A 115,343-nucleotide genomic window follows, 5' to 3' on the forward strand; every position below is an offset into this window, starting at 1 on the left:
TACTCGCAACGTACAAAAATACATATGGCGGTTGTTCTGGATTGCAGTGATTTCTCAATTGCCGTTTATGGTGGCTTTTAATCATTTTTCGCTGAATGTGGTATGGACATTATGGTCTGCTCTGCTTGTATTGCTTGTGCTCGATAAACTTCCGGTCCGTTTGCTGGGAATTCCGATTGTGATCGTGGCTGGTTTGGTCATGGAGATGACCCATATGGATTATGGTATGTATGGCCTACTGCTTGTATTGCTATTCCGTTACTTCCAGGGCCGAGTACTAGTAATGGCTCATTTGCTCTTAAATGTGCTGTATATTTATCTGCACAGCAGCTCTATTCAGATGTACAGCGTGATTGCTACGGCAGGAATTGCAATGGCCCAGTATTATAACGCAGGCTTCCGTCTGAAAGGTCCGCGTTGGATTTGGCGTTATTTTTATCCTGCACATTTGGCTGTCATTGCTTTGATCCGCTTGATTTGAGAATTCTTCACGAAGAAAAGAAGCCATCTTATCCGTCATCACTGACGTTGAGGTGGCTTCTTTATATTCATTAATGGATGCAATATAGGCATTCACTTTATTGGAGTTATTCCATTGTTGGCGAAGTACCAAACTGCGGTCGGACGGCCTTAGGGAAATAACCAATCTCGATGGCATGTTCCATCATTTTTGAGATGAAACGATCATCAGTTTTGGCGCATATAATGCCGGCTGGTTCTACATAGGCGGTTGTTACAGGAGAAGCATATACGTAGGCAGAATCCTTGGCACCGTCTCCTTCAAGCTGGGCGATAGCCAGTTGAAGTGCCTCAGGGTCCTTGCTGACACTGCCATCGAACAACCAGTTGGTGTATTCTGCAAAAGGCAGAGTCTCTACTTCATAACCGGCCCGATTCACAGAACGAATCAGATCATCGTAGCTGATAGGTTCCGGATTACAGATATGGAATACACGTCCTGCTGTGTCCTGGCGTAATGCCAGATGCACAATGGCCTGACTTGCATAATCAATAGGTGTAAAATCAACCATCCAGTCGGCTGCCGGTGCCTTGCCCAGCAATAACATTGCTTTAATCATGCGATAAAAGGCGTTGCTATCAATATTAGACTGGAAACGTCCCGTCTCGGAATGACATGTCAGGTTACCTGCACGATAGATGCTAACAGGTACACCTTCTTCAGCAGCAATCATAAGCACTTTCTCGGCTTCAAGCTTGCTGTCCGAGTACAGGTTGTCCACGTGCAGGTCCGCTGGGAAGCGATCATATTGCAATGATGACTCCCACTGTCCACTGAGTGCAAGATCTTCCGGTATCCCCATCGTGGATACATGGTGGAAGGAGGCACCTGGTTTGCTGCGAACGAGTTTGAGCAATGCAGTGGTTCCATCCACATTGGTTTTGGCGAATTGTGCTGCATCCCCGAAATGTCGTACATCCGCGGCGCAGTGTATCACACGGTCAATTCGTTCTTGCACGTAAGTTGTCTGCTCGACTGAAAGACCAAGATTCAGTTGCTCCAGATCGCCTTCAATAATCTCGACGCGGGATGCGAGGAGAGGTAGAAGCTCCGGTCCAAAGTAACCTTTCATGACGCTGCTTAGTCGTTCCATCGCAGAGCTTCCGTCTGCGGGACGGCGCACAAGAGTATAGATGCGTGTATTCGAAGTTAGAATCAACTGTTGCAGCACATGGGATCCAAGATATCCGGTAGCCCCGGTAAGGAGTACATGCTCGGGATTCAGAATTTCAGGATATCCAATCTGGGATTTCAGCTCTACAGGATGTTCTGACAATTGGGTGATCATGCCCTCATTCACTGAGGAATGGGCAGTTTCTTCTGTAGTTTGAGCCAGCTTCTCCACACGTTGTGCCAAGGCACGAACCGTCTTCTCGGCAAAAAAGTCGGCAATTTTCAGCTGCGGATAATGCGGCTTCAGAATAACCAGCACATGGATGACCCGAAGAGAATCACCGCCAATGGCGAAGAAGCTATCCTCCACACCAAAGTCATCGTGCTGAAGAATTTCTTTCCATGCTTCCAGAATAATCGCTTCGGTTTCCGTCTCTGGCAGTACCCGATCAGGTCGATCTTCATGACGCTCTACGTGAGGCAGAGCTACCATCGCTTTACGATTGATTTTCCCTGTCGGTGCGATTGGCATTTCATCGAGCTGACAGATCCATTTGGGTACAAAATAGGAAGGAAGCTTCACCGTTAGCTCCGCTTTAATATCCGCAACGGAAAGTGTACTGCCATCTTTGGATGTAAAGTATCCTACGAGCATGTTTTGACCATCCGATTCCTTCTTGGGAATCACGGCCACATCCTGAACCTGATCCAGACGGGCAAAATGATCCTCGATCTCTCCAATCTCAATCCGGTGACCCCGGATTTTTAACTGGGAGTCGCTGCGTCCGACATATTCCAGCAGTCCGGTATCGAGCATTTTGGCAATATCGCCAGACTTATAGATTTTCTCATCGATGGCAAATGGATTATCAATGAATGCCTGCGCTGTACGCTCTGGCTGGTTCAGATAACCTTTGGCCAAAGCGGGTGTTGCTATATATACCTCGCCGGGAACGCCTACCGGGCATAATTGCTGTTCTTCATTGACGATATACACTTTATAGTTATGAATCGGTCTGCCTATTGGAATGTTAACGACACTTTCCGGAACTTGCTCACTAATTCGGTGAGTCGCTGTCGCTACTGTACATTCCGTAGGTCCGTATACATTGACGATATCAATCTGGTTGCCGAATTTGCGCTGGAAGGCACGAACCTGCTCACCGTACAGTGCTTCTCCAGCCACGGTAATGATTTTGACTTTGGCCAGCTTGTGGAAGCCTTCATCAGACAGGAAGGAAGCAAGCTGGTTGAAAAAGATGGTTGGCAGTATCGTAATAATTGTTGTGCCTGTGCGCTCAATTGCACTCGCAAATTCTTCAACGGATACACGTTCTTCCGCCGACAACAGGTACAGTTCTGCTCCGTAGAACAAGGCGCCAATCGTATCCCACACTGATGCATCGAAGCTGTATGTAGCAAACTGGGTTAATACGTCACCTGGTTGAATATCGCAATCCCGCTGCACCACACTACCAAGATTGGCTACACCCCGATGGGCAATAAGCGCACCTTTGGGCTTGCCGGTAGATCCCGAGGTATAAATGATGTACGCCAGGTCGTCTGGCTCAATATCGAGATTGGGGTTACTTGCAGCGAATCCGGCAAGGCGTCCATCTACGGCCAGGATTTGGCGAACGCTAGTAATTCCTGAGAATAACCGTGAAGCCTCAGGTAAAGAGGACTCTTTGGTCAGGACAAAGGATGAAGCTGTATCTTCGACAATATAACTGTTGCGTTCTTGTGGGTGCTCAGGATCGACAGGAACGTATACTCCGCCAGCTTTGAGAATACCGAGCAAAGAAATAATTGTTTCCAAACTCCGCTCCATAAAGATGCTGACGAATTCTCCTTTTTGCAATCCGTTGGATAACAGCACACGGGCAACCTGATTGGCACGTTCATTCAATTCTCTATAGGTGTACCTGCCAGTTGGTGAAGTAATTGCTGGAGATTCAGGATATTCGGCTGCTGTTGCTTCGAACCAGCCATGAATCGTCTGATGTTCTGGTTCGTGAACGGCGGTATCATTCATTTCTCGGTATAGCAACCGGTCTGAAGCGGATAAAATGTCCACTGTGCCGATGGCCTTGTCTTGGTCACGCAACATAGCCAGTAAAAGAGTCTGATAATACTCTGCATATCTTGTGACCGTAGATTCATTAAGAAGTGAACTGTCATAGAACAGATCCAGCGTGAGCATATCCTGATCATCACGGATATTCCAATTTAACAATTGAGGAGCTTTAGGGAGCTGTACGCTGTTATACATGAACAGCGTTTCCGGATTACCTCCCGCTTGCAGCGTGTAATGCAGCTGGAGTTGATCTGAAATCTGATGAATCAGTTCGATAAAGGTTAACTTTCCTTGAATCTGCAATAACACATGGGAGGCTACCTGATCGGGAGCCAGCGTGCCGATGGCAAGTTCCTGCTCAGCTGATAAACGGAACAACAAGGCTGCGTAGGCAGACAATAATGCTGGATAAACGCCCTCTGAACCGAATTTTTGTTTCAGTTCCCGACCCAGGGACGATTCCAATGAAATATGAGCAGACTCATAAGTGAATGCTTGTTGACGGCGCCCAAAATCCAGTGGAATCTGAAGAACCGCTAGGCCAGATTCCACTGTTTGGGTAGATGATGATTGATTTTCGACCACTTCAGTTGTTCCTCCTTGGTTCAAACCGTTCAAGTTGTGGGTTGAATTATTGTTTACTTACATTAAAATGCGAAATCAGTTCTTGCAGTTCCTCAGACATGTTGTTCAAACGGGTAGAGGAATCAACAAGTGTAATCAGAGATGCTTTTTGTTCATCTACGGATGAAGAGATCCGTTCACTGTTGTCAGCTGTCTTACTCACACTCGCAGACAAATCATCCGCAGTTGCGGTCATTTCTTCTGTACCTGCAGAGATTTCTTCTGTAGCACTCGATACTTCCTGAATCTGATTCGATACTTTCTTGGCTGCTTCCAGAATCTCTTCGAACAATTGACCGGTTTGATCAGCTACGCTGAGTCCGGTATCCACTTCAGACGTTCCTTGTTCCATGGCACGAACGGCTTGTCTGATTTCAGCCTGGATCTCTTGGATCAGTACAGCAACCTGGCTCGTGGATTGTTCGGACTGCTCAGCAAGCTTACGGACTTCACCTGCTACAACTGCGAATCCTCGACCTTCTTCACCAACACGTGCTGCTTCAATAGATGCGTTGAGTGCAAGCAAGTTCGTCTGGCTGGAAATGCCTGAGATGATATTCAGAATATCGCCAATTTCCTGAGAGCGGCTCTCCAGAACCTGAATGGCCGAAGCGGTGTTTTTAACAGATTCCGTAATCAGATTCATCTGTTCGGATACCTGACGAACCACACTGTTTCCTTGTTGGGATCGACGTTCCATCTCATAGGCCTCGTCAGCTACACTCGCTGAACTGCTGGCAATAGTTTGAATGACGATAGCCATCTCGGACATCGCACGGGCACTATCCCGGGTTGCCTGTTCCTGTGCACGAATGTTGGATGTAATCTGAGTAACGTTGCTATTAATAGAATCAGCATTCTCGCTGTTTCTCTCCGAGACTTCATACAGTTCCTTAGCAGACTCGTTAACTTCTTGCGAAGTGATTTGCACTTTGACGATGGTATCGTTGATCTTGCGAACCATTGTATTGAACTTTTCGTTCACAATGCCCAGATCGTCTTTGCCTGTCGGAATTTTGACATTCAAATTACCCCGGCTTACGTCATCAATCCCTTTGATCAGGTGACGAATAGGGGAAAGCGTGTTTTTGACAACAAGATATTGGATAATCAGGAACAACAGCAGGAACGCTACCAGGATGATAATTCCGTTCTTGAGCAATTTGTTCAGTCCGGCAGGTACTGCTGATGCGTCTGCATCGACTGCAAAGTAAGAGTAAATCTTGCCGTTGCTATCCTTGATCGGGTAAGCAATGGTTGTCCAGGTTCCGAAATCATCGGAATAAAATGTGGTGAACGTTGGGCGATCGGTATTCACCATTTCTTTCAGTGCATTTGCCACAACGACTGGCTGTTCATACATGTCGCCGATATTTACATTTTCACTCTGGAAGGCTTCCTTCAGATTGGTTGGCATGGCAACAAGGGAAGTTAACCGTTGGTTATCTCCACCCAGCTCGACGCCAAAGATGTAGGCTTGTGCAATGTTAGGATAATATTGCTGCATTTCATCGAAATAGGCACGCAATTTGGTTTGGGTTTTTCCATCATAATTGGCTTCTGCAATAGCAGCCTGCACTTCGGTGGAATCAATGCCTTCTGCCCATTTTTTAGTAATTTGTTCTACCTGACCATGTAGTTGGTCTACGAGGATTGTTTTTTGAAAGTAATAGCTGCTGGCAATAAGTGCCACGCCGATGATAATAATGTTAGTAAATGAAAGCAACAGATTTTTGGAGAAAAAAGACATGCTTTTCCAACTTAATGATTTCACTAAAGTCCACTCCTGATCTTCTTTGAATTGATAATATGTTGGTGCCTTCATGTTGCAAATTAAGTCATTCCAGTATCCCCTCCAAAGGCATAATGTGCGACCATGGTCTTGGGTTCCTGGTCGCTATGTAGAGATATTTTTACCTAGATACCCATAGGTGTCTAATTATTAAAACACATCTATACTTAATATGTCGTATAAAATGTCGTCAAATTGAATAGTTTTGTTAAAACTTTTTTAATATTTTACGTACTTATGGACATATGAAAGTAAGAAGTAGGTATTTAGAACTGTTTATTTAAAATAATTCCCATTTTTTAGTTTCATTCTGTATTCTATAACATGGTGGGTTAAAAAACATCCTAAAACATTGAAAAAATAGTGAAAACGACAGAAAACGGACTTTCTTTTGCCACACAAATCAGATATCAGGGAGGAGAATCTAACCAAGAATGTACATAAGCAACATTATTGATACATGTGAAGCAGAGAAACAGGCCAAGTTTCCCAGTTGAACACGTCATGCACAGATATACATCGGAAGCGGTTTTATCTATAATAACTACAGTATGCATTTCTCAAATCATGAGCAGGCGGGGGTTTATAGATGAATCTTAAACAGATAGCAGCTGAGCGCGCGGCAGAGTATGTTCAAGATGGAATGAAGGTTGGATTGGGTACAGGGTCAACGGCGTATTACGCTATTTGTCGAATTGGTGAGCGAGTACGTGAAGGGTTGAACATTCAGGCTGTAGCTACTTCGGAAGCATCGGACAAGCTTGCCAAAGAGTGGGGAATTCCGATCGTTCCATTTGATCAAATTGGACGTCTGGATCTGACCATTGATGGTGCAGATGAAGTAGATCCTGAGTTTAACCTGATCAAAGGTGGCGGCGGTGCGCTTTTACGTGAGAAAATTGTAGCTGCAAACAGCGACAAACTGATTATTGTGGCCGATGGCAGCAAAGCCGTACAAAAGCTGGGAAAATTCCCGTTGCCAGTTGAAGTGGTTCCGTTTGCTTCAGAGTGGACCTTCCAGGCGCTGGAGAAACTCGGGTGTCATCCAGAATGGCGTATGGATGGGGATCAACGTTACCTTACGGATAATGGCAACCTCATTGCAGATTGCCGCATGGAAGCCATAGAGCATGCTGCAGAGCTTAACATTCAGTTAAATATGCTCCCAGGTGTTGTCGATAATGGACTGTTTATTAAAATGGCGGACACCGTCATTCTTGCGAAGGATGATGGCAGCATCGATGAGCGTCATCGTTCATGAACGGAAAGTGAGGTCATTGCATAGATGAGGGAAAACCCGTTAGTGGATGGTAAGATTGTTCTTCGATGTGTGGAGAAAGAGGATCTGACTGAACTCTATGAATTGATCTACAGTGAAGACGTACCGGAATGGAAACAATGGGATGCGCCATATTATGCCCTTGAACATGAGAGCTACGAAGACTTCGAACGGAGCATGTTAAGAAGACTTGGAGCAACTCAGAACAATTCTGATCCGGACTCCATTCGAATTATTGAGCTGAATGGCCGAATCGTCGGTACAATCAGCTATTATTGGGAACATCGTCCATCCATGTGGCTGGAAATGGGAATAGTGTTATATCGATCAGCCCAATGGGGGCGCGGGATCGGCACGCGAGTACTTCAGATGTGGTCCAGTCACTTATTCGAGCAATTGCCCGTGGCCCGGGTTGGATTGACAACCTGGTCAGGCAATGAAAGAATGATGCGTTCAGCTTCGAAGGCGGGACTGCAGGTGGAAGGACGTATGCGCAAATGCCGCATCGTGGATGGCAAACATTATGATTCAATTCGTATGGGAATGCTGCGCGAAGAGTGGGAGCAGATGAAATCTGCAGGCGCAGGTCGAAATGTAAACAACTGATGGAGGATTAAGAAATGCCGAACAACGAGGACAATCGGGAACTGTCTTTACAATTATTTGTGGTTCTCGCTCGCGCATACAATTCCGTTACATCCAGGTCCAACCGGGATATCCAGAGTCATGGACTGAATACAACAGAATTTGGCGTGCTTGATTTGTTATACCATAAAGGGCCGCAGGCGTTGCAAAAGATCGGTGAGAAAGTGTTAATGTCCAGTGGCAATATCACGTATGTTGTGGACAAGCTTCAGAACAAAAATCTGCTGATTCGTCGAGCATCCAAGGAAGATCGGCGTGTCATATACGCTGAATTGACGGAGGAAGGAAGACATTTGTTTACACAAATCTTTCCTCAGCACCACCAGGTGATCATTGATGCGGTGGATGGACTGGAACCTTCGGAAAAGGCAGATGCGATTCGTTTGTTAAAAAAGCTTGGACTCGCTGCAGAGGGGAAAACTGACTTGCGTTAATAACGCAGGTCAGTTTTTTTATATGAATGTATGCCATTCGTCGTTCATGTATAATGAATAGAGGGATTGTATTTGAAAGGGGAAGATCGAAGCTGCTGAAGCTTTTGCAAACGATTGGATGAGTGAAGCCTTCGTATAAGCAGTATGGCATAATTCGCGATTAGGAGAGTGATCATGTGATGTCTAATGAACATGGCAAGATGAAATCATCGCACAGAACGATTGAATGGTTATCCAATCAGATGATTCACGGTAAGGAGAACCAGAAGCAGATTCGTACATCCCTTCCGATATCAATCTTGCTGGCAGACGATAACGTCATCAATCGGCAGGTTGTGCAGATGCAACTCAAAAAGCTGGGCACGACCGAAGTGCATACCGTCTCCAATGGGGAAGAGGCTAGTGAAGCTTTTCTCAGCAATAAATATAGTATGATCCTGATGGATAACATGATGCCTGTAATGGATGGACTGGAGGCGACACGCCATATCAGAGCTTTAGAACAGGATAAGAAGTGGCATCCCACTCCGATTATTGCGATGACAGGAAATGTGATGGATGGAGAGAAAGAGAAATGTTTTGAAGCCGGGATGGATGATTTTATTGGTAAACCCTTCACCCTTGAAGCTCTAAACAACGTGATCCAGAAGTGGAAACCATCATCCATGTCTGAAGAAATTACGAAACGATAAATAATATACATACATGTTTCACGTGGAAGATCGACTGAAAGAGAGGGAATTGTTCATGTTATTATACAGCCTTGCCGTTCTGGTCCTAATCGTTCTTGCCGTACTATGGTTAGGTGGACTTTACTTCTTCAAAACCGCCATTCGGCGTGCTCCAAAATCATTTTTAGTTGATAATCCGAATCTGATGCCCGAACCGGATAACGAAATAATCAGCAGTGCTTCTGATTTGACGTGGCTTGATACGCAGCCAACCGAAGATATATATATTGAATCACATGATGGATTAAAGCTGCATGGAACATGGCTTCCTACCCACTACGGATCGCAGCGACCAACGGTTATCCTGGCCCATGGCTATTCGGGAAAAGGCAGAGAAATGGCGGGTTTTGCCCGCTTTTATGCTGAAAAACGGGGCTACAATGTGTTGATGCCGGATGATCGGGGTCATGGCCAAAGTGAGGGCAATATCATCGGATTCGGCTGGCTGGACCGCAAAGATTATGTTCAATGGATTCATTGGGTTCTGGGCAAGGTTGGTACGGAGACGGAGATCATTTTGCATGGAATTTCGATGGGAGGCGCTACAGTATTGATGACAGGTGGTGAAGCTCTCCCTGATCAGGTAAAGGCCATCGTATCGGATTGTGCGTATACCTCCGTCAAGGAGGAGCTGACCTTCCAGCTCAAGCAGCTATACAAGCTGCCCGCATTTCCGTTTATTCCCGTTACAAGTTTCATTTCCAAATGGAAGGCGGGCTACTTTTTTGGGGAAGCATCGGCACTAAATCAACTCCCCAAAGTTCAAGTTCCGGTTCTTTTTATTCATGGTGAGGCAGATGCGTTTGTACCGACGGAAATGGTCTATAGACTATATGAAGCTTGTCCGACAGAAAAGGAATTGTTGACTATTCCCCGTGCGGGTCATGGAACAGCGTTTCAAGTGGATCGAACCCGATACGAGCAGGTACTTGAATCCTTTTTGACCAAGAACCAGCAGCATTCTTCTGATTCCAATTAAGCATCCTGGGTATTAAGTAGAAGATGTCCTTAAGGGGAGGTGCGAGATGCCATATACACCTAGAGTTTGTTCATATTGTCATGAAAAAATGGCAGAGGATGAGTTCAAATGCAAATCTTGCGGCAATCTGGTTACTACCAAAACGGTTCAGCCTGAACAACCGTACATGATTGAAAATGATGAATTTATATTGGATCGATATTCAATTGTGTTACTTGTTCTGATGACACTGTTTCTTCCTCCCGTAGCTATGACCATTGGCGGCCTGATGTTATTTAATGACAATACGTATAAGCAGGATACAGGTAAACTGCTCGTCACCGGGGCATTTGTAGTGATGGTTATTCTCACCGTTATTCTGTTTGCAGGTTCGGGGACATTGACGATTAACATCTAAGCTATGGAGGTGCTTGTATGGCAAATGAACAATTTGAGGCTGCACGGAAAGCAGAGGCAGGTTACCATTCTAACTTCTATCAGAATAATGAATTATTCGCGTCCGGTACCTGGATGGCGAGGCCCATGCCTATGGTTATGGATATGCTGGAGCGTCTACTTGCCCATAAGACGGAACTGCGAGTTCTCGATTTGGGATGTGGTGTAGGCAGACATACGATACCCATTGCACAGCGTCTCGGGCAAACAAACAGTGAAGTTATCGGGGTGGATTTGCTGGATGAGGCTGTAGATGGACTTCGCAAATATGCGAAAGAATATCAGGTTGATCATATCGTGCAAGCAGAGAAAGCAGATGTTGAGCATTACGCTATCCAGCCGGATCATTTTGATTATATTGCGGCTTGCTCTTGTCTGGAACATGTATCAAATAAACAAGCTTTAGTGGAAGCTATTGAACGTTTGCAAGCGGGAACCCGTACAGGCGGCATTCATTGTATCACGATGAGTACAAGTGTAGAGGAAAAGGAAATCAACACAGGACGGGAGCTTGAGCCGTTGATTGAATTGAATCTGCCCACAGCGGAGGCTATCGCATTACTGGAGAAGGCTTATACGAATTGGAATATTCTTCTTCAGGAACATGTAACACAGACGATCGAAGAGGAAAAATATGATGAACCGACACAGTTCCGTTGTGAACTGCTTCGTTTCGCTGCACAGAAGCAGTAGCAGCCTGCCGGGATCGCGTAGTAAGGTCCCGGCAGTTCGTATTACTCGGTAGCTTAATAGGAACATCACGAGAAGCATCATGGGATAGGGGACATCATCACACCAGAACATGGGGGATCAGAATGAGTACATATGTGATTGGCATGGATGGCGGGGGAAGTCATACACGTGTGGCATTGGCCGATGAGAACGGAAAGGTTTTGTCTTATGTGCAAAAAGGCGGTTGCAACCGCTATCATGATGCCAATGCAGAGCAGAACGTATTGGAGGGCATCGCTGAAGCTATTCGCAGAGCTGGGCTAGAAGTGGATCAGATTGCTTCCATTCAGGCGGGGATGGCAGGCCTGGATCAGCCAGAAGATACAGTCTGGGCTGAAGCTTTACTCGCTCAAACCGGGATATTAGGCAGAATCAGCGCAGTAAATGACACGCATATTGCACATACGGCAGCCTTTGGCGGTGAGCCAGGCATCGTAGCTATTGGGGGCACAGGCTCTCTGATTCTCGGTAAAACGGAACAAGGGATCTGGCTCCGCAATGACCAGTTCGGCCACTATGCACCAACAGCAGCTCGTTTTTTGGCTTATGACGCGGTGCATTCCATCCTTGCGGGACGTTATGGTCCGCAGGACCAACCCTGGATCGAACAGATATTAGCCTATTGGAATGTAACTTCAATTCCGGAGCTTGCTGCACTGGGCGTATCAGGTTTTGCTGAAAATAGACAGGCCATCAATCGGATATTTGGTCAAATGGCTCCTTTAGTTACCGAAGCAGCAGCCGAAAATATTCCCCTTGCGGTCAGAGTATGTGATTCAGCAGCGGATACGGCCGTTGTGGGTATTCTTATGCTTGCATCGTGTTTTAAAGATCAGCAGGTGCGCATGACGCTTACAGGAAGTTGTCTGAGTACACCTTATATGGTGGAGGCCGTTCGAAAGGGGCTGGATGCAGCCTATAAACCGGGTCGACAACAGATTCATTACATTACCAGCCATGTGCCGGCAGTCGGTGGTGCGCTGCTGGATGCATATCATTTGGTAGGAATTCAGGTGCCTGAAGGTATCACGTCTGATCTCCAATCGGAGCTGAAACGGCATACGACTTGAACTTTTAAAGGCTAACGACTACAATACGATAACGGAATCAAGCAAGTTATAGGAGGAATCAGGGTGTTAATTCAATTGAAATCACGCATACAGGAGCCGGAAGTGCAGGAGCTGTTGTCCTACTCGGTCTTTCCCGACCCGGATCACCTGAATCGTGCGTTACAACAGTATGTTAATAAGGACGAGCTGCATTTGGACGGTTATGAAGACGAAGGCCAGCTGATCGGTCTGATTGGATATGAAAGTACAGGAACGAGTGAGATCACTATTCATCACATCGCTGTCCTGCCTGAGAACCGTTTTAAAAATTATGGTCGTGGCATGATTTCACAGGTGCTGGCCAAATATAACCCCGACAGACTAATCGCTGAGACCGATGTGGAAGCGGTAGAGTTTTATCGAAATACGGGATTCGTAGTGTACAGCCTGGGTGAGCTGTATCCGGGTGTGGAGCGATTCCGCTGTGTATTAGAGAAGGACGAGGAGCAAGACGAAGACTAGTAACTGTCTACTACTGTGTAACGTAAAGAGAGCATAATCATAACAGGATGTTGGATTTGGCGAAGCAGCTGAGTCGGACGTCCTGTTTTTTTTGTCGTTTGTTTGAAAAAATAGGAAAAACGTATTGCTTTGCAATATAGTTTCATTATAGAATAGTTTCATTGAAGAATAGTTCTATGAGTGAACTATATTTTTAGGGAAGGAGAATGAAGAATGAACACACCGGATGCTAGAAGTTTGGTTAACCGCTATTTGGATGCTTCTTTCCTGGTAACCAAACGGTTTGATACCCAGATACGTGAACGCCTGGGCCAAACCATTACCACAGATCAGTTCTGTGCACTTCGTATGATTGAGGAGAAACCGTTATGTACGCCTTCTGATCTGGCAGAGCTTTTGTGTGTAGGCAAGAGCAGTATCACTGCTCTGGTCAACAAGCTGGTGGATCGGGATCTGGTCCATCGGGCCGGGGATGAGCGTGACCGCAGAGTTGTTTATTTGACCCTGACGGACAATGGACGTGAAGTATACAGGGAAACAGAACAGGAAATACAGCAGCTTCTGGAGCCGTATTTGGTCCATTTCAAACCGGAAGAGGTTCAGAATTTCATTGAATCTTTTGAGAAGCTCGCAGCTTTGCTAACGCATGAAGGAGGACAGGAGAACGAATGAGAACGATTTTGAAAGCGCGATGGTGGTTGATGGGGCTATGGGTCGTTGTGGCCGCCGTATTAATGTTCACCGCCCCTAACATGAGTGAATTGATTCGGGAAAAGGGACAGTTTTCGGTTCCTGAAGGACACTCTTCCACCCAGGCAGCGGCGATTCTGGAAGAAGCCGCTGCACAAAAGGGTGAGCAGCAGGGCAGCCAGTTGGCTCTTGTATTTTATAATCCGGATGGTTTGGGTGCCGAGGGTAAAGAAGAGGCAGAACAGGCCGTTAAGAAACTGGAGGCCGAAAAAGAGAAACTGGGCATTCTGTCCATACTGGAACCGTTCTCTCAACCAGAATTATCAGACAAAATGATCTCTGCCGATGGCAAGACGATCTTAACGTCGCTTTCTATTGATCAGGGAGATCGTACAGTCAAGGAAATGCGCGAAGATCTCAATGAAGCTTTGTCATCGGTCAATGTGGAGCATTACATAACCGGTAAAGGTTTAATTGATGAGGATACGGTGGAAAGCTCCCAAGAAGGACTCAAAAAATCGGAGTACATTACCGTAGTATTTATTTTGCTCATCCTATTCCTTGTATTCCGCTCTTTTGTCGCTCCATTTGTTCCACTGCTTACGGTAGGGATCAGCTACATTGTTTCACAGCAGATTGTCGCGTTCCTTGTGGACGGTCTAGACTTCCCTATTTCGACATTTACGCAGATCTTTATGGTGGCAGTCATGTTCGGGATCGGTACGGACTATTGCATCCTGTTGATTAGCCGGTTCAAGGAAGAATTGGCTCATCATGAAAATACGTGGGATGCCATTATTGCTACGTACCGCACAGCAGGCAAAACGGTATTCTTCTCCGCACTCGCCGTGCTGGTTGGATTTATTGCCATTGGTTTTGCACAGTTTATGTTGTATCGTTCCGCGGTAGCGGTTGCTGTCGGTATTGCCGTGATGATGCTGGCATTAGTCACGATTGTTCCATTTTTCATGGCAGTGCTGGGCAAAAGGCTGTTCTGGCCTTCCAAGGGTTCACTGGAGCATGCCGAGAGCAAGATTTACGGTGCAGCCGGTCGTTTCTCCTTAAAACGTCCATGGGCAGCTCTGCTCATCGTTGCAGCGGTATGTGTGCCATTGCTGGCAACTTACGACGGCAAACTGTCGTTTAACAGTCTTGATGAGATTGGTGAGAAATATGATTCGGTCAAAGCATTCAATATCATTTCCGACAGCTTCGGTCCGGGTGAATCCTTGCCGGGTCAGGTCGTTATTCAAAATGATGAAGCTATGGATAACGCCAAGTATATGGCGCTCGCCGAAAAGATTAGCCGGGAAGTGGAGAAGGTGCCAGGGATCTCTGGTGTCCGCAGCATGACACGTCCAACCGGTGATGAGATCAAAGATTTTGAAGTGACACAACAAGTAGGGACATTGTCTGATGGTTTGGGCGAAGGTAAATCGGGTCTGGATAAAATCCGTGATGGTCTGAGCGAAGCCAGCAGTCAGTTAAGCAAAAATGAACCCCAACTTAAAGAAGCAGCGGATGGGGCTGGAGAACTGACCAAAGGTACTTCACAGTTGCAGTCTGGTATTACACAGCTGTCGGAAGGACTTCAGCAGATTGAAAAAGGCATTCGTGACGGCTCCTCAGGCGCCGGTGATCTAAAAGCAGGTTTGCAGAAAGCCAAAACGAGTGCAGATCAACTTGCACAGGCCAACAATCAGCTGCTTCAAGCCTATCGTCAGGCAGGAGCAGGTGTCGCAGCGCTGGGTGATGGTGTAGGTGAACTGCAACAACAACTCAAAGGTGTATCTACAGCGTTGACCAGCTTGAATGAATCGTTCACAGCGCTTGAAGAGCGCTATCCTGATTTGCTGCAAGACGCCGATTATCAGCGGGTCAAAGGCACCCTTGGTGAAACAGGTACCGGCACAGCACAGCTCGCTCAAGGTTTGGGTCAAATTCAAACCAAGCTAGGCGAAGCCGCGGCTGGAATCAATCAGGCTAACAAAGGCTATGCCTCCGCAGCTTCCGGACAGAAGGCACTTGCCGATGGTCTGGGTCAGATTGTGACGGGAATCAGTCAGTTACAATCCGGTCTCAAACAGGCCGCTGACGGTCAAGGTAAAGTGATTAGTGAAATTCCTTCCATCCAGAACGGACTTGGTCAGCTTCAGGGTGGTCAGGAGAAAATTCAGCAAGGCTTCTCGGATCTGAGTGGTCAACTGACTCAATTGACAGATGGTCTTAATCAGAGTGTAGATGGAATCGAACAGGTTTCAGGTGGACTCGATTCAGCACAGGACTACCTGACACAATTGCAAAACTCTCCTGATTCGGATCTGGCAGGCTGGTATGTTCCTGAAGAAGCACTGAATAGTAAGGACTTCACACAGGTATTCGATACGTATCTGTCCAAAGATCGGAAAACGATGACGATTGACGTTATTTTTGCCGAGAATCCATATGGAACTGAAGCGATTGATCGTGTTCCGGATATCGAAGCTGCTGTACATCGTGCTGTACAGGGAAGTGCGCTTGAAAAAGCAGATATTGCCATTGGCGGGGTAACCAGTACATTTGCAGATCTGCAGGAAGTCTCCAACAATGACTACACACGCACAGTTATGCTGATGCTTGCAGGAACGTTTATCATTCTGGTCCTGCTGCTCCGTTCGGTTATTATGCCGCTGTATCTGATTGTCTCGTTGTTGCTGGCTTATTTCACATCCATGGCCCTGACGGAAGCGATCTTTGTGAATATACTTGGGTTCGCGGGCATCAGTTGGGTTACGCCGTTCTTCGGCTTTGTCATGCTGATTGCACTGGGAGTGGATTACAGTATCTTCCTGATGGACCGTTTCAATGAGAACAAAGGTATGAGAGTACAGGATGCCATGTTGTATGCCATGAAAAACATGGGTACGGTTATCCTGTCTGCAGCCGTCATTCTGAGTGGTACCTTTGCCGCAATGTATCCATCGGGAGTTCTTTCGATGATGCAGATTGCGACGGTTGTACTCAGCGGACTGATCTTGTATTCTCTGTTGTTCCTGCCATTCTTCGTTCCTGTAATGGTGAAAATGTTTGGCCGTGCCAACTGGTGGCCATTCCCGAATAAGGAACAGGCAGATTCCGTTGATTCGGATCGTAACATAGGCATGTAATTAAATGATATATGAACAGCCCCGCTGGATTCCCGGCGGGGCTTTCTGTATGGTTTTGAACAATCCTTTATGAAACGGACAAATAAATGTGTATGCCTACGGACACCATCCCGCGCCTTGTCTCCGTTCCTCTCATACGATATATAGGAATTGTATATGGAGTAGTTTATAACACAGCAGAGAGGGGCGGCGGGATGGTATATCGATATGTGGCTATAGGAGATTCATTAACGGTAGGTACAGGAGCGCTGCTGGGCACCGGCTTTGTTCCTTTATATCGGAGAATGGCAGAAACGAATGTGCGTACGTTTGTATCCATGGATAATTTGGGAGTGAATGGACTTACGTCAGGGGAAATGCTGCAGATGATATCCAACAATCCAAGAGTGCGGCAATCGCTGCGTGAGGCGGATATTATTACGTTGTCGATTGGTGGGAACGATCTGATTCGTACATTCAAAGCGAGCGGCGGGATCCCGAATGCAAGTAAGATGACACAGGTGCTTGGGGATACTCGCAGTAACGTGTCCCAGATTATGAGGCATATCCGGCAGTTGAAAGGAAACAGTGTATATATGGTCCGTACGATTGGGTTGTACAACCCGTATCCGCAAGCGGCTGAAGCTGCATATTGGGTGCGGCAGTATAATTCCTTTCTGAATAGTGCAGGATCGGGGAACTATGCCTGTGCTCAGGTCTATGACCGGTTTGAAGGGCGTGAACGTGAACTGTTATTTTGGGACAGGGTTCATCCAAATGCAAAAGGATATCGCGTGATTGCAGAACAGTTGAATCGTACAGGATACTATCCATTTGCCTAATCAGCTGGCAGTGAAGCTTAGAATGACTATTACCTCGAAGCTGACTAGACCGAAAGAAATACTTCCGTTAAGATGAGGACATATAGAGGTTGTATTACGTGAGATAAAGGAGTTATTTTTGGTGCACATCATCGATTCAGGTTCCCTAAACGATTCAGAACAGCAGCTCATATCCACCGTTTTATCCTCATATGGCTTCACGTCCAACTGGAAAGCTCAGCGTGGAAAGGGAGGCATGAACAACTCTACCTTCATGGTAGAGATGGGCCAAGAATGTTACGTGCTGAGGCAGTATGAAACGCATAATGATCAAATGAAAATTGCTTTTGAACACGAGGTGCTGTCTGCCTTGTCACGTTCAGAGTTTGAGCTTGATGTGCCTGCGCCCGTTAGCCTTCCTGATGAGAAGCATGCAACATTTCTTGCTGTGCAGGATCATTCCTCGGGCCGGAGCAAAATCGTGACGTTGTTCCATTATCGTGAGGGTCATAATCCCGTGTGGAATACACCCGATCAGCTCAGTGGGCTGGGCAGGGCGGGTGGCATGCTGTCTTCCGTTATGGCGCGCCTTCCCATAACCCTGGCTCCCGTTTATCCGCCCTATTATCAGATTCAGGAGGCTTACCCGCTCTGTTCACCGGAGAAACTATTACAACTATGCACCTCACCCCCAGATACGCTGATGGCATGTGCAGATGACTTGCAGAAGCTGAAGGTTGTATTGCCAGACTTATTCAATACGCTGCGAGGCATGGAGCTTTTACCACATCAACTGGTCCATGGGGATTTGAATGCATCCAATGTATTGGCAGACTCTCAGGATATCATATGTGCCATTTTGGATTTTGAATTCGTCACATGGGATCTGCGGGTAATGGAGCTTGCTGTGCCCATGTCTGACCTTCTGACGATGGACAAGGAGCAGGCATGGATGTGGGAGGCTTTGGAGGGATTGATTCAGGGATTCAGGCAACAGGTCAGCCTGGAACCAGAGGAGCTGAGCGTGATTCCAGCGCTTATTTTGCTTCGAAGTCTGGATGTCGTGATGCATTTTATCAGTCGATTGTTCGAAGGTACAGATGAGCCTGATGTGGCTGTGCAGCAAATCAGGAAGCTGAGAGAACGGATAGACTGGATGAAAGGTAATGAGGAACGACTGCGTGAGCTGCTGACCTAGCTCTGCAACATGGGATGTATGACAAAAGTGCACTGATTTCTGCCTTGAGGCAATTATCAGTGCACTTTTTATTTGGTGAAATTTTTTATCACGAATGAATGGAATGGATGCGTACATTTCAAATTCACGACGTCGAATCCATTGCTCAATCTGACGTAATCAAACAGCTTTACAGTCCACGCTTGCGGAACCAGCTGCGAACAGCCCAGCGACGTTCCTGGCGCTTCTTATATTTTGGCAGGGAGCGATACACGTTCAGTGATTGCTCGTAGGCTTGCTTTGCATCTGCAGTACGTCCAAGGGAGCGGTACACCGAGCCGAGCAGATAATATGCTTCACTGGATGAAGAATGAATCTCCTGGAATTGCTGAACGTATGCCAGCGCTTTGTCCCGGTGAGTATCCTTGAACGCACCTGCAAGTGTTAGATAAGGACGTCCATATTTCACTCTTGGATTAATAGCCAGTGCCTGCAAAATATGACGTTCGCCTTCTTCCGTTTGGCCCAGATGAAGTTCAGTTGTGCCCAGCGCCTCCCAATATTCGGCTGATTGCTCGTAAGGACGTTCCAGTTCCAGCAGCAAGGCATGAGCTTCGCTATAACGTTTACGTTCAATCAACAGACGGGCCAGATCCAGCTTGGAAGAGACTTCATTCGGACTCATGGCAAGCTGCTGCCGGAGCCGTGAGATGTTACGCATACGTTTAAGTGGCTTCATGAAGCTTGGCATCACTCCGACATAGCGACGATCCAGGAAATACAGAATGATGAGGAAAATAATAACCGCCAAGAACGGATTGCCTACAATCCGCCACAGCAGGCCAAAGATTAAAAATTTAATTAGCACGACAAAGTCAACTCCAATTATGATGTAATCGCATTTCGAACACTTAAAATATATTTGGATTGGTCCAGCGGGTTAACTCCTCTGCGTTTCCGCGTATGGGTCTGATCCGAAGGACAATCCTGGTACCCGGCAAAAGAAGTCGTGAGCACCCCGCGTCCGCTCGTCTCTGAGCGGAGCTTCACGGGATAATCCATGGAGCTTGCCAGAGGCATACGTCCTTCAACGATGCATCGACCGCCTCCGATGATCGGCGCTTCAAAGGTTGCTCGCATATGTACCAGATCACTGAGCGCTTTACCGCCGTACTCCTCGGGGACCGTTAACCGGAAATTCAGAATGGGTTCCAGCAGGGTCGTGCCTATGCTTGCCAACCCGTCCATAATCCCCATCGGCGTGGCTACCACAAAATCCAGTGGATGGGTATGCCAGACATGATGCTCACCTTCGATTAGCGTAATGCGCAGGTCGGTAACCTCCCACCCCAATAACCCCTGAGATAGCGCTTCGGGAATGCGGCGCTCCACTTCATTCTGATAACGAAGCAGAAGATGATCCGTCCGGACGGTGGATGAGTAGATCAGACCGCTACCACGTGGCAAAGGCTCGATGCTGAATCGAAGAATGGCCCAGCAAGGCTTGGGCATCGTATACGCGATGAATCCTTCCCCTGAAGAACGAGGAGTTTCCTTATAGATGACGGATGGCGGGTCAAATACGACATCCAGTCCGAAACGACTCATCAGCAGGCTGGACAGAATTTCAAGCTGAATGGTTCCCATGACTTTAAGATGCAGTTCCCGTTCTTCAGGCAACCATTGCAAATCGAGCAGGGGATCTTCATCCGTCAGCTCTTGCAGTGCCGCTACAAGGTCAGGATAACGAGCCATGTCTTTACCATGTACCTGCACGGTCAACAAGGGAACAGCCAACTGGGGTACAGGAGGCACACCTTCGGGGCTGCCAATAATATCACCAACATGGGTTTCGCTTAGTCCGTACAGTGCGGCGATCTGTCCAGCATGAACAGCACCCGTATCCGCCCATTTCCGACCATCCATTCGGCGAATCTGTGTCACTTTCTCTTCCAGCTCCCGAGTGGAGTTATAGATCGTATCCCGATTATGCACACTGCCACCATACATGCGAACATAGGCTGTACGGCCCATCGTTTTATCCCGTTCAATTTTGAATACAACCCCGGATACTGAAGGTTCTTGAGGCTGCGCAGGTGCAGGAAGAAATTCGATGATGGCATCCAGCAGCTCCGTTATGCCGATTCCTTTGCCCGAAGCACCATAACAAATGGGGAACATTTCGCCCTGATGCACTTGTGTGTGAAATGCTTCATCTAGCAGGTCAGCAGGCAGCGTTTCACCATTAATGTAGGCTTCCATCAGATCTTCATCGAGTTCGGCCAATAGTTCAAAAAGGCCGGGGATTGATGAAGGGGAACCCTTCAATTGCGTTTGGCTCTCATTCCATAAGGAGTCAATGCCCTCGAACACCTCTTCATTCATACGAAAGGATTGGATCTCGCATACGAACGGAGAGAGACTGGACCGGATCTGATCGATAACCGTCTCAGCAGAAGCGCCAACCCGATCCATTTTGTTAATATAAATCAGGGTAGGAATTCCAAGCGAGCGGAGAGCATGCCAGATGGTCTCGCTTTGGGATTGGACCCCTTCAACGGCGGACACAATCAGTACGGCTCCGTCCATAACACGCAGGGATCGCTCTACCTCAGAGCTGAAATCGATATGACCCGGCGTATCAATCAGATCAATAATCGTATCTTTCCAGATCAAAGAGGTCATAGCCGCCTGTACGGAAATGCCTCGTTCCTTTTCAATATCCAGAGAGTCTGTGGCTGTTGTTCCATCATCTACGCGACCTGGACTACGTACGACACCGCTTTGAAATAACATATGTTCTGTCGTTGTTGTTTTCCCTGCATCGACGTGTGCGAAGATGCCGATATTTCTGCGATTCAATTCGTTTAACATGGGATGTAAGGCTCCTCTGGCAGCAGAAACGCATCGTTTCCGACATTGTAATTCAGTATTATAACATACCACACGAATAGTATGGAAGAATATGTTACACACAGACAAATCTCTACATTTCAGGATGTTGTGACAATCACGTTTGATGCTGATTCTTCATGGTTTTACGGTAGGCAGCGGGTGTGGTACCCGTCAGTTTCTTGAATTGTCGATAAAAATGGGGCAGGCTCTCAAAGCCGCAGGCATCGGCAACAACGGTCATTGTCTCATCACTTCGAAGCAGGTGCTCTTTCGCCATAATGACCCGGCGGGCCAACGCATAGTCAGTTAGTGTCATACCAGTATACCTTTTGAACGCACGGCTGAAGTGCGCCGGGGATACGGCTGCCTGCCGTGCCAGTTCCGGTAAAGAAAGGCCACTGCGCAGCTCTTCATCCATATGAGTCAGCGTAGAGGAGAGCCAGCTTGGTCCAGGAACACTTCTGGCAGGACTTGCAGGACCAACTGCCTCCAATCGCTCCAGATAAATAAGTAAGAGTTGCAACCGCAGCAGAGCGGCGTGGGCACTCAGGTGATGTTCTAACTGGAATTCTGCATGAATGTCGTCAATTAATGCAGCAACCTGGGCTTGCTCCTTGGCATCCAGATGTCTCTTGTACACCCTGCGTTTGCGGCAGCGTTCAAATAGAGAGAGCATGGCTGACGCATTGCCTCCCGCTGTGGAAGCCAGTAATCCTGGACTGAAGAATAAGGCCGACGAAGTCACCAGATTCCCGGCATCAGGCAATGCGCGATGTACCGTGCTGCCAGGAATGATGAACAAATCACCCTCCTGCATGTCTTCAAGACCGGTATCAATGAAAATGGTGCCTTGACCCCGATATACATAAATAATTTCATGCCAGTCATGAAGATGATCCGGCAACTCGTTCTGGGGGGACTTGGTATCTGCATACACCAGACGAAAGGGAATCCCCGATTCCGCCTGAATGGTTGTACGAACGGGCGAACGTTCCATTCGATCTCCTTTCAAAACAGTGCTTACAAAAAAAAAGTGGTTATTTCTGATCATGAAAGAGTACATTTACCGCAATATAAGCAATTAAATTTCCTTTTATTGATGATACAATGAATTTAAAGCGTTTTCAATGGAAGCTAAGCGGCTGGGTACCGTGCAGCGGGACATCTGATGTTGACAAATAAAACGATGAGGTGAGTGTTCATGTCGGCGAGCACGAAAAGACCAAGGCTAAAGCTGAATCTGCTTGGAAGTGATAGCCAGCGCAAGTGCAAAGAAGTGATGGAACGTCCCGTAAAGGTACTACAGATTGGGGAAGGCAACTTTCTGCGTGGGTTTGCAGATTGGATGCTTCATGAGAGTGCCAGACAAGGCAAATTCCATGGAAGTGTTGCGGTGACCCAGCCTCGGCCTGGGGGAAAGGCAAAGCTGGAACAAATTCGTGATCAGGACGGATTGTATACGATGATTACCCGGGGGCTGTCACAGGGAGAAGCAGTGGAACGGACGGAAATGATCTCGATTTTTTCACAGTGTATTAATCCATACGAAGAATGGCAGGATTTTCTGAAACTAGCGGAATTGCCCTCCCTGGAGTTTGTCATCTCCAATACAACCGAATCGGGATTGAAATATACGCATTCAGAGTACACGCAGGGTGAACCGATACTATCATTTCCGGGTAAGCTGACGGTCTTCTTGCATCAACGTTATCTGCGGTTTGATGGGGACCCATCCCGAGGGTTGATTCACCTGCCGTGTGAGTTGCTTGAGGGCAACGGGGATGTACTGCGCAGTTGTGTGCTGCAGCATAGTGAAGATTTCGGTTATTCTGAAGGCTTCCGTTCATGGATTGAGAACCATAACTTGTTCCTGAACAATCTGGTTGACCGGATTGTCACGGGTGCACCGACTTCGGAAGAAGCCGATTCCCTGACCAATCGCTGGGGATACGAGGATCAACTGGTCAATACGGCAGAGCCATATCATTTCTGGGCCATTCAGGCAGATGAAGCACTGGATAAGAAACTCCCCCTGAAACAGGCGGGACTCAACGTACATTGGGTGAAGGATTTGAAACCTTTTCAGCTGCGCAAGGTTCGTATTTTGAATGGTGCTCATACCCTCATGTCTTCGCTCGGCATTCTGCAAGGCAAGGAACATGTGAGAGAAACGATGGAAGACCCAGAGTTTGGCTCTTGGGTCAGAGAAGCGGTACATCAGGAGATCGTGCCTGCACTGGATATGCCGGATCATCATCTGGATCAGTACGCAGGGGAAGTGTTTGAACGTTTCCTCAATCCGTATATTAATCACAAGCTGCAGGATATTGCATTAAATACAGTAGGAAAGTTCAAGGTCCGTGTGCTGCCTACACTTTTGGCCTATGAGCAAAATCAGGGAACCTGGCCGGCTCGGCTCGTGAAAGGATTTGCGGGATTATTGTGTCTGTATCGTCCAGTGAACACGCCGGACGGTTATATGGCACAACGATTGAATGGTGAGTCTGTCCTGCTTCGGGATGATGCGGATGTACTGGCTGCACTCGCCATACATTGGGATCGTTATGATCCTCTGAAGAGGGATACGCAGCAATTAGACCAGAGTGTCGCTGCTGTATTATCTGATGTATCGATCTGGGGAGAGAATCTGGATGATCGACAGGGGCTTCGCGAAGCACTCGTTCACGAAATTGGTTTGCTGGAAGGTGAGAGTTAATGAACACAACACGTACAGTCAATGACTGGATTGCGATTCAACCGCAGGATGATGTCATTATAGCTCTTCGGGATTATGTAAAAGGGGAAAGTATTATACTGCCAGACAGCACTACTTTTACATTAAGGGAAGATGTGCCCAAAGGTCATAAAATTGCTGTGCATACCCTCGCACCGGGCGAGGATGTGATGAAATATGGTTTTTCCATTGGGATAGCCAAGGAACAGATCGAACAAGGGAGCTGGATTCACAGTCACAATCTGAAAACAGGACTTCACGGTTTACTTGAATACCAGTATCAGCCGGGACCATCTGTCCAGACGGACATGCCTCCGGAACATCTACGTTCATTTGATGGGTATCTGCGTCCTAACGGTGAAGCAGGTATCCGTAATGAAATCTGGATTGTAAATACGGTCGGCTGCATTAATAAAGTATGTGAGGCATTGGCTCGTATGGGCCTGTCGCAGTTCGGCAGCAGGGTGGATGGTGTATATCATTTCCCACACCCGTTCGGCTGCTCGCAGCTTGGAGATGACCTGAAATATACGCAGCAGGTATTGGCTTCCCTGGTGGAACACCCGAATGCTGGCGGCGTGCTGGTCATTGGTCTGGGTTGCGAAAATAATCAGGTAGACCAGTTCCGCGAATGTATCGCACCGGAATATCAGGGGAAAGTCCGTTTTCTCAAAGCGCAGGAAACAGATGACGAACTTGAGGAAGGACTGCGTCTGATGGAAGAACTCGTGGAGCTCGTCGAACATGAACAGCGTCAGCCGCTACCTTTGAGCAAGCTCAAAATTGGATTGAAGTGCGGCGGTTCGGACGGTCTGTCCGGGATTACGGCGAACCCGCTCGTTGGCTCCGTTGCGGATATGCTGGTTGCTGCCGGAGGTACGGCTATTTTGACCGAAGTTCCCGAGATGTTTGGTGCAGAGACCATTCTGATGAATCGGGCGGCCAATGAGCAGGTGTTTGATAATTTGGTAGACTTGGTGAACGGCTTCAAGCAATACTTTGTGAACCACGGTCAGAATATATATGAAAATCCTTCACCAGGGAATAAAGCAGGCGGGATTACCACGCTGGAAGAAAAGTCTTTGGGATGTACGCAAAAGGGAGGACGTTCTTCCGTAGTTGATGTACTTCGTTACGGCAAACGTGTCACTCAAACCGGCCTGAACATCGTGGAGGCTCCGGGGAATGATCTCGTGTCTGTTACAGCACTGTCAGCTGCGGGTGCGCACATTGTTCTTTTCACGACAGGTCGCGGAACGCCGTTTGGAGGCCCGGTACCTACTGTCAAGATTGCAACCCAATCTGACCTCGCAAATCGGAAAAAGCACTGGATCGATTTTAACGCAGGTCAACTGCTGGAAGGTAAGACGATGGAAGACGTGAAAGTGCAGCTGTTCAGTCAACTAATCGATATTGCTTCAGGACGGGCGCATACGCTCAGCGAGCAGCATGGATTTCGGGAAATTGCGATATTCAAGGATGGAGTTATCCTGTAATTGTACTCGTTCGTTGCTTTATATCTGTTGCATGTATGGTAAAGGTATATACAGCAAATCCCGGTGGCCCTCTTCGGCTTCCGGGATTTGTCGTTTATAAGTATTTCAATCAATGTATCGCAAAAGATTTTTTGATTTTGGTCAGTGCGGCAGCAGAAGTGTGTTTCTCCAATTGCTGTACCAGGAGTTCGCTCGCATCTGCAACGCTGCCCTCAAACGGTTCAATACCTTGACGCTTCATCCAGCAGCCTGAGGTCTCATAAGCAGAGCTGTTCCAAGCGACCTTGCCTTCAGCGAGGCCTTCTTTTTCTTTGGTGCCGCAGATGACAATGGCGCTAATGCCTTGAAGGTCCAGCAGCCCCTGGTCAAATGCTTTTTTGTCCTCTTTGGCTCCAAAACCTGCTTGTGAACGCAGCGTCCGTCCATCAATCCCCTAATGCTTCTCGATTATCTCATACAGTTTGAATGCTTCTCGAGAGAGCAAACCCGCGTCATATTGTTCCTCCATAACTCTGGAGTCCGCTAGCAGACGGTGTACCCATGGGAAATATTCGCGTGAGACAAGAATGGCTTTCTTTTTAAGAAATTTGCCATAAGCAGCGATCCCTTCCTCAGCCAGACGTGAACGCCACAACCAGGGATCAAGCGCGTTATCTTTGTGCCAGTTTTCTTGAGGCGTTATGGAGGACAGTGAAGGGTATTCAGGAAATAAAGGGGCGAGTGGGAGCAGTCCCACAGCCTCTATTCGCTGCACAGCTTCTTCGTAAGTTACGATCGATTCATGCTCATTCATCATGATTTTGGCAAGCTCCTTTTTAGCGTGTGCTACAACGATTATTGTTGGAGGTAAGATACATCTGGTATACTTCCTCGGCATGTTTGCGAATCTCGCAGCGAAGGTTCTCGGGTTCAAGTACTTCTGCTTCACTTCCAAGTCGATAAAAGAATCGTACGGCCCAAGCCCACTCACCGGGAGGGCAGAGAAAGGACAGTTCCCATACATCCGGAGCAATCTCGGTCATCCGTTCGCCAATATGCTTGTCCTGTTCTGCCTCGATCATTCCGCTGTAACCCAGACGTGCGGTAACACGTGTCGGAGAAGGTTCGGGAGATTTCGGTTTGCTGCGCTGTCGCTTTGCCTGTTCTGCCAGCTGTTGTGATTCAAGTAGCTCAACCGGTGTAATGTCCAGAATGCGGTCTGCCCTGAACAGGCGCTGTTCACCGTGCTCCTCTGAATACGCTTCACAATACCAGAAACCGGCTGAAGCATACACTCGAATGGGGCAGATCGTTAGCCAGCGTTGACGGGAAGCAGAGCGGTACAACATACGCAGCCACCCTTGTTCCGGGATACAAGCCATAAGCGGTTCCAGATGATGAAGGATGTAGTTTCGTTCGGGAACATCATGCTTCAGTTGTTTGAGCATGGGATCCATCCTTGCTTTGACATCATCCGGAATAATGCTTTTGATTTTGTCCATTAATGTCCAGCGTTTCTCTTGAAAAGGGGTATCTGCATAATGGCTTAGGCCTTCGAGAGCAAAGATGAGAGTAGCTGCTTCAACCGGGTCTAATTGCAGTGGGGGCAGTACATACCCCTCCATAAGTCTGAAGCCGCCTCCGGGACCGGAGATAGCAATGATCGGGACATTCATCTCTGAGAGAGATTGGATATCCCGCAGGATGGTACGGCGGGAAACTTCAAACTTTTCTGCAAGTGAATGTGCCGTTTCGTGACCGTGCTGCAATGCCATAACGATGGCGGCAAGCCGATTTGTTCTATTCATGTCAGCCACTCCGTTTCGAGGGTTGCGCCGCCGGAAAGGATGCTGGAGTGTTCCTCCCATTGTAGCAGTGTATAAGTGACATCATGATTGTCACCAATATTTCGCAGCATTATATTATTTATTCTATACAGTGCAGCGCCTACTTTCGGAGGGCCGCTTCCTTTTCCCGGCGGGGCGTCGTTAAATTGTGTGTCTCGTCCAATTCGCTTCGCTTCTCGGTATTTCCTTCTAACCGATAGCCTCACAAATAATGACAAAAAACCGTATCCGGTCTAAACGGATACGGGAAGTAGCAGATTGAAACAAGTTCAATCATATAATACTTTAAATTTTAACAATTGACACGCTTTTAAGCCACAAATAACGATCAGTGCGATCTCCATGTAACATGTTGTATCATCAATTTTCGAATATTATTTCATTTCAAGCAGTTGTACACCGCGTCCTTCAATCTCGATCGTACCTGAAAGGGACCGATCTGTGAGCAAATCATGAGCCTCTGCTTTACCCAAATCATAGGATTGAGCGGTAGCATTGTGATTCATGACAAACAGGTACTGTTGTCCATCCTTGGTACGAGCAGTCACTTCGACACCTTCCGGAGTATCCAGAAGAGAAGCAATATTTTTGGTTGCAGCCAGTTGTCCCAGCAAGCCGTCCAGGAATCGATCTTCCGGGTCGGAAGCTACGTACCAGGCTTCACCTTGACCAAATGTGTTACGGGTTACCACAGGCATGCCTTTGTAGAAGTCGTCTCCATACTCGGCAATGATCTCTGCACCTTCACTGTGCAGCAAGTCACACAACATGCCGCAACCATAGTCTCCTTGAAGATCGCCATAAGCCTCTTTCATGACCATACGGTTTCTTTGCTCAGGCAGCAGTGCATCAATTTCTTCAACCCAGATACCGAGCAGTTTGCGAAGTTCACCCGGATAACCCCCGGTTGTTACGATATCACTCTCATTGACGATACCACTGAAGAAGGTTGTCAGGAATGTACCACCTGCTTCAACGAACTTCTCCAGTTTGGACGCAAAGCCTGGTTTAACCATATAGAGCACCGGAGCGAGCACGATGTCGTATTTGCTGATATCGGTATCCACACTAACGATGTCCACCTGAATGTTGCGGCGGAAGAAGGCAGCGTAGTATTTGTGAATTTGATCTACATAGTTCAGTGCAACCGTGGGTCCGCTGGATTTCTCGATTGCCCACCAGTTATCCCAGTCAAACACAATCGCGACTTTGGCATCCACAGTAGCATCCAGCGTTTTGTCTCCCAGCAACTGTAACTCCTTGCCCAGCTCCGCGACTTCACGGAATACACGGGTATGCTCATGTCCTACATGTTCAATGACTGCACCGTGATATTTCTCGCAGGCGCCCACAGAGCGGCGGAGCTGGAAGAACATGATCGTATCCGCACCATGGGCAACGGACTGGTAGCTCCACAGACGCATGACGCCGGGGCGTTTCAATGAGTTATAAGGCTGCCAGTTCTGCTGGCTTGGTGTCTGCTCCATGAGCATGAACGGCTGTCCGTCCTTCAATCCACGCATCAGATCATGAGCCATAGCTGTGAAACTTACCGGAGTCGCAAGACCCGGATAGCTGTCCCAGGAGACGATATCCATATATTTGGCCCATTTGAAATAGTCCAGCTGTTTGAAGAATCCCATCAGATTGGTCGTAACGACCGAATCCGGGATATGTTTTTTGATCGCATCATATTCCAGACGGTAACAATCGAGCATACTGTCGGAGTTGAAGCGGGAGTAATCAAGTGAGATGCCCTGGAAGGTGGAATTGTTGTTTCCCCAGTGCTCGCTCAGGTTACTTGGCAGTACAATCTCATCCCAATCGTAGAATGTATGCCCCCAGAAATTGGAGTTCCATGCTTTGTTGAGCTGCTCCAGGGTCTGATAACGTTCTTTGAGATACACGCGGAACGCTTTCTCGCAGTTATCACAATAACAGTCGCCGCCATATTCGTTGGAGATATGCCATACAAGCACACCAGGGTGATCCTTATAACGTTCCGCCAGCTTGTCTGCAATTTTCTCGGAGTATTTGCGGTAGGTTGGGCTATTCGGACAGGAGTTATGCCGTCCACCGAATTTGCGTTTACGTCCATCTGCATCCACACGCAGTACATCCGGGTATTTCTTCGCCATCCATGCTGGATGAGCAGCAGTGCTTGTCGCTAGGCAAATGTAAACGCCGCTTTCATAGAGACTGTTAATTAACTGGTCGAGTCCTTCAAAATTATAAGTGACTTCATCAGGCTGAATCAGTGCCCATGAAAATACGTTGATGGTCGCAATATCAATACCTGCCAATTGGAACATGCGCAGATCTTCAAGATGAGTCTCATGATCCCATTGTTCAGGGTTATAGTCGCCGCCGTAGAACATTTTGGGTAACTTGCTGCTAATCAAATGTGTTCACCTCTTGTATAAGAATAAATCTATACTATATGATGGATATGACTTTTAAAATATAAGAAAAGTAATGAGACATATAAGAATACGGAACTGTAATTTTGCTTTTTGTTCAAAGGAGAGAATCCCTATGCTCATCACACCCGATCATCGGCGCTATTTTATGACCCCACGGGATCAGCCGCTTCCGCTCTACATCGAGAGTATAGGATATAACGGCAATCAGGAGAATGTGTACAGACCTGCTGGATATCCTTGTTATCACTGGCTCCAGACGGTAAAGGGAGCTGGAGAGTTCAGATTTGCAGGTTCAACTGTACAGCTAGGGGAGACATCCGGCATTTTGCTGCCGCCGAATGAGCCTCACGAGTATGTGCGCTCGCAAGGAGAATGGGAGACCCTCTACATTACATTTGGAGGCTCCCAGTGCCCGGCCATTACAGAGTCGCTTGGTTTGGGGGAGGCAGCCCTTCACCAGTGGGACTCAGAGAGCCCGCTTGAATATTATGGCAGGGAAGTGCTGGGTTCCATCAGCAGTGACCAGGATTTGTCCGGTTTGGAAGCGTCAGCGGACATGTACCGATTTCTGATTTTGCTCAAAAAACATGGCATGACGGGCAGTCGTTCTTCGATCTCCCATGCCGTGGAACGGCTGGCTCCGTTAATTTCATTTATGAATGAACACTATGCCGATCCCGAAATCGGTCTTGAACAGATGGCCGCCATACCAGGCATTACGCCTAGGCATCTGAATACCCTTTTCAAACAATCCTTTGGCATGACCGCCTACAGTTATTTCATTCTCCTTCGTATTCGCAAATCGAAAGAATGGATGACAGGGGACAGCAAACTAACCGTCAAGGAAACGGCAGCGAAGGTTGGTTTTCGGGATGCGAGTCATTTTGTGGCTACGTTTCGGCGGATTGAGGGCGTAACTCCTGAGCAGTATCGAACGTTATATTAATCATTCTGAGGTTTAAATGTGCTATAAAACACTGTTCAAGTATGAGGATTCCGTGTAACCTGTTACAAATTGAACAAAAAGTGATGCCAGGAAGGTATTGATGCGCAAGGGTGCTTCCCGTTATGATGATATCGATTCCTTAGATTGGAAAATGACTATACGGATCAACGTATCCGTTCAACTTAGAGAGGATGATAGAAGTGATAGCAACTATACCATTGTGGGACCATGCAGCACCTTATGCAGCCAAGGGTCATGAGGATGAAATGCCCCATCTGATTCCATTTATTCAGCCGGGTTCCGAGAGCGCTGTCATTATATGTCCGGGTGGGGGTTATGGATTTTTGGCCGATCATGAAGGAGCCCCAATCGCTGAATTGCTGAACTGTGCTGGAATTAGCGCATTTGTGCTGAAGTACCGTGTGGCGCCCCACCAGCATCCGGCACCCATGACAGATGGTCAGCGTGCGATTCGTTATGTACGGGCTCATGCCGAGCAATATGGCATTCAACCTTCCAAAATTGCCGTACTTGGTTTCTCGGCGGGCGGTCATCTTACAGCCACGTTGGGAACCTTGTATGACGAGGGTCAACCAGATCACGAGGACCCTATTGAAAGGGAGAGTTCACGCCCGGATCGGGTTATTCTTTGTTATCCGGTAATAACGATGGACTCCTATGGACATGCCGGTTCTCGTGAAAATCTGCTTGGGTCAGATGTGTCTGCTGAACAGATCAAGGCTTTCAGTGCAGAGCAGCAGGTGAAAGCAGACGCTCCTGAAGCATTCATCTGGCATACGAGTGATGATCAAGCGGTCCCTGTAGAAAACAGTTTGCGTTACGCGCTTGCTCTGGGTGCACACGGCATTCCTTATGACTTGCATGTATTCGAAAAAGGTTCACATGGTCTGGGATTGGCAGAGGATGATCATGCCGTTCGGGCTTGGTCTGATCTGTGCCTGACCTGGCTTAAGAATCAAGGGTGGTAACCCGGCACTTGGCTGATCTATGTCTTCCCTGAATATGAAATGTGAATACGAGTGATCTCACATATTTTAACGCTTATGAGAGCGAAGGAGAAAACGACAATGAAATTGCAAAAGAATGATAAGCTGCTTTTTATCGGAGATTCAATCACAGATTGTGGCCGTGAACATCCTGTTGGTGAAGGGAGTTCTGGACTGGGGCACGGCTATGTGGCGCAAGTGTATGCCTTGCTGCGTTCCATATATCCGGAATTGATGCTGCGGATTCAGAATGTGGGTAATAGTGGGAATACAATCCGGGATTTGAAGCAGCGCTGGGACCGTGATGTGCTTGATCTCAAACCGGATTGGCTAACGATTATGATCGGGATCAATGATGTATGGCGTCAATTTGACAATCCGTTATCCACAGAATCGCAAGTTTTTCTGGAAGAGTATGAATCCACACTACGAGATCTGGTTGCTTCTGTTCGTCCTGGGTTGAAAGGACTTGTTCTGATGTCTCCTTATTATTTGGAAGCCAATCCGGAAGATCCGATGCGGGCTACGATGGATATATACGGTGAGGCTGTTCGTAGAGTAGCCGCTGAAAATGACGCCATTTTCGTGGATACACAGGCTGCATTTACTCCATTCTGGGATCATTTCTATACGTCTGTGCTGACTTACGATCGGGTTCATCCCGATGCAACAGGCCATATGGTGCTTTCCAAAGCGTTCTTGGATGCCATTGGTTTCGAATGGTCAGGCGGCGTCAAATCTTAAAAAGGACGTGATGGCATGAGCGATTTGAACATTGCAGTACATACCCCGGCACTGTTGGGCGAAGGTCCTAGCTGGGATGCTGAACACAATCGATTATTATGGGTGGATATTGAAAGCTACAAGATCCATGTATACGTTCCAGCTACAGGAGAAGATCGGACTTATGATGTTGGCGAGCATGTAGGTGCGGTTGTGCCATACCATGATGATGAGGTTGTCGTTGCTTTGCGCAGTGGCTTCCACAGCTATAACTTGCTCACGGGAGAGTTACAGCCGATTGAAGATCCGGAGAAAGGCAAGGACAACAACCGTTTCAATGACGGGAAGTGTGACGCTCTTGGACGCTTCTGGGCAGGGACGATGAGCATGAACAATGAAAGCAAGGCAGGGGCGTTTTATTGCCTGGAGGAAGGACAGCCTGTTCGAACGTTGTTCAGGGATGTATCCACATCCAATGGTTTGGGCTGGAGCCCGGATCAACAGAAGATGTATTACATTGATACGCCGACACGATCCATTGACCGTTTTGATTTTGATCTGGCTGCTGGAGAGATAACGAACCGGACAAGTGTAATTGCTATACCGGAGGAATTTGGCTATCCAGATGGAATGACTGTAGACAGTGAGGGAATGCTGTGGGTTGCCCACTGGGGCGGAGGAAGAGTTACTCGCTGGAATCCGCATACAGCAGAGCTGATGCAACAGATTGAGGTACCTGCAGATCAGGTGACATCCTGCTGTTTCGGAGGGCCGGAGTTGGAGGACTTATATATTACGACTGCCCGAATCGGTATTCGAGAAGAGCGGCTGACGGAGACGCCGAATGCTGGATCTCTATTTGTAATTAAACCGGGTGTGAAAGGGCAGAAAACCTACGCTTTTGGCGGGGGAGCACAGTCGGATACCGAATAAATGAAGGACACAGTGTTACTAGAATTTTGTTCTTCGTCTATAAAATATTTATCAATGGAGAAGGGTGCTGTTTAAACAGCATCCTTTTTTTATGTTTTCAAAAGCGATATGCAGAAAAAAATACAAAAAATAGAATTTGGGCAGAAGGGGTTTTTTAATTGCCATCGAATGTTATTTATTGCAAGGTTAATCCAATGAATGGTAATCAAAATTGATTTATGAAAGCGTTTTATAAAAATAGAGAGGAGGTGGGGCTGGTTGCCTGTTCCAATGCATTAAATGTCTGACACTGCACTCATCAACATGATGACACAGCGGGGTTTACCGGATGCGATGAACATATTGAAGAGGAGGCTAAGTAATTATGAAAACGTTTTTGGGAAAGCTGCGGGTGATGAGTTTGACGGTTGCTGTTGCAGCAGTTTCGTTGGGAGTACTCGTTGGAACAACAGATGCGGCACCGAGTGATTCATACCAGTGGAAAAATGTCGTGACCGGGGCTGGCGGCGGTTTTGTGCCGGGGATTATTTTCAATGAGTCAGAGAAGGATTTGATCTATGCCCGGACGGATATCGGAGGAGCCTATCGCTGGAATCCTGCGAATGAGAGTTGGATTCCACTCACCGATTTTGTTGGCTGGGATGATTGGAACAAAAACGGTGTCGATGCGCTGGCAACAGACCCGGTTGATCCGAATCGAGTGTATATGGCTGTCGGCACGTACACGAATTCATGGGACAAAAACAACGGCTCTATTCTGCGTTCTACGGACCGTGGTGATACTTGGCAGACTACCACTCTTCCGTTCAAAGTCGGCGGAAACATGCCGGGACGTTCCATGGGGGAACGCCTGACCGTTGATCCGAATAAAAATAGCATTTTGTATTTTGGTGCACGTAGTGGCAACGGACTCTGGAAAAGTACGGATTACGGCGTAACCTGGAACAAAGTAACGAGCTTCCCGAATCCGGGCACGTATGTGGAGGACCCGTCTTATGAGTATACCAGTGACATCGTAGGTCTTTCCTGGATCACGTTTGACAAATCAACAGGTTCTGCTGGACAGGCAACACAGACCATCTATGTTGGGCTAGCCGACAAAAATCAAAGCATATACCGCAGTACGAATGGAGGCGCAACGTGGACTGCTGTTGCTGGACAGCCTACAGGGTATTTACCTCATCACGGAGAACTGGATGCCAATGGAAATCTCTATATTTCATACAGCGATGGTGCAGGCCCTTATGATGGGGAAAAGGGAGACCTCTGGAAACTAAATACGACTACAGGGGTATGGACCAACATTAGTCCAGTGCCGAGCAGCAGCTCGGACAATTATTTTGGATACGGCGGACTGGCTGTAGATGCTCAGCATCCTGGTACACTGATGGTTGCAACCCTCAACTCTTGGTGGCCTGACGCGAATCTGTTCCGCAGTACGGACAGTGGAGCTACTTGGACCCGCATTTGGGAATTTGAAGGATATCCAAACCGTAAAATGCGCTATACACAGGATATTTCGGCCGCTCCTTGGTTGACCTTTGGGACGAATCCTGCACCGCCTGAAGTTTCTCCAAAGCTGGGCTGGATGATTGGCGATCTGGAGATTGACCCGTTTGACTCTGACCGCATGATGTATGGAACAGGTGCGACCATCTACGGCACGAAAAATCTGACAGACTGGGATGACGGCAACAAAATCAATATTTCAGTGATGGCCAAAGGGGTCGAGGAGATCGCGGTTCTGGATCTGATCAGCCCGCCAAGCGGTGCACATTTGTTAAGTGGGGTAGGGGATGTCTCGGGATTCCGTCATAACAATCTGGATCAGTCACCAGCTACGATGTTTACCAGCCCCAACTACTCTTCTACGGAAAGTCTGGATTTTGCAGAGTTAAGTCCGAATACCATGGTTCGCGTTGGTAAAGCAGACTATACTGCTGATCCGAATGCAAAATCCATTGGTTTATCCAGCGATGGTGGGACCACGTGGTATAAGGCAAACGCAGAGCCTGCCGGTACAACCGGAGGAGGAACCGTAGCTATCTCGGCAAATGGTAATCGACTTGTATGGAGCACGTCGGACAAGGGTGTGCATTATTCCACTGGCGGCAACTCATGGACAGCGAGTTCAGGTATACCCGCACAGGCAAAAGTGGTCTCCGACCGGGTAAATTCGAACAAATTCTATGGATTTGCTGCCGGTAAAGTCTATGTGAGCACCAATGGTGGTGCCTCCTTCACTGCATCTGCGGCAACTGGGCTTCCGGTAGAAGGTAACGCGGATCTGGACGCTGTTCCAGGAACGGAAGGCGAACTTTGGTTTGCAGGCGGCAGTGAAGAGGAAGGGCCATATGGTCTGTGGCATTCCACCGATTCAGGAGCGACCTTTACCAAGCTTGCAAATGTGGAGGAAGCGGACAGCATCGGTTTTGGTAAAGCGGCACCTGGGCAGAACGTGGTCGCGCTGTACACGATTGCTAAGATTGATGGAACACGTGGATTTTTCCGTTCCGATGACGGCGGGGCGAATTGGGTACGGATTAACGATAATCAGCATCAATATGCACGTGTGACCACGATTACAGGTGATCCACGTTTGTATGGAAGAGTGTATCTGGGTACGAATGGACGAGGCATTTTATATGCTGACCGTATTGGTGGGAACAATGGCGGTGGAGAAGGTGGAGGCGAGACTCCGGTGAACAGTTCGGCCATCACACCAGTGAATGCGGAATTTGATAAAAATACAGGCAATCAGGTAGATATTCCTGTAACGTTGACACTGAACGGAAACACTTTTAGTGCAATACGTAATGGCAATACAACGCTGGTTTCAGGTACGGATTACACATTATCGGGCAATCAGGTCGTGTTGAGTAAAACCTATCTGGCTTCTTTGTCCAAGGGAAGCGCCGCGTTAACCTTTCATTTCAGTGCAGGCAATGATGCGATCCTAAATCTGACGATCAAAGACACGACGGCTGTACCCGCAGGAGCCATTCGAATTGAGATGTTTAATGGAACGACTTCAGCAACGGGGAACTCCATTAATCCTAAGATCAAATTAACGAATACAGGTACTTCGGCCATCAATCTTTCCGACGTCAAAATTCGTTACTATTATACGATCAATGGCGCTCAAGCCCAAAACTTTTTCTGTGACTGGGCAACAGCTGGAAACGACAATGTTACAGGGGCGTTTAGCGCGCTGTCGACCCCAGTGACCGGAGCAGATTCCGTGCTGGAGATTGGCTTCAAAACTTCTGCGGGTTCATTGGCAGCGGGGCAAAGTACTGAAATTCAGGCACGGTTCTCCAAAACAGACTGGACCAACTACACTCAGACGGATGATTATTCGTTTGCTCCAAGTCAAACAGCCTATACTGACTGGAACAAAGTAACGGGATATATTGCCGGAAGTCTTCAATGGGGTATCGAACCTTAGACCTGAACTTGAAATGAAAGTATGACTTAATTTAAACGTATATCGATAAGAAGTCCTGGCTCGCCGAAAATGATTCATGGCGGGCCGGGGCTTCTTATTTTGTCGAAATATAGTGTACACTAAAGTGAGTTTCCGTTAGCATTTTGCATTATTCGAATCAACTCACTCCCGGGTACAAGATAAAGACGAATAGATGCATTTCGATCTATATCTTGCTGATTAAAAGTCGCTCTATGGATTTATGCAAAATGCCTACCATTGCTTAAACGTTCATTTTGAGATATAAAAAGAAGTACAAAACTTTTAAATTAATGTAACCGCTAACACGGGGAAGCCATTCTATCCGATATATGATGGTATATCTTGAACAGACATAGAAGAAAGATTAGACAAGGGGGTCAAGGGTCATGAACCGGTTGTGTAAGGTGCTGATTGTTGACGATGAGTTTCTTGTAAGGCAAGGCATTAAGCACCATATGAACTGGGAAGCTGAAGGTTTTCAGATTGTAGGTGAAGCTTCCAACGGGGAAGAAGGGCTTGAACAGGTACACTCATTACAGCCGGATATTGTCATTACGGACATCGTAATGCCTGTGATGGATGGGGAAACATTTGTCCGGACGTTAAAAGCCAGTCATCCGCAGATTGAGGTTATCGTACTTAGCAGCTTCAGTGAATTTGAATATGTACGTTCAACGCTCCAAAATGGAGCAGCAGACTATATATTGAAACCGAAACTGGATACTAATGAATTATTACAAGTACTTCAGCGTACGGCTGGCAAAATTCCCGAATTGCAGTTTGAGCCTTCTCATGATGGGTGGAGGCTCGGACAACTGATGGAGAAAATGCTGTCCGGTTTTACGTTGGATGAGGATAATGAGTTGCTTATGATTAGGGAGACGTTTCCTCACCGATGCTTCCGCTTACTCGTATATAAGCCGCAGGATACACAAGTACGTGTGCACAAGCTGGATAACGAGCAATTGGAGTCCAGGTTACGGGATCTGCTCCCCGACGTGGAGTGCGCAATCGTTCCGGCCGAAGGTACCTCGCCAGTGGTGCTCCTTAATGTTGAGTCTGCGAAGGATGAATGGATGGTGCAGCGAATTAAGGAGTTGGCGAGCGAGAATAAGGACGGGCAGGACGGACCTTGCTGGGTGCTGAGCGACAGCTTCTCTTCATTTGAAGAGATGGGGGACGTATATCGAACACGTCTGATCAAGCTAATGGAGTATCGCTTTTATTATGAGGACCGATCTATTCTGGTGTATGGCGAACTTCCGCCTCTTCACCCTGCAGGATATCAGTTCAATGTGAACATGTTTTTGCAGCATGTGAAGCGAAATCGAACAGAAGCCGCAAGAGAATATTTGCAGGAGCATGCTCTTACGTTGGGACGGGATTATATTGCGGATGTGTTTGAAATTAAGTCCTTTCTGGGCAATCTGATCTTTAACGTGACCATTACGTTGGCAGATATGGATGTACAGTCCGCTGCACTGGAAGAGAGCAAGTATGCCTATTTCAAACATGTGGATGGCGCCTCTAGTCTAACAGAAGCGATGAATGTGCTGGATCAGTTCATGGCTGAGGTACAGGAGTGCACGACTGGAGAGGGCGCAAGACGAAGTGATCCGAATATGAAAATGCTGCTGGAATATATGCATCAGCACTTTGATCAGCCACTCGGACTTGCCGAAGTAGCCAAGCATTTTCATTTTAATCCATCGTACTTGTCCAGTTATTTCTCTTCACACAAAAAAGAAGGCTTTAACGAATATTTGAATAAGATTCGGATTGAAAAGGCAGAGGAACTGCTCCGCTCAGACGATGTTACCATTTCCGAAATTAGCAGCATGGTAGGGTATTCCGACCACAGTTACTTTTGCAAGGTGTTCAAAAAATTTACCGGACTGTCACCGAGCCGATACCGGCGAAAATTCTGGGCATAACGTCAGAAGGAAGAAATAAATGAAGAAATGGATGAATGCATTCTCAAGGCTTGGACTTTTCCCAAAACTGTTCCTCGTTATGTTCGTTAGCATCATTCTTGTCTCCGTGCTCATTCTATGGACATCGATTCATATGTCGACCAAGCTGTTTACCGAGACGTTCAGTATTACGAACTCCAAGGTACTTAGCCAGATCAAAACGAACTTTGAATCCTTCAACGATGCGATTGCTGCTGTATCCAATAATGTTAGCCAAAGCGGGGCAATTCGTGGTTATCTGTCTGAGGGGGAGGGTGACTCCCTCACGATGGCAAAATCCTATTATAATATGAGAGAAACGATGGACCGGATTCAATCAATTACGGAGTCCTATGAAGTTGGTATAACGATTAGCGGTATTAATGGGCGTACGTATTCCACCGATCGATCTCATCTTCGTTTATCAGCAGATGAATTGAAAGAGCAGCCGATTACGCTGGAAGCAGCGGCCAGTCCGAACCGGATCATTTTTGATGACTATCAGACGAATGATGAGACTGCCCAGCAGATGATCTCAGCGACCAAGGCATTGACGGATCGTGCTGAAAACCGACTCTATGGTACGTTGTATGTCACCATGAGAGAGAACGCATTTCGTCAGTTCTATAGCAGTTTCACGAGCAGGGGCAACGATGTGGTTATCCTGAATGATGCGGGTGAGATTGTATCATCCAATCGTGAAGAGTGGATCGGCACCACTCAACTCGAATTGCTGACCTATGCCAGAGAAATGAATAACGAAAGTGTAAAAGGTGTAAATGCGCGGGTCATGGATCAGGACAGTGTGGTATTGTCCGAGTACTTACCATTTTATCGGTTTTATATCGTAAATGTGGTCGATAAGGATCTCGCGATGGGGCAGCTGATTGACATGAAGACGATTGCTCTGATCTGTGCAGCCATTGTAGCCGGAGCGCTCATACTCGTGTTCCTTATTACGAATCAGATCACCAAGTCGCTGCGCCGACTTGTGAAGCAGATGTCCAATATAACCAAAAGTGATCTGGACAACTATATTCCAGTCAGTGGAAGTTATGAGAGTCGACAGTTAGGTCACGCCTATAACTACATGCTGGACGAACTTCATGACTATGTGGATCAGCTGGTACTTACACAGCGGGAGCAACGAAATGCAGAGCTGGCGGCGCTGCAAAGCCAGATTAATCCTCATTTCCTGTACAATACCCTGGCTTCCGTGAAAGTCCTGGTTCAGCAAGGCAACAAGGATAGGGCTGCCGAAACCATTAATGCGCTGATCTCCTTATTGCAGAATACGATTAGTAACGTGAGTGAGACGATAACGGTGGAGCAAGAAGTCGAAAACCTGAAAAACTATGTATTCATTAATCATGTCCGATACGGAGGGCGCATTAAAGCAGCCTTCTACGTAGCTCCGGATTGTACACATTATCATGTACCCAAACTGGTGATTCAGCCCTTTATCGAGAATGCCTTCTTCCATGGATTCATTTCCAAGGAAACAGGCACCATCCATGTGATGGTCTCCAGAGCCGGAGAGTCATTGATTTGCGAGATTATGGATAACGGGGACGGGATAGAAGGATTCTCCATGGGTGAGTCGCTGCCCAATCCGAAGAATAATCGGCAATTGTTTAGTGGTATTGGTATCCGGAATGTACATGATCGCATAGAGCTATTGTACGGGGCACCTTATGGTGTAACCATAATGAGCAAACCGGGAGAGGGTACAAGGGTTACTGTTACACTTCCGTTGATTACGAGCTAATAATAGCTTTTGAGTGAATACAAGGTCGTTATTTTTATGAAAAGGTGGCTTTATAGAAGGTCTTCCTGGGTTGTCGATGACAACACGGGAGGGCCTTTTTGGTGCTCAGAGCGTAAGGATTCAGCCCAGACTTGTAAAATATTCAGATTAAAAAAGTACAAAATCAAAAGAAATTACAAAAAAACAAATTTAATGCAAGCGGTTTCTGTAAAGGTTTTCATTGTGGCAATAAGATGACAAATCAACACAAAATTATTACTAACGAATGAAGATTTGGGAATGATAAGATGAATTCATCGAGAGCAAACGCTTTCAGAAAACGCAAACAAATTACACACAAAGAGGTTGAAGGGGAGTTGAATTGTTTGAAAAAAATGTGGGTACTGATGCTCGTTACTGTCCTGCTGTTGTCTGCATGTTCTTCCGGTGGTGGAGGGAACAAGGCAAGTGAGGGTGAAAAAACCGCTAATGAAATTACGATCTGGGCTTGGGACAAAGCGTTTAACGTCGCTGCATTAGAAACAGCAAAAGAAGCCTATCAAAAACAAAATCCTGATCTGAAAATCAACATCATTGAATATGCTCAAGCTGACATTATCCAAAAACTGAATACAGGTTTGAACTCGGGAACAAGCAGCGGCCTTCCGAACATTGTTCTGATTGAAGATTACCGTGCACAAAGTTTCCTGAACGCTTACCCTGATGCATTTAAAGATATGTCCTCTACAATCAAAGCTTCCGATTTCGCAGAGTACAAACTGGGACCAACCGCTTTTGATGGCAAACAGTTTGGTGTTCCGTTTGACTCTGGTGTAACAGGTCTCTACTACAGAACAGATTTGCTGGAGCAAGCAGGCTACAAAGCAGCTGACCTTCAGGACATCACATGGGATGATTACATCAAAATCGGTAAAGATGTGAAAGCCAAAACTGGCAAAGATCTGATCACACTTGATCCTAACGATTTGGGTCTGATCCGTATGATGATTCAATCCGCAGGTTCATGGTATTCCAAAGAAGATGGTAAAACACCTGATCTGGCTGGCAATGCAGCACTGAAAGAAGCATTTGTAACGTACAAAGCAATGATGGATGCAAATATCGTTAAGTTGAACTCCGACTGGAGCCAATTCGTGGCAGCATTCAACAATGGTGATGTTGCTACCATTCCTACAGGAAACTGGATTACACCATCCGTGCGTCAAGAAGCATCGCAATCCGGCAAATGGGCGGTAGCACCACTTCCTAAAATGGCTGGACAATCGAATTCTGTACACGCATCCAACTTGGGTGGTAGCTCTTGGTATGTCATGAATAATGTTGCTGGTGCAGACCAAGCTGCTGATTTCATGGGTAAAACATTCGGTTCTGACAAACAATTGTATCAAGATTTGCTGAACAACATTGGTGCGATCGGCACGTACAAACCGGCGGCAGAAGGTGAAGCGTTTGATAAAGCCGACGAGTTCTTCGGTGGACAAAAAGTGTTTGCTGATTTTGCAAAATGGACGCAAGAAATCCCTAGCGTAAACTACGGTATCAACACATATGCCATCGAGGACATTCTGGTTGTTGAAATGCAAAACTTCCTGAACGGCAAAGCGATTGATGACGTTCTGGCTGATGCACAGAAACAAGCTGAAGCACAATTAAACTAAGATGATCCACGGTAACTTATAGAACCCAAGGAAGCATCGGAGCCGTTCCACTGTCTGGCACAAGCAACAGCCGACCCGGACATGGTAGAGGCTCCCTGGGTTCTATCCATGTTACACGGAGAGAGAGGAGCCACACTGTGAAAGCCAAAGCCATGAATACAGGAGACAGTCTGCAAAAGAAAAATAATTTGACTGGATGGGCTTTTATATCGCTCGCTGTTATCGGGATCGTTGCATTTTACTTCTATCCGATGCTGCAAGCGCTGCTCTTATCGTTCAAGTCGGGTGTAGGAGCCAATCTTGAATTTACGGGCCTGGATAACTATAAAAGATTATTCATTGATACAACGTTCCGAACTGCTGTATCCAATACATTTCTGTACTTGATCATTCAAGTGCCTGTCATGATTATTCTCGGTTTGTTTATTTCCGTTTTATTGAATGACAGTACGTTACGCTTCCGTAGCTTCTTCCGTACTGCTATCTTCCTGCCTTGCGTAACCTCATTGGTTGCCTACTCTGTCGTATTCAAATATCTGTTCTCTTCTGACGGTATGGTTAACCAATTCCTGATGAATCTGCACGTGATTGCTGAACCGATTCAATGGATCACTGACCCGTTCTGGGCTAAAATTACGATTATAATCGCCGTTACTTGGCGTTGGACCGGATATAACATGATTTTCTATCTGTCATCTCTTCAGAACATTGATCAGTCGATCTATGAAGCTGCACGGATTGATGGAGCAAATGCTTTCACGCAATTTTTCAAAATTACCGTTCCATTGCTCAAACCGATTATCCTGTTCACCTCCATTACATCGACGATTGGTACATTACAAATTTTCGATGAGATTATGAACATCACCAAAGGTGGTCCGGGTAATGCGACGATGTCCATCTCCCAGTACATTTATAACCTTTCGTTCAAATATTCACCGGACTTCGGATATGCGGCAACCGTTTCGTATTCCATCGTGCTGATGATTATCGTATTGTCCATTATCCAGTTCAAAGTGGCAGGTGAGAGAAATGGCTAAAGCAAAAGCAAAACGTATATTCACATATGTCTTCTTGTCCATCGTTGCATTTGTGTCCATCTTCCCATTCTTCTGGATGCTTGTCAGTTCGACCAATGCTTCTGTAGATGTCACCAAAGGTAGACTGCTTCCTGGATCGGCTTTCCTTGATAACTTCAACAAATTGCTGGATTCAACCAATCTGGTACAGGCTCTTGGAAATTCGGCGATTGTTTCCGTTATTTCCACGATTCTTGCTTTGCTGATTGGTTCCTTGGCCGGTTATGGATTCGAAGTATATCGGACGAAATCACGTGATATCGTATTTAACATTCTGTTGCTGTCGATGATGATTCCGTTCGCAGCGCTGATGGTTCCTTTATACCGGATGTTTGCTACGATCTCTGGTTTTGCACCGTTCATCGGTATCAACACCATGGCCGCAGTTATTCTGCCGACCATCACAACGGCGTTCCTAATCTTCTTCTTCCGTCAGAACACCAAAATGTTCCCGAAAGAGATGCTTGAAGCTGGCCGGATTGATGGTTTGAGCGAAATAGGCATCTTCTTGAAGATCTACATGCCAACGATGAAAACAACATATGCAGCCGCTGCGATCATCACATTCATGAGCAGCTGGAATAACTACCTCTGGCCTCTCGTGGTGCTGCAAACGCCAGACCAACAGACGATTCCGTTGTTAATCTCGAACCTCGGTTCCAGCTATTCACCGGATTATGGTGTCATCATGACCGCCATCGTCATCGCGACATTACCGACAGCCATTGTATTCTTCATTATGCAAAAACACTTTGTCGCAGGTATGGTTGGTTCCGTTAAGTAATGCATCATCATTAAACCGTCTGAATGGACGTCAATGTAGAAGAGGAGAGAAGAGGACGCCAGACATGGCGTGCCTCTGTCTTTCTGTTTGTTTATGTTTGTTTCGTAAAAGGAAAATAAGAATCTGTACTGAATAAGTAATAAATATATTTGTTTCAAGAGGGAGAGAGAGCCGAATGAAAGCAACACATGCAGATATTAACTGGCTGGGCGATGTAAGCGTTTTTGAAGTAAACCGCCTTAACGCTTACTCGGATCATCGCTATTACCGTACTATGGAAGAAGCGAAAGCATCCGGTGCAATGGCTATGCGCTACAACCTTAACGGAACGTGGAAATTTAATTATGCAATCCGTCCGGATTGCCGCCCCGAAGCTTTTTATAAGCAGGAGTTCTCCAATGCTGGTTGGGATGATATTGAAGTACCGGGGCATATTCAGCTCCAAGGCTACGGTCAGATCCAATACGTAAATACTCAATACCCTTGGGATGGCTTAAACGATCTGCGTCCACCTGCATTGCCGCAGGACCAAAACCCGGTAGGTAGTTATATTCGCACATTCCATTTGCCAACAGGCTGGCAGAACAGTCCGGTATATATTTCGTTTCAGGGTGTAGAATCTGCATTCTATGTATGGCTTAACGGACAGTTTGTCGGGTATGGGGAAGACAGCTTTACACCATCCGATTTTGATCTGACACCATTCCTCCAGGACGGAGAGAATAAACTGGCTGTGGAAGTGTATCAACGCAGCACAGGCAGTTGGTTGGAGGATCAGGATTTCTGGCGGTTCTCAGGCATTTTCAGAGATGTGTATCTGTATACTGTGCCGGCTGCGCATATTCGCGATGTGCGGGTTGTAACGGATTTGGACAAGTCTTATACCCATGGTACGTTAAACGTGGATCTGAAGCTTGAAGGAAAAGCTGCTGCTGGAGCCAAAGTGAACGCTGAACTAAGGGATGCTGAAGGCAACACGGTGAAAACATTTGGCGGGATTGAAGTTACCAATGGTCTGGTAAGTCTTCGTGAGGAGATTGACCAAGTAAACCTGTGGAGCGCGGAGATTCCTTACCTGTATCGTCTGTACATTCAAGTATATGATGCAGCGGGCGAGCTGGTGGAAGTTCTACCTCAGGCCGTTGGCTTCCGTACATTTGAAATGATCGATAAAGTGATGCACATCAATGGTAAACGTATTGTCTTCAAAGGGGTAAACCGTCACGAATTCAATCCGCGTCGCGGACGCGCTGTAACCAAGGAAGATATGCTGTGGGATGTTCAGACGATCAAACAAAACAATATGAACGCTGTTCGTACATCTCACTATCCAAACCAAAGCCTATGGTATGAACTGTGTGATGAATATGGATTGTATGTGATTGATGAAATGAACCTGGAGACACACGGATCATGGCAAAAACTGGGTGCAGTTGAGCCTTCGTGGGTTATTCCTGGCGACCGTCCAGAGTGGCATGATATCGTTATGGATCGTGCGGTGTCGATGGTAGAGCGGGATAAAAACCATCCGTCCATTCTGATCTGGTCTTGTGGTAACGAGTCTCATGGTGGTGAAGTGATCTATAAAGTTTCGCAATATTTCAAATCGGCTGATCCTACACGTCTTGTTCATTATGAAGGTGTGTTCCACGATCGTCGCTTCAACGACACGAGCGATATGGAATCACGCATGTATGCCAAACCGGCCGACATTGAGGAATTCTTGAACGCGAATCCGGAAAAACCATATATCAGCTGTGAGTATATGCATGCCATGGGTAACTCCATTGGCGGTATGCATAAGTATACGGAACTCGAAGACAAGTATCCGATGTATCAGGGCGGATTCATTTGGGATTACATTGATCAAGCCATATACAAAAAAGATCGTTACGGCAAAGAGTTCCTTGCTTATGGCGGAGATTTCGGTGATCGTCCTTCGGACTATTCGTTCTGTGGAGACGGCATTGTGTACGCAGACCGCAGAGTGTCTGCCAAGATGCAGGAAGTCAAATTCCTGTACCAAAACCTCAAGCTGTTCCCGGATCGGGAAGGCGTGAAAATCGTTAACGATAATTTGTTTGCAGACACATCTGAATTCGAACTGGTATACAGTCTGGATCGGGAAGGTCACGAAGTGCTGCATGGAACGTTGGAGGTAAACGTGGGTCCACAAAGCGAGACCGTTGTGAAACTTCCACTTGATGTGGAATCTCTTGCTGGCGGGGAATACGCAGTGAATACCGCGTTTGTATTAAAAGCAGCAACATTGTGGGCAGAAAAAGGCGAGGAAGTTGCCTTTGGACAGTTTGTATTTGCTCAGGAAAAGTCGGAAATTGTGGAGTCCGATCTGAACCTGACAAATGAAATTCAGGTCGTTGAAGGGGACGTTAATATCGGGGTAAGGGTAGGTCAGACCCATGTCCTGTTCTCCAAGGCTTTCGGAACATTGGTATCCCTGAAGCTGTCAGGTCAAGAGACGATTGCACAGCCTCCAATGCCATTGTTCTGGCGTGCGACCACCGATAATGATAAGGGTACTGCTATGGGCTTCGAGCTTGGGGCTTGGTATGCTGCAAGTCTGCTGCCTAGATGTGTGAACTGGAAAGCGGAACAAAACACGGATCAATATCGGATCGAATTCACGTACAAACTTAATATTTCGGCAGATGTACAAGTGAAAGTGGCTTATACCGTCCGTGCAGATGGTAGTGTGCATGTGCATAATACGTATAAAGGAACGGCAGGTCTGCCAGATCTTCCGATTCATGCGCTCTCCTTCAAAACTTCGCCGGACTTTGAAAATGTGGAATGGCTGGCGATGGGACCGGAAGAAAACTATGCGGACCGTGCATTTGGCGCTCGTCTGGGTATCCATGACAGCAAAGTAGCGGATACCGTTGCTCCATATCTTGTACCGCAGGAGTCGGGCAACCGTACGGGTGTACGTTGGGCTAAATTGACCGACAACGCGGGACGTGGCTTTAAAATTGAATCTGCTGCAGCTCCAGTTGAGCTGAATGTATCTCCTTATACGGCATTTGAGCTGGAGAATGCCCAACATGCGTATGAGTTGCCTCCGGTGCATTATACGGTTGTAACGGTAGCCGGCAAACAAATGGGCGTAGGTGGTGACGATAGCTGGGGAGCACCGGTTCATCCGGAATACCGCATCACCTCGGACGGCGAACTGCAATTTGAATTTGTCATTCGTGCGCTGTAATAGCGCTATATAAGATGTAGCTAAAGGACAGAGGTCTCCAAAACTGGGGGCCTCTGTTTGCTGTTATCAGATGATGAGCTATGAAACCGCTACCGTACCTGTCTCGTACTGTACTGGACATGGATAAAGGAGGGGTTTATTTTGAGCAGAAAAGCAAAGACGGGTGTATGGGTAACGGTACTCGTTATACTAGGCATCATTGTGGGATGCTTCATCTGGTATTTTAATACGGCTTCAGGTGAACGTGCGCTGAAAACGATGCGGTCCAACAACTCCGGGGGTCTGGAGCGTGTGGTTAACGTATACAGTAATTCGGGAGAATTGATTCATACGTATGAGGGGAAGATTGATTTGCAGGATACGGAGTATGGAAACAAGGTGCTTTTTGATCTGGATGGCAAACGGATTGTGATTTATAACGCGACAGTGATTAGTGAAGAGAAGTAAATGAGGGGCGGTGCAAGAGTTCATGCAGGAGCATTCCGATGACACTCTTTCGCTCATATGGTAAAATTAAGGGAATGAAGTGGAGAGGTGATGAGAGGCATGTTCATGGAGATGTTGTTGGCCCTGATTGCCATACTCGGAATGGTCGCATTCTATTGCTTAATCGCTTATTTCCTAATTCGTCTTATTTCCAGAAAAGCATTCAAGCGCACGTTAACCAAGTATGAAACAATTGAAATATTGGTATGGGTAGCAATGGTGTTCTTTGCTATTGTGATGATTAAGAATCAGTCATGGAATATGTTGCTGCCTGTAGTTCTCCTTATGGTTTCAATGATTAACCTGCACCGTTCAAATCGGAAATACAGAGAGATGAACAAAGAGGGACTTTAATATGATACTGGATAAGTCGACAGACACCTCAGGGTTAACACAGGTTGCCGCACTTTCGGATGAATTGCAGCCTGTGTTTGATAAAGCAGAAAGTAAGTATCAAGCGTGTGGCATTGAGCTGTTCTTTGTTTTCAGATGTCTGCCTGAAGAATATGAGAGAAAATCGACGGTCAGATACGCTAAGAAGGACAATACGATTTACTTTGATATGACAGTCAGTGAGGATCAGTATAAAACGTTTAGCAAAAGCAGACAGCGATATGAGCTGAGTCATTATTTCTATGCTTTTCTGAACGACAAACTAAAGAAATATAAGATCAAACACTTGGATCATACGGAATTTATGAATGACATGGAAGAATGGCTGAAAGATATTGGATGGTTACAATCGCAATTCGAGGCCAGTATGGATGAATATGGGCAATAGGTTGTCTGATGGCGGTTTTATTATTAGTCAATGGGGTTATGGTACCTAATAAAGATAACAAAAAGAAGCTCTCTTTCGAGAGCTTCTTTTTCATGGGAGAGGAGAAACCGGACGAAGAGCTTATGGGGAAACGTAAGTCTTCTCCGCGGTTGTCTACGACACTTGTGATGTCGATAATTAAAGGATGGCCGGAAAGTTTCCTTTTTATACATATCCGTCAACAATTTTCTTGAGAGAAAGCAGACGCACTATTTTTCAAACTGAACCCGATTGTGGTACGATAGCTTTATCAATATACTTACATAGAGAGAAAAGGTGACTCATCAGTGAGAGTGGTATCTGGGAGTGCGAAAGGCAGACCGCTGAAGGCTGTTCCTGGCACAGGGACGCGGCCGACCACCGACAAGGTGAAGGAAGCGTTGTTTAGTATGATTGGCCCTTATTTTGAGGGCGGTACAGCATTGGATCTGTTTGCAGGCAGTGGAGGTCTCGGTATTGAGGCGCTGAGCCGCGGCATGGACAAGGCTGTTTTTGTTGACTTGGAATCGAAAAGTATTGAAGTGATCCGTGCAAATCTGAAAGCAACCAAGCTGGAAGATCAGGCGGCCATATACCGGAATGATGCCAGTCGTGCATTGAAGGCGCTCGCCAAGCGAAACACACAATTTGATCTCGTATTTCTTGATCCACCCTACCGTATGAAAAATGGGGACGAGTTAATGCTTACGATGCACGAACTGGATCTGCTTGAACCGGAAGCGACCATTGTGCTTGAATATGAATCCAAATATAGTTACCCTGAGCAATTCGGCCCGTTTGAACAAACGCGCAAGGCATTGTATGGGGAGACAGCTGTATCCATCTATTATTATGCACCTGCTGCAACAACAGAAGATGGAGAACCTAGCGCAGCGGAAGAGGAGGCTCCTCATGAGTGAAATGATACATCGTCAGGAACGAATTGCCGTATATCCAGGCAGTTTTGATCCCGTAACTATGGGCCATCTGGACATTATTGCCCGGGCGTCGAAGCAGTTCGATCGCGTCATCGTGGCTGTGTTGAATAATATGAGCAAAAATCCATTATTTACGGTGGAAGAACGCAAGAGTCTTATTACGGAAGTCACGAGTCATCTGCCTAATGTGGAGGTGGACAGCTTCCGTGATCTGACGGCAAATTATGTACGGCAAAAAGATGCTCAGGTCATTGTCCGTGGTATCCGCTCGGTGACGGATTTTGAATATGAGCTTCAGCTGGCTTCGACGAACAGCAAGTTAAATCCGGATGCGGAAACCATTTTTATGATGACCAATCCGAAATATTCTTATCTGAGCTCCAGCATCGTCAAGGAAATTGCCCACTACCACGGAGATGTCACCGATCTGGTCTCACCTGAAGTGGAAGCTGCGCTGCGTCAGAAAATTAGCGAGAAAACCGGCGGTTAAACCAGAAGGTCAGCCCGGATAGGCAGATCATGACGGTGAGCAGCAATGCCAGACCGATACAGGCAGCAGGGAAACCATTCCAGACGGCATCGATGATGTCGGAGGTGTTCATGCCTACCAGGGACTGCTTGGTTAGGAAAGGTGCCAAACCATTGCCCGGATTGTTCTGAAACGTAGCCCAGACTTCGGAACTGTAACGGCTGAATGGCAGCCACAGCAGCAAGCTGATGAAAAATGCAACCAATGCATGAAGCAGGCGGATTCCGGCAAAATACAACATGGACGTTGTGGCAAGTCCCGCAGCTTTCAGCACGGCGGAGACTTGCAGATGAGAGCACAGACCACCCCAGCCGAGAACAGCTGCAAGCAAAGACATTAGCAGAACGGGTGTCAGTGGGCTCTGACTCAGATGATAAGTTCCGAGATGCAGTTCCAGCAGTGAGGGCCAAAAAGCAACTGAAGTACCGGGGGTGATATAGAGAGTGAGCAGCCGAACAAACACGGCAAACACAATCATATATCCTCCGGTCATCATTAAAGTTTGTACAGCTTGGGAGACCGTGTCTCCAAGCAATTTGCCGAACCCGCGTCCGTCACGTTTCTGGGCTTCGCGGGCTGCAAACATCATTTGTGACCATAGGCTCCGTCGTTTATACGAAGAAGGGTTTGCAGTTGGGAATTCTTCCTCTTTTGATTCCTTGGGTAGGAGTCGTACTCCGATCATGGCTGCAATCCATCCACTAACCCAGTGAACGATCAGAAGGAAATATCCAGCAGCAGGCTGATGAAGAAAAGCTGCACCGATGACAAGTATAATCATCAATGGATTGGCAAAATGAGATGCTGATGCGACAATACCCGCCTGTTTGGCGGTAATTTGTTGATCCTGCACTAGGCGGGAGGCGGTATCTGCTCCTGCCGGAAAGCCGCCACACATGCCGACAACAATGGCCAGTCCGGCTTTGCCCGGCAGACGGAACCAGCGCTGCATTAATGGCCCTAATAAGACGCCAAGTGCGTGGGTAAAGCCGAATGCAGTCAGCATTTGGGATAACATCAGAAATGGAAGCATGGCAGGAAAGATGATTTTCCACCAAATGTCTAAACCTTGAATAGAGGCATCGAATGCATCTTTCGGAGATACAACTACTGCAATTACCAGCAATAAAGCGCCTGTACTCATAAGTACCGTTCGTAACGGTCCAGAGCCCGTAACTTCGCTCTGCATTGTCATTGTTTCACCTCATATGGATCGTGCCGCATACACTCGGCCAGGATTAGTTGTGGACGGCCGAATGACGTCCGTGGACGCTTCGGCCTTGACCGGATAAGCTACTGTAAACAGCGGCCTATCCGGCCTGTACCATTGTATGCAAAAGCATGAGAGTGTTAGACTTATAATTATTGAAAGATACACAAAGAACGGGGGCTCATGCAATGAATCGGATTCGGAAATCTGGCGGATTCAGAGCTTCGATCTTTGTGATCGTGGTGGCTCTGGTCGTCTATGTTGCGGTATATATGCCAACGCCATATATCATTTATATGCCTGGTAGTGCCGACGAAGTAAAACCCATGGTTACCGTGAAAGAGGGAGATAAGGAAGAACGTGGTGTGTTTATGATGACGACAGTGTCGGCAACATACGCCAATGTGTTTTTGCTAGGAACCTCCTTGTTTAATCGAAATGCTCAAGTGGATAAAAAAGAAGATCGGCTGCGTGGCAAAAGCGAAGCGGAATATTCTGCCGAACAGGTCTGGTTCATGAGTGATTCACAATCCTCGGCAATGGAGGCGGCTTATGAGCAGGCAGGAGTGAAATACTCCATTGTTCCTGAGCATATTTTTGTATTTGGGCTGTCCGAAGATCCAAAACCTAAGGGAGATATTGAGCCCGGAGATATTATTTTGGGTGTAAACGGAACGGCAACTCCGGACAATACAGTGCTGTCTGAGCAGTTAAAAAACAAAAAGGTCGGAGAAACGGTTGAGATGCAATTAGAGCGAGGCGGAGAGACCATCAGCCGCGACGTTCAACTGATTGAAGTGAAAGATAGCAAAACCGGTGAAGTTCGCCCGGCACTGGGTGTCATGATCGGAGCGGTTCAGAAAGTGAAAGCAGAAGATCCGGATAAACAGATATCCTTCACGGATACTCAGGTAGGTGGTCCATCTGCCGGACTGATGTTCACCCTGGAGATTTACAATCAGTTGACCCCTGGAGATTTGACGAAAGGTCACCGGATTGCTGGCACTGGAACTATTAACAAAGAAGGTGTGGTTGGCGCAATTGGTGGCGTTGTGCACAAAATTGTTGCGGCAGACCGGAAAGAAGCGGAGTTTTTCTTTGTGCCGAAGGATAATTATAAAGAAGCTGAAACTAAGGCTGAACAAATTGGCACCAAAATGAAACTCATTCCTGTTAGCACAGTGGATGATGCGCTGGCTTATCTGAAAACCTTGTCTGTCAAATCCTAAAACAATTATTCGCAACGAATAATGCTTGAACCAATATGAGAATGATGTGAAATCCCCCTATTGCAACGATGCCGAATCGGTGTGCGATAGGGGGATTTTGTTTGAGTAGTCGATATTAAACAACGCATCATCAACAGAGTTTGATTAATCTTATACCCGTAGATCAGGATTGCATCAATCTATGCGTAAGCGTTGGCTCCCGCAAAAACTTGTGAGTCGATCCATTGAACTTGGGGCTTCGAAATCGTTTATGTTGAACCAGCTATGGATATGACTGAACGTAGAGTTAAAGTCTCACAGGTGGTTCATAGTAGTCGCTGTACATCATGCGTGTATCGATGTGTTCACAGGCGAGTGCATATGCTGCCTGAGCTTGCACATCCAGTTCCAACTGGTTATGGACAAAGGTTGATGGTTTCAGCAGAACGGGCAGAGAAGCCGTCTTTTTCATCTGTTTCAAAAGGCCCTGCCCTTGTGAATTGAACCCAAGCACTCGAAGATACGCTGGCCCTTCAGCCAGCTTCTCGGGCGAACATTCGGCCTTGGTATGATTCAGCAGGATATGGGTCAGCATGCGCTGTAGCTTTGTGCGTGTGTACCGTTTCGTTTTAAGTGCGTTCAGCAACGCCTCGACTGAAGGCTCCGGGAGCTGAGCAAGTGTACGGCTCAGCCTGTGTTCGAGTCCTTCCGTGACTTCGGCGATCTGCTCCAGCTCGGAGGCACGACGTGTGGCCGCGATGTGCAGCAGCGGCTGTGCAAAGCTTTCCCAGTGCACGGGAGCGCGGCCTTCCTGCCATTCGCGCCGCAGAATGGCAAGGGTTGCCGCCGGCACGTATGGCGCGGCGGCTTCGGGCCCGTCCGCCATCAGCAGGCGGCGGACGGCAGTTGCACTGGCGATCGCCCCCGGTCCGGGCGTCGCCTCATGATACGCGGCACCGGTACGCGCCGCCGTATAGGGCTTGATCGCGCTGCCCAGCCGTTGCAGCGCGATCAGGTAATGCAGCCCAAGCGAATTGTTGGGCTGCCCCAGCAGTGCAGCGGCGTCTTCCGCATCGACGCCGCCAGGCGCCAGTGCCGCCGCCGCACCTGCGTATGCGGCGGGATAGCTGGCGCCTTCCCGCAGGCGGCGCGCGATATCCTCGCGCAGCCCTGCGGGCTCCACAGCCAGCACGCGCGCAATGCGCTGCAGGCTGTCCAGGTCGCCGGACTCGCTGCCAAAGCAGAGCGAGTCCACCACGCCTGTGCGGTGCAGAAGTGACACCGCACCAAAGGCGAACCACTCGGCCGGTTGTACAGCATAGGCAACCGGCAGTTCAAGCACCAGATCGGCGCCAGCATGCAGCGCCATCTCAGTGCGTGCCCTTTTGCCCACGATGGCGGGTTCGCCGCGCTGGAGGAAAGGGCCGCTCATCACAGCCACAACAACGTCTGCTCCACTGAGCCGCCTTGCTTCACTCAGATGGTAGACATGTCCGTTATGTAAAGGGTTATATTCAACAATGACGCCGACGGCTTTCATATGAGAACGCGCTCCTTTCGGTAAATATTCAAATGGGGATCAATCTTTCTCTTCCTAGCCCGATAATATGTGAGCTCATCTTGTTCCATAATAGGACATGGATATACCTTTGTTCAAATCATATCGCAGTGTGTACAACGAAAAAGAAAAGAATCCTTCAGATCGATATAGCCCGAACCCGCCTTCAAAATGCATGACTTGTAGTTTAACTTACAGTAAGCCTATAATGTATCAGAGATCGAATGCGGATTAGGATCGTCAATTTCAAAAAGGGTGTAAAGTTAAAAGTGTTGACAAACGTCTTGGAAAATCGGTATAATGATTTTTGTTTGTTAAGTCAATTTCATAATACTTTTAACGATGAATCGTCAGATTACATACAGTCAGGAATTTGATGTGTTGCAAGAGTCAGGTTTGACCTGTATAACTGTCGTTAGGCGTTTAACTTTAATTATGAGATTGGTTTCGTTTGGAGTGATGGGAAATGTTAATGCCATTTCGCAAAGTGGCTACCAGTGATGGTCCCCTGCAGTTTAATGAACAGTGGGATATCAAGGAACTGGTTTCTAACCGACAAGATATCACAGCCGTTACCCCGCTGACTGCAGATTTATCTGCAGAGTTCAGAGAGGGAGACGTTGTGGATGTTCATGGCAAGCTGACAGTAGGAGTGGACATGTTGTGCTCCCGGTGTCTTAAGCCGATTAATGAACATTTTCATATTGATTTTCATGAGCAATTCAAGAAGGGAAAGCAGCCAGAGGAATTGCACGAAGACGACGATACTTTCTATGTGGATGGAGATAGCGTTGATCTGAAGGGTTATGCTGAGGAAGCTTTTCTGCTGAATCTTCCGTTTATACCGCTGTGTAGCGATACATGCAAAGGGTTATGCCCCAAGTGTGGCCATGAGCTGAACGAAGGTGACTGCGGTTGTGATAACCAAGTTATCGATCCGCGGCTTGCAGGGCTCAAGGATTTTTTTAAATGAGCATGATTGAAAATCGAACATTGTAACAACTACCTGCAAAGGTTTATTTTGATAAGGAGGTGGGAATAATGGCAGTACCTCAACGGAGAACATCCAAGACGCGTCGCGACAAACGTCGCACTCACTTTAAATTGGCAGTACCGGGTATGGTGAAATGTGAACAATGTGGCGAGCTGAAGCTTAGTCACCACGTATGCAAAGTGTGCGGAACGTACAAAGCAAGAGAGATCATCTCTCAATAATAGCTAGACATCAAGTAGCACTTCATTTCGATGAGGTGCTACTTTTTTTAGACTATAGCATCGCAAAAATAACTACCTTTACCTGTATTCTATCTTCGTGAATATAGTTCAATATACGTTTTTGATATTTTAGTAAGGCTCGTTACTGGTTGTGTTCGGGGCTGTGAAGCCAGGCTCCGCAAGGCAGGATTGTTTTTGTTCACCCAGCCTTTCTTTTTGACACGGGATGAGATATACTATAGTTTAGTACCAGGTTCTAAGATTTGACGTTACATAAACATGAACCATGATTCGTGTGAGAACGACCCTGCTGAACAGGGATGCAACTATAGAAGCAACGTGAAAGAGTATTGAACTGACCGGATTGGGCGGTTCCTTAAACGATACAGCGGGGGGTGTCAGGCATCGAACGTGTACCGAAGAGACAGAGGCAGCAGCAGTTAACCAAAATGATCGAAGACAACCCGTTTGTGACGGATCAGGAACTTACACGCCAATTGAAGGTGAGTATTCAGACGATTCGTCTCGACAGACTGGAGCTTGGGATTCCCGAGCTTCGGGAGCGGATGAAACTGATGGCGGAGCGTTCCTATGATCAGGTGCGTTCCTTACCCCTGCATGAGATTATCGGTGATATTGTGGACTTGCAACTGGACAAGAGCGGGATTTCCTTGTTTGAGATTAAGGAAGAACACGTATTTTCGAGAACGGGCATTGCTCGAGGACACTATGTTTTTGCACAGGCCAACTCGTTGGCTGTAGCCGTTATTAATGACGAGATTGCTTTGACGGCGTCCGCAGACATTCGTTTTGTTCGTTCGGTTCATTTGGCCGAGAAATGTATTGCGAAGGCCTATGTGAGATCGATTCCGGGTCAAAAGGGCAAAGCCAAAGTAGAAGTGTTCACTTATGTGGGTGAAGAAATGGTGTTTCAAGGCAACTTTGTAATCTACCATTCAGGTGGAGAAGACAGCGTAGAAGGAGGTCATTTGGGATGAAAATCGTCATTGATGCCATGGGAGGCGATAACGCACCTGCGTCAACAGTAGAAGGTGCGATCGCCGCGGCTACGGAATGGGCAGATACACAGATCGTCCTGGTCGGCGATGAAGCCAAGCTGGAACCTCTTCTGAGTCAGTCAGGTGCCAAACCTGCTAATCTGACGATTCGGCATGCTTCCGAAGTGATCGGTTCGGATGATGAACCAGTAAAGGCAGTCCGTCGTAAGAAGGATGCCTCCATGGTGGTTGCAGGTCGTATGCTTAAGGAAGGCGAAGCAGACGCCATGATCTCTGCGGGCAATACCGGAGCGCTGATGACAGCCGGCTTGCTTGTGGTAGGTCGTATGGAAGGTATTGAGCGCCCGGCGCTTGCACCCATGATTCCAACGATCGATGATGTGGGTGTACTTGCACTTGATCTTGGTGCGAATATGGATGCCAAACCGGAACACCTCGCACAGTATGGTCTGATGGGGAGCTTGTATCGGCAAAAAGTGCAGGGAATCGCGTCACCAAGAGTGGGCCTGCTCAATGTGGGAACGGAGCCCGGTAAGGGGAATGAGTTGACCAAACATGCCTATCCTTTGCTGGAGCAACTTCCGATTCGTTTTGTTGGTAACGTAGAGGCCCGTGATGTGCTTACAGGTGCGTGTGATGTGCTTGTATGTGATGGATTTGCCGGAAATATATTGCTGAAATCGCTCGAAGGCACAGCAGGTGCCATTTTCGCTCTGCTTAAGGAACAATTCTCATCATCGCTCAAAAGCAAACTGGCTGCTGCTGTGCTCATGCCTGAGCTGCGCGGTTTGAAACGGAAACTGGATTATACCGAGCATGGTGGTGCACCACTCCTCGGCTTGAGCAGACTTGTGGTGAAAAGTCATGGATCGGCTGATGGCAATGCCATCAAAAATGCTGTGCGCCAAGCACGGATTGCAGTACAGAACCAGCTGGTGGAGAGCATATCTAAGGAAATTAGCGGGAAGTGAGTGAAGACATGAATAATTTGCGCCCGGTAGGGGTTATCGGTACTGGTAAATATGTACCTGAGAAAATTTTGACAAACAGCGATTTGGAGAAAATGGTAGATACGAATGATGAGTGGATCGTCAGTCGTACAGGAATCAAGGAGCGTCACATCGCTGCACCGGATCAGGCGACTTCAGATCTGGCATACGAGGCAGCTATCAAAGCACTTGAGTCTGCTGGCATGACTGGCAGCGATCTTGATCTGATTATTGTGGCAACTATTACACCGGATTCTTCATTCCCTTCTACTGCTTGTATTTTGCAAGATAAGCTTGGTGCCAAGGGCGCTGCGGCATTTGACTTGTCTGCTGCCTGCTCCGGATTTGTATACGGTCTGGCAACAGCAACGAGCTTTATCCAAAGCGGCATGTACAACAATGCACTTGTTATTGGTGCAGATTGCTTGTCTCGCATTACTGACTATACCGACCGTAATACCTGTGTGCTGTTTGGCGATGGCGCCGGTGCGGTTATCGTTGGTGAAGTGCCGGAAGGCCGTGGATTTAAATCATTCGATCTCGGAGCTGAAGGTGCGGGCGGAAGCCTGCTTCAAATGGAGGGCGGAGGTTCCCGTCTGCCTGCATCCGTAGAAACGGTTGAGAACAAAAAACATTATATTTACATGAATGGCCGTGAAGTGTTTAAATTTGCAGTACGGGTGATGGGTACAGCGACGATCGAAGTTCTGCGCAAGGCTGGCCTGGAACGTACGGACGTGGATCTGTTTGTTCCTCACCAAGCCAATATCCGGATTATCCAATCTGCAATGCAGCGACTTGAGCTTCCTGAAGAGAAAGTTGTAGTCAACGTGGATAAATACGCCAACACATCTGCAGCCTCCATTCCGCTTGCTCTGGTAGAAGCTGCTGAAGAAGGCCGCATGAAAGCCGGAGATACTGTGCTCATGGTTGGTTTCGGTGGCGGATTGACGTGGGGCGCATCAGTACTCGTTTGGTAAACTAGACAGCTGGGAGAGATGAATTGGATGGGTAAAATAGCATTTGTATTTCCCGGACAGGGATCGCAGGCTGTGGGCATGGCCAAGGACGCGTATGAGTCTGTGCCTGCGGCAACAGAGATTTTTCGCACAGCCGATGAAACGCTAGGTTTCGCGCTGAGCAATCTTGTTTTTGAGGGACCAGAGACCGAGTTGAAACAGACATCGAATACACAACCGGCTCTGCTGACAGCAAGTATTGCATTGCTTGAGGCTTTTAAAGAAAAAGGAATTCAGCCTGATTATACGGCCGGACACAGTCTGGGTGAATACAGTGCACTGGTCGCGGCGGGCGTTCTTTCGTTCGCGGACGCGGTAAGCATTGTGCGGGCACGCGGTCAATATATGGAACAGGCTGTTCCTGGTGGACAGGGTGCAATGGCTGCGGTATTGGGTGCGGATCGGGAAGCGCTGGGGGTGCTTTGCCGGGACGTATCCGAAAGTGGTCATGTGGTTGAACTTGCCAACATCAACTGTCCGGGACAAATCGTGATTTCCGGTGTGAAGGAAGGGGTATCTGCTGTCGCTGAACGGGTCAAAGAAGCGGGCGGCAAACGTGCCATCACACTTGAAGTAAGCGGTCCGTTCCATTCTTCCTTAATGAAGGATGCAGCAGAGAAGCTGGCTGAGAAACTGAAAACTGTTTCGTTCTCACCTGGGGATGTCCCTGTAGTTGCAAATGTGACTGCAAGACCTGTGGAGGACGGTAAGGTTCAGGATTTATTGACAGCTCAGGTCTATTCTCCGGTTTTATGGGAAGACAGTGTGACATGGCTTATTGAGCAAGGTGTAGATACCTTTATCGAGATTGGTTCTGGCAGTGTGTTAACAGGTTTGATTAAAAAAACAGATAAAACCGTTAAACTGTACAATGTAAACAGTCTTGAGACGCTCGAAGCAACGGCAGCTGCACTAATTTGATTAACCATGATTAGATTTGGGGAAAGGAGGAATGATTATGTCTAAACCATTACAAGGCAAAAATGCGCTCGTTACCGGTGCATCCCGTGGTATTGGGCGCAGTATTGCACTCGCTTTGGCCGAGGCTGGCGCCAACGTGGCCGTGAATTATGCGGGCAGTCAAGCGGCAGCTGAGGAAGTAGCGGAAGCGATTCGTGCCAAAGGTGTCCAGGCAATTACGATTCAAGCGAATGTGGGCCAGATGGACGAAGCCGAACAAATGGTCAAAGCTACCATTGAGGCATGGGGCAACGTTGATATTCTTGTCAACAATGCTGGAATTACCCGTGATAATCTGATCATGCGTATGAAGGAAGAGGAATTTGATCAGGTGATCGAAACCAACCTCAAAGGGGTGTTTAACTGCCTTAAGGCGGTTACACGTCCAATGATGAAGCAACGGTCTGGTAGAATTATCAATATCTCCTCTGTTGTGGGTGTGCTCGGAAATGCTGGACAAGCAAACTATGTTGCTGCCAAGGCAGGGGTCATCGGTTTGACGAAGGCATCTGCTCGTGAGCTTGCCTCCCGCGGCATCACAGTTAACTGCGTTGCACCAGGATTTATTGAGACCGATATGACGAAGGAATTGTCCCAGGAGATCGTGGACAACATGTTGAACGGTATTCCGTTGTCCCGTCTGGGCCAACCGGATGAAATCGCCGGTGTTGTCACGTTCCTGGCTTCAGAAGCTTCATCTTATATGACAGGGCAGACACTGCATGTTGATGGTGGCATGTACATGTAATTCTTCCCGGACTTGAACAATAGTCGGGGAACAGGCGCTGGACGATCCGAAATGCCGGAAAAAGGCCGGGTTCCCCGGCCGGGAGCCGCATATGTCTTCTATGGCATTTTGCCTGCGATTCTCGTATAATACCAAGGAGGAGGTGAACCGGATGTCCGATGTATTGGAGCGTGTAAAACGCATCGTCGTCGACCGCTTGGGCGCAGACGAAGCTGAAGTTACACTTGAAGCATCTTTCAAAGAAGATTTGGGTGCTGATTCTTTGGATGTAGTGGAATTGGTCATGGAATTGGAAGATGAATTCGATTTGGAAATCTCTGATGAAGATGCAGAAAAAATCACGACCGTAGGTGAAGTTGTAAACTACATACAATCTCATACCTAAAGTCAATTCAGTCCCGCACCTGTTTTCGAACAGGCGGGACTTCTCATCATTCATTGGTTTTTCTCATTCCGCAAGCGGCGCTGGTCAAACGGATCTCCGGGTCCTGCTTGGCTAGACGTCTGCTTGCGGATATTCCCACAAAATAATTGCGTAATGCAGTCGATATAGAGGTGAGTCGGTTTGAAACAAAGAGTTGTAATTACCGGAATGGGCGTAATGACATCGCTCGGAAAAGATTTGGAAACGTTCTGGGGCAGTTTAATGGCAGGTAAGTCCGGAATCTCTCAGATTGAGGCGTTTGATGTAAGTGAATATACCACTCAAATTGCAGCCGAGATCAAGGATTTCAACCCGGAAGAATACATGGATCGCAAAGATGCACGTAAAATGGACCGTTTTGTTCAGTTCGCTGTAGCAGCTGGTTTCAAAGCCGTTGAAGACAGTGGTCTGAAAATTGACGAGAACATTGATGCAGAGCGTTTTGGTGTGTCGATCGGATCGGGTATCGGTGGATTGGGTACTTGGGAGGACCAACATAATGCATTGCTGCAAAAAGGTCCTAAACGCGTAAGCCCATTTTTCATTCCGATGATGATCTCCAACATGGCTTCTGGCCAGATGTCGATTTCTCTCGGGGCGAAAGGTCCTAACATCAACGTGGTAACGGCATGTGCTACAGGAACACACTCCATTGGAGATTCCTTCAAGCTGATTGCAAACGGTGATGCGGATGCAATGATTTGTGGCGGTGCGGAAGCAACCATTAGACCAACTGGTCTGGCTGGGTTCTGTGCAATGCGTGCCATGTCTACACGTAATGATGATCCGGCTAAGTCGAGCCGTCCTTTTGATACAGAACGTGACGGGTTTGTTATGGGCGAGGGCGCGGGAGTTCTGATCCTTGAATCCCTTGAACATGCTCAAAAACGTGGTGCTCGTATTTATGGCGAAGTAATTGGTTACGGTCTCACTGGCGATGCACATCACATGACGGAGCCTGATCCGGATGGAGCAGCTCGTTGCATGAAGATGGCTCTGCGTAATGCGGGTATCGAACCAGAAGAAGTGGACTATATCAATGCACACGGTACATCAACACCTGTAGGTGACAGATCCGAAACGCTTGCGATCAAAAAAGCGTTTGGCGATCATGCGTACAAGCTTGCTGTAAGTTCAACCAAATCGATGACAGGTCATATGCTTGGTGCTGCTGGTGGCGTGGAAGCCGTAATCTGCGGATTGTCGCTGACACATCAGACGCTTGCTCCAACAATCAACCTGGAAAATCAGGACCCGGATTGTGATCTGGATTATGTTCCAAACGTTCCACGTCAAACTAAAGTCAACATTGCCATGTCCAATTCATTTGGGTTCGGCGGTCACAATGCCACCATTATTCTCAAAAAATTTGAAGCATAAGGGGCTAGTTCGTTTGAGTGAAGATCTGAAGCAGTTACAACACAAACTTCAAATCAAATTTGACAACAGGCAGCTTTTAAAACAAGCGTTTACCCATGCTTCTTATGTAAACGAACACCGGTTCAGTCAGCATCAGGATAACGAGCGTCTGGAGTTTCTGGGCGATGCGGTACTGGAACTGACTGTGTCGGAATACTTGTATCACTTGTTTCCTAACCGGCCGGAAGGTGAATTAACTAAGCTGCGGGCATCCATTGTCTGCGAGCCTTCCCTCGTCAAATTTGCTGAAGCGTTGGGTTTTGGGCAGTATGTACTTCTTGGTAAAGGTGAGGAACTGACGGGAGGACGAACTAGACCGGCTTTGTTAGCGGATGTGTTTGAATCTTTCATCGGTGCATTATATCTGGATCAGGGATTGGCGCCTGTCCGGACATTTCTGGATCAGCATGTATTTCCGTTGATCGTTCTGGGCAGCAAATTGCAAATGAGCGATTACAAAACGGAATTGCAGGAACTCACTCAGCATCACAATATGGGAGCTCTGGAATACCGTATTGTTGAGGAACGGGGCCCTGCCCATGAACGGGAGTTTGTCTCCGAGGTCCATATGGGTCAAGAACGGCTTGGCAGAGGTACAGGACGTTCCAAAAAGGAAGCCGAACAACAGGCTGCATCCGCAGCACTGGATCGACTGAAGCTTCCGGAAGCCTGAGCTTTACCGTAAGCGCATAGACAAACGAAGAGCAAAGAGCAGCCCGCGGGTCCGCCTGGCGGAATTTATCGGCCGGACTGCTTTTTGCTCTTTTTTTTGTAAGGAGGATCAGGATTTTCTTTTCCTGTTCGATAACTAGGCGCTGAATGCAACATTTGAAATTTGCAAGAGGAGGTGACGGGAAACCCTATGTTTTTGAAACGGATTGAACTGGGTGGATTCAAGTCATTCGCCGACAAAACGGAAATGGAATTCGTTCGTGGCATAACCGCTGTTGTGGGCCCGAACGGAAGTGGAAAAAGTAACATTTCAGACGGCATACGCTGGGTTCTTGGGGAACAAAGCGCCAAATCACTGCGTGGTGGCAAAATGGAAGATATCATTTTTGCCGGCAGTGATGCACGGAAGGCTGTTAACTATGGTGAAGTTTCGTTGACGCTGGATAACGAAGATCACGCGCTTGCTTTGGATTTTGGCGAAGTAACGGTAACGCGTCGTGTACATCGCAGCGGAGACAGTGAATATTTTATCAACAAGCAGTCGTGTCGGTTGAAGGATATTACCGAATTGTTTATGGATACCGGGATCGGAAAGGAAGCTTACTCGATTATTGGACAGGGGCGAATCGAAGAGATTCTGAGTACCCGTTCAGAGGATCGCAGGGGGATCTTTGAAGAGGCATCAGGTATTGTTAAATATAAATCTCGCAAACGGGATGCTACTCGCAAACTGGATGAGACGGAACAGAATTTATTGCGCATTCATGACCTGGTCACCGAGCTAGAAGACCAGATTGGTCCGTTAAAGGAACAATCGGAGAAAGCAATCCATTATAAGGAATTGCGTGGACAGCTGAAATCGCAGGAAATCTCTATGTATGTTTATCAGATTGAACAAATTCACGCTTCCTGGAGCAAAGCAAACCAACGACTAGAATCGTTGAAACAGGAAGAAGTAGGATTGGCGGCTATCGTCTCCACTCATGATGCCAAGCTGGAAAGTGACCGAAATGCACTGCGTACGCTGGAGACGGAGACGGAACAGCTGCAATCGGCCTTATTGCAATTCAGTGAAGCAACGGAGAAGAGCGAAGGGCTAGGAGAACTACTCAAGGAGCGTTCGCGTCATCTGCAGACGAACCAGGAACAGCTTAAAGTGACGCTTGCAGCGAGTGAAGAGAGACATCGGGAGCGTGAAGCCGAGTTACTTGCATTACGCGAAAAGTTTGCCAAGCTTGAACTGGAATTGAGTGACGTAAGAAACCGCCTATCCGAAGAAGAGGCCAAACTTATCGGTGTTACTGGCGGCATTAGCCAACAGCAGGAGGAAAGCCTTAAGGGCAACTTGCTGGAACTGATGAATCAGATGGCTCAGACACGAAATGAAATTCGTTACGCGGACCAACAGAAAGAAACGCTGGAACGGCGAATGAATCGCGCGACTGAGGAATCCGGCAAGTGGGAAGGCCAGAAGGAAACGCTGGAAGCCCGCAAAACGGAGATTGAGAAAAAAGTTGTTCGTTTGGGCAAGGAAATCAGTGATCTGCGCGGTGGATATATTACGGAAAGTGAACGTCTCCAATCGTTGCAGAAGCTGCTCGAAGAAAGTCGGGGAACTGTCCGTAAATGGGAGCAGAAGCGTGAAGCCCAGGTCTCCCGTCGCGATACAATGAAAGAGATGCAGGATGATTTTGACGGTTTCATGTTGGGTGTCAAAGAAGTTCTTAAGGCATCACGCAAAGGTACACTGAACGGGGTTCATGGAGCCGTTGCAGAGCTCGTTAAAGTGCCTGAGAAGATCGAACTTGCGGTAGAGACAGCGATGGGCGCTTCCCTGCAGCATGTCGTCATGGAGAATGAATCGGTTTCCAGACAGGCGATCGCTTTTCTGAAACAACGTCAATTGGGCAGAGCTACGTTCCTCCCGCTGGATGTTATTCGTGCACGTACCATTGGTGCGGGTGAACGTTCGATGATCGAAGGCATGGATGGTTTTGTGGGAATTGGTGCGGATCTCGTACAATACGAAGAACGTTATGCTGCTATCATTGGAAGCTTACTCGGAAATGTCATTATTGCGGAGAAGTTGGAGGATGCCAATAAGATCGCGGCTCGCTGCCAATATCGTTTCCGGGTCGTAACCCTGGAAGGCGATGTGGTTAACGCGGGTGGTTCGATGACTGGTGGTAGCCAGCACAAGAAAAATGTAAGTCTGCTCAGTCGCAAACGGCAGCTGGACCAGCTGGACCAGGATATTTTGGATACCGAAAATCAGATCGTAAAACTTCATCGCAGTGTGGATGATGTAAAAACTCAACTGGAGCAGTGCCAGGACAAGCTGGACGAGCTGCGTCAGTCTGGAGACGACACCCGGAATGCAGAACAGCAGGCTTCAATGGAAATGAAGCAGGTTGAGCATGAGCTGCGTCACGTGCTGGAACAGGTTGCCGTAGCTGGGCAGGAGAAGAGTGGCTTTACCGAAGAAATCAAAGAGATGGATACAGCTCGCGATGTTGCCGTGAAGAAGCTGGAGCAGCTTGAGGAAGAAGAGAAGGCGACCCATAGGGCCATTCATGCCGCAGAATTTGCGCGTAAAGCGAATGAATCGGCGAAGGAGGAATTGCAGACCCAACTCACTGATCTGAAAGTCCGAGAGGGGAAACTGGATCAGGAACGATTCTCCAACGAGGAGCAATTGCGTCGTCTGGAGCGCGAAGTGGATTCACTGGTGAAGGATCTTCGTCAAAATCGCACGTTGCTAGCCTCCATGGAAGCCGATCTGAAGAAAACAGAGACTGAGAGTGTTAAACAGATTGAAGATCTTAACCAATACAAGCTGAAAAAAGCGGAATCTGCACAGGAGCTGGACTTCAAGCGTGCTGCCCGAAGCGAGCTGTCGAAGAAGCTTGAGCTTGCCGAGAGTGAAACGAAGGAACAGCGCACACAGCTGAAAGCTGTGGAGGAACAGATGCGACAAACGGAAATTTCCGTGAACAGACTTGATGTTGAGTTGGAAAATATTCTGCGCAAACTGATGGATGAGTATGAGCTCGGCTATGAACTCGCCAAAGAGCGTTATCCAGTACCAGAAGATGTGGAGAGCACACAAGCTGAGGTTCAGAAACTGAAGCGCAGCATTGCAGCTCTTGGCGACGTCAATCTGGGAGCCATCGAGGAATTCCAGCGGGTTAACGAACGGTATGAGTTCCTCAGCACGCAGAAGAATGACCTGGTTGAAGCCAAAACAACGTTGTATCAGGTTATTCGAGAGATGGAAGACGAGATGGCCAAACGATTCAAGGCAACATTTGATGCGATTCGCCGAGAGTTTGGCGCAGTCTTCACCAAGCTGTTTGGCGGAGGGCGCGCGGATCTTGTATTGATGGACCCTGAGCGTTTGCTCGATACGGGCATTGATATCGTCGCACAGCCGCCAGGCAAAAAGCTGCAAAACCTGCAGCTATTATCCGGTGGGGAACGAGCGTTGACCGCGATGGCACTCTTATTCGCTATTCTGCATGTTAAGCCGGTACCGTTCTGCGTACTGGATGAAGTAGAAGCGGCGCTGGATGAAGCTAACGTGGTGCGTTTTGCCCAGTATTTGCGTGAGTTCTCGGAACAAACACAATTCATCGTTGTTACACACCGCAAAGGCACAATGGAAGAAGCGGATGTACTGTATGGTGTCACGATGGAAGAGGGCGGAGTATCCAAGCTCGTTTCGGTTAAACTGGAAGATGAGGAAGCTGTCATTGCCTAATCTTTGAGTTGGTTGTCACGCATGAACTCATCTAATATCATTTAAACTAAGAAATGTACACGATGGAGGGGCTTTATGAGTTTTTTTAAAAAGCTGAGAGACAGCATTGCAAGCAAAACGGAGTCGGTTACCAAACAGTTCAAGGACGGATTGGAAAAGACGCGTAAAGGCCTTGTAGAGAAAGTATCGGATCTCGTTATCCGTCGCAAAAAAATCGACGAGGAATTCTATGAAGAATTGGAAGAGATTCTGATTGGAGCCGACGTAGGTGTCAATACGGTCATGAAACTGATTGAAGATCTGCGTGATGAGGTCAAAAAACGTAAAATTGAGGATGCGGCTGAACTACAGCCTGTATTGTCCGAAAAACTGACGGGTTTGCTTCGTGGCGAGCAGAATAATGAACTGAAAATGAATCCGGATGGCATTACGGTCATTTTGTTTGTTGGTGTTAATGGTGTTGGTAAAACAACAACGATTGGTAAGCTGGCCCATCGCTTCAAACAGCAGGGTAAAAAGGTCATTATGGCAGCAGGTGATACGTTCCGTGCCGGAGCGATCGAACAACTCGAAGTATGGGGACAACGTGCTGGTGTGGAAGTCATCAAGCAACAATCAGGTTCTGACCCTGCAGCTGTAATGTATGATGCTGTACAGGCTGCAAAGCAGCGGGGTGCTGATGTATTGCTCTGTGATACAGCAGGCCGTCTGCAAAATAAATCCAATCTGATGGACGAACTCAACAAAATCTATCGTGTCATTCAACGTGAAATTCCGGAAGCGCCTCATGAAGTATTAATGGTGCTGGATGCAACTACAGGTCAGAATGCACTGAATCAGGCCAAACTCTTTGGAGAGAAGAGCGGGGTAACTGGACTTGTACTGACGAAGCTGGATGGTACCGCCAAAGGTGGTATTGTTGTTGCAATTCGTCAGGAGTTGGATCTGCCTGTGAAGCTGGTCGGACTGGGTGAGAAAATTGATGATCTGCAGCCATTCGACTCGGAGCAATTCGTACATGCGTTGTTTGCCGGATTGATTCAAGAACAGCCAGCTGAAAGTGCTGAAGAAGAGGAAGCTAATTCCTAGAATCATTAATAAATAGGATAGCGTTAACCGTATTGCCAGTGATATACGTGATAAGTGTCACGTGTAATGTCACTGGCAATACGTGTATAATGGGAATAAAGCAGGCAATGCTAAAGGGTTAGAAAGGACGGTTGAAAATGGCCAATACTCATACCTATTCTCGCCGTGAAGAAGTCGCCAATGCGGTGACACATGGAATCGGCGCTGCACTCAGTGTAGCTGCACTGGTGATATTGATTGTATTTGCAAGTATGAAAGGCACGGCTTGGCATGTGGTCAGTTTCACGATCTACGGGATCACCATGCTGCTGCTATATACGAGCTCTACACTCGTGCATGCATGGAAAGATGGAAAAGTGAAAGACTTATTTGAGATTTTCGACCATTCTTCCATATATTTGTTTATTGCGGGATCGTACACTCCACTTTTGTTTATTGCTGTTCGCGGCACACTTGGATGGACCCTGTTCGGTATAATCTGGGGAGTCGCATTATTCGGCGTAATCTTTAAGGCGTTTTTTACGAAAAGGTTTCTGTTCATGTCCACGATTTTCTATATTGCGATGGGCTGGCTCATCGTTATTGCCTGGCAACCGCTTATGACTGCCATCCCTACAGGGGGAATTGTGCTGCTGGTTGCTGGAGGTCTGATGTATACACTGGGGACGCTTTTTTATGTTTGGCGTGGATTTCCGTACCACCATGCGATTTGGCATCTCTTTGTGCTCGCAGGCAGTATTCTTCATTTCTTTATGGTACTTCTGTACCTGACACCACTTCGGTAGGCCACGGTAGATAGCGTAAAACGAATCGGCTCCATCTGTGGAGACCCATTCGTTTTTTTTGTTCTATATAATGACACAGCAGGCTGAATTCTACTGTAGATGAATGGCTAAGATCAACCTTGTAGGCACGAAAAATGAGTGTAAAATGAACGTTTTTATTGTGACAAGTATTTTTGCTTGACAACCTGATTTGTTTTAGGTATTATTAGGAACGTTGCAAGAGTGTAAAGTGTTTTTCCTTGACGAAGGGAGTGCCCCGTTATGAGTCAAGAAAACCGGCTTGAGAAGACAAACCGGATTAACTTGCTGTTTGCTTTCTATGAACGGTTGCTTACCGAGAAACAGCAGACTTTTCTAAAGTATTACTTTCATGATGATTTCTCGCTGGGCGAGATTGCAGCCGAGTTCGAGATCAGCCGCCAGGCGGTATACGAGCATATCAAGCGTGCCGAACAAGTGCTGGAAAATTACGAAAGCAAGCTTGGCTTGCTGGAGAAGCACGAACGGCGCAACCGTAATCTTGAAGATTTGCAAAATGCATTGGAGCGCGCAGGCGTTTCCATTGATAACAACAAACAAATAAACGATATTATTCATCAACTCAGAGAGTAGTTCGTAAGAGTTGAATGAAACGTATCGGTCCTGAAAACAGTATTACAGCTTAAGGAGGTGGGATCATGGCATTTGAAGGATTAACGACCCGATTGCAGAATGTGTTCAGCAAGCTGCGTGGCAAAGGCAAGGTGTCTGATGAAGATGTTGCCGAAGCTATGCGCGAGGTACGTCTGGCATTGCTCGAAGCGGATGTAAACTTCAAAGTGGTCAAGGAATTCATCGCCAAGGTGAAAGAGAAGGCTGTTGGCAAAGAAGTGATGGAGAGCTTCACGCCAGGAATGGTCATTATCGACATCGTAAACAAGGAACTGACGGATTTGATGGGTGGAAGCCAATCGAAGCTGGCTAAAGCGAACAAACCGCCTACGGTACTGATGATGGTTGGTTTGCAGGGTGCAGGTAAAACGACCACATCCGGTAAACTGGCTAAAATGCTGCAAAAGCAGAATAGTAGACCGTTGCTTGTTGCAGGAGATATTTATCGTCCAGCAGCGATCAAGCAGTTGCAAGTGCTCGGCGAGCAGATCAAAGCGCCGGTATTCACACTGGGAGATCAGACAAGCCCTGTAGAAATTGCACGTCAGGGTCTGCAGCATGCCAAGGACAACGGCAATGACTATGTCATTATCGATACGGCTGGACGCCTGCATGTTGATGAAGAACTGATGGAAGAGCTTCGTCAGATTCACAGCGTAGTAAATCCCGATGAAGTATTACTTGTCGTAGACAGCATGACAGGTCAGGATGCAGTTAATGTGGCAGAACATTTTAACCAGCAGCTTAATCTGACGGGTGTCGTTTTGACCAAGCTTGACGGAGATACTCGTGGTGGTGCCGCGCTTTCCGTTAAAGCAGTCACCGGTTGCCCAATCAAGTTTGCTTCCCTTGGTGAGAAACTTGATGCACTGGAACCTTTCCATCCGGAGCGCATGGCTTCACGTATTCTTGGTATGGGTGATATGCTCTCTCTGATTGAGAAAGCACAGTCCAACATTGATACCGATAAAGCCAAGGAAATGGAACGGAAGATGCGTAATGCAGAATTCACGTTTGAAGATTTCCTGGAGCAAATGGATCAAGTGAAAAAACTGGGGCCAATCGATCAGATCATGGATATGATTCCTGGTATGGGCAAGATGAAACAAGCCAAGGACCTGAAGGTTGATGATAAACAGATGGGCCGGATCGAAGCGATCGTGTACTCCATGACGACCGAGGAGAAACGTAACCCTGATATGATCAACCATAGCCGCCGGAAGCGGATTGCTACAGGTAGTGGAACATCCCTGGCCGAAGTAAACCGTCTGATCAAGCAGTTTGATGAGATGCGCCGCATGATGAAACAGTTCTCGGATATGATGGGACCTAAAGGCGGCAAGAACAAAGCGATGAAGCAGCTCAAAGGTTTGGGCAAAGGAATGAAGTTTCCTTTCCGTTGATTCTGGGAGCAGCTGAACGATATACAGATTTCATTGAAGGAGGTGAATTTTCAAATGGCAGTTCGTATTCGTCTGAAACGTATGGGTGCTCACAAAGCTCCTTTCTACCGCGTAGTGGTATCGGATTCCCGTTCCCCACGTGACGGTCGTTTTATCGAGGAGATCGGTTACTACAACCCGGTTGAACAACCGGCTGTTGTTAAGATCGATGAAGATAAAGCATTGCAATGGCTTCAAAACGGTGCACAAGCATCTGACACTGTCCGCAACTTGCTGAGCAAAGCGGGCGTGATGAAGAAGTTCCACGAGTCTAAATTGACTAAATAAGGTGCTGATTCGGAGGGTCCTCTATGGAAGAATTAGTAAGCATAATTGCTAAGGCTTTGGTCGATCATCCGGAAGATGTGGCGGTTCGGACGGTTGAGAAAGACCGGCTTGTCGTTTATGAGTTAACCGTTCATCCTGACGATGTTGGGAAAGTGATTGGTAAACAGGGGCGAATCGCAAAGTCTCTTCGTACAGTCGTCACATCAGCAGCAGTTAAGATGGATAAACGGGTAACCGTTGATATCATATCTTAAAGATATACGAAAGGGGGTTAGGATGCATGTCCTAGCCCCTTTTCGTGCATGCTGAAACTTAAATAATAGGATTGAAAAAGCTCGTCAAGTATGATTATCTGCGGAAGTAGTGAAGGGTACGGAATCGATTCTGAAGAAGCGTTAGGATAACAGCGATACGAAGAACGATCCGTAACCAGAACGGCTGCGGGAGATCATCACATATACGTACCAATATGAATGGATTGTAGGAGGAAAGTATGGCAGAGTTTATGAATGTAGGTAAAATCGTCAATACGCATGGAATTCGTGGCGAGGTGAGAATCATGCCTTTAACTGATTTTCCGGAAGTGCGTTTTGCGAAAAATGCAGAGTTGTTTTTCTTTACACCAGATAATCATCCAGTTATGGTTAACGTGGAATCTGCACGTTTGCATAAGAATATGTATATTCTTCGTCTGAAAGAGTATGGCAACATTAATGAAGTAGAGAAGTTTAAAGGCGGCATGGCCAAAGTGTTAAAAGAGAATCTGGCAGAGCTGGAGGAAGGTGAATACTACTTCCATCAAATCGTTGGGTGTTCTGTCATCACCGAAGAGGGCGAAACACTTGGAACCATCTCTGAGATTTTGACTCCTGGAGCGAATGATGTATGGGTTGTCAAAACGCCTGCAGGTAAAGAAATTCTGCTTCCGGTTATTGATGATGTTGTTCTTGATGTGGATGTTACAGAGAAGCAAGTCAAGGTTCACCTGATGGAAGGGCTGCTATAACATGAAAGTGGATGTATTAACCCTATTCCCGGAAATGTTTGACGGTGTATTCGGAACCAGCATTCTGGGCAAAGCCCAAACCAAAGGGCTTGTATCTCTGGGAGCAACAAACTTTCGGAATTTTGCGACCAATAAACATAATACAGTTGACGATGCACCTTACGGCGGTGGTGGAGGTATGGTATTAAAGCCAGATCCGATCTTTGCTGCTGTTGAGGATGTATTAGAACAACGGGGCGAAGCTGCGGCAACGATGAAACCGCCACGTATTATTCTGATGTGTCCGCAAGGTGAGACGTTCACACAGAAAAAAGCAGAGGAACTTGTACAAGAAGATCATCTGATTTTTATTTGCGGACATTATGAAGGCTATGATGAGCGTATCCGTGAGTTTCTCGTGACGGATGAATTGTCGATTGGTGATTACGTGCTGACGGGTGGCGAGCTGCCTGCGATGGTGGCGATTGATAGTATTGTGCGCCTTATTCCGGGTGTACTGGGTAATGAGACAAGTGCTGTAACGGATTCATTCAGTACCGGATTGCTCGAATACCCGCACTACACACGTCCTCCGGAATTTAGAGGTATGAAGGTGCCCGATATGTTGTTATCTGGACATCATCTGAATATTGAGGCATGGCGCAGGGAGCAATCCTTGCTTCGTACGCTGGAACGCAGACCGGATATGTTGGAGACGGCGGACTTGACGGACAAAGAACGAGTTTGGTTAAACAAGCTTCGTTCCGATCGTGAAAAGAATGCAGAGTAATTTGATATTATCTCGTTTGAGCTCGTAAAATAATCTCATTCGAAATCTTGAAAGACCAACCTTGTGATATGAAGGTTGGTCTTTTTCTGTATTGAACACTTTTGCCGCTTTGAACATTTTTGCATGTTCCGAAATAGGGTTGTATAAACTGAAAAATTTCTTTATGGTGATCTCAGCTAGAAGCGTATGAAGACGACATGCTGAGGAGGAAGATTATGAATCATCAGCCTTATGAAGTTGGCAGAGTGGATATTAGCGAAGCTGGAGAGCGTTGCAAGATGCTTCTGGGAGATCTAAATGGAGATGGCAGGCTTGAGATGCTGTTGGTGCAGGCAGATGGGGGCATAGACGACCGTTACGTTCCGCATCAGGTATGCTGTTTGTCGGCATATGATCTGGATGGAACATTAATGTGGCAGGTCGGAACACCGGACCCGGATGCAGGTGGTCCAGGATCAGACTATCCCGCTCAGATTGTAGATTGGGATGGGGACGGAAATAATGAAGTGCTGTGTGTAATGAACAAACAATTTCTTATTCTGGACGGAAGAACCGGAGAGATAAAGAAACGTCATGATTTGCCTGGAGAGCAAGCGCATGACTGTCTTATTCTTGCAAACCTGACTGGTGACCAACACACGATGGATATCCTGCTGAAGGATCGGTATAAGACGTTATGGGCATTAGATCACGATTTCAATTTGTTGTGGAAGCATGAAGGCAATATAGGTCATTTTCCGTGGGTCTACGATATCGATGGGGATGGCAAGGATGAAGTGATGGCCGGGTATGACATGCTGGATCATGATGGAACATTATTATGGTCCTGTCAGAATCTTGATGATCACGCAGACTGTATATGGTTTGGCGATGTGGACGAGGACGGGGAGGTTGAAATTGTTATCGGTGGCAGTGTCACGGTGATGATGGATCGGTACGGTAATGAAAAATGGCGTTATGAGGATTCGATTGAATCACAGCATATTGCATTGGGGAAATTTTATAGAGAAAGACAAGGATTACAGATTGCTGGCCTGGATCGGATTATTCGTGGAGATGAGAATGGCAAGGATGGAATGTTTATGCTGGATAGCGACGGAAAGGAACTTTGGAAAGAAGATCGTAAAACGCGTGGATGGTTAACCATTATTGAGCCTGTACGTAACTGGGATGACAGCGGGCTTGACTATATTATGGCTTATCGCCGAGGTGGGGGTGTCCTGCCATCTTTGATCAATGGTAATATGCAAACGGTTGCAACGTTCGGAAAAGATGGCTATGCCTTACATGCCGACTTGTGTCAGAGCGGAAGGGAGCAGGTCATCATCTATGATGCACATGAAGCCGTAATCTATTCCAGCTCAATGAGGGATGTAACCACTCCAACCTCTTTGGACATAAAAAGAGCCCAGCTTCAGCCGAAAAGGCTGTATAGCTCGACTCTTTATCCAGGCGGGGAAGTTTCAATCTAGCTTAATGACTGATCTCTACGACAGGAAGGATTTCCTGTTGGTCTGATTCAGGATGGAGCAATGCAGCCAAATCGGTTCCTGTCGTAACCGTTAATCGTGGGAGCTTCATAGGATTATCCCCAGGTCGAACAAAGCCTGAACGTACGGAAAAGGCCATACGATACCCATTTTGCTGCAGTTGATAGATCATCTGCGTGCTGGTATAACCGAAAGGGTAGGCAAGATACGGCGTATCAATACCAGTTTCTTTCATTAGCTTGACGTCATTATTCAGCAGTTTTGTGTCGAGTCCGACGGGCACGTTGTCGCCGCAACGCATATATCCCTTGTGATGCAGATTATAGGTATGGCTGTTGAACTCAAAGACGTCTTTAGCGGCCTGCATCTCCTGTTTGGAGATAAACGTTTTTTTGGCTGGATCAAAAGCCGAAGGCTGATCCTGAATTTTGCTGCCGATTACAAACAGGGAAGCATGGAAATTATATTTTTTGAGCACAGGGTAGGCTAAAGTATAATTGTTCTGATACCCATCATCAAAGGTGATGACAATAGATTTTTGGGGCAGGGAGATCTGTCCGTTCACGTATTGTTCAAGCTGCTCCAGTGTAATTGTGTTGTAGCCTTCTTCATGCAAATATTTCATGTTTTCTTCGAAGTCTTCCAGATTAATGATCGATTTGTTGTTTGTTTCATGATTATTAATTTTGGGCTGTATGTAATGATACATCAGTACAGGTACTTCAGTAGCTGAACCTTGTGCGATGTGAAAGGTAGCCAGATCAAGTGCAGGTTTGCTGGAATAATCGGAGTGAGACATTAGAAATGCCTTACGTTTGACCATATCCCAGGACGTGCATGCTTTGTGAGACATTGCATTGGTAGGATGAGTTACCGCATACGCATACATTGTAATGGTACAAGTGAGTAATGCGAGTGCAGCAAGAGCAATTTTTTTGAAGTATTTCATAATTCGTTTGGTTCTCCTTTTGCCATTTCATTTCTGCGTGGAATTACATTTAGATGCATCAGCACGTAATCCAACAAGCTATATCATAGACGATCTTTCTTGACAGAAAGTTACAGTATTTTTTCCGTCTAATGCTTGACTTATTCAAGAATACTAATTATTACAATCCATAGGGCGAAGCTTTGATGTGCATAAAGGAATTGTGTAGAAAAGCGCATGGACAGGTGTATTTTAATGGAATTGTAATGAGACTATAATAAAATTCAGGACGTATTTAAGATGAACGTATAACGGATAACGTCTAATTGGAGTAAAGGAAATTAATAAGGATTAAAGGGCATTGAAGAACCAGAGAGTTCTGTCAGCAATTTGTTTATTTTTCCTTGTGTTTTGTTATGGTGCGTGATACAATAAGTCTGTTATGTGGAATACGGCGGTCCTCTATGGATAATGAAGGAGACAAGGTGTTCTCTGGAAGAAGTATGAACGCCTGTACGGAAGGAGGGAGTCATAGATGAATATCGTTCAAGCGATTACACAAGAACAACTTCGTAAGGATATTCCGAGTTTTCGTCCTGGTGACACTTTGAAAGTGCACGTTAAGGTAATCGAGGGAACTCGTGAGCGTATCCAATTGTTCGAAGGTGTTGTGATTAAACGCCGTGGTGGTGGAATCAGTGAGACTTTTACAGTTCGTAAAATTTCTTACGGTGTAGGTGTGGAAAGAGCTTTCCCGCTTCATTCCCCTAAAATCGATAGAATCGAAGTGGCTCGCCGTGGTAAAGTGCGTCGTGCGAAGCTTTATTATCTTCGTGAACTACGCGGTAAAGCAGCGAGAATTAAAGAAATTCGTTAATATAACGGATACCGGGGAGGGCTTGGAGACAAGCCCTTTTCGTTTTTGTCCGGGAAAAGTTGAACCGGAGGTGCACTTCCGAGTAAAATGGTATGGCGGCACACGCGCGAATAGTCCGGGAGGCTTGTGAAATCAGTTATTGAGGGACATTTGAATTGTGGATTAAATGTACTGGTAATGCTTGCGTGTAAGATTACATAACTGATGATGTGTAAAAACTGCTATAACATGTACTGTGAAGAGAGGAAGATCATTAATGGAACAGGAAGTTCAACAGGACCAGGGCAATACTGCCGAAGAGAAAGGCAGTCGATCCAAAAAAGCCAAAAATGAAATTTTCGAATGGCTCAAAGCCATCGTGATCGCACTAGTACTTGTCATTTTGATTCGGTGGTTACTGTTCAAACCGTTTGTTGTGGACGGGCCTTCCATGCAGCCGAATTTTCATACAGGTGAACGTGTGATCGTCAATGAAATTTTATATGATATCAGAGAACCACAGCGCGGAGAAGTAATCGTATTCCACGTTCCAACCGAAGGCCGTGATTTCATTAAACGTGTCATTGCTGTCGCTGGTGATACCGTTGAGGTTCAGGACGATACAGTTCTCGTCAATGGTAAAAAAGTCGATGAGACTTACATTCAGGGAGCAATTGATGCTGCTGAAGCGAACGGTGGAACCTATAACGTGAAGGACTTCCCTAATGAGCAATTCCCGGATGGGAAAGTACCTGAAGGTCATGTTTTTGTAATGGGGGACAACCGTCCGAACAGTACAGATAGCCGTATGATCGGTTATGTGTCACTGACGGATATTGTAGGTCGTGCAGATGTGATTTTCTGGCCGATCGGCGATATCAAATGGATTAACCATTAATATGAATGCAGGATATATAAGCAAAATATAAAGTGTACACCAAAACGTAGAGGGCAGAACTAATCTGGGGATAATAGAAATCTAAGATTGTTTTGCCAGCGAAATGATGCGGTGTGCATGTCGTAGAAAAAGCTTGTATATCAACAAATAATGAGGTGAAGACAAGGTGACGATTCAATGGTTTCCAGGTCATATGACCCGAGCCAGACGCCAGATTCAGGATAAGTTAAAGCTGATTGACGTGGTCATCGAACTGCTGGATGCCCGTCTGCCTGTCTCCAGCCGCAACCCGATGATTGACGAGATTTTACAGGGCAAACCCCGGATGATTTTGTTGAATAAGTCCGACTTGGCGGATGCGAAAGTGACGCAAGAATGGATTGAATATTTCAAAAAAGAGGGAATCACTGCTTTCCCTGTAGATGCTTCAACAGGTACCAACGTGAAAGACATCCCAACGCAAGCGAAGCTTCTCCTTAAAGAAAAAATTGATCGTCAAATAGCTAAAGGGATTAACCCGAGAGCGGTTCGTGGACTGATTGTTGGTATTCCAAACGTGGGTAAATCCACGCTAATTAACCGACTAGCTGGACGGAACATTGCGGCAACGGGAGATCGTCCTGGTGTGACGAAGGGACAACAGTGGATCAAAGTTGGTAAAGAAATGGAACTGCTGGATACCCCGGGTATTCTTTGGCCGAAATTTGAAGATCAAAACGTGGGTTATCGTCTTGCGGTAACAGGTGCAATTAAGGAAGAGATTCTGAATGCAGAAGACATCGCCTTTTTTGGCATCAGTTATCTAATGCGTTATTACTGGGATTCTCTTGAAGAACGCTATGGACTTCAGGAGTTCTCCAAGGATGCGGATGATTCGGACAGCGTTGTTGCGATTATGGAACAGGTTGGTCGTATACGTGGTTGTGTGGTAAGTGGTGGGCGTATCGATTTGGAAAAGGCATCGCGAGCATTTCTGCGTGAATTGCGTGCGGGCAAAATGGGACGTTTCTCTATGGAAGCTCCTTATTAAATAAGAGACAACTGCCGAAAGAAGCGGCCGTTACCGGATTACCGGGAGCGGTCGCTTTTTGCCATACTGGAATTTAAAATAAAGGAACTTTGATTGATCTGGAAGGTGATTCTAGAAAATTGCACTTTATGGGATTGTATTGAACGTATATCTGGGTCTCTTAAATCATGCTATGATGAGTGATGAAGATTTAGCCTGCTCAATGCTGAATATCTTCAATTTAAGCGATCAGATACCGATAAAATAATATCTCATCATCGTATTATCATATATGCTTTACAGAATCTTATTTCTTATTTAATAGGATCTGATACAACAAAAATCGGGAATCTACGTCTATATAATAAAATGATATAAAAGTGATGTGTTGAAGCAAGAGTGGGCAGAGGAGATGACACCGTAATGAATGAAATGAATGAGTTAATTGAATTGACGCAACTGGATGCCCTGGTTGAACCGAAAAAGAAGAAAAAAGAAATGGTGGAGTCCAAAGATCTGCTGATTTATGAGCGTGAATATTGGGAAAGTGGATTTGAAAGTATTGCCGGAATTGATGAAGTGGGACGCGGTTGTTTATTTGGAGATGTAGTAGCGGCAGCCGTTATTTTACCTCGTGATCTGATTTTGGAAGGGGTTAATGATTCCAAGAAATTAACGGAGAAAAAGCGCGATGCATTATATGACATTATAATGGAAAAGGCGTTGTCAGTGGGAATCGGTTATGCAGATGCGGAAACGATTGATCAATTGAATATTAAACAGGCTGCAAGGCTTGCCATGAAACGTGCGGTAGAAGCACTTGAGGGCGTGCCTGACTACCTGTTGGTAGATGCCGAAAAGGTAGATGTGAATATACCGCAGTTGTCCATTATAAAAGGCGATGCAAACAGTCAATCCATTGCGGCAGCATCCATTATTGCGAAGGTTACCCGGGATAGGCTTTGCAAGGAGGATTGGGATACGTTATATCCGGAATATGGTTTATCGATACATAAGGGATATGCAACGAAATTTCATCGTGAACAAATTATGGCTCGTGGTGCTACACCCATGCATCGTCGCAGTTTTCTCGGCAATCTGCTCGGAGAACAGCACACTTTATTTTAATTAAACCATTCACGGAGGGAGGGGTAAGGGTATGAATATAAGTTCCGTGATTCGTGGGCTGCTGGGAGATAGTAAACCGGGAAATGCCAAGCCACTGGAGTTAAAGGAAGGTCAGGTTGTAAGGGGTTCTGTGGTTAGTGTATCCGATGATGGAGCAGATGCGGTTCTTCAGATTCAGGGTGTACAGGTGCGTGCAAAATTAGAAACTCCGCTTCGGCCAGGTGAAACAACACTGCTTCAGGTCCAGCCTCCAGGTGAAAATGGCGTAACGGTAATGAAACCGCTGACGGGTACATTGGCAGAACTGCCACAGGCATCTTTGAACAATTTGCTTCAGGAGGTAGGTTTGCCAGATACCAAGGGGAATCGGGAACTGCTGTTAGCTATGCAGCGAAGCGGATTACCTTTGACCAAGGATAATGTAGCCATGGTTCAAAATATGATGACAACCAAACCTGCACAGGTGCCTGTTGAAGAATGGGTGCAGGCAACAGGTATTGCTTTTCAGCGTGGTCTTCCGGTTACAGCGGAAACGGTAAAGGGTCTACATCAAGCTGTTTTTGGCCCGCCACTACATCAGTTGTTGAAGGGTTTGGCTGAACAGCTGGAGTCCATGCTGACACAAACCGCGGGTAAAACGCTGCCGACTGGTGAACAGGCAGCTACGGTTAAGAATAACATTATGGCTGGAGTGCCTGTACCGTTAAACGGAGAGCTGGCGGGAGAAACGGTAGCTGCGTCAGGCAGTAACCGTCAGGTAGGAGGGGCAACCGGATTGTCCGCGCAACTCGTGCCTGGTGCAGTCGCTGGTGATGCTCAAATGGCAGATGGATCTGTGGATACTGCTGGTGGCGCGGTTAAAGGCAATGGACAGACTGGTGCAGGAAATGCAGAGAATGCTGGGCTTAAAGCAGGGGCCAGCCATGTTGAAACTGCTGGCAAGGTGGGTACAGGTATTCCGGCAGGAACTGGAATACCTGGTGAGAGCCCGCGTGCAGCTGACGCGGGCGTTGCTGGGAGTCGCCCGGGCGCGACGGGGGCGGCTGTGGATGCTGTGGCTGGCCGAGTGATTGCAGGCCAGCCTGAGGGTAGCGTGGCCGGACGAACCGACGGCCGCGGTGAAACGCCTGCTGCTGCGGGGCCTTCGGTCGCAGCAGGGCAGGCGGCGCCAGCAGCTCCATCGGCAGCGCAGCTGGCGCCCAAGCTGCTGGCGCTGCTGGACGCGCTGCGCAGCGCGTCCACTGCCGCACCGTCACAGCCGGGTGCGGCGACACATGCCGCCCCTGCATCGCAGGGCGGCTCGGTGGCTGCGGCTGCCGGAGGCGTGCCGCAGCCTTTGCCAGCCGGCGCGGATGCGCTGCCGGCTGGCGGTAGTGCCGCAGCACCTGCGGGAGCTGCGGCGGCGCCCGTCACCCACGAGGGGGACCCGTGGGTGGGGCGCGTGTTGAAGCTGCTCGGTGCGGAGCACGAACAGCAGGCAGTGCACGGCGCGGCTGCGCAGGCGCGCGTGGGGGATGTGGCGAGTCCGGGAACCGCGGACACGCTAAAGGGCTTGCTGCTGCAGCTTGCCAGCAGCGAGGGTGCACCTGCGACGCTCAAAGATGCCGCCGGACAGGCTGTGCAATTTCTAACAGGTCAGCAGTTATTGCTAACAACAGATCGCAGTGCTACCTTTGCCCAGATGCACTGGTTTATCCCCATTACCGGTCCTGACGGAGAAGAGACGGCTTCCGTTCAGATTCAATCACGCCGTGGGCAACGCGGTGAATTGGATGCATCCAACTGCCGCCTTTGGTTTGATCTAGACATGAAAAGTCTTGGTCCAACGCTGGTGGATGTGCATGTTGTTAATAATATCGTCAGTTTGCGTGTACTTAATAACGGCGAAGGAATGGGATCGCTCCTTGAAAGTGGACGCGATGAGATCCATAAGGCGCTGGACAAGCTGGGTTATCAGTTGCTGACTTTCAAGGCGGAACCCTGGCCTGTTGGCCAGGAACCGGGTGCCGAACGGAAAATGAATGCCTCGGACTACAGTCCTGAACGATACAAAGGGGTGGACATGCGGATATGAAAGAGGATTCGCAACCGGACCTGATGTCCAAAAAGGCCGTTGCTTTAAAATATGTACCTGGTGAGAGCGAAGCACCAGTGGTCGTAGCCAAAGGCCGTGGCAAAGTGGCAGAAGCCATTCTGGATAAAGCCAAGGAAAATGGTGTGCCTGTTCAGGAGGATGCTGCACTTGTCGAAGTGCTTTCCAAACTGGATTTGGATGAACAGATCCCGTCGGAACTGTATCAACTGGTGGCCGAAGTGTTGACCTACATTTATCGTGCTGACCGTCTGGCTTCTGGACGAGAGGAAGAGGAATCATGGTAGAGCACAGATCAGAACAGGGTCCAGCTTCAAAACTGACACGTCAGCAAAAAGGGCGATTGGGTGAAGAAGCTGCTTGCGACTGGCTTCGTGAGCATGATTATCGCATTTTGAAGCGCAATTGGCGCTGCCGAAGCGGAGAGATTGATATCGTTGCTTCTCATGAAGGCATGATTATTTTTATTGAAGTCCGCAGTAGAAGTGGAACTGGACTGTATGGAACACCCCAGGAGTCCGTAGATATTCGTAAAATGCAGCAGGTACGTGCAACTGCATCTGTATATTTGCAAATGACGGGAGAGACAAATCATCAAATCCGTTTCGATGTGATCGCTGTCATACTGGATAAAACAGGCGAAACCGTCTCGGTTGAACATATTATTAATGCATTTTGAGTTGCTGCTATATGCACGATTATTTTGATGTGTTAACCCACAAGAAAGACACTTGAAAAAGTGATTCTCTTGTGGGTTGTTTTTATTTTGAGCAGGAAACGGTTAAAAGAAATTAAGAACATAACTACTGTATATATCACAATGTTGATACAATTCGTATCAATGTATAAGTAATCGGACCTATCCCCATTGTTATTATTCCAATTTCCGGTCGTTAATGGACTACATCTACTTAATAATTTGCTACATAAGATTTCAAACGATGTATTTTTAATTCAGTCTACTCTACTGAGTTATCTGTTATAAAGCACTCGGTTCGCTGTGTTTTCTAAGTTGTTGCTAAACGACTAAAAAGATTGGAGTACTTAAAATAAATAGATACAAAATGTATCATTTATAATAAAATGAGAAAAGAAAATATAATAAAGAGGTGTGAACTATGAAAGAAATTAAATCTGCTGCCGGAAAGAAAGAGAAACAGGTGTGGGAGACCCCACGAATGGAAGTGCTAGATATTAGTGAAACCATGAACGGTGGCGAGGGGATTTGGCAATATGTATGGGGCGGAGAATTTTGGAAGCTCGAAATGCTAGTCAGTTAGATAGATATAAGAATTTCATATTGTCAATCATATTTACTACTATATTTGGATGAGGTGAACGATTGTCATGAGTAGTCAATGGAAATGGATGGTTCGTTTAAGTGTGTTTTTATTATTTTCTGGGGTGCTTGGTCTGCTGCATTCTGAAACGACATATGCAGCTTCCAAAGACGCTTCTGTTAGGGAAATGGGGAATCGTCCCGCTCAAACTGCGTATATTATTGGGAAAATTACTGATAACGATGGTTTTCCAGTAAAAGATGTGAACGTACATATTACGCAGGAAACGGGTGGGGCACAAAAACAAATAGTGAAAACCGATTCTAGGGGAGATTTTCGGTTTGAAACAGCGATAAGTGAAAGCACATATTTTTCCATTAAAGCGCTAGCCAAGGGATACTTGGATTCAGGAAAGAATTTTAGTTATATTATCTTGAATCCGGGGGGGACAGAAGTAGTGAATTTAGTAATCTTCGAGCCAGCCACCATTGTAGGCAAAGTTACTGATCAATCAGGAAAACCTGTTGTAGGTGCTGTCATTAAAGCAACAACAGTCAGCCAATCTGTAAAGACAGACAGGGAGGGCAACTATGCGATTTCAGGAATAGATAATTATGCCTACAATGAAATTACGATACAGGTTGATGCAAAAGGCTATGTGTTTTACACAAGATATTTGTCTGTAGGTACTGGGAGTACAATGACATTGAACATAGTACTGCAAGATGCGGCGGACGTTAGTGGATTGGTGCAAGATGAACAGGGGAGGCCGGTTGCAGGGGCAACCGTATCTCTTGATAATTTCAAGACGAAAACAGACAAACAAGGCAAGTATTCCATAAATCGACTGCGTCCGGAATCAAGCACAATCTCTGTTGAGGCGGATGGTTATATCAAGCAAACGATTAGGGTAACTTTGGTCAAAGGACCTAACAATACTTTTGATTTTATTCTCAAGAGTAATGTGGACAAAACCCCGCCTGTAACCAAATATGCTTTAGTTCCTTTAACAGAGGTATCCAACGGAAAACAATATATTAATGGATTTAATTTTAAGTTAAAGGCAACGGACGAAGTTGACGGATCTGGCTTGAAAATGACCCAGTACAGAATCAACGGTGGGGAATGGATCACGTTTACCGGACCAATAAAAATCTATGCTCCTGATGTCAAAACAGTGGAGTATTTCAGTACAGATGTCGCCGGCAACCAGGAAAAAATAAACAAAATGGATTTTGTGAATGGGAAATTTGAAGGAGCAGGATCATACCCGTATTGATTAAAAGTTATCTATAATGAAGAAAGGCGACGTTGACTCTAAGAATCCCTCTGCGGGGGAAAAGTCAAAGTCGCCTTTTTGCATCCGAAATAACTAGAACGAGATAATGTTATCCACATTCCTTTGAATCCAATGAACCGATCAGTGTATAATCAGGATTGTAATCTAGTTTTGTTGCACTGTTTGATTTTTCATAAATGAGTTGATTCGCATCGCAGGCTCGAACTGCGGTCACGGATAATTTTTTATAACCTGGGAGGCATGGTCATGAGTAAATCTACCCAAACGGGTAACGCCGTAAGAGAAGCCATTCAAAATCGTCGTACAGTCAAAAAGTTTAAAAAAGAAGCTGTTCCCACACAGCAGATTATTGATTTGTTGGACACAGCCGTATGGGCACCCAATCATAAATTGCGTGAGCCGTGGCGGTTTTTATTGTTTAGCGGAAATGGACTGAATAAGCTGGCAGAAGCGATTGATGCAGAGATGGGAGAGGATAACAAGTTCTCTGCCAATATCAAGCAGGTCCCTGCCGTCATGCTTGTCGTTATGGAAGAAGATCCGCGCCAGAATATCTGGGATGAAGATTTTGCAGCAGTAAGTGCATTGGTGCAAAACTTCCTACTCGCGGCATGGAGTGAAGACATTGGTACGTTCTGGGTAACCAAGCCTTTCCTCTATGGACCCAAATTCCGTAAGACACTTGGGATTCAGGCTGGGGAAAAAATTATCGGCATGGTTTACATGGGGTATCCAGAGGTTATTCCTTCTGCCAAAGAACGTACACCAGCAAAAGACAAGCTGACTATATTTGAATAATTGATATCTTGTTCGCTATTTATTCAAAAGAAGATGCTTTATGAAAAACCCCTGCACGTATGCCTCTCATACAGAGGAAATATATGCAGGGGTATTTGACTTGTTAATTTATATAACCTTAAGTTTGAAATCTATAGATCTCTGGCTTGAACGTATCATGATGCAAGATAATGAGGGCAATATATTTTTCCTTAAAGCTTCATTTATTGCCTGAATGACCCTCGCTCAAAATAAATTCAAATCCAACTGCCGATACTGTATCGCCTCAGCCACATGAGCTGTCAAAATGACGCCTTCATGGTCCAAGTCTGCGATCGTCTGGGCCATCTTAATAATTCGATCATGTGCACGCATGCTCAGGTTCAGTGCTTGCAGTGTTTGCTGGAGCAGTTGGTCTGCTTCTTCAGGCAGACGGATCGTTCGACGCAGAAGGGTTCCTGATAGCTGGCTGTTCCAGCGAACAGAACTATTCGCATATCGTGCGGCCTGAATATGATGAGCATGAATGACTTTGGCCTGCATTTCCGCAGATGAAGGAGACGCGCCAGCCTTGCGCCACTCCCCAGGAGGAGGAACTTCGACCTGAAGGTCGATGCGATCTAGTAGTGGTCCCGAAATTTTGGCACGGTACGCAGCCACGCGTGCAGGACTGCATATACATCTTTGATCCTCCGATTGGGCAGAGAGATATCCGCAAGGACAGGGATTCATAGAGCAGGCGAGCATAAATTGTGCTGGAAATGTGAACGCGGCTCTCGCCCGACTAATGGTGACTTTACGATCCTCCAATGGTTGTCTTAACACTTCTAGGACTTGCCGCTGAAACTCAGGCAGCTCATCCAGAAACAATATACCCCGGTGGGCAAGACTTACTTCACCCGGTTTGGGGATGCCGCCGCCTCCAATTAGACCTGAAGTGGAGATCGTATGGTGTGGAGAGCGAAAGGGTCTATCTGCGATGAGACCATTCGAGGTATCTTTAAGCCTGCCTGCGGCACTTAGCACTTTGGTTACTTCCAGCGCTTCGTCTTCGGACAATGGTGGGAGAATCGTAGGCAGTCGTTTAATTAACATCGTTTTCCCTGTTCCTGGTGGTCCGACGAGCAAAATATTGTGCATGCCTGCGGCGGCAATCATGAGTGCACGCTTTACGTGATGTTGTCCCAGAACATCACTATAATCATCGTCCAACGATGGAGATCGCATTGGACGCTCATGGCGCTCCATATCACCGACATTGGGATGCAGAGCAGACAGATGGGCGTAATCTTTTAAAACAACAGGCCCGGTATTCTGCAGCAGTCCTTCCTTGTTCTTTGAATTTGTTTCCTGTTCAGGTACGATATCTTGCAAGTGACGAATACCATATATCTGGATACCCCGAATTAGCGAGGCCTCTTCCAGATTATCGGCGGGCAGAAGAACGGAGGTAAAGCCTAGCCGTTTTGCCAAATCTACCATGGACAAAATGCCAGGCACAGATCTCACTGAACCGTCCAATGCCAACTCACCCACCACCAATGTCCGTTCCTGTGCAGGAAGTACTAGCTGACCACTTGTCGTAAGTAAACCAATAGCAATGGCAAGATCAAAAGAAGATCCTTCCTTGCGCAGATCAGCGGGGGCCAGATTAATCGTAATCCGCTGCAACGGATACTGGTAACCACAGTTTTTTATAGCGGCACGAACACGTTCAACCGCTTCACGAATAGCCGAATCCGGCAATCCGATAATAGACGTCTGGGGTAGCCCATTCGACAAATCTGTTTCCACTTCAATTAAAACGCCGTCAATTCCATATAAACAGGCACTATGCAGTTTTCCGTACATAATAAAAGAAACACCTCACTTCGTCCTTGGCGCGCATAATACAGGCCAGTCTACGAATTAAGGTGCTTCCTCAGCTTCTAACAAGCATTTTATATAAAAGAAATCAGGGCGTCAACCCGTCATTGTCATAGCTGCTGTATATCTATCCCTGACTCCTGAATTGTTTACAGTTTCCGCATGAAGTTTCTAGCAGAAGTATAGAATGTTCAGTTCTGAATCAATGTCGCGCTTTAGTGAAAAAGGATGTAGATGCTGGTTGAGCTATATTAACATATCAATAGTTTTTTGTTACGTTATCATATGATTTCGATCGTATATGCTCCAAATTATATTTTATACAATTCAATTTAACACTATTAAATTGAAAAGTGAAATCATTTGTGCTCAATTATTCTGTTTTTTTTCTAATTTATGATAAGATAGATGAAGGGCTCCTTATAATTCGCCGAATTATAGCGGATATAACAGTTGTAAGCCTCTATTATTAAGGTATATAGAATGCACAATAGGTAGGTGAGACAGTTATATGCAGAATGAAAGTTTGAAGCTGGATAACCAATTATGCTTTGCCATATACGCTTGTTCACGTGAAATTACGAAGATGTACCAGCCCTACCTTGAGGTGCTTGGTGTAACTTATTCTCAATACTTGGTCTTGATGGTATTGTGGGAACGTGAAGAATGTACGGTTAAGGAAATCGGAGAGGCACTTTACCTCGATTCAGGGACTTTGACGCCTCTTCTGAAACGTTTGCAGTCAGCAGGACTTATTCATCGTGAACGTTCAGCTCAGGACGAACGGAAAGTATTGATTACCCTTACAGACGCTGGGCGGGAACTTCGCCATAAAGCCTTGTCTATACCTGAAGCGATTCAGGAAGATGCATGTCTGAACAGTTCAGAGTTTGAATCTCTACTGGGACAGTTCAAAGGCCTTCTGGAGAAAGTCCATCAGACCAATACCAAAGTAGCCAGAAAATAAAATGCATCATTAGTAATACTATTAAAAAAACCTTGGCTTATTAGCTAAGGTTTTTTCCATTAATATCCAAGCATTCACAATATGGGATCATACCCATATCAAAATACTGTCTATTAACCATTACTTTTTTAAGGAAAGCGTTTTAAAAACATGTTACAATGAATTGGGTTTAAGTGAAAATAGTCAACATTTGTCTTTTGTTAGTCTACCAACCCGCCTTGTTGCAGTCATGTTGATAGGAGGATTCGAGAATGAATATCCATGAATATCAAGGAAAAGAAGTACTGAAACAGTATGGAGTCACCGTTCCAAACGGAAAGGTTGCTTATACAGTCGATGAAGCGGTTGCGGCCGCAGAGGCACTGGGCAGTCCAGTGACTGTAGTCAAAGCGCAAATTCATGCAGGTGGCCGGGGGAAAGCCGGCGGTGTGAAAGTAGCGAAAAGTATCGACGAAGTTCGTGCTTACGCATCCGAAATTTTGGGAAAAGTATTGGTAACACACCAGACTGGACCTGAAGGTAAAGAAGTGAAGCGTCTTCTGATTGAAGAAGGATGCGATATCCGCAAAGAGTATTATGTGGGTGTTGTTGTGGACCGTGCCACAGGCCGCGTCGTAATGATGGCTTCCGAAGAAGGCGGTACAGAGATCGAAGAAGTAGCTGAAGCTACACCTGAGAAAATTTTCAAAGAAATTATTGACCCTGCAATTGGATTGCAAGTGTTCCAAGCACGTAAACTGGCGTACAGCATTCGTATTCCGAATGAGTTGGTGAACAAAGCAGTTAAGTTTATGCTTGCATTGTACAAAGCATTTGTCGAAAAAGATTGCTCCATTGCCGAGATCAATCCACTCGTTGTTACAGGAGATGGAAACGTTATCGCGCTGGATGCAAAATTGAATTTTGATTCCAACGCCTTGTTCCGTCACAAAGACATTCTGGAATTGCGTGATCTGGATGAAGAAGACGAAAAAGAAATCGAAGCTTCCAAATACGACCTGAGCTACATAGCACTTGATGGCAACATCGGCTGTATGGTCAATGGTGCGGGACTTGCGATGGCGACGATGGATATCATCAAATACTATGGCGGCGACCCGGCTAACTTCCTCGATGTTGGGGGCGGTGCTACAACAGAGAAAGTGACCGAAGCTTTCAAAATCATTTTGTCTGACGCCAAAGTGGCGGGTATCTTCGTTAACATTTTTGGCGGAATTATGCGTTGTGATGTCATTGCCAATGGTGTTGTTGAAGCCGCGAAGCAGCTTGGCCTGACTAAACCGCTGGTTGTTCGTCTTGAAGGAACTAACGTGGAGCTTGGTAAACGTATTTTGGGTGAATCCGGCCTGAATATCGTTCCTGCTGATTCCATGGCCGATGGTGCACAGAAAATTGTTGCCCTCGTAAAATAAGTTCATTCCTGGGCAAATTGCTGCCTTAGTTCCGGAGCTGTCCGGCACTTGAAAAATAACCGTAAGGATGTGAAGCAACGTGAGTATTTTGATTGATAAAAATACAAAAGTCATTACGCAAGGCATTACGGGTTCAACGGGAATGTTCCACACGAAGGGCGCATTGGACTACGGAACCCAGATGGTAGGTGGCGTTACACCGGGTAAAGGCGGAACCAATGTTGATATCACGCTGGAAGATGGCAAAGTAGTCAGTCTGCCGGTGTTTAATACAGTACAGGAAGCGAAGGAAGCTACTGGCGCAACAGCGAGCGTCATCTACGTTCCTCCGGCATTTGCAGCGGATTCCATCATGGAAGCTGTTGACGCAGAGCTGGATCTCGTGATCTGTATTACAGAAGGTATTCCGGTACTTGATATGGTCAAGGTTGACCGTTTCATGGAAGGAAAAGATACCGTTCTGATCGGACCAAACTGTCCGGGCGTTATTACACCAGGTGAATGCAAAATCGGCATCATGCCAGGTTATATTCATATGCCTGGTCACGTTGGCGTGGTTTCCCGTAGTGGAACACTCACCTATGAAGCCGTTCATCAATTGTCTGCGCGTGGAATTGGACAATCTTCTGCTGTGGGAATCGGTGGTGACCCGGTTAAAGGCTCCGAGTTCATTGATATCCTGAAACGGTTCAATGAAGATCCGCAGACACGTGCTGTTATCATGATTGGTGAAATCGGTGGTACGGCTGAAGAAGATGCTGCGGAGTGGGTACGCGATAACATGACCAAACCGGTAGTCGGCTTCATCGGTGGTGTTACGGCGCCTCCAGGCAAACGTATGGGTCATGCGGGTGCTATTATCTCTGGCGGTAAAGGTACAGCCAAAGAAAAAATTGCGAAACTGGAATCTTGCGGAATCAAAGTTGCTCCGACGCCAGCTGAAATGGGCTCGACTCTTGTGAGCGTACTTGAAGAACGCGGAATTCTGGATTTGTGCACGACACATTAATTCTTTTTCGTTATAATAGAAGAAACGGTGCAGGGAAATTATTTTTCTGGTGAGCCGACTATTGATAATGCGGAAAAGGTAAGCAACCTTTTGTCCTGAACAGGGCGAAGGGTTGCTTTTTTGCGTTTTTTTACGGGGTATAAAAGGGAGCTGTTGTCTGCCTGTAAGAGTAAACGCTTGCAATCCGTTGTCACTTAACACACAATATGAGGGAAGATTTTCTTCCCGCTATGGGAGGTTTCTGATTATGGAAGAGAGATGGATTTTGGTTGGACTGCATGAAACGGATGGTATTGGTAAGAAAACAATCTCGAAACTGCTATCAGGACAACATCAATTGACGGATTTTCTAGATTATAAAGAAGGAGATTGGATTGCCGCGGGTTTACGCAAGGATCAGGCTGTGCGTCTAACCAAGCAATTCAATATCGACTGGATTGAGCAGAGACAAGAGGGTGTTTATAAACAGGGAATTGAGATCGTTACCTATCTGGATCAAGACTACCCCATATTAATGAAGGAAACCGTTCAGCCACCCTGGGTAATGTACGGTCGAGGAGATATGAATCTGTTGCACGCTCAATCCATTGCAATGGTAGGAACACGTATGCCTACTGTATACGGACGTAAAATTGGTGAAAAGCTGGCAGAGCAACTATGCAAGGCAGGGCTGACCATTGTAAGCGGGCTTGCCAGAGGAATAGATAGTGTGTGCCACGATGCAACTCTTCGTGCAAACGGCAAAACTATTGCGGTATTTGGGACAGGAATTGATAACATCTATCCGCCGGAAAATACAAGTCTTGCCGAACGAATTGCCGAAACAGGGCTGCTTTTATCAGAATATCCTCCGGGTACACGTGCGCGTCAGGGATTATTCCCGGAACGTAATCGGATCATTGCAGGGTTAACTCTCGGTACGCTAGTCGTTGAGGCTGATATCCGAAGTGGATCACTCATTACAGCAGATGCTGCACTCGAAGCGGGAAGAGACGTGTTTGCAGTCCCAGGTCCCATTACATCTCCCAAAAGCCGGGGCTCGCACAATCTGATTCGTCAGGGGGCAAAATTGGTGACCTGTGCCACAGATTTATTGGAAGAGTTTCGATTGGACTTGCCAAAAGCCGAGCAACTTCCTTACAATAGAGGACGTTCGGCGGAAAGCAGTGAAACTTCCAATCAAGGAATATTCCCTGTCGTAAAACTATCTTCAGATGAACAACGTGTTATTTATCTGCTAGAGCAGGAAGAGCAATCACTGGATCAACTTGTGGAACAGCTCAACTGGGATTTTGGACATTTGCATTCAGTTCTGTTATCTTTAATCATAAAAAAGCAGATTAGCCAATTACCTGGAACCAAATACGCGAGGGTATGACGATGCTGCGATCAAGGCAGCATGTGAAAATAGATTATTAGCGGAAGTTAGTCCTGCTGCTAATGAAGTATGAATCATAAAAACAAGCAGCAGTTTCATGACTGAGAGGAGGATGGACCTATGGCGGATGCACTCGTAATCGTGGAGTCGCCCTCAAAGGCGAAGACGATCGGCAAATATTTAGGCAGCAAGTTCATCGTCAAAGCTTCGATGGGGCATGTACGCGATTTGCCAAAGAGTCAGATCGGCGTTGAGGTAGAGAATGATTTTAATCCGAAATATATTACGATCCGCGGTAAAGGTTCAATTTTGAAAGAACTGAAGGATGCACGAAAGAAAGTGAAAAAAGTGTATCTCGCAGCTGACCCGGATCGCGAAGGTGAGGCTATTGCTTGGCATTTGGCCCATGCACTTGAACTGGATGAAACTGCGGATTGCCGAGTAGTATTTAATGAAATTACGAAACAGGCTGTCAAAGATGCGTTCAAAACGCCGCGTAAGATCAATATGGATCTGGTTAACGCGCAGCAGGCCAGACGTATTCTGGATCGGCTTGTAGGATATAAAATTAGTCCGTTATTATGGAAGAAAGTCAAAAAAGGATTGTCCGCTGGTCGCGTTCAGTCCGTGGCCGTCAAAATCATTTTGGATCGTGAAAATGAAATCAATGATTTTGAACCGGAAGAGTACTGGAGCATTACTGCCAAACTGACTGCGGACGGAAATCCGTTTGAAGCCAAGTTCCATCAGTTGAACGGTACCAAAACCGAACTTGGCAGTGAGGCAGAAGTACAGGCCATTTTAAAACAGATCGAGGGCGCTTCTTTTACAGTCAAAGAAGTTAAAGAGAAGGAACGCAGCCGTAACCCTTCTGCTCCGTTTACAACGAGTTCCTTGCAGCAGGAAGCCGCACGTAAATTGAATTTCAGAGCTTCCAAAACGATGTCTGTCGCCCAACAGCTGTATGAAGGCGTAGACCTCGGAAAAGAAGGCACAGTCGGTCTCATTACGTATATGCGTACGGACTCTACCCGAATTGCAGCATCGGCTCAGGAAGAAGCCAAGGAATACATTATTGGCAAGTATGGTGAGCCATTTGCACCAGAGACGCCTAGAAACTATTCCAAAAAAGCAGCCAATGCTCAAGACGCGCATGAAGCGATTCGTCCAACGTCGATTTTGCGTGATCCGGATTCCATTAAATCGTTTATGAGTCGTGATCAATTCCGGTTGTACAAACTGGTTTGGGAACGTTTTATAGCGAGCCAGATGTCATCTGCCGTTCTGGATACACTCTCCGTGGACATTGCTGCAGGAGATACGATTTTCCGGGCAGCGGGTTCGAAGGTTCGTTTCCAGGGATTCATGAAGGTGTATGTAGAAGGTAACGATGACGGTACAACGGAAGAAGATCGTCTGCTGCCTCCGCTGAAAAATGGAGATGTGCTGGAGAATCGGGAGATCGAGCCGAAACAGCACTTTACACAGCCGCCACCACGTTATACGGAAGCAAGGTTGGTTAAAACACTTGAGGAGCTGGGCATAGGGCGTCCGAGTACATATGCGCCAACGCTGGAGACCATTCAGAAGCGCGGATATGTTGCTATTGAAGAGAAGAAATTCATGCCAACGGAACTGGGCGAACTGGTCATCGAACAGATGGAGGAGTTCTTCCCGGAGATCCTGAATGTGGAGTTTACCGCCAACATGGAAGGTGATCTTGACCATGTGGAAGAAGGGTCGGAGGATTGGGTCAAAGTACTCGCAGAATTCTACGAATCTTTTGAGAAACGGCTTGAATTTGCAGAAGAAGAAATGAAAGAAATCGAGATTGAAGATGAAGTATCGGATGAAATATGTGAGAAGTGCGGCAAACCGCTCGTTTATAAGCTGGGTCGTTTCGGCAAGTTTCTCGCATGTTCCGGATTTCCGGATTGCCGGAATACCAAACCGATCATCAAGGATATCGGTGTAACCTGTCCGAAGTGTAAGGAAGGGCATGTTGTTGAACGCCGCAGTAAAAAGGGACGTATTTTTTATGGTTGCGACAAATATCCTGAATGTGATTTTGTATCATGGGATAGACCGTCAGCGAAACCATGTCCAAGTTGTGGATCACTAATGATTGAGAAACGGAACAAACAGGGAACACGATTACAGTGTACTTCATGTGATCATCAAGAGCCGGTAGAGGAACCGGAAGAAGATTGAGCGGATTAGCATAATGGGGGTAAATGATTTTGACGAATGAACAACAAGTAACCGTTATCGGTGCCGGGTTGGCAGGAACAGAAGCAGCTTGGCAGATCGCAAGTCGCGGTGTGCGCGTAAAACTATACGAGATGAGACCGGTTGTGAAAACACCGGCTCACCATACAGATAAATTTGCAGAACTGGTATGCAGCAACTCGCTTCGTGCGAATGGGTTGACTAACGCAGTTGGTGTATTGAAGGAAGAAATGAGAATGCTTAATTCTCTGGTATTGGGTGCAGCAGACCGTCATGCTGTTCCAGCAGGTGGAGCACTTGCTGTGGACCGGGACGGATTCTCAGGCGAGATCACATCTACACTTCATCAGCATCCACTCATCGAAGTAGTTAATGAAGAGCTGACTTCTTTGCCGGAAGACGGAATCGTTGTTGTTGCAACGGGGCCTTTGACTTCACCAGCATTGTCAGAGCAAATCAAGGCTCTTATGGGTGAAGAATACTTCTACTTCTATGATGCGGCTGCGCCAATTATCGAAAAAGATTCCATTGATATGAATAAAGTTTATCTGGCTTCACGTTATGACAAAGGCGAAGCAGCGTACTTGAACTGTCCGATGACAGAAGAGGAATTCGATGTATTCTATGAAGCGTTAATCACAGCGGAAGTTGCTCAACTGAAAGAGTTTGAGAAAGAAATTTACTTCGAAGGCTGTATGCCAATTGAAGTCATGATGAAACGTGGTAAACAAACGGCTTTGTTTGGTCCGATGAAACCTGTAGGACTCGTCAATCCGCATACTGGAGAACTGCCTCATGCTGTTGTTCAGCTTAGACAGGACAATGCAGCAGGAACGCTGTACAATCTGGTCGGATTCCAGACGCATCTGAAGTGGGGAGAACAAAAGCGTGTCTTTTCTTTGATCCCTGGACTTGAAAATGCGGAATTCGTCCGTTATGGCGTTATGCATCGTAATACATTTATCAATTCTCCCAAACTGCTTCGTCCAACGTATCAGTTCAAAGAGCGTCCGAACCTGTTCTTTGCAGGTCAAATGACGGGAGTAGAAGGTTACGTAGAATCTGCGGCATCCGGTTTGATCGCGGGTATGAATGCAGCCAAAGCAGCGCTTGGACAGGAACTGGTGGTATTGCCGGTGGAGACCACGCTGGGCAGTATGGCACAATATATTACAACAGCTGATTTCAAACACTTCCAGCCAATGAACGCAAACTTTGGATTGCTGCCGAAGCTGGAAACTAAAATACGCAACAAAAAGGAAAAGAATGAAGCACTTGCGCAGCGTGCACTGGACGGCATTGCCCGTTTTGCAGCAGCAGAAGGTCTAACCGTTCCGGAACGCGTGTAAATTAATCGTGGGAGGAGGCTGATATCATGGATATGTCATTTCATGCTACAACGATCTGTGCAGTTCGTCATAATGGCAAAGCAGCCATTGCCGGTGATGGTCAGGTGACCATGGGGCAAAGTGTTGTGATGAAAAATACAGCCAAAAAGGTTAGACGTTTGTATCGTGGACAGGTTGTCGCCGGTTTTGCCGGTTCCGTGGCGGATGCCATTACCTTGTTTGAGAAATTCGAAGGCAAGCTGGAGGAACATCATGGTAATCTGCAGCGTGCAGCGGTAGAACTTGCCAAGGATTGGCGCCAGGATCGGATTTTGCGCAAACTGGAAGCACTCCTTATTGTTATGGATAAGACAGGTATGCTGCTGATTTCTGGTGGTGGCGAAATAATCGAGCCGGATGATGATGTTATCGCTATTGGCTCGGGAGGAAACTTCGCGTTATCTGCTGCGCGTGCGTTAAAACGTCATGCAGTGGATCTGGAAGCAAAAGACATTGCTCGTGAATCACTCCAGATTGCTTCAGAGTTATGCGTATATACCAACAATAATATAATTGTTGAAGAGTTGTAAGAAAAGCAATCTCCCGTTATGGGGCATGATGATTAAATCGGCTCCAGTTACTTCGTGGAGATTCTTTGTTCTTGTAGGTAAGTTTATAACGTTCTATCTCATAAACAAGGTTCACATACTGGTAGGAGGGAAGCTATATGGATACTCAAGCGTTAACGCCAAGACAAATCGTTGCAGAGCTTGATAAGTACATTGTAGGTCAAAAACAGGCTAAAAAATCGGTAGCGGTCGCCCTTCGCAATCGTTATCGCCGTAGCCTTTTGCCCGAAAATACCCAAGATGATATTGTACCTAAAAATATTCTGATGATTGGACCTACTGGTGTTGGTAAAACAGAGATTGCACGCCGACTGGCTAAGTTGGTAGGAGCTCCATTCGTAAAGGTGGAAGCTACGAAGTTCACGGAAGTGGGCTATGTTGGCCGTGATGTGGAATCTATGATTCGTGATCTGATTGAAACATCGCTGCGGATGGTCAAGCTGGAACGCACAGAAAAGGTTAAGGACAAAGCGGAAGAGGCTGCCAATGAGCGGATCGTACATATTTTGGCCCCTTCACAATCCAAATCCAAAAATCAGCGGAATCCGTTCGAAATGATTTTTGGAAATAATGGCAACAACACGCCAGAAACCGATGAGCAGGAACCGGATACGGGAGTAGCTGAACGGCGACGTAAAATCAAATTTGATTTGTTATCTGGCAAGCTGGAAGATGACGTTATCGAGATTGATGTGGAAGATACCACGCCAAACATGATGGACATGTTCGCTGGTCAAGGAAATGATCAGATGGGGATGAACATGCAGGAGATGTTTGGTAGTTTATTGCCACGTCGTACCAAAAAACGTAAACTGGCGATTAAGGAAGCTCGTAAAGTATTGATTCAGGAAGAAGCGGGCAAGTTGATTGATATGGATGATGTTACTCAGGAGTCCATTCGCAGGGCGGAACAGACAGGTATCATATTCATTGACGAAATTGATAAAGTTGCCAGTCAGGGACGCGGCAGCGGCCCCGATGTATCCCGTGAAGGTGTACAGCGTGACATTCTGCCAATCGTGGAAGGATCTACGGTAATGACGAAGTATGGCCCTGTCAAAACGGATTATATCCTGTTTATGGCAGCTGGTGCTTTTCACGTAGCCAAACCCTCGGATCTTATTCCAGAGCTCCAGGGGCGTTTCCCGATCCGTGTGGAACTGAACAGCCTGACGCTTGATGAATTTGTATCAATCCTTACGGAACCTAAAAATGCGTTAACCAAGCAGTATGTGGATTTGCTGCGTACAGAGAATATTGAGATTGAATTCTCGGATGATGCCATTCGTGAAATTGCCAAGCTGGCTGAGAACGTGAATCAGAATACGGAAAATATCGGTGCACGGCGTTTGCATACTATTCTGGAGAAACTTCTTGAAGATCTGTCTTTTGAAGCGCCAGAACTTACGCTGGAGCGTATGGTAATCACTCCGGAATATGTACGTGAGAAATTGAATGACATTGCACTTGATCGTGATTTAAGTCAATATATCTTGTAACACAGGTGTAGAGCTCTGTTCATGGTGTGATTGTAGGTTGGATGACGGTATACAATGGATGAATAAAGATCAAACAACTACACGGAAATAGGATATTTGGTCCTGGTTCTGACTGTAGAAGACTTTATTCGATCCAGATGTATGCCGTTTATTTTTGTTTTATCCTAATATAATGCCGTATCGCAACCGATAAAAAAGATGGAGTTGTATAAGATGAAAGATAATCTAGGACTTGTGCCGCAGAGATAATGTAATTAAACCCTAAAGACGTGCTGACAACACATATTTGATAATTCTATAAATTCCAATAAAAGGATTTTGTTTTTCCAAGTCTGGTTATCGGTTTAATCAGAAGCTTGAGAAATATTTGCATAAATGCGCAAAAAGTGAATGAGATGGTATTGCGGATGTGACATAATATTCTTGTGAAATTTAAATAAGCTTGCTCTGTTTAAATGTTAAAAAAGTGTTTTAGATATTAAGCTGAAACAAATAATTCGAAACGGATATTTTGTCAATTAGCAATTTCATAGAATAGAAAAGTTTCTAAGGGAAATTATAAAAAAGCTTATTATATCGGTAAATTTTTCTAATAGAAAATCGTTTGAAGCTTTACGATGGATTCCTTGTTTGTATTATTATGATGTACTGAATCGTATAGAAGCATAGTATAAATTTTAAGAATGTTTAAGAGCTCATATCGAGCACTTAAGCTTATTTTTGTTTTGGGCCCCAACATTTACGAAAAAATTCATAATTTGCAGAAAATACACAAAAAGCTCTGTCTTTCAGAAAAGATAGGGCTTTTTTCTTATTGTAATATATCCCAATCTCGAAGAAACTTATGTTATACGACAACATCAGAGTTAATTCTACTTAAGTCCTAGAAAACCGTGTAAAAGCGAATGTTTTTTGTCGAAAAAACATAAGCATCCTGACGGAAAAAGATTGAATCTATTTCCATAATTTCTAAAGAGAGGAGGGCGATTATGAATCTTTTGAATGATATTAGTTTTCAAAGGTTACAAGGTGCACTCGATGCTTCCAACATTAGACAACGAACGATTGCTGACAATATTGCGAATGCGGACACCCCGTATTTCAAGCGTTCGGACGTTGCTTTTGAAGAAATGCTGCAGGAACAAATGAATGGAGACATGCCTGTTCTTAAAGGAAAAGTAACGGATTCAAGGCATTTTGTCATAGGTCCTTCCTCTTCCATACCTACACCAGTAGTTAATATGGACCAGTCAACATCCATGAATAACAACCAGAACAACGTCGATGTAGACAAAGAAATGAGTCTTCTGGCGGAGAACCAGCTGCGTTACAACGCTTATATTCAGCAAGTGAATGAACAGATCAAAATGATGCGTGTTGGAGTCGAAGGGAGATAACTTAGGTGAACATCAGTAACAGTTTCAGTATTAGTGCATCGGCTCTAACGGCTCAGCGTTTGCGGATGGACGTCATATCTTCCAACATTGCCAACGCGGAGACGACGCGCGCGAGTGTAACCAACGGCGAGGCAGTTCCTTACAAGCGCAAGATGGTTGTGCTTGAACCTAACAAAACTTCTTTCAACAGCTTGCTTCAAAATCAGATGAAAAGCGGTGGGTCTGGAGAGGGAGTTAGAGTGTCGGAGATTCGTGAAGATCAGTCCCCTCTGAAACCGGTCTACGACCCTACACATCCGGATGCCAACGCTGAGGGGTATGTGTATATGCCTAATGTGGATATCGCGAAAGAAATGGTGGACATGATTTCGGCTTCACGCTCATATGAAGCAAACGTCACAGCTTTGAACTCAACCAAAGCAATGATATCCAAAGCATTGGAGATTGGAAGAGCCTAGTTAACGGCTTAAAGGTGGAAATATCCATAAAACCAAAGAACAGAAATGAAAGGGAGGGACATTAATGATTCAGAACAACATGTTTAGCACACAGGGGATTCAACCGCTTCAGATGCAAAGTACGGCACAAAGTAAACCATCTACACCAGCCGAAACCATTCAGAGCTTCGGTACATACCTACAGGATGCGCTAGGGTCTGTAGCTGCACAGGAGACCCAAGCACATGAAATGTCAAACCAATTCCTGGTTGGAAAAGTGAACGTTGATCAGGTGATGATCGCTTCTGAACAGGCCCTGTTGAGTCTTCAACTTACGACTCAAGTCCGAAACAAAGTAGTCGAAGCATATCAGGAGATTATGCGTACGCAATTGTAAATTGATTTAAATGCGCTTCGACAACAGCGCTGATTACTACAACAAGCAGCTGCGATGCTGCTCCTGACCGTTAAACTTTAGAACCTATAGAGATTGCGGAGGGACAGACCAAGCAAAGTTTCGGATGGGGTGACAGAGTGAATGAGAGAATTGCCCAATACAGGGATAAGGCATCCCAGTATTGGAATAGTTTTAGCAAAAAGCAAAAAGTATTATTTATTTCCACATTCCTGTTTTTAATTTTGGCTGCAGTTGTACTAACCATGCAATTGTCAAAGACGGAATATGAAGTTGCTTTCACGGATTTGAATGCAAGTGACTCTGCAGGCGTCATTAGTTATCTTGATTCCTCCAGTATTCCATACAAATTAAGTGCAGACGGTAAGACCATATCTGTACCGAGCACGGATGTTGCTATTGCAAAAGTAAATATCGGATCACAAGGAATTATTCAGAATGGTTCATTAGGATATAAGTCTTTTGAGGAGTCATCATCTCCAATCGGGATGACGGATAAAGAGTTCGATGTGAAGTATAACAACGCATTGAACGGAGAAGTGGAGCAGTTGCTTCAACGGATGCAAGGCATACAGGATGCTAAAGTACTGGTCAATATGCCAAAAGATAATATCTTTGCTGGCCTAGAAGAGCAGGATAAAGCATCAGCATCAGTGGCCCTGCAGTTTAAACCGGGTTATCACCCCAATCAGGCTGCGGTAGATGGATATTTTAATTTGGTCAAAACAGCCATTCCCAATCTACCTATTGAAAACATAACGATTACGAACACGGATGAAGCGGAACTGATTCCTACGGCCCGAGGTGGTAGCGGGGGATTATCTTCTGAAGTCCAAGAAAACATGGCGTTACAGAAGAAATTCGAAAATGATGTTCGCAATAATGTGAAACAATTTCTTTCACAGATTGTGGGTGACGAGAACGTCAATGTTCTGGTTGCTTCCAAGCTTAATTTTGACAAGGAAACACGGAAAGAAAACCTGGTTGAACCGGTCGATGTAGATAATATGAAAGGCATCGAGATTAGTGTGCAAGAGATTCAAAAGAGTTACACTGGGGCAAGCAATCCGACAGGCGGTGTTGCTGGCACAGGTCAAGAGGAAGTTCCGGGTTATCCATCATCGGATGCATCAGGAAACTCAACCTCGGAGGAAACATCCAGCACCAAAAACTACGATGTCAACCGAATTGTTAAAGATATCGTTTCCAGTCCATACACTGTAAAAGATTTAACCATTAACGTCGCGGTTGAACCACCTGCAGGACAAACAGAATTACAAGCTCCGGTTCAGGATGCAATTGAAAATATTTTGGTTAACATTGTTCGTGCATCATTGGCGGACTCAGGCACTGTAATAAGTGACGCAGACTTGGCCAAAAAAGTTTCGGTAATGTCTCAAGGTTTCCAGACTGCTGCGGCAACAAATACAGGCTTCAAGCTTTCCACCGGAATGATGTGGGGCATAGGAGCACTGGTGGCAGCATTGATTGCAACGGTTGTTATTTTGTTAGTGCGCCGTCGTCGCAAACAAAACGAAATAGAAGAAGAGGACATTCCTCTTCCAGTAGCAACAGAGTTTCCGTCCATTACGTTGGACAGTGTAACGAACGAAAGTCAAGTGCGCAAACAATTGGAGAGTTTGGCCAAGAAAAAGCCAGACGAATTCGTCAATCTGCTGCGTACGTGGCTGGCTGACGAATAGAGGTGAACGCATTGGCGAAGGCAAGCAGTCAAGGTTTGACTGGAAGACAAAAAGCAGCAATTTTGTTGATTACATTAGGTCCGGAAGTATCCGCTCAAATCTTCAAACATTTGCGGGACGAGGAAATCGAACAACTGACGTTGGAAATTGCCAATGTTCGCAAAGTGGATGCTTCTGAAAAAGATATGATTATGTCTGAGTTCCACCAGATCTGTTTGGCACAGGAATATATCTCACAGGGCGGTATTACGTACGCGAGAGAAATTCTGGAGAAAGCACTCGGGTCGCAAAAAGCACTTGAAGTTATTAACCGTTTGACGGCTACGCTGCAAGTTAGACCCTTTGACTTTGCGCGTAAGGCGGATCCGAATCAAATATTGAACTTCATTCAGAACGAAAGCCCGCAAACGATTGCTCTGGTATTATCGTATCTGCAATTTGAGCAGGCAGCAGCAATCTTGTCCTCGTTACCACAAGAGAAGCAAGCCGATGTAGCACGCAGAGTTGCTGTTATGGACAGTACGTCTCCAGAAGTCATTTCTCAAGTGGAGCGGGTGCTCGAACAGAAATTATCTTCTACTGTTACGCAAGATTATACAAATGCGGGTGGTATCGAATCCATCGTTCAGATCTTGAACGGCGTCGACCGTGGTACGGAACGTACTATTCTCGACTCGTTGGAAATTCAAGACCCGGAACTTGCAGAAGAAATCAAAAAACGCATGTTTGTATTCGAAGATATCGTCAATGTTGACGATCGTTCGATCCAGCGTATTATCCGGGATATCGACAACGCAGATTTGCAGTTGGCACTCAAAGTGGCAAGCGAAGAAGTACGGGATGCTATATTCCGGAATATGTCGAAACGGATGTCCGAGACATTCAAGGAAGAAATGGAATTCATGGGACCCGTTCGGTTGCGTGATGTTGAGGAAGCTCAGACCCGTATCGTAGGAACGATCCGTAGATTGGAAGAAGCTGGTGAGATCATTATCGCTCGCGGTGGAGGAGATGATATCATTGTCTAATTTGATTAAATCTTTCCAGTATGTACCGGTTGATGACCGCAAACGACTCGAAAATCATCATCATTATGGTGGACCGGAGTCTGATGCGGAGTTAGATGGTGAACGTGCTGAAGGTTCTGAAGCTGAGATGCTTCAGGCACGCGTGGACGAAGAAACACAACGTCTTACCGCGGAGATGCTGGAGGATGCCAAGGAGTTTGCAGAAAAGCAGGTACGTGATGCTTCGGAGGAAGCGGAGCGATTGCTTCAAGAAGCCCGAGAACTGATAGATAGCTGGTGGCAGGAGCAGCGTCAGCAGGATGAACATCTGACTGAAGCGCTTCGTTCACAAGGTTTCCAGCAGGGTTTTGAAGAAGGCAAAGTACAGGCTGAACTGGATCTCCAGGTGAAGATCGAAGAGATGATGAAGGAAGCACGCGGGGTGCTTGAAGAAGCTTACGTTGCCAAAGATCAGATTATTCAGGAAGCAGAGCCTTTCCTTGTGGATCTCGCCTGTGGTATCGCTGAGAAGGTGATTGACAAACAACTTTCGGTTGAACCAGAACATACGCTTGAACTAATTCGTCAGAGTTTGTCTCGCAAACGTGAACAGGGGATGATCACCTTATGTGTGGCACCTGATCAATTTGCTTTTGTGCAGGCTGCACGTGAAGAGTTGGCTATGGCAATTGACTCTCAGGCAGAATTGCAGATTTTGCCTGATGCTACGGTAAAAGATAAGGGATGTGTTATACGGTCGTCGTTTGGAAGCGTAGATGCCAGAATTGATACCCAGCTCGCTGAAATTAAAAAAGAACTGATCCGCATAGCACTTGAGGATGAGGGGCGAAAAAATCAACATGAAGATTCTTAGCTCACAGCGATACATGGAACATCTTAAGCAATTTGATCCCGTTCGCATTAACGGTAAGGTCACTCAGGTCATTGGTCTTATGGTTGAGTCGGAAGGTCCGGATGCCAGCATTGGTGATGTATGTTACATTTACCCTGGAAAATCTGCCAAGCCACTTCAGGCAGAGGTTGTCGGGTTTCGGGATAACAAAGTTTTGCTCATGCCACTCGGTGAACTTCAATCCATTGGTCCTGGATGTGATGTGGTCGGAACGGGTAAACCACTTGGGGTTCAGGTTGGATCAGAATTGCTTGGTAAAGTGTTAGATGGATTGGGACAACCTTTGGACGGTTCCTTGTTACCCTCCAGAATGCCGATGTACTCCACATCCAATACGCCAGTGAATCCGATGGACCGACCACGGGTACTCGAAACGATGAGTGTAGGTGTGAGAGCCATTGACGGTCTGTTGACGGTTGGCAAAGGACAGAGGGTCGGCATATTTGCCGGATCAGGTGTTGGTAAAAGTACGCTTATGGGTATGATCGCCCGCAATACAGCAGCAGACGTCAATGTAATTGCTTTGGTAGGCGAGCGGGGCCGTGAGGTTCGTGACTTTATTGAACGGGATCTGGGTCCGGAAGGACTGGAACGATCTGTCGTTATTGTCGCTACCTCTGATCAACCTGCTCTGATTCGAATCAAGGGCGCGGTCATCGCAACTACGATTGCGGAGTATTTCAGAGACAGAGGCATGAATGTCATGTTGATGATGGACTCCGTTACACGTTATGCCATGGCACAGAGGGAAGTGGGACTTGCCGTGGGAGAACCTCCTGCAATGAGAGGATACACTCCTTCTGTTTTTGCGAGTTTACCCAAGTTGCTTGAGCGAGCGGGGACTGGACCCACAGGTTCGATTACTGCTTTTTACACCGTCCTTGTCGACGGGGATGATATGAACGAACCGATTGCAGATGCGGTAAGAGGTATTTTGGATGGTCATATTGTACTGAATCGGTCCATCGCAAACAAAGGTCATTTCCCTGCCATTGATGTGCTTGCGAGCATTAGTCGGGTTATGAAGGATATTGCTCCTGAAGAGCAGCTGGAAGCCGTTAATAATATGAAGAGACTGATGGCTGTGTACAAGGAATCAGAGGATTTAATTAACATTGGGGCTTATCAAAGAGGTTCAAATGCTGCCATTGATGAATCGATAGACCAGATTGATAGCATCTGGAATTTTACAAGGCAGAAAGTCGATGAAAAAGTAACGCTGAGTGAAGTGCAGGAACGTTTGATTCTTGAATTTGCAAGGAGATGAATGGGTAAACGATGAAATTTCGATATCATTTCCAGAAGGTTGTTGACCTGAAAAGCAATGAAAAAACGCAAGCGGAGTGGATGTTATCCACAGCGATCGGGAAACTTCAGACTGAGGAAGAGCATCTTTTACAACTATTGAATGATAAAAAGGAACTGATTGATGTCATTCAATCCACTACGAAAAGTACGGCTTCCGTATCCAGCTTGCAGGAGATGCAGCGTTATGTCCATCACCTTGACGAGTGCATTTCACGCAAAAGTAGTGATGTCAGACATGCTGAGGTCAATGTGCAACGGAATCAGACGTTTCTGAACGGCAAAATGATGGACGAAAAAGTATGGCTTGGGGCGAGAGACAAGGCCAAAATCAAATTTCAGCAGGAGATGCTCCTCCGGGAACAGAACGATCTGGACGAGATGGCTACTGTACGCTTCGCTGCCAAAGCCGGACGCGCGAATTGATGTGGCCGGACGCGAAGTTGTCTCGTGAAGGAGGAAAGAACAATGGCTGTTAAAGACACAGATATGGAAAAAGAGTCGAGCGGCGGTTGGGAAAAGTTTCTGATGATTTCAATCCCAATTGTGTTCACTGTGGTTTTGTTGGGTGTTTTGCTCACTCTATTTAATGTAGATATTCGCAACAACCTGCTTGGAGTAGCTAACAAAATTCCTATCGTAAAGGACTGGGTGCCTGATCCTGTGCTAGATCCGGAGAAAAAGAAACTGGAGAAGAGCGAGCAGCAGGTCGAGAGTGCAGAAGCGACAATAGATAAGCTGAAGGCACAATTAAGCGAGAAAGAGACAGAGCTTAAAGCAGCGAAGGATGCCACGACCACAGAGGCGAAAAAAGCAAGTGATTTGCAAAAGAAATTGGATGATGCGGAAAAAGCGGTTGAAACCGCTGTGCGGAATCCAGAGACCGAGTCTGATTATCAGAAACAAATTAAAGATTTGGCTAAGATGTATGCGGACATGAGTCCCAGTAAGGCCGCACCGATTTTGCAAAATATGACGAATGAAGAGATGGTGCTGCTTCTGAGTGCGATGCAATCGGCTGCACGAACCAAGGTGCTGGAAAAAATGGACCCAAAAACAGCGGCTGATGTCACGATGATGATGAAGGATGCAAAACCATCCGGTGATCTGGCCCTGGATGCACTGCAATCCCGCTTAAAGAAAGAAACTGCAACGACATCTACAGCATCTACGACTAACTCCAAAAATTTGGATAAAAATCAGCTTAGTCAAACGTTTGCTTCCATGTCGGCCTCTAGTGGAGCCAAGCTGTTACTCGAAACTTATAAGCTGAGTCCGGACAAAACCTTGACCATTTTAAATTCTGTAGATGATGCTACACGGTCTCAATTGCTTGAAAATATGTCGACTGAAAATTCAGTTGAAACTGCAAAAATATTAAATAAATTAATGGGTAACAAGTAAGAGTAGTAGCGTCTGTTTATTAAGGAGAGGAGGTGAAAACAAATGTCGATAGTATATCAAATGACATCCACATCATCCGCCAAGACAACAGGAGCAGCTCAGACAGCTGGAACTGGTTCCAAAGGTGCAACTGCTGGTAGCGGTGATTTTCTACAAACTCTTGCCCAATCATTGAATGGTGGTGCAACGGGGGAGAATAGCTCGGCTGCAGCAGGGAGCTTAACAGCGAATCCGCTTATGTTTACCTTTGCAGCTAGTGAAGATGGAGAACAAACATCGATCACCGATATCTTGAGTTCGTTATTCGCAGATTTGGATTCGCTAGATGAAGCTTTGGAAAATGATCCGTCACTACTAGGGGATTTACAAAGTCTGATTCAGCAGATGTATGCTCAATTAGATGCTAATCCTGGTACTCAAGCCGAAGGTTCTGATGAGCCTACAAGTGAAGCGGGTAATGCAGCATCAGCAATTGATCTGGCGGAACATCCAGCAGCAGTGCGCTTTGTATTACAGGATGTACTCACACAGTTAATTGCGAGTATGAATGAGCCTGATAGTACTGTTATCAAGAACGCTCCAGAATTTAAGCACCTGCTTCAATCTCTTCAAAATCAGTTGCAAGATGCTGGCGTTGACACCAGTCTTAACAAAGGGTGGACTGAACTTAAATCCATTCTGGATACATTAGCAGTGGCTAAGGATCAGTCTGTGCAAGTGGCTCCAACAAATCAAACGTCCAAGCAAGACTCAGTGGCATCACAAGTTCTTGTTGCGGCCGCTTCAAATACTGGACCTAAAGTTTCAGTTGAAACGGATTCAGCACCTACAGCGAATGAAGTAGGAGAAGTGGACCATTCAAGTATTATTACGGCAGGAGAGTTGTCCTTACGTTCATCAGGTACATCAGCCGGTAAACCGGCTGAACCTGTCATGCAAGCATCCCAGTTTGCAAAAGAGATGACACAATTTGTTGTGAACAAGCTGGATATCGTGCAGCAAAAGGGTTTTTCAGAGGCAACTATCTCACTACGTCCGGAGCATCTAGGTAAGCTGGATGTACAAATTACTTTGCAAAACGGACAATTGGTTGCACGGTTTATGACTGAGCATACGATGGCGAAAGACATGCTGGAACAGCAAATGATGCAACTGCGTAGCTCGCTTCAAGCTCAAGGCATTCAAGTGGAACGACTTGAAGTTACCCAGAACAGCTCACTTGGTTCACAAATGTACCAGGATGGGGGACGCCAGCCAGGAAGCAATTCTCAGCAGCAACGTCGCTCACGCGAACGTGAAGAACAATCGGATGATGCTGTAACTACAGCAACTCTCCAGGAAGAATTGCGCAACTGGCGTAGTGAACATGAGGAAGGCAACGACCTGCGGAGAGACACGTTTACAGCAGAAGCTTAAATAGAAATGAGGTGAAAATATGGCTAATGAAGCGATTTCTACCAATAATACCTGGCCTAACTATTCGGCAGCGAATAAAGCTACAACAAGCGCTGCAACAAAAGAGCTGGGCAAGGATCAGTTTCTTAAAATATTGATCACTCAGCTACAAAATCAGGATCCGATGCAGCCAATGGAAGATAAGGAATTTATCGCTCAGATGGCTCAGTTCAGTTCGGTAGAACAACTGGTGAATATCTCGTCTCAGCTCAAGACTTTGAATCAGTCTCTTGGGACAGTGTCTGGCATGATTGGCCGCGAGATCAGTTGGCTTTCTTCTAATAAAGAGGATAACGGAACACTCCGTCAAGGTATTGTGGATTCTATTATCGTACGAGATGGTGTTCAGTACGCAAAAGTGGGCAAAGACGAAATTAAGCTGGATGAAATTATTCAGGTAACCAATCCAACACAGGCTGAGGAAAATGAAAATCCTGTTCAGAACGCTGAAGATTCAGCTGAAACGAACGAAACCAATGAACAAGAACCATCAGCACAGCCTGAAGATAACGGAAACACGTTATGAGTGATCGGATAACAGTAGGCCAACTGTATACAGGTCCAATTACACCGAATTTGCATAATCGCTCCAAAGCAGGAGAAACGTCTAATGTACCTGAACGCCCTTTTGCACAGGTATTGGAAGACAACCTCCTGAAATTGAGTAATCATGCTGCCAAAAGGTTGGAACAGCGCGGTATTGAACTCAAGACTGAGCAGATGCAGCAGATTGGAACTGCACTGGATAAGGCTGCTGCCAAAGGAGCCAAGGAATCCTTGATTTTGATGAAAGATATGGCTTTTATCGTTAATGTCAAAAATCGTACTGTCGTTACAGCCATGGATAGTGAAAGCATGAAGGATAATGTATTCACCCAGATTGATAGTGCTGTAATCATTTCTTGACCGGCTGGCCCTTCTCGGGAGCCGGAATGCCGCTGACCGACTGACGCGGTAACCAAATTAAGGCTGGGAGGATTTTTAAAAATGTTGAAATCAATGTACTCAGGCGTTTCCGGGATGCGGGGTTTTCAAACGAAACTTGATGTTATCGGTAATAATATTGCGAACGTGAATACGGTTGGTTTTAAAGGTAGCCGTGTCATGTTCAAAGATATTATGAGTCAGACCACAGCAGGGGTGACTGCACCGACGGATACTCCAACAGGTGGTGTGAATGCGAAGCAAATCGGTTTGGGTGTCTCTGTAGGGTCTATTGACACATTGCATCTTGCAGGAAGTCCTATGACAACAAACAATCCAACAGATTTGCGCATTAATGGAGATGGCTTCTTTCTGGTTGCGATGGCGGAGGATCAGGAAGTTCCATTCCTAACTCGTGCTGGTGATTTTCACGTAGATGCGGATCGTAATCTGGTTACATCTGACGGCCTCTTTGTTTTAGACAGTGAAGGTGCACCAATCACAATTGCTGATGATGTCGTTTCCTTTACAATCGGCCAGAACGGTATGATTAACCAGACCATGGCTGATGGAACAATCGAAAGTGAAACTCAGCTGGGGATTGGGAAAGTGGTCAACCCTGAAGGTCTAGAAAAAATAGGGGGTAACCTTTACCGGATGACTGCCAATGCCAATCCTGACGGCGCACTTGTTTCTTTAACAGCAAATGATGCTGAGAATGGAACAGGCTCCATTATTGCAGGGCAACTTGAGATGTCCAATGTGGATCTAACTGGTGAATTCACAGAAATGATCGTGGCTCAGCGTGGATTCCAGGCGAATTCACGGATTATTACAACGTCCGATGAAGTACTTCAGGAAGTTGTTAACCTGAAACGTTAATAACTGATTAGCAATTTTTAATGCGTGGGGGGGCTTGCTCCTCCACTCTGATCGAGGGGGCTTAGCATGATTTCGGTTACGCGGTTAAATGGTTCTCCCATGTGGTTAAATGCGCTGATGGTTGAAATTGTCGAAGAGACACCAGACACGTATATTACTCTGGTAACCGGAAAGAGACTTATTGTGCTTGAGAAGGCCGATGAGGTTATTTCCAAAATTAAAGATTACAACCGTGAAATCGGGGTTCAGGCAGCCACTATTAAAGTGCAGCAAACGGAGGAGTCCTGATGAAAAAGATGTTGCCATGGCTTGCAACAAGCTTGCTAGCTATAACACTGATTGTGGTGGTTGTGTTTGTATTTATGACAGGACAGAACGGAAATAAGAATGATACACATACGGCAGCCGCTGCTGCAGAGAAGAAGATGACTGCGGATGAGATTGTTGCAGTTTCCTCAGAGCTTGGAGAAATTAAAACCAATTTGGCTGATATAGACCATATTGTAGTTGTAAGTTTTTCTTTCAAATTGTCCGACAAAAAGGCTAAAGAAGATTTTGAGAAAATCAAGGAAATCACGGTGAAGCCTATTATCATCCAGACTTTTGCGGATACCAAGTCGGATGAGCTGGCAACAGCGAAAGGTCGCATTCAATTTAATAAAAAATTGACCGAGCTTATTAATGAAGCTTTGCCAGAAGGTAAGCTGGCCAGCACTAGTTTTTCTGCTTTTGTGATGGCGCCAATGTAATGAACAGGACACGCTGTAAATCTGTAAGGGGGTGAGAACATGGTGGATGTATTATCACAAAATGAGATTGACGCCCTATTAGCTGCCCTTTCCTCTGGTGAGATGGATGCCGAGGAATTGAAAAAGGAAGAAACTCAAAAGAAAATTAGATCGTACGATTTTAAGCGGGCAGTTCGTTTTTCTAAAGATCATATTCGAAGCTTGACCCGTATTCACGAAAACTTTGCACGCTTTCTCACCACTTATTTTTCAGCCCAACTGCGGACGTTCGTTCAGATCAATGTCGTTCAGGTTGAACAGTTGCCTTATGACGAGTTTATCCGTTCTATTCCGAAGATGACGATATTGAACATATTTGAGGCGGAGCCATTACAGGGACGGATGGTGATGGAGGTTCATCCCAACGTGGGTTATGCAATGCTGGATCGTCTGCTTGGCGGAACAGGAAATGCACCGACAAAGATCGCATCGATGACGGAAATTGAGACGACGATTATGGAGCGGATTTTCAGCCGTGCGTTTGAGAGTTTGCAGGAAGCATGGAAGACGGTGCTGGATATTTCTCCAAGGATGGAAGCGCTGGAGACCAATCCGCAATTTATGCAGATTGTATCTCCCAATGAGACCATTGCTTTGATCTCACTGAGTACCAAAATCGGTGACACCACAGGCATGATCAATTTGTGTATCCCGCATGTCGTTCTTGAACCTATTATGTCTCGGTTGTCGACTCATCAGTGGTTTGTTTCGGAGAAAAAGACGAGAGCTCCGGAAGAATATGATGCTCTCAAAGAGCGTGTGAACAAAGCCAAATTACCCGTTGTTGCGGAGTTGGGAGAATCCAGAATTTCGATTGCTGAATTTTTGGGTCTGTCGGTTGGCGATGTCATTACGTTGAACAAACCCGTTGATGAGGGATTGTCCATTAAAGTTGGAGACAGGCTGAAGTACATGGGTAGCCCGGGAACGATCAAGGATCGTGTGGCTGTGCAAATAGACAAGATTGTCACCGAAGGAGTTGAAGAATTTGACGAGTAAGGATTATTTATCCCAAGAAGAAATCGATGCTTTGCTCAGACAATCGGAATCGATGAACAGTTCGGAACCGGCTGAGAAAACAGTTGATGATTTTTTGACCGAGCTGGAACAGGATGCCTTGGGGGAAATTGGTAACATTACTTTTGGTAGTGCGGCGACAGCTTTGTCCACGCTATTGGGCCTAAAAGTAGATATTACAACACCTAAGGTGTCCATCATCAGTCGGACACAGTTTGATGAAGCCTTTCCTAAACCTCACGTTGCAGTACATGTGAATTATGTGGATGGATTTGAAGGGATTAACTCGCTAGTCATCAAAAAACGGGATGCTCAAGTCATAGCTGATCTGATGCTTGGCGGCGAAGGAAATCCGGTTGATGAAGAACTAAATGAAATCCATATCAGTGCAGTACAGGAAGCGATGAATCAAATGATGGGTTCGTCTGCTACTTCCATGTCCACAATCTTTAACCGTTTCGTGAATATTTCTCCTCCGGGAATTGATATTCTCAATATGGAAAGTGGTGAGGGAGTCAGCAATCTTCCAGAAGATGAGACGTTGATCCAGGTATCATTTCGTCTGTTGATTGGTGACCTAATTGATTCCAATCTTATGCAGCTGCTTCCAGTGCATTTTGCCAAAGAAATGGTAGAGATGTTGATTGGAGGGGCTCAAGAGTCTACTGCTAGTGCACCAGTTGCGTCTACTCCAGAGCCAGTACCAGCAGCAGTACCGGTTGCCCCTGAGCAACCTCCGGTTCAGCAACAGGCACCGTCACAGGCACAACAGCCGCCTGTTCAAGATTATAATGGCTATGGACAGGCTCCAATGGGGATGCCGCAAGGAATGCCGCCACAGCAGCCGTATGGCATGCCTCCGCAGCAACCTTATGGTGTACCGCAGCATTACGGCGGTGTGCCGAATAGGAATGTAAACGTACAACCGGTTCAATTCGCTAATTTGCAAAATGGGGCGTTCGGCCAGGTAGACGAAAACAATTTGAATTTATTGATGGACATTCCCCTTAAAGTCACCGTAGAATTAGGAAGGACCCAGAAGCAAATTAAGGATATTTTAGAACTGTCACAAGGTTCAATTGTCGAGCTGGACAAGCTGGCCGGTGAACCTGTCGATATTTTGGTGAATAACAAGTTAATTGCCAAAGGTGAGGTTGTCGTAATCGACGAAAACTTTGGTGTTCGTGTTATAGATATCGTAAGCCAATGGGACCGAATTCAGAAATTACAATAAGCACAATTTAGGGAGGACTTGAATCAAGATGGCAAACCGAATTTTAGTCGTGGACGACGCTGCATTTATGAGAATGATGATCCGGGACATTTTGTCCAAAAACGGATACGAGGTCGTTGGCGAAGCACAGGATGGATCACAAGCAATTGAGAAGTTTAAGGAGCTTCGTCCTGATCTGATTACAATGGATATTACCATGCCTGAGATGGATGGTATTGCAGCTTTGAAAGAAATCAAAAAAATTGATGCTAACGCAAAAGTGATTATGTGCTCTGCGATGGGTCAACAAGCGATGGTTATTGATGCAATCCAAGCTGGAGCTAAAGATTTCATCGTGAAACCGTTCCAATCTGACCGCGTTATCGAAGCAATCAGCAAAACGCTGGGCGTTTAAGAGACATGATGATGGCTCAGGATAAGATTCCAGATGATGTGGGCACGGGAGTCAATTATTATTTTCAGCTTGTATGGGTGATTGTTGTCCTGGCCGTCATTCTGGTTCTTATAGTCTATCTGATTCGTTTTCTGAACAAACGGAATCAGCGATGGTTCCGGAACGGCACAATTCGTATTTTGGGTGGGGTCGGACTGGGACCAAACAAGTCGCTGCAAATTATAGAAATTGGCGGTAGTGTTTATCTACTCGGTGTGGGTGATGACATACAGCTGGTGGATAAGGTTTCGGATCTTGAAGAGGCACAGCGAATCATTGATTCATTTGAACGGGATGCTTCAGCTCAACAGGGAAGCCTTTCGCCTCTCATTGCAAAGCTGGCAGCCCGCTTGCGCAAAGATGAACCGCCACGGGAAATGGAACTCGAGGATACAACCTCTTTTCACGAACTGTTTGAATCTAAACTTCGGCAGATGCCTAACCGTAAAGAGAAGATGGAGAAGGTCCTGGAAGAAGACAATACTACAGATCGGTCGAGGGATTCATGAAGAAAAAGATTTGGTTGGCGTGTTTTTTCATAGGACTCATCAGTCTGGCCTCGGTCACTGTTGCCTTTGCCGAACCGATTCCGAATATTGATATTCAAATTGGTAACGGGGATGGGGGTACACCAAGTACGAGTTCACTGTCCATTATCCTGTTGATCACAGTACTTAGTATCGCACCAGCCTTGCTGGTACTGATGACCAGTTTTACACGGATTGTTATCGTTCTCGGTTTTGTGCGGACATCCTTGGGTACGCAGCAAATGCCACCCAATCAGGTGCTGGTCGGTTTAGCACTTTTTCTGACACTTTTCATCATGTCACCGACGTTGTCGTCCATCAATCAGGTAGCGCTTCAGCCCTATCTCAAGGGAGACATCACACAAACCGAAGCGTTGGAAAAAGCTGCGGATCCCATGAAGAAGTTTATGTTCTCTCACACTAGGGAGAAAGACCTATTGCTGTTTATGAAGTACAATCAAACCGAAAAGCCAAGCACATACCAGGATATTCCGATTACTGTGATGGTACCGGCATATGCAATCAGTGAGTTGAAGACAGCATTCCAGATGGGATTCATGATCTTTATTCCATTCTTGGTTATAGACATTGTAGTTGCGAGTACACTCATGGCTATGGGGATGATGATGCTTCCACCTGTCATGATCTCATTACCGTTCAAAATACTGTTATTTGTACTTGTCGATGGCTGGTATCTGGTCGTGAAGTCACTGTTGCTGAGTTTTAACACTTGAGCCGGCATATTAAAGGAGGACGGTCATGACTTCGGAGTTTATTATCGGTCTGGCCGGGAAAGCGGTCTATACTTCACTGCTGGCCAGCGCACCCATGCTTATTCTAGCTCTGGTTGTAGGACTCATTATCAGTGTGTTTCAGGCAACCACTCAAATTCAGGAGCAAACCCTGGCCTTTGTGCCTAAAATCATTGCTGTACTTCTGGCAGTACTTTTGTTTGGTCCTTGGATATTGAATATACTGGTCGATTTCACGTATAACATTCTCGATAATTTATACAGATACATAGGGTAGGCTGTTGCAGATGGAGACATTGTTGCAAAGTTTTCCTGTCGCTCTGCTTATGTTTTGTCGAATAGCATCATTTTTTGTAACTGCGCCGGTCTTCTCGGCTCGGAATGTGCCGAATTCTCTTAAAATTGGTTTATCGGCATTCGTAACCTTTACGGTGTATATGGTATACGGCATAGACCAGGTTGTACCTACAGATCTGAGTTATATCCTGCTGGTTATCCGAGAGATATTGATTGGCTTGCTCTTAGGCTTTGTTGCTTATCTGTTAATGACGGCTATACAGACCGCAGGAACCTTTATTGATCTTCAGATTGGTTTTGGTATGGCCAACGTATATGATCCAATGACAGGCGCTTCTGCACCACTTACAGGTAACTTCAAATATGCTTTTGCGGTATTGCTCTTTCTGACAATGAACGGACATCATTATCTGCTCGATGCCATTGTATACAGTTATCGCTGGATTCCGTTGTCGAATGTATTCTTTCTACGATTGGCAGATGGAAGTATTGCTGAATTTTTGGTGCGTACCTTAGGTCAATCATTTATGTTGGCTTTTCAGATGTCTGCGCCGATTGTAGTTGCTCTGTTTTTGACAGATGTAGGATTGGGATTCTTGGCGAAGACGGCTCCCCAATTTAACGTATTTGCCGTCGGAATGCCACTGAAAGTACTCGTAGGGCTTGCTATTTTGCTTTTGCTGGTTCCCAGTTTTGCCTTTGTGTTTAGTCAATTGTTCGAAGTAATGTTCAGATCCATGGAAAACTTGCTTGGGACCATTGGACAGAGGCCGGGCTGAGTGAAACGGAGGACAAGATTCGAATGAAATATCAACTCGACCTCCAGATGTTTGCGGGGGAAAAAACAGAGAAGGCTACCCCGAAAAAAAGACAGGATACGCGAAAAAAAGGACAGGTTGTCAAAAGTATGGAGCTGTCCGGCGCATCCATTCTCCTATTCACGTTTTTGATCATGATGATGTTCAGTAACTTTTATAAAGAACGAATAGTTCGACTGTTTACGGACATCTTCATAAATCGACTCAGTATGGAGATCACGGGGGAGAATGTTGTCGCTCTGATGATGCGATATGGTATCGAGATAATGCTGTTGCTTGCTCCTGCTTTGCTAGGTGCGGTACTTGTTGCGTTAATCGTTAATTACATGCAGGTTGGTTTTCTTCTTGTAGGGGAAGGTTTGAAGCCAAAACTTGAGAAGTTGGATCCGATCAAAGGGTTCAAAAATATTTTTTCTCTCCGTTCTTTGGTGGAATTCGCTAAATCGATTCTAAAAATGTCAATTATCGGTTTTCTCGTTTACAGTACAATCACAAGTTACCAATCAGATATTGCTTCACTATCACATTTTTCACTGGATGCTATTCTTCATTTTGCTGCTTCGATTACCTTAAACTTGGGAATTAAAATTGCCGTAGCACTCCTGGTACTTGCAGTATTCGATTACATGTATCAGAAGTATGATTATGAGAAAAACATTCGGATGTCCAAGCAAGACATCAAGGACGAATACAAAAAAATGGAAGGTGACCCACTGATCAAGGGGAAAATCAGGGAGCGTCAGCGTCGTATGGCTGTTCAGCGTATGATGCAGGAAGTTCCCAAAGCGGATGTGATTATCACCAACCCAACTCACTTTGCCGTTGCGCTTAAGTATGAAGGCTCGGAGATGGAAGCGCCGCAGATTATAGCCAAAGGTCAGGATTACGTCGCCTTACGTATTAAGGAAATTGCCAA

At 46.4% G+C, this 115,343-nt stretch carries 107 protein-coding genes (2 of these 107 cut by a window edge); 94 read left to right on the forward strand and 13 right to left on the reverse strand.

All coding sequences use genetic code 11. The features are described 5' to 3' along the window. Positions 1–481: the 3' portion of a TraX family protein gene (locus BLS14_RS00980; RefSeq protein ID WP_256336113.1), read on the forward strand. It extends 140 nt beyond the left edge of the window; the window shows 481 of its 621 coding nt (coding positions 141–621); its start codon lies beyond the left edge, outside the window; the stop codon is at positions 479–481. A 106-nt stretch (positions 482–587) separates the two neighbouring features. Here BLS14_RS00980 and BLS14_RS00985 read toward each other — a convergent pair whose 3' ends face one another. Continuing rightward, complete coding sequence (locus BLS14_RS00985) at positions 588–4,295, reverse strand: non-ribosomal peptide synthetase family protein (protein ID WP_090949056.1); 3,708 nt, start codon at positions 4,293–4,295, stop codon at positions 588–590. A 46-nt stretch (positions 4,296–4,341) separates the two neighbouring features. Beyond that, the gene (locus BLS14_RS00990) at positions 4,342–6,084 is read right to left on the reverse strand and encodes a methyl-accepting chemotaxis protein (protein WP_063564933.1); all 1,743 of its coding nucleotides are present in this window, start codon (positions 6,082–6,084) and stop codon (positions 4,342–4,344) included. 631 nt (positions 6,085–6,715) lie between these two features. Here BLS14_RS00990 and rpiA point away from each other — a divergent pair. The 13 genes from rpiA to BLS14_RS01055 all read left to right on the forward strand — a co-directional run bounded on the left by rpiA (position 6,716) and on the right by BLS14_RS01055 (position 18,766). Further along, positions 6,716–7,387, forward strand: a complete 672-nt coding sequence (gene rpiA, locus BLS14_RS00995; RefSeq protein WP_064639125.1) for a ribose-5-phosphate isomerase RpiA — start codon at positions 6,716–6,718, stop codon at positions 7,385–7,387. A gap of 24 nt (positions 7,388–7,411) precedes the next feature. After that, positions 7,412–8,011, forward strand: a complete 600-nt coding sequence (locus BLS14_RS01000; protein WP_090949059.1) for a GNAT family N-acetyltransferase — start codon at positions 7,412–7,414, stop codon at positions 8,009–8,011. A 14-nt stretch (positions 8,012–8,025) separates the two neighbouring features. Further along, positions 8,026–8,484, forward strand: a complete 459-nt coding sequence (locus BLS14_RS01005) for a MarR family winged helix-turn-helix transcriptional regulator (protein ID WP_024630132.1) — start codon at positions 8,026–8,028, stop codon at positions 8,482–8,484. Between the two features lie 179 nt (positions 8,485–8,663). Continuing rightward, complete coding sequence (locus BLS14_RS01010; protein WP_090949062.1) at positions 8,664–9,176, forward strand: response regulator; 513 nt, start codon at positions 8,664–8,666, stop codon at positions 9,174–9,176. Positions 9,177–9,231: 55 nt separating this feature from the next. Continuing rightward, a complete protein-coding gene (locus BLS14_RS01015) occupies positions 9,232–10,194 on the forward strand; it encodes an alpha/beta hydrolase (RefSeq protein WP_090949066.1) in 963 nt (320 codons plus the stop codon). Between the two features lie 46 nt (positions 10,195–10,240). Continuing rightward, positions 10,241–10,591, forward strand: coding sequence for a hypothetical protein (locus BLS14_RS01020; protein WP_064639122.1), 351 nt, complete (start codon positions 10,241–10,243; stop codon positions 10,589–10,591). A gap of 17 nt (positions 10,592–10,608) precedes the next feature. Next, positions 10,609–11,322 carry a class I SAM-dependent methyltransferase gene (locus BLS14_RS01025; protein WP_090949068.1) on the forward strand — a complete coding sequence of 238 codons (714 nt, stop codon included), beginning with the start codon at positions 10,609–10,611 and terminating at the stop codon, positions 11,320–11,322. 122 nt (positions 11,323–11,444) lie between these two features. Then, the gene (locus tag BLS14_RS01030; protein WP_090949069.1) at positions 11,445–12,431 is read left to right on the forward strand and encodes an N-acetylglucosamine kinase; all 987 of its coding nucleotides are present in this window, start codon (positions 11,445–11,447) and stop codon (positions 12,429–12,431) included. Positions 12,432–12,494: 63 nt separating this feature from the next. Beyond that, on the forward strand, positions 12,495–12,932 hold the full coding sequence (locus tag BLS14_RS01035) for a GNAT family N-acetyltransferase (RefSeq protein WP_063564697.1): 438 nt from the start codon (positions 12,495–12,497) through the stop codon (positions 12,930–12,932). Between the two features lie 213 nt (positions 12,933–13,145). Next, positions 13,146–13,604, forward strand: coding sequence for a MarR family winged helix-turn-helix transcriptional regulator (locus tag BLS14_RS01040; protein ID WP_063564696.1), 459 nt, complete (start codon positions 13,146–13,148; stop codon positions 13,602–13,604). Further along, positions 13,601–16,768, forward strand: a complete 3,168-nt coding sequence (locus tag BLS14_RS01045) for an MMPL family transporter (RefSeq protein ID WP_063564695.1) — start codon at positions 13,601–13,603, stop codon at positions 16,766–16,768. The genes BLS14_RS01040 and BLS14_RS01045 overlap by 4 nt, the downstream gene beginning before the upstream one ends. Positions 16,769–16,962: 194 nt before the next feature. Further along, positions 16,963–17,589 carry a GDSL-type esterase/lipase family protein gene (locus tag BLS14_RS01050; RefSeq protein ID WP_063564694.1) on the forward strand — a complete coding sequence of 209 codons (627 nt, stop codon included), beginning with the start codon at positions 16,963–16,965 and terminating at the stop codon, positions 17,587–17,589. A 121-nt stretch (positions 17,590–17,710) separates the two neighbouring features. After that, a complete protein-coding gene (locus BLS14_RS01055; protein ID WP_090949070.1) occupies positions 17,711–18,766 on the forward strand; it encodes a phosphotransferase in 1,056 nt (351 codons plus the stop codon). 169 nt (positions 18,767–18,935) lie between these two features. On the opposite strand, the gene BLS14_RS01060 is transcribed toward BLS14_RS01055, so the two are convergent. The 3 genes from BLS14_RS01060 to BLS14_RS01070 form a co-directional block, all read right to left on the reverse strand. Next, positions 18,936–19,613: a tetratricopeptide repeat protein gene (locus BLS14_RS01060; protein WP_072732361.1), complete on the reverse strand. Its 678-nt coding sequence runs from the start codon at positions 19,611–19,613 to the stop codon at positions 18,936–18,938. 17 nt (positions 19,614–19,630) lie between these two features. After that, the gene (locus BLS14_RS01065) at positions 19,631–21,619 is read right to left on the reverse strand and encodes a GTP-binding protein (protein ID WP_090949071.1); all 1,989 of its coding nucleotides are present in this window, start codon (positions 21,617–21,619) and stop codon (positions 19,631–19,633) included. A gap of 136 nt (positions 21,620–21,755) precedes the next feature. Further along, the gene (locus BLS14_RS01070; protein ID WP_072732362.1) at positions 21,756–22,637 is read right to left on the reverse strand and encodes an AraC family transcriptional regulator; all 882 of its coding nucleotides are present in this window, start codon (positions 22,635–22,637) and stop codon (positions 21,756–21,758) included. Between the two features lie 204 nt (positions 22,638–22,841). Between BLS14_RS01070 and BLS14_RS01075 the strand changes: the two genes are divergently transcribed. Both BLS14_RS01075 and BLS14_RS01080 read left to right on the forward strand, forming a co-directional pair. Then, the gene (locus BLS14_RS01075) at positions 22,842–24,356 is read left to right on the forward strand and encodes a tagaturonate reductase (protein WP_090805327.1); all 1,515 of its coding nucleotides are present in this window, start codon (positions 22,842–22,844) and stop codon (positions 24,354–24,356) included. Continuing rightward, on the forward strand, positions 24,356–25,870 hold the full coding sequence (locus BLS14_RS01080) for a UxaA family hydrolase (RefSeq protein WP_072732364.1): 1,515 nt from the start codon (positions 24,356–24,358) through the stop codon (positions 25,868–25,870). The genes BLS14_RS01075 and BLS14_RS01080 overlap by 1 nt, the downstream gene beginning before the upstream one ends. 109 nt (positions 25,871–25,979) lie before the next feature. On the opposite strand, the gene BLS14_RS32975 is transcribed toward BLS14_RS01080, so the two are convergent. From BLS14_RS32975 to BLS14_RS01100, 4 genes are all read right to left on the reverse strand, one after another. Next, complete coding sequence (locus BLS14_RS32975; protein ID WP_256336114.1) at positions 25,980–26,111, reverse strand: hypothetical protein; 132 nt, start codon at positions 26,109–26,111, stop codon at positions 25,980–25,982. 192 nt (positions 26,112–26,303) lie between these two features. Beyond that, positions 26,304–26,666, reverse strand: coding sequence for an AlkZ-related protein (locus tag BLS14_RS01090; RefSeq protein ID WP_090949074.1), 363 nt, complete (start codon positions 26,664–26,666; stop codon positions 26,304–26,306). A 19-nt stretch (positions 26,667–26,685) separates the two neighbouring features. Next, entirely contained in the window at positions 26,686–27,657 is a 972-nt protein-coding gene (locus tag BLS14_RS01095) for a helix-turn-helix transcriptional regulator (RefSeq protein ID WP_090949075.1), read from the reverse strand. A gap of 413 nt (positions 27,658–28,070) precedes the next feature. Beyond that, positions 28,071–30,098, reverse strand: coding sequence for a beta-galactosidase (locus tag BLS14_RS01100; protein WP_072732367.1), 2,028 nt, complete (start codon positions 30,096–30,098; stop codon positions 28,071–28,073). A 133-nt stretch (positions 30,099–30,231) separates the two neighbouring features. Between BLS14_RS01100 and BLS14_RS01105 the strand changes: the two genes are divergently transcribed. From BLS14_RS01105 to coaD, 16 genes are all read left to right on the forward strand, one after another. After that, the gene (locus BLS14_RS01105) at positions 30,232–31,065 is read left to right on the forward strand and encodes an AraC family transcriptional regulator (protein WP_063564685.1); all 834 of its coding nucleotides are present in this window, start codon (positions 30,232–30,234) and stop codon (positions 31,063–31,065) included. A 191-nt stretch (positions 31,066–31,256) separates the two neighbouring features. After that, positions 31,257–32,054 carry an alpha/beta hydrolase gene (locus BLS14_RS01110; protein WP_371121161.1) on the forward strand — a complete coding sequence of 266 codons (798 nt, stop codon included), beginning with the start codon at positions 31,257–31,259 and terminating at the stop codon, positions 32,052–32,054. 99 nt (positions 32,055–32,153) lie between these two features. Then, the gene (locus tag BLS14_RS01115) at positions 32,154–32,816 is read left to right on the forward strand and encodes an SGNH/GDSL hydrolase family protein (protein ID WP_063564684.1); all 663 of its coding nucleotides are present in this window, start codon (positions 32,154–32,156) and stop codon (positions 32,814–32,816) included. Between the two features lie 15 nt (positions 32,817–32,831). Beyond that, entirely contained in the window at positions 32,832–33,728 is an 897-nt protein-coding gene (locus tag BLS14_RS01120) for an SMP-30/gluconolactonase/LRE family protein (RefSeq protein WP_063564683.1), read from the forward strand. A gap of 364 nt (positions 33,729–34,092) precedes the next feature. Then, a complete protein-coding gene (locus BLS14_RS01125) occupies positions 34,093–37,176 on the forward strand; it encodes a X2-like carbohydrate binding domain-containing protein (protein ID WP_090949077.1) in 3,084 nt (1,027 codons plus the stop codon). Between the two features lie 407 nt (positions 37,177–37,583). Then, a complete protein-coding gene (locus BLS14_RS01130; protein WP_090805340.1) occupies positions 37,584–39,131 on the forward strand; it encodes a response regulator transcription factor in 1,548 nt (515 codons plus the stop codon). Between the two features lie 19 nt (positions 39,132–39,150). Further along, entirely contained in the window at positions 39,151–40,917 is a 1,767-nt protein-coding gene (locus BLS14_RS01135) for a cache domain-containing sensor histidine kinase (protein WP_064639102.1), read from the forward strand. Positions 40,918–41,291: 374 nt separating this feature from the next. Continuing rightward, positions 41,292–42,575: an ABC transporter substrate-binding protein gene (locus BLS14_RS01140; RefSeq protein ID WP_371121407.1), complete on the forward strand. Its 1,284-nt coding sequence runs from the start codon at positions 41,292–41,294 to the stop codon at positions 42,573–42,575. Between the two features lie 152 nt (positions 42,576–42,727). Continuing rightward, entirely contained in the window at positions 42,728–43,615 is an 888-nt protein-coding gene (locus tag BLS14_RS01145) for a carbohydrate ABC transporter permease (RefSeq protein WP_053783937.1), read from the forward strand. Then, positions 43,608–44,438 carry a carbohydrate ABC transporter permease gene (locus BLS14_RS01150; protein WP_063564679.1) on the forward strand — a complete coding sequence of 277 codons (831 nt, stop codon included), beginning with the start codon at positions 43,608–43,610 and terminating at the stop codon, positions 44,436–44,438. Before BLS14_RS01145 ends, BLS14_RS01150 begins: the two co-directional genes overlap by 8 nt. A gap of 175 nt (positions 44,439–44,613) precedes the next feature. Then, positions 44,614–47,661, forward strand: a complete 3,048-nt coding sequence (locus BLS14_RS01155; RefSeq protein ID WP_090949078.1) for a beta-galactosidase, LacZ type — start codon at positions 44,614–44,616, stop codon at positions 47,659–47,661. Between the two features lie 141 nt (positions 47,662–47,802). After that, positions 47,803–48,108, forward strand: a complete 306-nt coding sequence (locus BLS14_RS01160; protein WP_063564677.1) for a hypothetical protein — start codon at positions 47,803–47,805, stop codon at positions 48,106–48,108. A 105-nt stretch (positions 48,109–48,213) separates the two neighbouring features. Further along, positions 48,214–48,501, forward strand: a complete 288-nt coding sequence (locus BLS14_RS01165) for a hypothetical protein (protein WP_143021510.1) — start codon at positions 48,214–48,216, stop codon at positions 48,499–48,501. 1 nt (position 48,502) lies between these two features. Then, positions 48,503–48,928 (forward strand): hypothetical protein, encoded by a 426-nt coding sequence (locus BLS14_RS01170; protein ID WP_090949083.1) that lies wholly within the window; start codon positions 48,503–48,505, stop codon positions 48,926–48,928. 326 nt (positions 48,929–49,254) lie between these two features. Beyond that, complete coding sequence (rsmD, locus tag BLS14_RS01180) at positions 49,255–49,866, forward strand: 16S rRNA (guanine(966)-N(2))-methyltransferase RsmD (RefSeq protein WP_079694706.1); 612 nt, start codon at positions 49,255–49,257, stop codon at positions 49,864–49,866. Between the two features lies 1 nt (position 49,867). Next, a complete protein-coding gene (gene coaD / locus BLS14_RS01185) occupies positions 49,868–50,374 on the forward strand; it encodes a pantetheine-phosphate adenylyltransferase (RefSeq protein WP_090807427.1) in 507 nt (168 codons plus the stop codon). Here coaD and BLS14_RS01190 read toward each other — a convergent pair. Continuing rightward, the gene (locus BLS14_RS01190; RefSeq protein WP_090949089.1) at positions 50,352–51,608 is read right to left on the reverse strand and encodes a nucleoside recognition domain-containing protein; all 1,257 of its coding nucleotides are present in this window, start codon (positions 51,606–51,608) and stop codon (positions 50,352–50,354) included. The two genes, coaD and BLS14_RS01190, sit on opposite strands and share 23 nt — an antisense overlap. Before the next feature lie 203 nt (positions 51,609–51,811). Here BLS14_RS01190 and BLS14_RS01195 point away from each other — a divergent pair, with 203 nt between their 5' ends. Beyond that, the gene (locus BLS14_RS01195; protein WP_064639097.1) at positions 51,812–52,852 is read left to right on the forward strand and encodes a SepM family pheromone-processing serine protease; all 1,041 of its coding nucleotides are present in this window, start codon (positions 51,812–51,814) and stop codon (positions 52,850–52,852) included. A gap of 286 nt (positions 52,853–53,138) precedes the next feature. On the opposite strand, the gene BLS14_RS01200 is transcribed toward BLS14_RS01195, so the two are convergent. Continuing rightward, positions 53,139–54,371 (reverse strand): nucleotidyltransferase, encoded by a 1,233-nt coding sequence (locus BLS14_RS01200; RefSeq protein WP_090949091.1) that lies wholly within the window; start codon positions 54,369–54,371, stop codon positions 53,139–53,141. 484 nt (positions 54,372–54,855) lie between these two features. Here BLS14_RS01200 and BLS14_RS01205 point away from each other — a divergent pair, with 484 nt between their 5' ends. From BLS14_RS01205 to BLS14_RS01300, 20 genes are all read left to right on the forward strand, one after another. Beyond that, positions 54,856–55,362 (forward strand): YceD family protein, encoded by a 507-nt coding sequence (locus BLS14_RS01205; RefSeq protein ID WP_063564671.1) that lies wholly within the window; start codon positions 54,856–54,858, stop codon positions 55,360–55,362. Positions 55,363–55,430: 68 nt separating this feature from the next. Further along, positions 55,431–55,604 carry a 50S ribosomal protein L32 gene (gene rpmF / locus BLS14_RS01210; RefSeq protein WP_017689233.1) on the forward strand — a complete coding sequence of 58 codons (174 nt, stop codon included), beginning with the start codon at positions 55,431–55,433 and terminating at the stop codon, positions 55,602–55,604. Between the two features lie 449 nt (positions 55,605–56,053). Beyond that, positions 56,054–56,602, forward strand: a complete 549-nt coding sequence (gene fapR / locus BLS14_RS01215) for a transcription factor FapR (protein ID WP_063564670.1) — start codon at positions 56,054–56,056, stop codon at positions 56,600–56,602. Then, on the forward strand, positions 56,599–57,594 hold the full coding sequence (plsX, locus tag BLS14_RS01220) for a phosphate acyltransferase PlsX (RefSeq protein ID WP_063564669.1): 996 nt from the start codon (positions 56,599–56,601) through the stop codon (positions 57,592–57,594). The genes fapR and plsX overlap by 4 nt, the downstream gene beginning before the upstream one ends. Before the next feature lie 8 nt (positions 57,595–57,602). Then, complete coding sequence (locus BLS14_RS01225; protein ID WP_063564927.1) at positions 57,603–58,592, forward strand: beta-ketoacyl-ACP synthase III; 990 nt, start codon at positions 57,603–57,605, stop codon at positions 58,590–58,592. Positions 58,593–58,619: 27 nt separating this feature from the next. Beyond that, positions 58,620–59,552: an ACP S-malonyltransferase gene (gene fabD / locus BLS14_RS01230; protein WP_063564668.1), complete on the forward strand. Its 933-nt coding sequence runs from the start codon at positions 58,620–58,622 to the stop codon at positions 59,550–59,552. 37 nt (positions 59,553–59,589) lie between these two features. Further along, a complete protein-coding gene (fabG, locus tag BLS14_RS01235; protein WP_063564667.1) occupies positions 59,590–60,339 on the forward strand; it encodes a 3-oxoacyl-[acyl-carrier-protein] reductase in 750 nt (249 codons plus the stop codon). A 151-nt stretch (positions 60,340–60,490) separates the two neighbouring features. Then, on the forward strand, positions 60,491–60,724 hold the full coding sequence (gene acpP / locus BLS14_RS01240) for an acyl carrier protein (protein ID WP_024630176.1): 234 nt from the start codon (positions 60,491–60,493) through the stop codon (positions 60,722–60,724). Between the two features lie 180 nt (positions 60,725–60,904). After that, positions 60,905–62,143: a beta-ketoacyl-ACP synthase II gene (gene fabF / locus BLS14_RS01245; RefSeq protein ID WP_072732386.1), complete on the forward strand. Its 1,239-nt coding sequence runs from the start codon at positions 60,905–60,907 to the stop codon at positions 62,141–62,143. A gap of 13 nt (positions 62,144–62,156) precedes the next feature. After that, the gene (gene rnc / locus BLS14_RS01250) at positions 62,157–62,855 is read left to right on the forward strand and encodes a ribonuclease III (RefSeq protein WP_024630178.1); all 699 of its coding nucleotides are present in this window, start codon (positions 62,157–62,159) and stop codon (positions 62,853–62,855) included. Between the two features lie 189 nt (positions 62,856–63,044). After that, on the forward strand, positions 63,045–66,614 hold the full coding sequence (smc, locus tag BLS14_RS01255; protein ID WP_072732387.1) for a chromosome segregation protein SMC: 3,570 nt from the start codon (positions 63,045–63,047) through the stop codon (positions 66,612–66,614). 75 nt (positions 66,615–66,689) lie between these two features. After that, positions 66,690–67,703 carry a signal recognition particle-docking protein FtsY gene (gene ftsY, locus BLS14_RS01260; RefSeq protein WP_063564665.1) on the forward strand — a complete coding sequence of 338 codons (1,014 nt, stop codon included), beginning with the start codon at positions 66,690–66,692 and terminating at the stop codon, positions 67,701–67,703. Positions 67,704–67,840: 137 nt separating this feature from the next. Further along, entirely contained in the window at positions 67,841–68,488 is a 648-nt protein-coding gene (locus tag BLS14_RS01265) for a PAQR family membrane homeostasis protein TrhA (RefSeq protein WP_063564664.1), read from the forward strand. A 261-nt stretch (positions 68,489–68,749) separates the two neighbouring features. After that, positions 68,750–69,100, forward strand: coding sequence for a putative DNA-binding protein (locus BLS14_RS01270; protein WP_072732388.1), 351 nt, complete (start codon positions 68,750–68,752; stop codon positions 69,098–69,100). 65 nt (positions 69,101–69,165) lie between these two features. Further along, positions 69,166–70,542, forward strand: a complete 1,377-nt coding sequence (ffh, locus tag BLS14_RS01275) for a signal recognition particle protein (RefSeq protein ID WP_063564662.1) — start codon at positions 69,166–69,168, stop codon at positions 70,540–70,542. 54 nt (positions 70,543–70,596) lie between these two features. After that, positions 70,597–70,869, forward strand: coding sequence for a 30S ribosomal protein S16 (gene rpsP / locus BLS14_RS01280; RefSeq protein WP_024630184.1), 273 nt, complete (start codon positions 70,597–70,599; stop codon positions 70,867–70,869). Between the two features lie 23 nt (positions 70,870–70,892). Further along, entirely contained in the window at positions 70,893–71,123 is a 231-nt protein-coding gene (locus tag BLS14_RS01285) for a KH domain-containing protein (RefSeq protein ID WP_024630185.1), read from the forward strand. A gap of 239 nt (positions 71,124–71,362) precedes the next feature. After that, complete coding sequence (rimM, locus tag BLS14_RS01290) at positions 71,363–71,875, forward strand: ribosome maturation factor RimM (RefSeq protein WP_063564660.1); 513 nt, start codon at positions 71,363–71,365, stop codon at positions 71,873–71,875. A gap of 1 nt (position 71,876) precedes the next feature. Next, positions 71,877–72,644: a tRNA (guanosine(37)-N1)-methyltransferase TrmD gene (gene trmD, locus BLS14_RS01295; protein ID WP_072732389.1), complete on the forward strand. Its 768-nt coding sequence runs from the start codon at positions 71,877–71,879 to the stop codon at positions 72,642–72,644. 215 nt (positions 72,645–72,859) lie between these two features. Continuing rightward, positions 72,860–74,116, forward strand: coding sequence for a hypothetical protein (locus tag BLS14_RS01300; RefSeq protein ID WP_063564658.1), 1,257 nt, complete (start codon positions 72,860–72,862; stop codon positions 74,114–74,116). Between the two features lies 1 nt (position 74,117). Here the strand turns inward: BLS14_RS01300 and BLS14_RS01305 are convergent, their stop codons facing one another. After that, a complete protein-coding gene (locus BLS14_RS01305) occupies positions 74,118–75,083 on the reverse strand; it encodes a polysaccharide deacetylase family protein (protein ID WP_063564657.1) in 966 nt (321 codons plus the stop codon). 514 nt (positions 75,084–75,597) lie between these two features. On the opposite strand from BLS14_RS01305, the gene rplS reads away from it, so the two are divergent. The 10 genes from rplS (at position 75,598) to BLS14_RS01350 (ending at position 84,423) form a co-directional block, all read left to right on the forward strand. Continuing rightward, positions 75,598–75,939 carry a 50S ribosomal protein L19 gene (rplS, locus tag BLS14_RS01310; protein ID WP_024630190.1) on the forward strand — a complete coding sequence of 114 codons (342 nt, stop codon included), beginning with the start codon at positions 75,598–75,600 and terminating at the stop codon, positions 75,937–75,939. A gap of 256 nt (positions 75,940–76,195) precedes the next feature. After that, positions 76,196–76,816: a signal peptidase I gene (gene lepB / locus BLS14_RS01315; protein ID WP_063564656.1), complete on the forward strand. Its 621-nt coding sequence runs from the start codon at positions 76,196–76,198 to the stop codon at positions 76,814–76,816. 166 nt (positions 76,817–76,982) lie between these two features. Then, positions 76,983–77,846 (forward strand): ribosome biogenesis GTPase YlqF, encoded by an 864-nt coding sequence (gene ylqF / locus BLS14_RS01320; RefSeq protein ID WP_063564655.1) that lies wholly within the window; start codon positions 76,983–76,985, stop codon positions 77,844–77,846. Between the two features lie 402 nt (positions 77,847–78,248). Further along, positions 78,249–78,953, forward strand: coding sequence for a ribonuclease HII (locus tag BLS14_RS01325; RefSeq protein WP_090805376.1), 705 nt, complete (start codon positions 78,249–78,251; stop codon positions 78,951–78,953). Between the two features lie 31 nt (positions 78,954–78,984). Continuing rightward, positions 78,985–81,027: a TrbL/VirB6 family protein gene (locus BLS14_RS01330; protein ID WP_090949093.1), complete on the forward strand. Its 2,043-nt coding sequence runs from the start codon at positions 78,985–78,987 to the stop codon at positions 81,025–81,027. Next, complete coding sequence (locus BLS14_RS01335; protein WP_063566425.1) at positions 81,024–81,332, forward strand: EscU/YscU/HrcU family type III secretion system export apparatus switch protein; 309 nt, start codon at positions 81,024–81,026, stop codon at positions 81,330–81,332. Before BLS14_RS01330 ends, BLS14_RS01335 begins: the two co-directional genes overlap by 4 nt. Beyond that, positions 81,326–81,724: a YraN family protein gene (locus BLS14_RS01340; protein ID WP_063566424.1), complete on the forward strand. Its 399-nt coding sequence runs from the start codon at positions 81,326–81,328 to the stop codon at positions 81,722–81,724. The genes BLS14_RS01335 and BLS14_RS01340 overlap by 7 nt, the downstream gene beginning before the upstream one ends. Before the next feature lie 439 nt (positions 81,725–82,163). After that, positions 82,164–82,325 (forward strand): paeninodin family lasso peptide, encoded by a 162-nt coding sequence (locus BLS14_RS32250; protein ID WP_139295598.1) that lies wholly within the window; start codon positions 82,164–82,166, stop codon positions 82,323–82,325. Between the two features lie 67 nt (positions 82,326–82,392). After that, positions 82,393–83,604 (forward strand): carboxypeptidase-like regulatory domain-containing protein, encoded by a 1,212-nt coding sequence (locus BLS14_RS01345; RefSeq protein WP_090949095.1) that lies wholly within the window; start codon positions 82,393–82,395, stop codon positions 83,602–83,604. 267 nt (positions 83,605–83,871) lie between these two features. After that, positions 83,872–84,423, forward strand: a complete 552-nt coding sequence (locus BLS14_RS01350) for a nitroreductase family protein (protein WP_063566422.1) — start codon at positions 83,872–83,874, stop codon at positions 84,421–84,423. A gap of 225 nt (positions 84,424–84,648) precedes the next feature. Here BLS14_RS01350 and BLS14_RS01355 read toward each other — a convergent pair whose 3' ends face one another. After that, complete coding sequence (locus BLS14_RS01355; RefSeq protein ID WP_090949099.1) at positions 84,649–86,253, reverse strand: YifB family Mg chelatase-like AAA ATPase; 1,605 nt, start codon at positions 86,251–86,253, stop codon at positions 84,649–84,651. A gap of 526 nt (positions 86,254–86,779) precedes the next feature. Here BLS14_RS01355 and BLS14_RS01360 point away from each other — a divergent pair. The 31 genes from BLS14_RS01360 to flhB all read left to right on the forward strand — a co-directional run. Then, the gene (locus BLS14_RS01360; RefSeq protein ID WP_063566420.1) at positions 86,780–87,235 is read left to right on the forward strand and encodes a MarR family winged helix-turn-helix transcriptional regulator; all 456 of its coding nucleotides are present in this window, start codon (positions 86,780–86,782) and stop codon (positions 87,233–87,235) included. 251 nt (positions 87,236–87,486) lie between these two features. Then, positions 87,487–88,647, forward strand: coding sequence for an ADP-forming succinate--CoA ligase subunit beta (sucC, locus tag BLS14_RS01365; RefSeq protein WP_053783785.1), 1,161 nt, complete (start codon positions 87,487–87,489; stop codon positions 88,645–88,647). A 79-nt stretch (positions 88,648–88,726) separates the two neighbouring features. Then, positions 88,727–89,656, forward strand: a complete 930-nt coding sequence (sucD, locus tag BLS14_RS01370) for a succinate--CoA ligase subunit alpha (protein ID WP_063566419.1) — start codon at positions 88,727–88,729, stop codon at positions 89,654–89,656. A gap of 247 nt (positions 89,657–89,903) precedes the next feature. Beyond that, complete coding sequence (gene dprA / locus BLS14_RS01375) at positions 89,904–91,034, forward strand: DNA-processing protein DprA (RefSeq protein ID WP_063566418.1); 1,131 nt, start codon at positions 89,904–89,906, stop codon at positions 91,032–91,034. Positions 91,035–91,154: 120 nt separating this feature from the next. After that, on the forward strand, positions 91,155–93,245 hold the full coding sequence (gene topA / locus BLS14_RS01380; protein ID WP_064639074.1) for a type I DNA topoisomerase: 2,091 nt from the start codon (positions 91,155–91,157) through the stop codon (positions 93,243–93,245). A 23-nt stretch (positions 93,246–93,268) separates the two neighbouring features. Further along, positions 93,269–94,612 (forward strand): FADH(2)-oxidizing methylenetetrahydrofolate--tRNA-(uracil(54)-C(5))-methyltransferase TrmFO, encoded by a 1,344-nt coding sequence (gene trmFO / locus BLS14_RS01385; protein ID WP_371121177.1) that lies wholly within the window; start codon positions 93,269–93,271, stop codon positions 94,610–94,612. A 26-nt stretch (positions 94,613–94,638) separates the two neighbouring features. Next, entirely contained in the window at positions 94,639–95,181 is a 543-nt protein-coding gene (gene hslV / locus BLS14_RS01390; protein WP_024630205.1) for an ATP-dependent protease subunit HslV, read from the forward strand. A 137-nt stretch (positions 95,182–95,318) separates the two neighbouring features. Beyond that, the gene (hslU, locus tag BLS14_RS01395; protein WP_063566415.1) at positions 95,319–96,719 is read left to right on the forward strand and encodes an ATP-dependent protease ATPase subunit HslU; all 1,401 of its coding nucleotides are present in this window, start codon (positions 95,319–95,321) and stop codon (positions 96,717–96,719) included. A gap of 989 nt (positions 96,720–97,708) precedes the next feature. Then, a complete protein-coding gene (gene flgB, locus BLS14_RS01400) occupies positions 97,709–98,116 on the forward strand; it encodes a flagellar basal body rod protein FlgB (RefSeq protein WP_053783790.1) in 408 nt (135 codons plus the stop codon). 5 nt (positions 98,117–98,121) lie between these two features. Beyond that, positions 98,122–98,574 (forward strand): flagellar basal body rod protein FlgC, encoded by a 453-nt coding sequence (flgC, locus tag BLS14_RS01405; RefSeq protein WP_072732395.1) that lies wholly within the window; start codon positions 98,122–98,124, stop codon positions 98,572–98,574. Positions 98,575–98,638: 64 nt separating this feature from the next. Further along, the gene (gene fliE, locus BLS14_RS01410; protein WP_024630209.1) at positions 98,639–98,950 is read left to right on the forward strand and encodes a flagellar hook-basal body complex protein FliE; all 312 of its coding nucleotides are present in this window, start codon (positions 98,639–98,641) and stop codon (positions 98,948–98,950) included. A gap of 137 nt (positions 98,951–99,087) precedes the next feature. Further along, on the forward strand, positions 99,088–100,671 hold the full coding sequence (gene fliF / locus BLS14_RS01415) for a flagellar basal-body MS-ring/collar protein FliF (protein ID WP_090805399.1): 1,584 nt from the start codon (positions 99,088–99,090) through the stop codon (positions 100,669–100,671). A gap of 11 nt (positions 100,672–100,682) precedes the next feature. Beyond that, a complete protein-coding gene (gene fliG / locus BLS14_RS01420; protein WP_063566412.1) occupies positions 100,683–101,699 on the forward strand; it encodes a flagellar motor switch protein FliG in 1,017 nt (338 codons plus the stop codon). Then, the gene (locus tag BLS14_RS01425) at positions 101,692–102,552 is read left to right on the forward strand and encodes a FliH/SctL family protein (RefSeq protein ID WP_090949103.1); all 861 of its coding nucleotides are present in this window, start codon (positions 101,692–101,694) and stop codon (positions 102,550–102,552) included. The genes fliG and BLS14_RS01425 overlap by 8 nt, the downstream gene beginning before the upstream one ends. Further along, positions 102,539–103,858: a flagellar protein export ATPase FliI gene (gene fliI / locus BLS14_RS01430; RefSeq protein WP_053783794.1), complete on the forward strand. Its 1,320-nt coding sequence runs from the start codon at positions 102,539–102,541 to the stop codon at positions 103,856–103,858. The genes BLS14_RS01425 and fliI overlap by 14 nt, the downstream gene beginning before the upstream one ends. A gap of 11 nt (positions 103,859–103,869) precedes the next feature. Beyond that, positions 103,870–104,322 carry a flagellar export protein FliJ gene (gene fliJ, locus BLS14_RS01435; protein WP_090949106.1) on the forward strand — a complete coding sequence of 151 codons (453 nt, stop codon included), beginning with the start codon at positions 103,870–103,872 and terminating at the stop codon, positions 104,320–104,322. A gap of 42 nt (positions 104,323–104,364) precedes the next feature. Continuing rightward, positions 104,365–105,300, forward strand: coding sequence for a MotE family protein (locus BLS14_RS01440; protein WP_090949108.1), 936 nt, complete (start codon positions 104,365–104,367; stop codon positions 105,298–105,300). Between the two features lie 42 nt (positions 105,301–105,342). Further along, positions 105,343–106,716 (forward strand): flagellar hook-length control protein FliK, encoded by a 1,374-nt coding sequence (locus BLS14_RS01445; RefSeq protein ID WP_063566407.1) that lies wholly within the window; start codon positions 105,343–105,345, stop codon positions 106,714–106,716. A gap of 19 nt (positions 106,717–106,735) precedes the next feature. Beyond that, a complete protein-coding gene (locus tag BLS14_RS01450; RefSeq protein WP_063566406.1) occupies positions 106,736–107,281 on the forward strand; it encodes a flagellar hook capping FlgD N-terminal domain-containing protein in 546 nt (181 codons plus the stop codon). Next, the gene (locus tag BLS14_RS01455) at positions 107,278–107,661 is read left to right on the forward strand and encodes a TIGR02530 family flagellar biosynthesis protein (RefSeq protein WP_063566405.1); all 384 of its coding nucleotides are present in this window, start codon (positions 107,278–107,280) and stop codon (positions 107,659–107,661) included. The genes BLS14_RS01450 and BLS14_RS01455 overlap by 4 nt, the downstream gene beginning before the upstream one ends. Positions 107,662–107,742: 81 nt before the next feature. Continuing rightward, on the forward strand, positions 107,743–108,561 hold the full coding sequence (gene flgG / locus BLS14_RS01460) for a flagellar basal body rod protein FlgG (RefSeq protein WP_063566404.1): 819 nt from the start codon (positions 107,743–107,745) through the stop codon (positions 108,559–108,561). A 66-nt stretch (positions 108,562–108,627) separates the two neighbouring features. Continuing rightward, complete coding sequence (locus BLS14_RS01465; RefSeq protein WP_024630220.1) at positions 108,628–108,849, forward strand: flagellar FlbD family protein; 222 nt, start codon at positions 108,628–108,630, stop codon at positions 108,847–108,849. Further along, positions 108,849–109,310: a flagellar basal body-associated FliL family protein gene (locus BLS14_RS01470; RefSeq protein WP_090949110.1), complete on the forward strand. Its 462-nt coding sequence runs from the start codon at positions 108,849–108,851 to the stop codon at positions 109,308–109,310. Before BLS14_RS01465 ends, BLS14_RS01470 begins: the two co-directional genes overlap by 1 nt. Positions 109,311–109,349: 39 nt before the next feature. Then, the gene (gene fliM, locus BLS14_RS01475) at positions 109,350–110,348 is read left to right on the forward strand and encodes a flagellar motor switch protein FliM (RefSeq protein ID WP_024630222.1); all 999 of its coding nucleotides are present in this window, start codon (positions 109,350–109,352) and stop codon (positions 110,346–110,348) included. After that, a complete protein-coding gene (fliY, locus tag BLS14_RS01480; protein ID WP_072732403.1) occupies positions 110,338–111,600 on the forward strand; it encodes a flagellar motor switch phosphatase FliY in 1,263 nt (420 codons plus the stop codon). Before fliM ends, fliY begins: the two co-directional genes overlap by 11 nt. Before the next feature lie 28 nt (positions 111,601–111,628). After that, positions 111,629–111,994: a response regulator gene (locus tag BLS14_RS01485; protein ID WP_017689175.1), complete on the forward strand. Its 366-nt coding sequence runs from the start codon at positions 111,629–111,631 to the stop codon at positions 111,992–111,994. 8 nt (positions 111,995–112,002) lie between these two features. After that, a complete protein-coding gene (locus BLS14_RS01490; protein WP_371121409.1) occupies positions 112,003–112,542 on the forward strand; it encodes a flagellar biosynthetic protein FliO in 540 nt (179 codons plus the stop codon). Then, on the forward strand, positions 112,539–113,294 hold the full coding sequence (gene fliP, locus BLS14_RS01495) for a flagellar type III secretion system pore protein FliP (RefSeq protein WP_063566400.1): 756 nt from the start codon (positions 112,539–112,541) through the stop codon (positions 113,292–113,294). The genes BLS14_RS01490 and fliP overlap by 4 nt, the downstream gene beginning before the upstream one ends. A 25-nt stretch (positions 113,295–113,319) precedes the next feature. Further along, on the forward strand, positions 113,320–113,589 hold the full coding sequence (gene fliQ, locus BLS14_RS01500) for a flagellar biosynthesis protein FliQ (protein ID WP_024630226.1): 270 nt from the start codon (positions 113,320–113,322) through the stop codon (positions 113,587–113,589). Between the two features lie 10 nt (positions 113,590–113,599). Next, entirely contained in the window at positions 113,600–114,388 is a 789-nt protein-coding gene (fliR, locus tag BLS14_RS01505) for a flagellar biosynthetic protein FliR (protein ID WP_063566399.1), read from the forward strand. 23 nt (positions 114,389–114,411) lie between these two features. Beyond that, a protein-coding gene (gene flhB / locus BLS14_RS01510) for a flagellar biosynthesis protein FlhB (RefSeq protein ID WP_063566398.1) crosses the window boundary here: on the forward strand, positions 114,412–115,343 show its 5' portion. The gene runs 151 nt beyond the window's last position; 932 of the gene's 1,083 nt are visible here — the first part of the coding sequence; the start codon lies at positions 114,412–114,414; the stop codon falls past the right edge of the window.

The organism is Paenibacillus sp. OK060 (assembly GCF_900101205.1).
GTDB lineage: Bacteria > Bacillota > Bacilli > Paenibacillales > Paenibacillaceae > Paenibacillus > Paenibacillus marchantiae.

Bases quoted from the DNA above. Each gene is read 5' to 3' on its own strand.
- BLS14_RS00990 (WP_063564933.1), bottom strand. From the start codon at position 6,084: ATGTCTTTTTTCTCCAAAAATCTGTTGCTTTCATTTACTAACATTATT.
- rpiA (WP_064639125.1), top strand. From the start codon at position 6,716: ATGAATCTTAAACAGATAGCAGCTGAGCGCGCGGCAGAGTATGTTCAA.
- BLS14_RS01000 (WP_090949059.1), top strand. From the start codon at position 7,412: ATGAGGGAAAACCCGTTAGTGGATGGTAAGATTGTTCTTCGATGTGTG.
- BLS14_RS01005 (WP_024630132.1), top strand. From the start codon at position 8,026: ATGCCGAACAACGAGGACAATCGGGAACTGTCTTTACAATTATTTGTG.
- BLS14_RS01010 (WP_090949062.1), top strand. From the start codon at position 8,664: ATGTCTAATGAACATGGCAAGATGAAATCATCGCACAGAACGATTGAA.
- BLS14_RS01015 (WP_090949066.1), top strand. From the start codon at position 9,232: ATGTTATTATACAGCCTTGCCGTTCTGGTCCTAATCGTTCTTGCCGTA.
- BLS14_RS01020 (WP_064639122.1), top strand. From the start codon at position 10,241: ATGCCATATACACCTAGAGTTTGTTCATATTGTCATGAAAAAATGGCA.
- BLS14_RS01025 (WP_090949068.1), top strand. From the start codon at position 10,609: ATGGCAAATGAACAATTTGAGGCTGCACGGAAAGCAGAGGCAGGTTAC.
- BLS14_RS01030 (WP_090949069.1), top strand. From the start codon at position 11,445: ATGAGTACATATGTGATTGGCATGGATGGCGGGGGAAGTCATACACGT.
- BLS14_RS01040 (WP_063564696.1), top strand. From the start codon at position 13,146: ATGAACACACCGGATGCTAGAAGTTTGGTTAACCGCTATTTGGATGCT.
- BLS14_RS01045 (WP_063564695.1), top strand. From the start codon at position 13,601: ATGAGAACGATTTTGAAAGCGCGATGGTGGTTGATGGGGCTATGGGTC.
- BLS14_RS01050 (WP_063564694.1), top strand. From the start codon at position 16,963: ATGGTATATCGATATGTGGCTATAGGAGATTCATTAACGGTAGGTACA.
- BLS14_RS01065 (WP_090949071.1), bottom strand. From the start codon at position 21,619: ATGTTAAACGAATTGAATCGCAGAAATATCGGCATCTTCGCACACGTC.
- BLS14_RS01070 (WP_072732362.1), bottom strand. From the start codon at position 22,637: ATGGAACGTTCGCCCGTTCGTACAACCATTCAGGCGGAATCGGGGATT.
- BLS14_RS01075 (WP_090805327.1), top strand. From the start codon at position 22,842: ATGTCGGCGAGCACGAAAAGACCAAGGCTAAAGCTGAATCTGCTTGGA.
- BLS14_RS01080 (WP_072732364.1), top strand. From the start codon at position 24,356: ATGAACACAACACGTACAGTCAATGACTGGATTGCGATTCAACCGCAG.
- BLS14_RS32975 (WP_256336114.1), bottom strand. From the start codon at position 26,111: ATGAAGCGTCAAGGTATTGAACCGTTTGAGGGCAGCGTTGCAGATGCG.
- BLS14_RS01090 (WP_090949074.1), bottom strand. From the start codon at position 26,666: ATGATGAATGAGCATGAATCGATCGTAACTTACGAAGAAGCTGTGCAG.
- BLS14_RS01095 (WP_090949075.1), bottom strand. From the start codon at position 27,657: ATGAATAGAACAAATCGGCTTGCCGCCATCGTTATGGCATTGCAGCAC.
- BLS14_RS01105 (WP_063564685.1), top strand. From the start codon at position 30,232: ATGCTCATCACACCCGATCATCGGCGCTATTTTATGACCCCACGGGAT.
- BLS14_RS01110 (WP_371121161.1), top strand. From the start codon at position 31,257: ATGATAGAAGTGATAGCAACTATACCATTGTGGGACCATGCAGCACCT.
- BLS14_RS01115 (WP_063564684.1), top strand. From the start codon at position 32,154: ATGAAATTGCAAAAGAATGATAAGCTGCTTTTTATCGGAGATTCAATC.
- BLS14_RS01120 (WP_063564683.1), top strand. From the start codon at position 32,832: ATGAGCGATTTGAACATTGCAGTACATACCCCGGCACTGTTGGGCGAA.
- BLS14_RS01125 (WP_090949077.1), top strand. From the start codon at position 34,093: ATGAAAACGTTTTTGGGAAAGCTGCGGGTGATGAGTTTGACGGTTGCT.
- BLS14_RS01130 (WP_090805340.1), top strand. From the start codon at position 37,584: ATGAACCGGTTGTGTAAGGTGCTGATTGTTGACGATGAGTTTCTTGTA.
- BLS14_RS01135 (WP_064639102.1), top strand. From the start codon at position 39,151: ATGAAGAAATGGATGAATGCATTCTCAAGGCTTGGACTTTTCCCAAAA.
- BLS14_RS01140 (WP_371121407.1), top strand. From the start codon at position 41,292: ATGTGGGTACTGATGCTCGTTACTGTCCTGCTGTTGTCTGCATGTTCT.
- BLS14_RS01145 (WP_053783937.1), top strand. From the start codon at position 42,728: ATGAATACAGGAGACAGTCTGCAAAAGAAAAATAATTTGACTGGATGG.
- BLS14_RS01150 (WP_063564679.1), top strand. From the start codon at position 43,608: ATGGCTAAAGCAAAAGCAAAACGTATATTCACATATGTCTTCTTGTCC.
- BLS14_RS01155 (WP_090949078.1), top strand. From the start codon at position 44,614: ATGAAAGCAACACATGCAGATATTAACTGGCTGGGCGATGTAAGCGTT.
- BLS14_RS01165 (WP_143021510.1), top strand. From the start codon at position 48,214: ATGGAGATGTTGTTGGCCCTGATTGCCATACTCGGAATGGTCGCATTC.
- BLS14_RS01170 (WP_090949083.1), top strand. From the start codon at position 48,503: ATGATACTGGATAAGTCGACAGACACCTCAGGGTTAACACAGGTTGCC.
- coaD (WP_090807427.1), top strand. From the start codon at position 49,868: ATGATACATCGTCAGGAACGAATTGCCGTATATCCAGGCAGTTTTGAT.
- BLS14_RS01190 (WP_090949089.1), bottom strand. From the start codon at position 51,608: ATGACAATGCAGAGCGAAGTTACGGGCTCTGGACCGTTACGAACGGTA.
- BLS14_RS01195 (WP_064639097.1), top strand. From the start codon at position 51,812: ATGAATCGGATTCGGAAATCTGGCGGATTCAGAGCTTCGATCTTTGTG.
- BLS14_RS01200 (WP_090949091.1), bottom strand. From the start codon at position 54,371: ATGAAAGCCGTCGGCGTCATTGTTGAATATAACCCTTTACATAACGGA.
- BLS14_RS01205 (WP_063564671.1), top strand. From the start codon at position 54,856: ATGTTAATGCCATTTCGCAAAGTGGCTACCAGTGATGGTCCCCTGCAG.
- rpmF (WP_017689233.1), top strand. From the start codon at position 55,431: ATGGCAGTACCTCAACGGAGAACATCCAAGACGCGTCGCGACAAACGT.
- fapR (WP_063564670.1), top strand. From the start codon at position 56,054: ATGATCGAAGACAACCCGTTTGTGACGGATCAGGAACTTACACGCCAA.
- plsX (WP_063564669.1), top strand. From the start codon at position 56,599: ATGAAAATCGTCATTGATGCCATGGGAGGCGATAACGCACCTGCGTCA.
- BLS14_RS01225 (WP_063564927.1), top strand. From the start codon at position 57,603: ATGAATAATTTGCGCCCGGTAGGGGTTATCGGTACTGGTAAATATGTA.
- fabD (WP_063564668.1), top strand. From the start codon at position 58,620: ATGGGTAAAATAGCATTTGTATTTCCCGGACAGGGATCGCAGGCTGTG.
- fabG (WP_063564667.1), top strand. From the start codon at position 59,590: ATGTCTAAACCATTACAAGGCAAAAATGCGCTCGTTACCGGTGCATCC.
- acpP (WP_024630176.1), top strand. From the start codon at position 60,491: ATGTCCGATGTATTGGAGCGTGTAAAACGCATCGTCGTCGACCGCTTG.
- smc (WP_072732387.1), top strand. From the start codon at position 63,045: ATGTTTTTGAAACGGATTGAACTGGGTGGATTCAAGTCATTCGCCGAC.
- ftsY (WP_063564665.1), top strand. From the start codon at position 66,690: ATGAGTTTTTTTAAAAAGCTGAGAGACAGCATTGCAAGCAAAACGGAG.
- BLS14_RS01265 (WP_063564664.1), top strand. From the start codon at position 67,841: ATGGCCAATACTCATACCTATTCTCGCCGTGAAGAAGTCGCCAATGCG.
- BLS14_RS01270 (WP_072732388.1), top strand. From the start codon at position 68,750: ATGAGTCAAGAAAACCGGCTTGAGAAGACAAACCGGATTAACTTGCTG.
- ffh (WP_063564662.1), top strand. From the start codon at position 69,166: ATGGCATTTGAAGGATTAACGACCCGATTGCAGAATGTGTTCAGCAAG.
- rpsP (WP_024630184.1), top strand. From the start codon at position 70,597: ATGGCAGTTCGTATTCGTCTGAAACGTATGGGTGCTCACAAAGCTCCT.
- BLS14_RS01285 (WP_024630185.1), top strand. From the start codon at position 70,893: ATGGAAGAATTAGTAAGCATAATTGCTAAGGCTTTGGTCGATCATCCG.
- rimM (WP_063564660.1), top strand. From the start codon at position 71,363: ATGGCAGAGTTTATGAATGTAGGTAAAATCGTCAATACGCATGGAATT.
- trmD (WP_072732389.1), top strand. From the start codon at position 71,877: ATGAAAGTGGATGTATTAACCCTATTCCCGGAAATGTTTGACGGTGTA.
- BLS14_RS01300 (WP_063564658.1), top strand. From the start codon at position 72,860: ATGAATCATCAGCCTTATGAAGTTGGCAGAGTGGATATTAGCGAAGCT.
- BLS14_RS01305 (WP_063564657.1), bottom strand. From the start codon at position 75,083: ATGAAATACTTCAAAAAAATTGCTCTTGCTGCACTCGCATTACTCACT.
- rplS (WP_024630190.1), top strand. From the start codon at position 75,598: ATGAATATCGTTCAAGCGATTACACAAGAACAACTTCGTAAGGATATT.
- lepB (WP_063564656.1), top strand. From the start codon at position 76,196: ATGGAACAGGAAGTTCAACAGGACCAGGGCAATACTGCCGAAGAGAAA.
- BLS14_RS01325 (WP_090805376.1), top strand. From the start codon at position 78,249: ATGAATGAAATGAATGAGTTAATTGAATTGACGCAACTGGATGCCCTG.
- BLS14_RS01330 (WP_090949093.1), top strand. From the start codon at position 78,985: ATGAATATAAGTTCCGTGATTCGTGGGCTGCTGGGAGATAGTAAACCG.
- BLS14_RS01335 (WP_063566425.1), top strand. From the start codon at position 81,024: ATGAAAGAGGATTCGCAACCGGACCTGATGTCCAAAAAGGCCGTTGCT.
- BLS14_RS01340 (WP_063566424.1), top strand. From the start codon at position 81,326: ATGGTAGAGCACAGATCAGAACAGGGTCCAGCTTCAAAACTGACACGT.
- BLS14_RS32250 (WP_139295598.1), top strand. From the start codon at position 82,164: ATGAAAGAAATTAAATCTGCTGCCGGAAAGAAAGAGAAACAGGTGTGG.
- BLS14_RS01345 (WP_090949095.1), top strand. From the start codon at position 82,393: ATGAGTAGTCAATGGAAATGGATGGTTCGTTTAAGTGTGTTTTTATTA.
- BLS14_RS01350 (WP_063566422.1), top strand. From the start codon at position 83,872: ATGAGTAAATCTACCCAAACGGGTAACGCCGTAAGAGAAGCCATTCAA.
- BLS14_RS01355 (WP_090949099.1), bottom strand. From the start codon at position 86,253: ATGTACGGAAAACTGCATAGTGCCTGTTTATATGGAATTGACGGCGTT.
- BLS14_RS01360 (WP_063566420.1), top strand. From the start codon at position 86,780: ATGCAGAATGAAAGTTTGAAGCTGGATAACCAATTATGCTTTGCCATA.
- sucC (WP_053783785.1), top strand. From the start codon at position 87,487: ATGAATATCCATGAATATCAAGGAAAAGAAGTACTGAAACAGTATGGA.
- dprA (WP_063566418.1), top strand. From the start codon at position 89,904: ATGGAAGAGAGATGGATTTTGGTTGGACTGCATGAAACGGATGGTATT.
- topA (WP_064639074.1), top strand. From the start codon at position 91,155: ATGGCGGATGCACTCGTAATCGTGGAGTCGCCCTCAAAGGCGAAGACG.
- trmFO (WP_371121177.1), top strand. From the start codon at position 93,269: ATGATTTTGACGAATGAACAACAAGTAACCGTTATCGGTGCCGGGTTG.
- hslV (WP_024630205.1), top strand. From the start codon at position 94,639: ATGGATATGTCATTTCATGCTACAACGATCTGTGCAGTTCGTCATAAT.
- hslU (WP_063566415.1), top strand. From the start codon at position 95,319: ATGGATACTCAAGCGTTAACGCCAAGACAAATCGTTGCAGAGCTTGAT.
- flgB (WP_053783790.1), top strand. From the start codon at position 97,709: ATGAATCTTTTGAATGATATTAGTTTTCAAAGGTTACAAGGTGCACTC.
- fliE (WP_024630209.1), top strand. From the start codon at position 98,639: ATGATTCAGAACAACATGTTTAGCACACAGGGGATTCAACCGCTTCAG.
- fliI (WP_053783794.1), top strand. From the start codon at position 102,539: ATGAAGATTCTTAGCTCACAGCGATACATGGAACATCTTAAGCAATTT.
- fliJ (WP_090949106.1), top strand. From the start codon at position 103,870: ATGAAATTTCGATATCATTTCCAGAAGGTTGTTGACCTGAAAAGCAAT.
- BLS14_RS01440 (WP_090949108.1), top strand. From the start codon at position 104,365: ATGGCTGTTAAAGACACAGATATGGAAAAAGAGTCGAGCGGCGGTTGG.
- BLS14_RS01445 (WP_063566407.1), top strand. From the start codon at position 105,343: ATGTCGATAGTATATCAAATGACATCCACATCATCCGCCAAGACAACA.
- BLS14_RS01450 (WP_063566406.1), top strand. From the start codon at position 106,736: ATGGCTAATGAAGCGATTTCTACCAATAATACCTGGCCTAACTATTCG.
- BLS14_RS01455 (WP_063566405.1), top strand. From the start codon at position 107,278: ATGAGTGATCGGATAACAGTAGGCCAACTGTATACAGGTCCAATTACA.
- flgG (WP_063566404.1), top strand. From the start codon at position 107,743: ATGTTGAAATCAATGTACTCAGGCGTTTCCGGGATGCGGGGTTTTCAA.
- BLS14_RS01465 (WP_024630220.1), top strand. From the start codon at position 108,628: ATGATTTCGGTTACGCGGTTAAATGGTTCTCCCATGTGGTTAAATGCG.
- BLS14_RS01470 (WP_090949110.1), top strand. From the start codon at position 108,849: ATGAAAAAGATGTTGCCATGGCTTGCAACAAGCTTGCTAGCTATAACA.
- fliM (WP_024630222.1), top strand. From the start codon at position 109,350: ATGGTGGATGTATTATCACAAAATGAGATTGACGCCCTATTAGCTGCC.
- BLS14_RS01485 (WP_017689175.1), top strand. From the start codon at position 111,629: ATGGCAAACCGAATTTTAGTCGTGGACGACGCTGCATTTATGAGAATG.
- BLS14_RS01490 (WP_371121409.1), top strand. From the start codon at position 112,003: ATGATGGCTCAGGATAAGATTCCAGATGATGTGGGCACGGGAGTCAAT.
- fliP (WP_063566400.1), top strand. From the start codon at position 112,539: ATGAAGAAAAAGATTTGGTTGGCGTGTTTTTTCATAGGACTCATCAGT.
- fliQ (WP_024630226.1), top strand. From the start codon at position 113,320: ATGACTTCGGAGTTTATTATCGGTCTGGCCGGGAAAGCGGTCTATACT.
- fliR (WP_063566399.1), top strand. From the start codon at position 113,600: ATGGAGACATTGTTGCAAAGTTTTCCTGTCGCTCTGCTTATGTTTTGT.